At 36.6% G+C, this 115,343-nt stretch carries 109 protein-coding genes and 1 other RNA gene (2 of these 110 running past the window's edge); 58 read left to right on the top strand and 52 right to left on the bottom strand.

All coding sequences use genetic code 11. From position 1 onward, the window contains the following. The 5 genes from F0365_RS01620 to F0365_RS01600 form a co-directional block, all read left to right on the top strand. A protein-coding gene (locus F0365_RS01620) for a DUF1599 domain-containing protein (protein WP_169932050.1) crosses the window boundary here: on the top strand, window positions 1–52 show its final stretch. Its footprint begins 485 nt before the window's first position; only the last 52 of its 537 coding nucleotides appear in the window; the start codon falls outside the window, past its left edge; it ends in the stop codon at window positions 50–52. Between the two features lie 427 nt (window positions 53–479). Beyond that, entirely contained in the window at window positions 480–1,097 is a 618-nt protein-coding gene (recR, locus tag F0365_RS01615; RefSeq protein ID WP_101012228.1) for a recombination mediator RecR, read from the top strand. A 3-nt stretch (window positions 1,098–1,100) separates the two neighbouring features. Further along, window positions 1,101–2,216 (top strand): glycosyltransferase family 2 protein, encoded by a 1,116-nt coding sequence (locus F0365_RS01610; RefSeq protein WP_169932049.1) that lies wholly within the window; start codon window positions 1,101–1,103, stop codon window positions 2,214–2,216. A gap of 131 nt (window positions 2,217–2,347) precedes the next feature. After that, window positions 2,348–3,691 (top strand): dihydrolipoamide acetyltransferase family protein, encoded by a 1,344-nt coding sequence (locus tag F0365_RS01605; RefSeq protein WP_169932048.1) that lies wholly within the window; start codon window positions 2,348–2,350, stop codon window positions 3,689–3,691. A 248-nt stretch (window positions 3,692–3,939) separates the two neighbouring features. Then, complete coding sequence (locus F0365_RS01600) at window positions 3,940–4,224, top strand: hypothetical protein (RefSeq protein ID WP_169932047.1); 285 nt, start codon at window positions 3,940–3,942, stop codon at window positions 4,222–4,224. Window positions 4,225–4,449: 225 nt separating this feature from the next. Here the strand turns inward: F0365_RS01600 and F0365_RS01595 are convergent, their stop codons facing one another. After that, window positions 4,450–5,595 (bottom strand): glycosyltransferase, encoded by a 1,146-nt coding sequence (locus F0365_RS01595; RefSeq protein ID WP_169932046.1) that lies wholly within the window; start codon window positions 5,593–5,595, stop codon window positions 4,450–4,452. Window positions 5,596–5,626: 31 nt separating this feature from the next. Here F0365_RS01595 and F0365_RS01590 point away from each other — a divergent pair, with 31 nt between their 5' ends. The 3 genes from F0365_RS01590 to F0365_RS01580 all read left to right on the top strand — a co-directional run bounded on the left by F0365_RS01590 (window position 5,627) and on the right by F0365_RS01580 (window position 8,114). After that, window positions 5,627–6,436 (top strand): glycosyltransferase family 2 protein, encoded by an 810-nt coding sequence (locus tag F0365_RS01590; protein WP_169932045.1) that lies wholly within the window; start codon window positions 5,627–5,629, stop codon window positions 6,434–6,436. 241 nt (window positions 6,437–6,677) lie between these two features. Then, the gene (locus F0365_RS01585) at window positions 6,678–7,685 is read left to right on the top strand and encodes an IS30 family transposase (RefSeq protein WP_169932044.1); all 1,008 of its coding nucleotides are present in this window, start codon (window positions 6,678–6,680) and stop codon (window positions 7,683–7,685) included. A 36-nt stretch (window positions 7,686–7,721) separates the two neighbouring features. Beyond that, window positions 7,722–8,114 (top strand): sugar 3,4-ketoisomerase, encoded by a 393-nt coding sequence (locus F0365_RS01580; protein WP_169932043.1) that lies wholly within the window; start codon window positions 7,722–7,724, stop codon window positions 8,112–8,114. A gap of 17 nt (window positions 8,115–8,131) precedes the next feature. Here F0365_RS01580 and F0365_RS01575 read toward each other — a convergent pair whose 3' ends face one another. Genes F0365_RS01575 through F0365_RS01565 form a run of 3 tightly spaced genes read right to left on the bottom strand, consistent with a single transcriptional unit; the run spans window position 8,132 to window position 10,874 of the window. Continuing rightward, on the bottom strand, window positions 8,132–9,052 hold the full coding sequence (locus F0365_RS01575; protein ID WP_262889035.1) for a glycosyltransferase family 2 protein: 921 nt from the start codon (window positions 9,050–9,052) through the stop codon (window positions 8,132–8,134). 20 nt (window positions 9,053–9,072) lie between these two features. Beyond that, window positions 9,073–10,194, bottom strand: a complete 1,122-nt coding sequence (locus tag F0365_RS01570) for a glycosyltransferase (protein ID WP_169932041.1) — start codon at window positions 10,192–10,194, stop codon at window positions 9,073–9,075. Then, window positions 10,191–10,874 (bottom strand): cell division ATP-binding protein FtsE, encoded by a 684-nt coding sequence (locus F0365_RS01565; protein WP_169932040.1) that lies wholly within the window; start codon window positions 10,872–10,874, stop codon window positions 10,191–10,193. The genes F0365_RS01570 and F0365_RS01565 overlap by 4 nt, the downstream gene beginning before the upstream one ends. 125 nt (window positions 10,875–10,999) lie before the next feature. Here F0365_RS01565 and F0365_RS01560 point away from each other — a divergent pair, with 125 nt between their 5' ends. From F0365_RS01560 to F0365_RS01550, 3 genes are all read left to right on the top strand, one after another. Beyond that, window positions 11,000–14,023 (top strand): tetratricopeptide repeat protein, encoded by a 3,024-nt coding sequence (locus F0365_RS01560; RefSeq protein WP_169932039.1) that lies wholly within the window; start codon window positions 11,000–11,002, stop codon window positions 14,021–14,023. Between the two features lie 6 nt (window positions 14,024–14,029). Next, window positions 14,030–15,757 carry a hypothetical protein gene (locus F0365_RS01555; RefSeq protein ID WP_169932038.1) on the top strand — a complete coding sequence of 576 codons (1,728 nt, stop codon included), beginning with the start codon at window positions 14,030–14,032 and terminating at the stop codon, window positions 15,755–15,757. A 662-nt stretch (window positions 15,758–16,419) separates the two neighbouring features. Beyond that, window positions 16,420–18,060: an amidohydrolase gene (locus tag F0365_RS01550; protein ID WP_169932037.1), complete on the top strand. Its 1,641-nt coding sequence runs from the start codon at window positions 16,420–16,422 to the stop codon at window positions 18,058–18,060. Window positions 18,061–18,210: 150 nt separating this feature from the next. Here F0365_RS01550 and F0365_RS01545 read toward each other — a convergent pair whose 3' ends face one another. The 9 genes from F0365_RS01545 to F0365_RS01505 all read right to left on the bottom strand — a co-directional run bounded on the left by F0365_RS01545 (window position 18,211) and on the right by F0365_RS01505 (window position 25,592). Next, on the bottom strand, window positions 18,211–18,852 hold the full coding sequence (locus tag F0365_RS01545; protein ID WP_169932036.1) for a hypothetical protein: 642 nt from the start codon (window positions 18,850–18,852) through the stop codon (window positions 18,211–18,213). A gap of 5 nt (window positions 18,853–18,857) precedes the next feature. Next, complete coding sequence (locus F0365_RS01540) at window positions 18,858–19,340, bottom strand: hypothetical protein (protein ID WP_169932035.1); 483 nt, start codon at window positions 19,338–19,340, stop codon at window positions 18,858–18,860. 415 nt (window positions 19,341–19,755) lie between these two features. Further along, entirely contained in the window at window positions 19,756–20,160 is a 405-nt protein-coding gene (locus F0365_RS01535; protein ID WP_169932034.1) for a YkvA family protein, read from the bottom strand. Beyond that, the gene (locus tag F0365_RS01530) at window positions 20,157–20,573 is read right to left on the bottom strand and encodes a VOC family protein (protein WP_169932033.1); all 417 of its coding nucleotides are present in this window, start codon (window positions 20,571–20,573) and stop codon (window positions 20,157–20,159) included. The genes F0365_RS01535 and F0365_RS01530 overlap by 4 nt, the downstream gene beginning before the upstream one ends. A 273-nt stretch (window positions 20,574–20,846) precedes the next feature. After that, window positions 20,847–21,389, bottom strand: a complete 543-nt coding sequence (locus tag F0365_RS01525) for a ClpP family protease (protein ID WP_169932032.1) — start codon at window positions 21,387–21,389, stop codon at window positions 20,847–20,849. A 62-nt stretch (window positions 21,390–21,451) separates the two neighbouring features. After that, window positions 21,452–22,474, bottom strand: a complete 1,023-nt coding sequence (locus F0365_RS01520; protein WP_169932031.1) for an AI-2E family transporter — start codon at window positions 22,472–22,474, stop codon at window positions 21,452–21,454. 95 nt (window positions 22,475–22,569) lie between these two features. Further along, on the bottom strand, window positions 22,570–23,412 hold the full coding sequence (locus tag F0365_RS01515; protein WP_240961807.1) for an alpha/beta fold hydrolase: 843 nt from the start codon (window positions 23,410–23,412) through the stop codon (window positions 22,570–22,572). A gap of 10 nt (window positions 23,413–23,422) precedes the next feature. Continuing rightward, on the bottom strand, window positions 23,423–23,971 hold the full coding sequence (locus F0365_RS01510; protein ID WP_169932030.1) for a hypothetical protein: 549 nt from the start codon (window positions 23,969–23,971) through the stop codon (window positions 23,423–23,425). 97 nt (window positions 23,972–24,068) lie between these two features. After that, window positions 24,069–25,592, bottom strand: a complete 1,524-nt coding sequence (locus tag F0365_RS01505) for a helicase HerA-like domain-containing protein (RefSeq protein ID WP_169934717.1) — start codon at window positions 25,590–25,592, stop codon at window positions 24,069–24,071. A 101-nt stretch (window positions 25,593–25,693) separates the two neighbouring features. Here F0365_RS01505 and F0365_RS01500 point away from each other — a divergent pair, with 101 nt between their 5' ends. Next, entirely contained in the window at window positions 25,694–26,359 is a 666-nt protein-coding gene (locus F0365_RS01500; protein ID WP_240961805.1) for a 7-carboxy-7-deazaguanine synthase QueE, read from the top strand. On the opposite strand, the gene F0365_RS01495 is transcribed toward F0365_RS01500, so the two are convergent. Then, entirely contained in the window at window positions 26,356–26,904 is a 549-nt protein-coding gene (locus F0365_RS01495) for a DUF2911 domain-containing protein (RefSeq protein WP_169932029.1), read from the bottom strand. The genes F0365_RS01500 and F0365_RS01495 overlap by 4 nt on opposite strands. Before the next feature lie 170 nt (window positions 26,905–27,074). Between F0365_RS01495 and gyrB the strand changes: the two genes are divergently transcribed. The 6 genes from gyrB (at window position 27,075) to F0365_RS01465 (ending at window position 38,022) form a co-directional block, all read left to right on the top strand. Beyond that, complete coding sequence (gyrB, locus tag F0365_RS01490) at window positions 27,075–29,012, top strand: DNA topoisomerase (ATP-hydrolyzing) subunit B (RefSeq protein ID WP_169932028.1); 1,938 nt, start codon at window positions 27,075–27,077, stop codon at window positions 29,010–29,012. A 149-nt stretch (window positions 29,013–29,161) separates the two neighbouring features. Then, on the top strand, window positions 29,162–30,253 hold the full coding sequence (locus F0365_RS01485) for a DUF6588 family protein (RefSeq protein WP_169932027.1): 1,092 nt from the start codon (window positions 29,162–29,164) through the stop codon (window positions 30,251–30,253). 142 nt (window positions 30,254–30,395) lie between these two features. Then, on the top strand, window positions 30,396–31,316 hold the full coding sequence (gene mdh / locus F0365_RS01480; RefSeq protein ID WP_169932026.1) for a malate dehydrogenase: 921 nt from the start codon (window positions 30,396–30,398) through the stop codon (window positions 31,314–31,316). A gap of 246 nt (window positions 31,317–31,562) precedes the next feature. Continuing rightward, a complete protein-coding gene (locus tag F0365_RS01475; RefSeq protein WP_169932025.1) occupies window positions 31,563–32,174 on the top strand; it encodes a hypothetical protein in 612 nt (203 codons plus the stop codon). Window positions 32,175–32,351: 177 nt separating this feature from the next. Further along, a complete protein-coding gene (secDF, locus tag F0365_RS01470) occupies window positions 32,352–35,417 on the top strand; it encodes a protein translocase subunit SecDF (protein WP_169932024.1) in 3,066 nt (1,021 codons plus the stop codon). 211 nt (window positions 35,418–35,628) lie between these two features. Beyond that, the gene (locus tag F0365_RS01465; protein WP_169932023.1) at window positions 35,629–38,022 is read left to right on the top strand and encodes a gliding motility-associated C-terminal domain-containing protein; all 2,394 of its coding nucleotides are present in this window, start codon (window positions 35,629–35,631) and stop codon (window positions 38,020–38,022) included. A 118-nt stretch (window positions 38,023–38,140) separates the two neighbouring features. Here F0365_RS01465 and F0365_RS01460 read toward each other — a convergent pair whose 3' ends face one another. The 3 genes from F0365_RS01460 to F0365_RS01450 all read right to left on the bottom strand — a co-directional run bounded on the left by F0365_RS01460 (window position 38,141) and on the right by F0365_RS01450 (window position 40,193). Then, window positions 38,141–38,626, bottom strand: a complete 486-nt coding sequence (locus F0365_RS01460; RefSeq protein WP_169932022.1) for a DUF192 domain-containing protein — start codon at window positions 38,624–38,626, stop codon at window positions 38,141–38,143. Beyond that, window positions 38,619–39,569 (bottom strand): prolipoprotein diacylglyceryl transferase, encoded by a 951-nt coding sequence (lgt, locus tag F0365_RS01455; RefSeq protein ID WP_169932021.1) that lies wholly within the window; start codon window positions 39,567–39,569, stop codon window positions 38,619–38,621. Before lgt ends, F0365_RS01460 begins: the two co-directional genes overlap by 8 nt. Before the next feature lie 69 nt (window positions 39,570–39,638). Further along, window positions 39,639–40,193, bottom strand: coding sequence for a thioredoxin family protein (locus tag F0365_RS01450; RefSeq protein WP_169934715.1), 555 nt, complete (start codon window positions 40,191–40,193; stop codon window positions 39,639–39,641). Between the two features lie 182 nt (window positions 40,194–40,375). Here F0365_RS01450 and F0365_RS01445 point away from each other — a divergent pair, with 182 nt between their 5' ends. Both F0365_RS01445 and F0365_RS01440 read left to right on the top strand, forming a co-directional pair. Beyond that, window positions 40,376–40,675, top strand: coding sequence for a phosphoribosylpyrophosphate synthetase (locus tag F0365_RS01445; protein WP_169932020.1), 300 nt, complete (start codon window positions 40,376–40,378; stop codon window positions 40,673–40,675). Then, window positions 40,675–41,007 (top strand): tRNA-binding protein, encoded by a 333-nt coding sequence (locus F0365_RS01440; RefSeq protein ID WP_169932019.1) that lies wholly within the window; start codon window positions 40,675–40,677, stop codon window positions 41,005–41,007. The genes F0365_RS01445 and F0365_RS01440 overlap by 1 nt, the downstream gene beginning before the upstream one ends. Window positions 41,008–42,161: 1,154 nt before the next feature. On the opposite strand, the gene F0365_RS01435 is transcribed toward F0365_RS01440, so the two are convergent. The 4 genes from F0365_RS01435 to F0365_RS01420 all read right to left on the bottom strand — a co-directional run bounded on the left by F0365_RS01435 (window position 42,162) and on the right by F0365_RS01420 (window position 47,879). Next, a complete protein-coding gene (locus tag F0365_RS01435) occupies window positions 42,162–44,696 on the bottom strand; it encodes a M14 family metallopeptidase (RefSeq protein ID WP_169932018.1) in 2,535 nt (844 codons plus the stop codon). Between the two features lie 81 nt (window positions 44,697–44,777). Beyond that, a complete protein-coding gene (locus F0365_RS01430) occupies window positions 44,778–45,161 on the bottom strand; it encodes a PUR family DNA/RNA-binding protein (protein WP_169932017.1) in 384 nt (127 codons plus the stop codon). A 92-nt stretch (window positions 45,162–45,253) separates the two neighbouring features. Then, complete coding sequence (locus F0365_RS01425; protein ID WP_169932016.1) at window positions 45,254–45,904, bottom strand: Uma2 family endonuclease; 651 nt, start codon at window positions 45,902–45,904, stop codon at window positions 45,254–45,256. A 211-nt stretch (window positions 45,905–46,115) separates the two neighbouring features. Beyond that, a complete protein-coding gene (locus tag F0365_RS01420) occupies window positions 46,116–47,879 on the bottom strand; it encodes an ABC transporter ATP-binding protein (protein WP_169932015.1) in 1,764 nt (587 codons plus the stop codon). Between the two features lie 137 nt (window positions 47,880–48,016). On the opposite strand from F0365_RS01420, the gene F0365_RS01415 reads away from it, so the two are divergent. The 4 genes from F0365_RS01415 to yajC all read left to right on the top strand — a co-directional run bounded on the left by F0365_RS01415 (window position 48,017) and on the right by yajC (window position 51,053). Continuing rightward, a complete protein-coding gene (locus F0365_RS01415) occupies window positions 48,017–49,120 on the top strand; it encodes a Glu/Leu/Phe/Val family dehydrogenase (RefSeq protein ID WP_240961799.1) in 1,104 nt (367 codons plus the stop codon). Window positions 49,121–49,248: 128 nt separating this feature from the next. Continuing rightward, window positions 49,249–50,184, top strand: coding sequence for a transcription antitermination factor NusB (gene nusB / locus F0365_RS01410; RefSeq protein WP_169932014.1), 936 nt, complete (start codon window positions 49,249–49,251; stop codon window positions 50,182–50,184). Window positions 50,185–50,266: 82 nt separating this feature from the next. Next, window positions 50,267–50,740 carry a DUF1573 domain-containing protein gene (locus tag F0365_RS01405; protein WP_169932013.1) on the top strand — a complete coding sequence of 158 codons (474 nt, stop codon included), beginning with the start codon at window positions 50,267–50,269 and terminating at the stop codon, window positions 50,738–50,740. 10 nt (window positions 50,741–50,750) lie between these two features. Further along, the gene (gene yajC, locus F0365_RS01400) at window positions 50,751–51,053 is read left to right on the top strand and encodes a preprotein translocase subunit YajC (protein WP_169932012.1); all 303 of its coding nucleotides are present in this window, start codon (window positions 50,751–50,753) and stop codon (window positions 51,051–51,053) included. A 180-nt stretch (window positions 51,054–51,233) separates the two neighbouring features. Here the strand turns inward: yajC and F0365_RS01395 are convergent, their stop codons facing one another. The 10 genes from F0365_RS01395 to F0365_RS01350 form a co-directional block, all read right to left on the bottom strand. After that, the gene (locus F0365_RS01395; RefSeq protein ID WP_169932011.1) at window positions 51,234–51,725 is read right to left on the bottom strand and encodes an SRPBCC family protein; all 492 of its coding nucleotides are present in this window, start codon (window positions 51,723–51,725) and stop codon (window positions 51,234–51,236) included. Window positions 51,726–51,908: 183 nt separating this feature from the next. Further along, on the bottom strand, window positions 51,909–52,136 hold the full coding sequence (locus F0365_RS01390; protein ID WP_169932010.1) for a hypothetical protein: 228 nt from the start codon (window positions 52,134–52,136) through the stop codon (window positions 51,909–51,911). Between the two features lie 141 nt (window positions 52,137–52,277). Continuing rightward, window positions 52,278–52,460, bottom strand: coding sequence for a hypothetical protein (locus tag F0365_RS01385; RefSeq protein WP_169932009.1), 183 nt, complete (start codon window positions 52,458–52,460; stop codon window positions 52,278–52,280). A gap of 290 nt (window positions 52,461–52,750) precedes the next feature. After that, on the bottom strand, window positions 52,751–53,365 hold the full coding sequence (locus F0365_RS01380) for a hypothetical protein (protein WP_169932008.1): 615 nt from the start codon (window positions 53,363–53,365) through the stop codon (window positions 52,751–52,753). 165 nt (window positions 53,366–53,530) lie between these two features. Next, window positions 53,531–54,055 (bottom strand): hypothetical protein, encoded by a 525-nt coding sequence (locus F0365_RS01375; RefSeq protein WP_169932007.1) that lies wholly within the window; start codon window positions 54,053–54,055, stop codon window positions 53,531–53,533. Further along, window positions 54,052–55,287 carry a peptidase T gene (pepT, locus tag F0365_RS01370; RefSeq protein ID WP_169932006.1) on the bottom strand — a complete coding sequence of 412 codons (1,236 nt, stop codon included), beginning with the start codon at window positions 55,285–55,287 and terminating at the stop codon, window positions 54,052–54,054. The genes F0365_RS01375 and pepT overlap by 4 nt, the downstream gene beginning before the upstream one ends. A gap of 174 nt (window positions 55,288–55,461) precedes the next feature. After that, a complete protein-coding gene (locus tag F0365_RS01365; protein WP_169932005.1) occupies window positions 55,462–55,908 on the bottom strand; it encodes a hypothetical protein in 447 nt (148 codons plus the stop codon). Between the two features lie 170 nt (window positions 55,909–56,078). Further along, window positions 56,079–56,504 carry a hypothetical protein gene (locus F0365_RS01360; RefSeq protein WP_169932004.1) on the bottom strand — a complete coding sequence of 142 codons (426 nt, stop codon included), beginning with the start codon at window positions 56,502–56,504 and terminating at the stop codon, window positions 56,079–56,081. Window positions 56,505–56,565: 61 nt separating this feature from the next. After that, window positions 56,566–57,993, bottom strand: a complete 1,428-nt coding sequence (locus tag F0365_RS01355; RefSeq protein WP_169932003.1) for a CCA tRNA nucleotidyltransferase — start codon at window positions 57,991–57,993, stop codon at window positions 56,566–56,568. 2 nt (window positions 57,994–57,995) lie between these two features. Continuing rightward, window positions 57,996–58,643, bottom strand: coding sequence for an L-threonylcarbamoyladenylate synthase (locus F0365_RS01350; RefSeq protein ID WP_169932002.1), 648 nt, complete (start codon window positions 58,641–58,643; stop codon window positions 57,996–57,998). A gap of 115 nt (window positions 58,644–58,758) precedes the next feature. Between F0365_RS01350 and F0365_RS01345 the strand changes: the two genes are divergently transcribed. Further along, window positions 58,759–59,691 (top strand): glycosyltransferase family 2 protein, encoded by a 933-nt coding sequence (locus tag F0365_RS01345; RefSeq protein WP_169932001.1) that lies wholly within the window; start codon window positions 58,759–58,761, stop codon window positions 59,689–59,691. 1 nt (window position 59,692) lies between these two features. On the opposite strand, the gene F0365_RS01340 is transcribed toward F0365_RS01345, so the two are convergent. Then, window positions 59,693–60,484: a glycosyltransferase family 2 protein gene (locus F0365_RS01340; RefSeq protein WP_169932000.1), complete on the bottom strand. Its 792-nt coding sequence runs from the start codon at window positions 60,482–60,484 to the stop codon at window positions 59,693–59,695. 98 nt (window positions 60,485–60,582) lie between these two features. Between F0365_RS01340 and F0365_RS01335 the strand changes: the two genes are divergently transcribed. Further along, on the top strand, window positions 60,583–61,341 hold the full coding sequence (locus F0365_RS01335; protein WP_169931999.1) for a lipopolysaccharide kinase InaA family protein: 759 nt from the start codon (window positions 60,583–60,585) through the stop codon (window positions 61,339–61,341). Then, complete coding sequence (locus F0365_RS01330; RefSeq protein ID WP_240961791.1) at window positions 61,338–62,177, top strand: glycosyl transferase; 840 nt, start codon at window positions 61,338–61,340, stop codon at window positions 62,175–62,177. The genes F0365_RS01335 and F0365_RS01330 overlap by 4 nt, the downstream gene beginning before the upstream one ends. On the opposite strand, the gene F0365_RS01325 is transcribed toward F0365_RS01330, so the two are convergent. Next, window positions 62,174–62,938: a glycosyltransferase family 2 protein gene (locus F0365_RS01325; RefSeq protein WP_169931998.1), complete on the bottom strand. Its 765-nt coding sequence runs from the start codon at window positions 62,936–62,938 to the stop codon at window positions 62,174–62,176. The two genes, F0365_RS01330 and F0365_RS01325, sit on opposite strands and share 4 nt — an antisense overlap. Window positions 62,939–63,053: 115 nt before the next feature. On the opposite strand from F0365_RS01325, the gene F0365_RS01320 reads away from it, so the two are divergent. Beyond that, window positions 63,054–63,884 (top strand): glycosyltransferase family 2 protein, encoded by an 831-nt coding sequence (locus F0365_RS01320; protein WP_169931997.1) that lies wholly within the window; start codon window positions 63,054–63,056, stop codon window positions 63,882–63,884. 566 nt (window positions 63,885–64,450) lie between these two features. Beyond that, window positions 64,451–64,969, top strand: coding sequence for an ExbD/TolR family protein (locus F0365_RS01315; RefSeq protein ID WP_169931996.1), 519 nt, complete (start codon window positions 64,451–64,453; stop codon window positions 64,967–64,969). A gap of 2 nt (window positions 64,970–64,971) precedes the next feature. Here F0365_RS01315 and F0365_RS01310 read toward each other — a convergent pair whose 3' ends face one another. Continuing rightward, window positions 64,972–66,036 carry a glycosyltransferase family 9 protein gene (locus F0365_RS01310; RefSeq protein ID WP_240961789.1) on the bottom strand — a complete coding sequence of 355 codons (1,065 nt, stop codon included), beginning with the start codon at window positions 66,034–66,036 and terminating at the stop codon, window positions 64,972–64,974. Next, complete coding sequence (locus tag F0365_RS01305) at window positions 66,036–66,851, bottom strand: 2,3,4,5-tetrahydropyridine-2,6-dicarboxylate N-succinyltransferase (protein WP_169931995.1); 816 nt, start codon at window positions 66,849–66,851, stop codon at window positions 66,036–66,038. Before F0365_RS01305 ends, F0365_RS01310 begins: the two co-directional genes overlap by 1 nt. A 334-nt stretch (window positions 66,852–67,185) precedes the next feature. Between F0365_RS01305 and F0365_RS01300 the strand changes: the two genes are divergently transcribed. The 4 genes from F0365_RS01300 to F0365_RS01285 all read left to right on the top strand — a co-directional run bounded on the left by F0365_RS01300 (window position 67,186) and on the right by F0365_RS01285 (window position 72,638). Continuing rightward, the gene (locus F0365_RS01300; RefSeq protein ID WP_169931994.1) at window positions 67,186–70,638 is read left to right on the top strand and encodes a pyruvate carboxylase; all 3,453 of its coding nucleotides are present in this window, start codon (window positions 67,186–67,188) and stop codon (window positions 70,636–70,638) included. 29 nt (window positions 70,639–70,667) lie between these two features. Beyond that, window positions 70,668–71,081: a Holliday junction resolvase RuvX gene (gene ruvX / locus F0365_RS01295; RefSeq protein ID WP_169931993.1), complete on the top strand. Its 414-nt coding sequence runs from the start codon at window positions 70,668–70,670 to the stop codon at window positions 71,079–71,081. A 476-nt stretch (window positions 71,082–71,557) separates the two neighbouring features. Further along, entirely contained in the window at window positions 71,558–72,151 is a 594-nt protein-coding gene (def, locus tag F0365_RS01290; protein ID WP_169931992.1) for a peptide deformylase, read from the top strand. Window positions 72,152–72,242: 91 nt separating this feature from the next. Next, window positions 72,243–72,638, top strand: a complete 396-nt coding sequence (locus tag F0365_RS01285) for a DUF5606 domain-containing protein (protein WP_169931991.1) — start codon at window positions 72,243–72,245, stop codon at window positions 72,636–72,638. A gap of 72 nt (window positions 72,639–72,710) precedes the next feature. On the opposite strand, the gene F0365_RS01280 is transcribed toward F0365_RS01285, so the two are convergent. The 4 genes from F0365_RS01280 to rlmD are packed head-to-tail and all read right to left on the bottom strand — an operon-like array spanning window position 72,711 to window position 76,826. Beyond that, a complete protein-coding gene (locus tag F0365_RS01280; RefSeq protein ID WP_169931990.1) occupies window positions 72,711–73,406 on the bottom strand; it encodes a DUF6048 family protein in 696 nt (231 codons plus the stop codon). Beyond that, on the bottom strand, window positions 73,387–73,899 hold the full coding sequence (locus F0365_RS01275) for a DUF6452 family protein (RefSeq protein WP_169931989.1): 513 nt from the start codon (window positions 73,897–73,899) through the stop codon (window positions 73,387–73,389). Before F0365_RS01275 ends, F0365_RS01280 begins: the two co-directional genes overlap by 20 nt. 5 nt (window positions 73,900–73,904) lie before the next feature. Next, window positions 73,905–75,401 (bottom strand): TlpA family protein disulfide reductase, encoded by a 1,497-nt coding sequence (locus F0365_RS01270; RefSeq protein ID WP_169931988.1) that lies wholly within the window; start codon window positions 75,399–75,401, stop codon window positions 73,905–73,907. Between the two features lie 6 nt (window positions 75,402–75,407). After that, on the bottom strand, window positions 75,408–76,826 hold the full coding sequence (rlmD, locus tag F0365_RS01265) for a 23S rRNA (uracil(1939)-C(5))-methyltransferase RlmD (protein WP_169931987.1): 1,419 nt from the start codon (window positions 76,824–76,826) through the stop codon (window positions 75,408–75,410). 167 nt (window positions 76,827–76,993) lie between these two features. Here rlmD and rocD point away from each other — a divergent pair, with 167 nt between their 5' ends. The 3 genes from rocD to F0365_RS01250 are packed head-to-tail and all read left to right on the top strand — an operon-like array spanning window position 76,994 to window position 78,978. Then, the gene (gene rocD / locus F0365_RS01260) at window positions 76,994–78,289 is read left to right on the top strand and encodes an ornithine--oxo-acid transaminase (protein ID WP_240961787.1); all 1,296 of its coding nucleotides are present in this window, start codon (window positions 76,994–76,996) and stop codon (window positions 78,287–78,289) included. Window position 78,290: 1 nt separating this feature from the next. Then, on the top strand, window positions 78,291–78,605 hold the full coding sequence (locus F0365_RS01255; RefSeq protein WP_169931986.1) for a CD225/dispanin family protein: 315 nt from the start codon (window positions 78,291–78,293) through the stop codon (window positions 78,603–78,605). Between the two features lie 34 nt (window positions 78,606–78,639). After that, on the top strand, window positions 78,640–78,978 hold the full coding sequence (locus F0365_RS01250) for a DUF2752 domain-containing protein (RefSeq protein WP_206071292.1): 339 nt from the start codon (window positions 78,640–78,642) through the stop codon (window positions 78,976–78,978). Between the two features lie 496 nt (window positions 78,979–79,474). On the opposite strand, the gene F0365_RS01245 is transcribed toward F0365_RS01250, so the two are convergent. From F0365_RS01245 to F0365_RS01235, 3 genes are read right to left on the bottom strand one after another with little or no spacing between them, the layout of a single operon-like run. Continuing rightward, window positions 79,475–79,837, bottom strand: a complete 363-nt coding sequence (locus F0365_RS01245) for a CCC motif membrane protein (protein WP_169931985.1) — start codon at window positions 79,835–79,837, stop codon at window positions 79,475–79,477. Window positions 79,838–79,897: 60 nt separating this feature from the next. Further along, the gene (locus F0365_RS01240; RefSeq protein ID WP_169931984.1) at window positions 79,898–80,191 is read right to left on the bottom strand and encodes a DUF2752 domain-containing protein; all 294 of its coding nucleotides are present in this window, start codon (window positions 80,189–80,191) and stop codon (window positions 79,898–79,900) included. 4 nt (window positions 80,192–80,195) lie between these two features. Next, on the bottom strand, window positions 80,196–82,217 hold the full coding sequence (locus F0365_RS01235) for a T9SS type A sorting domain-containing protein (protein ID WP_169931983.1): 2,022 nt from the start codon (window positions 82,215–82,217) through the stop codon (window positions 80,196–80,198). 314 nt (window positions 82,218–82,531) lie between these two features. Here F0365_RS01235 and F0365_RS01230 point away from each other — a divergent pair, with 314 nt between their 5' ends. Then, window positions 82,532–83,062, top strand: coding sequence for a Smr/MutS family protein (locus tag F0365_RS01230; RefSeq protein ID WP_169931982.1), 531 nt, complete (start codon window positions 82,532–82,534; stop codon window positions 83,060–83,062). On the opposite strand, the gene F0365_RS01225 is transcribed toward F0365_RS01230, so the two are convergent. After that, on the bottom strand, window positions 83,031–84,014 hold the full coding sequence (locus F0365_RS01225) for a hypothetical protein (RefSeq protein ID WP_169931981.1): 984 nt from the start codon (window positions 84,012–84,014) through the stop codon (window positions 83,031–83,033). The genes F0365_RS01230 and F0365_RS01225 overlap by 32 nt on opposite strands. A gap of 73 nt (window positions 84,015–84,087) precedes the next feature. Between F0365_RS01225 and F0365_RS01220 the strand changes: the two genes are divergently transcribed. Continuing rightward, a complete protein-coding gene (locus F0365_RS01220) occupies window positions 84,088–85,245 on the top strand; it encodes a cysteine desulfurase family protein (RefSeq protein ID WP_169931980.1) in 1,158 nt (385 codons plus the stop codon). A gap of 1,017 nt (window positions 85,246–86,262) precedes the next feature. Here the strand turns inward: F0365_RS01220 and F0365_RS01215 are convergent. From F0365_RS01215 to F0365_RS01205, 3 genes are all read right to left on the bottom strand, one after another. After that, window positions 86,263–86,529, bottom strand: coding sequence for a hypothetical protein (locus F0365_RS01215; RefSeq protein WP_169931979.1), 267 nt, complete (start codon window positions 86,527–86,529; stop codon window positions 86,263–86,265). A gap of 86 nt (window positions 86,530–86,615) precedes the next feature. Then, complete coding sequence (locus F0365_RS01210; RefSeq protein WP_410505465.1) at window positions 86,616–89,108, bottom strand: carboxypeptidase-like regulatory domain-containing protein; 2,493 nt, start codon at window positions 89,106–89,108, stop codon at window positions 86,616–86,618. 9 nt (window positions 89,109–89,117) lie between these two features. Further along, window positions 89,118–90,827 (bottom strand): M23 family metallopeptidase, encoded by a 1,710-nt coding sequence (locus F0365_RS01205; protein WP_169931978.1) that lies wholly within the window; start codon window positions 90,825–90,827, stop codon window positions 89,118–89,120. 118 nt (window positions 90,828–90,945) lie between these two features. Between F0365_RS01205 and F0365_RS01200 the strand changes: the two genes are divergently transcribed. The 7 genes from F0365_RS01200 (at window position 90,946) to F0365_RS01170 (ending at window position 95,986) form a co-directional block, all read left to right on the top strand. After that, on the top strand, window positions 90,946–91,233 hold the full coding sequence (locus F0365_RS01200) for a hypothetical protein (RefSeq protein WP_169931977.1): 288 nt from the start codon (window positions 90,946–90,948) through the stop codon (window positions 91,231–91,233). 2 nt (window positions 91,234–91,235) lie between these two features. Further along, a complete protein-coding gene (locus tag F0365_RS01195; RefSeq protein ID WP_169931976.1) occupies window positions 91,236–91,526 on the top strand; it encodes a cell division protein ZapA in 291 nt (96 codons plus the stop codon). Between the two features lie 54 nt (window positions 91,527–91,580). Then, window positions 91,581–91,691: non-coding RNA, 6S RNA (ssrS, locus tag F0365_RS01190), on the top strand. A gap of 45 nt (window positions 91,692–91,736) precedes the next feature. Further along, window positions 91,737–93,308: a ribonuclease Y gene (gene rny / locus F0365_RS01185; protein WP_169931975.1), complete on the top strand. Its 1,572-nt coding sequence runs from the start codon at window positions 91,737–91,739 to the stop codon at window positions 93,306–93,308. A 130-nt stretch (window positions 93,309–93,438) separates the two neighbouring features. After that, the gene (locus F0365_RS01180) at window positions 93,439–94,797 is read left to right on the top strand and encodes a M43 family zinc metalloprotease (RefSeq protein ID WP_169931974.1); all 1,359 of its coding nucleotides are present in this window, start codon (window positions 93,439–93,441) and stop codon (window positions 94,795–94,797) included. Window positions 94,798–94,828: 31 nt separating this feature from the next. Beyond that, window positions 94,829–95,308 carry a hypothetical protein gene (locus F0365_RS01175; protein ID WP_169931973.1) on the top strand — a complete coding sequence of 160 codons (480 nt, stop codon included), beginning with the start codon at window positions 94,829–94,831 and terminating at the stop codon, window positions 95,306–95,308. Between the two features lie 228 nt (window positions 95,309–95,536). After that, window positions 95,537–95,986, top strand: coding sequence for a hypothetical protein (locus F0365_RS01170; protein WP_169931972.1), 450 nt, complete (start codon window positions 95,537–95,539; stop codon window positions 95,984–95,986). Window positions 95,987–96,178: 192 nt separating this feature from the next. Here the strand turns inward: F0365_RS01170 and F0365_RS01165 are convergent, their stop codons facing one another. Further along, on the bottom strand, window positions 96,179–97,126 hold the full coding sequence (locus F0365_RS01165) for an aldo/keto reductase (RefSeq protein WP_169931971.1): 948 nt from the start codon (window positions 97,124–97,126) through the stop codon (window positions 96,179–96,181). A gap of 143 nt (window positions 97,127–97,269) precedes the next feature. Then, the gene (xerD, locus tag F0365_RS01160; RefSeq protein ID WP_169931970.1) at window positions 97,270–98,166 is read right to left on the bottom strand and encodes a site-specific tyrosine recombinase XerD; all 897 of its coding nucleotides are present in this window, start codon (window positions 98,164–98,166) and stop codon (window positions 97,270–97,272) included. Window positions 98,167–98,306: 140 nt separating this feature from the next. Between xerD and F0365_RS01155 the strand changes: the two genes are divergently transcribed. From F0365_RS01155 to F0365_RS01145, 3 genes are all read left to right on the top strand, one after another. Next, window positions 98,307–98,807, top strand: coding sequence for a hypothetical protein (locus F0365_RS01155; RefSeq protein WP_169931969.1), 501 nt, complete (start codon window positions 98,307–98,309; stop codon window positions 98,805–98,807). 99 nt (window positions 98,808–98,906) lie between these two features. Continuing rightward, the gene (gene aroQ, locus F0365_RS01150; protein ID WP_169931968.1) at window positions 98,907–99,326 is read left to right on the top strand and encodes a type II 3-dehydroquinate dehydratase; all 420 of its coding nucleotides are present in this window, start codon (window positions 98,907–98,909) and stop codon (window positions 99,324–99,326) included. A gap of 103 nt (window positions 99,327–99,429) precedes the next feature. Next, window positions 99,430–99,960, top strand: coding sequence for a hypothetical protein (locus F0365_RS01145; protein WP_169931967.1), 531 nt, complete (start codon window positions 99,430–99,432; stop codon window positions 99,958–99,960). 79 nt (window positions 99,961–100,039) lie between these two features. Here F0365_RS01145 and F0365_RS01140 read toward each other — a convergent pair whose 3' ends face one another. Further along, window positions 100,040–100,447 (bottom strand): hypothetical protein, encoded by a 408-nt coding sequence (locus tag F0365_RS01140; RefSeq protein WP_169931966.1) that lies wholly within the window; start codon window positions 100,445–100,447, stop codon window positions 100,040–100,042. Between the two features lie 248 nt (window positions 100,448–100,695). Then, window positions 100,696–101,052: a TM2 domain-containing protein gene (locus tag F0365_RS01135; protein ID WP_169931965.1), complete on the bottom strand. Its 357-nt coding sequence runs from the start codon at window positions 101,050–101,052 to the stop codon at window positions 100,696–100,698. Window positions 101,053–101,147: 95 nt separating this feature from the next. Here F0365_RS01135 and F0365_RS01130 point away from each other — a divergent pair, with 95 nt between their 5' ends. From F0365_RS01130 to F0365_RS01120, 3 genes are all read left to right on the top strand, one after another. Further along, window positions 101,148–102,050 (top strand): IS1595 family transposase, encoded by a 903-nt coding sequence (locus F0365_RS01130; protein WP_169931964.1) that lies wholly within the window; start codon window positions 101,148–101,150, stop codon window positions 102,048–102,050. A gap of 16 nt (window positions 102,051–102,066) precedes the next feature. Next, window positions 102,067–102,960, top strand: a complete 894-nt coding sequence (locus F0365_RS01125) for a hypothetical protein (protein WP_169931963.1) — start codon at window positions 102,067–102,069, stop codon at window positions 102,958–102,960. Between the two features lie 71 nt (window positions 102,961–103,031). Further along, window positions 103,032–103,637, top strand: a complete 606-nt coding sequence (locus tag F0365_RS01120; RefSeq protein ID WP_169931962.1) for an outer membrane beta-barrel protein — start codon at window positions 103,032–103,034, stop codon at window positions 103,635–103,637. A gap of 257 nt (window positions 103,638–103,894) precedes the next feature. Here F0365_RS01120 and lpdA read toward each other — a convergent pair whose 3' ends face one another. Next, window positions 103,895–105,286, bottom strand: coding sequence for a dihydrolipoyl dehydrogenase (gene lpdA / locus F0365_RS01115; RefSeq protein ID WP_169931961.1), 1,392 nt, complete (start codon window positions 105,284–105,286; stop codon window positions 103,895–103,897). Between the two features lie 75 nt (window positions 105,287–105,361). On the opposite strand from lpdA, the gene F0365_RS01110 reads away from it, so the two are divergent. From F0365_RS01110 to F0365_RS01095, 4 genes are all read left to right on the top strand, one after another. After that, window positions 105,362–106,408, top strand: a complete 1,047-nt coding sequence (locus F0365_RS01110; RefSeq protein WP_169931960.1) for a quinone-dependent dihydroorotate dehydrogenase — start codon at window positions 105,362–105,364, stop codon at window positions 106,406–106,408. After that, on the top strand, window positions 106,405–107,022 hold the full coding sequence (locus F0365_RS01105; RefSeq protein ID WP_169931959.1) for a LysE family translocator: 618 nt from the start codon (window positions 106,405–106,407) through the stop codon (window positions 107,020–107,022). Before F0365_RS01110 ends, F0365_RS01105 begins: the two co-directional genes overlap by 4 nt. Window positions 107,023–107,930: 908 nt before the next feature. Next, window positions 107,931–108,116, top strand: coding sequence for a CopG family transcriptional regulator (locus F0365_RS01100; protein ID WP_240961786.1), 186 nt, complete (start codon window positions 107,931–107,933; stop codon window positions 108,114–108,116). Then, window positions 108,100–108,435: a type II toxin-antitoxin system PemK/MazF family toxin gene (locus F0365_RS01095; protein ID WP_169931958.1), complete on the top strand. Its 336-nt coding sequence runs from the start codon at window positions 108,100–108,102 to the stop codon at window positions 108,433–108,435. Before F0365_RS01100 ends, F0365_RS01095 begins: the two co-directional genes overlap by 17 nt. Window positions 108,436–108,444: 9 nt before the next feature. Here F0365_RS01095 and F0365_RS01090 read toward each other — a convergent pair whose 3' ends face one another. Further along, window positions 108,445–110,229 (bottom strand): glycoside hydrolase family 15 protein, encoded by a 1,785-nt coding sequence (locus F0365_RS01090; RefSeq protein ID WP_169931957.1) that lies wholly within the window; start codon window positions 110,227–110,229, stop codon window positions 108,445–108,447. 306 nt (window positions 110,230–110,535) lie between these two features. On the opposite strand from F0365_RS01090, the gene F0365_RS01085 reads away from it, so the two are divergent. The 3 genes from F0365_RS01085 to F0365_RS01075 form a co-directional block, all read left to right on the top strand. Continuing rightward, window positions 110,536–112,743, top strand: a complete 2,208-nt coding sequence (locus F0365_RS01085; RefSeq protein ID WP_169931956.1) for a bifunctional alpha,alpha-trehalose-phosphate synthase (UDP-forming)/trehalose-phosphatase — start codon at window positions 110,536–110,538, stop codon at window positions 112,741–112,743. A gap of 304 nt (window positions 112,744–113,047) precedes the next feature. Then, window positions 113,048–113,911, top strand: coding sequence for a hydroxymethylglutaryl-CoA lyase (locus F0365_RS01080; RefSeq protein ID WP_169931955.1), 864 nt, complete (start codon window positions 113,048–113,050; stop codon window positions 113,909–113,911). A 241-nt stretch (window positions 113,912–114,152) separates the two neighbouring features. Continuing rightward, window positions 114,153–115,343, top strand: the 5' portion of a protein-coding gene (locus tag F0365_RS01075) for a tetratricopeptide repeat protein (RefSeq protein ID WP_169931954.1). The gene runs 2,073 nt beyond the window's last position; 1,191 of the gene's 3,264 nt are visible here — the first part of the coding sequence; its start codon is at window positions 114,153–114,155; its stop codon lies beyond the right edge, outside the window.

Raw genomic sequence — 115,343 nt, 5'->3', positions numbered from 1 at the left:
CCAAGACATGATCAATTATGCCGTTTTTGCGATGATTCATCTTGGGCAGTAGCCCAAGTTCCCTAAAATCGCCGTAGCGATTTATATGTGATTTCTTAGAATTCAGTACAAGGTCTAGCTGTTAAACGCATTTAATGATGCTAGAAAAAACCTCCATCTATCATTGCGCAGTATAGCGGAATCGGTTAGTTTTATCGAGATGCTGTATAACTACTTATCAAAGCTCAAAGGGTTTTAAAATCTTTGAGGTCTCGCATCGGTTAAGTAATTAAAATAAGTCATTCCGTGGCAGGTCAGAATTGGTTGGAAAATTCTCGATGTTTTTTGATCAGATTTGCCTCCCTTGGAGGAACTATCTGAGAGGACAAAGGAGGCTTCAGTGTTGGAATTAACAAGCTTTTATTGAACTAGAAACGAGATCTAATTAAGTTTGCTTTTAAAGACGCGCACCTAACAACTCTTTTCTATCTTCGCAACTCATGAATTTCTCCTCAAAAATTTTAGAAGAAGCCGTCGATCAAGTATCGCAATTACCCGGAATAGGCAAGCGTACGGCATTGCGACTGGTATTGCACCTTATGCGGCAGCCAGAGCAAAATACAGATGCCCTTTCTCAAGCATTGTTAAGAATGCGTCACGATTTGAACTTTTGCAAGCAGTGCCATAATGTGAGCGATGTAGAGATTTGCGAAATTTGTGCTAGTCACAGCCGCGATCAAACCATTGTTTGCGTGGTAGAAGACATAAGAGATGTGATGGCCATTGAAAATACCAGTCAGTACCGAGGTTTGTATCATGTTTTAGGAGGCAAAATCAGCCCTATGGACGGTATAGGACCACAAGATCTTAAGGTAAGGTCCTTAGTAGAACGTGTTAAAAATGCAGGAGTTACTGAAATCATTTTTGCTCTCAGTCCAACTATCGAGGGAGACACCACCAATTTCTATATTTTCAAACAGCTCGATGGATTAGAGGTGAATACGTCCACTATCGCCAGAGGAATAGCTGTAGGAGATGAGCTGGAATTTGCAGATGAGGTAACTTTAGGGAGAAGTATTTTGCACCGGGTTCCTTACGAGAATTCGCTTAAAAATTAGCCGTTGGAATTATCCATAGTCATACTCAACTACAATACCGCAGCTTTTTTAGAGCTCTGTTTGTATAGCGTTCTAAAAGCTACCAAAAACATAGAAGCAGAAATCATCGTTGCAGACAATAACTCTATAGATTCCAGTTTAGAGATGTTAGCATCTGTCTATGCGGGTCGTGTAAAAGTGATCGCTCACGAGGAGAATTACGGCTTTTCAAAAGGGAATAATCTTGCCGTAGCAAAAGCCCAAGGGACTTACCTCTGTATTTTAAATCCAGATACATTAGTAGGGGAGAAGGTTTTTGAAGAATGTTTAGCTTTCGCGCGCCGCCCTGAGCTTGTCGAAGGGAAAGCGGAACCCAAAGCAGGTTTTATAGGAGCCCAACTTATAGACGGAACTGGAGCCTTCTTGCCAGAAAGTAAAAGACACATTCCAACACCCAAGGTGGCTAGGCAAAAAATGTTGGGTAACAGCAGCGGTTATTATTATCATGAAGTCGATCAAAACGAAAAAGGAAAAGTGGACGTGCTGGTAGGAGCCTTTATGTTTTGTAATAAGAAAGTCTACGATGAGTGTGGTGGCTTTGACGAGCGTTATTTCATGTACGGAGAGGACATCGATTTGAGTTATACGGCCTTACAAAAAGGCTATGAAAATTATTACTTAGGGGATCAAAAAGTGATTCACTTCAAAGGAGAAAGTACGGTAAAAGACAAGCTGTACCTCCAACGGTTTTATGGTGCGATGGGCTTGTTTTATGATAAATATTTTAGGCAATCGGCAGTAGAGAAAAACGCTATTGATCTATTGATTAAAGGCATGATTGCTTTCCCTAGGAGCACAGAAAACTCCAACAGGAATGACTTTACAGAGATCGTTCTAGTTACTGATGACCCTACTTTTCAATTAGATAAAATGACCTGTTTGAGCTTGGAGCAGTTAAAAAGTAAGGAGACGACAGGGTTTCAAATTTTATGGGATTTGAAAAGTTTAGAACTAACAGCTATCATGAAGTATATGTCTGAAAACACTAAGCATAGTTATAGATTTATAGCACAAAAAAGAGATTTTTGTATAGGAAGTGACAGCAGTACCTCTCGTGGAGAGGTGAAAAATATGCAATAGAACATTAGATTCTTTAGACGATCGACAACGAATTTTAAAATATTCCTATATCAGTGAGTAATTCGCAATTGTAAAGTCTTTAATTTGTACTTTTGCAAACTAATTGAAAACGTTATAGTACCTAATTAGTTATGGCAAAATTTGAACTGAAATTACCTAAAATGGGAGAATCTGTGGCAGAGGCTACAATTACTTCATGGCTTAAAAATGTCGGCGACACCATCGAGATGGATGAGCCTGTATTAGAAATAGCTACTGATAAGGTAGATAGTGAAGTGCCTAGCGAGGTAGATGGTACACTAGTGGAAATTTTATTTCAAGTAGATGATGTCGTTCAAGTAGGACAAACGATTGCCATTATAGAAATCGCAGGGGAAGACAGTGGAGACGCTCCCGCTGCTGCAACAGAATCTGAATTAGCAGCTAGCACGCCAGAAATAACAACTGCTGCAGCTGAAGTTGAAAACCAAATCAAACAAGTGACCGAAAGTGTGAGCTATGAAGATAGTGATGCTTTTTACTCCCCACTTGTTAAAAATATTGCCAAAGAAGAAAACATTTCCCTTTCAGAATTAGAGTCTATTTCTGGTACAGGAAAAGATGGTCGTGTTACTAAAGACGATATTTTAAAATATGTGGCCGATAAAAAATCAGGTAAAGTAGCAACTACTTCTACAGCGCCTAAATCTCCAGCAGCACCAGCACCAGCATCAAATGCTGCGGCTCCTAAACAAGCTCCTACTGCAACTCCTATTTCTGTAAATGGAGAAGATGAGATTATAGAAATGACTCGTATGGGGAAACTCATCGCTCATCACATGGTAGCATCGGTCCAAACTAGTGCGCATGTTCAAAGTTTTATAGAATGTGATGTTACTAATATCTGGAACTGGAGAAAGAAACATAAAGACGGCTTTAAACAAAGAGAAGGCGAGAACCTTACCTTTACGCCTATTTTTATGGAAGCGGTGGCACAAGCTTTAAAAGAATTCCCATTGATGAATGTCGCTATTGATGGAGATAGAATTATCAAGCGTAAAAACATCAATTTAGGGATGGCAGCTGCCTTACCAGATGGTAACTTAATTGTACCTGTTATCAAAAATGCAGACCAATTGAATTTGGTAGGCATGGCAAAATCAGTAAATGATCTTGCAAACAGATCAAGAACAGGTAAGTTAAAACCAGACGATACTCAAGGTGGAACCTATACGGTAACTAATGTAGGTACTTTTGGATCTGTGTTAGGAACTCCTATTATCAATCAGCCACAAGTTGGAATCTTAGCTCTTGGAGCCATAAGAAAAGTTCCAGCAGTAGTAGAAACTCCAGAAGGAGACTTTATAGGTATCAGAATGAAAATGTTCTTGTCGCATAGTTACGACCATAGAGTAGTCAACGGAGCCCTGGGTGGAAAATTTGTGCAACGAGTAGCACAATTACTAGAAGCTTTTGATGTAAATCGTACGGTATAATTAAAAAGATAAAATTCATTTTAAATTTAAAGCCAGTTCTTGTGAACTGGCTTTTTTTATGGCTGGCAGTTAGAAAGCTTACTACAAAATTTTTGCTATGGAATAGGAGTACGCATATGGCAATAAAACAGGTATGCTTTACTCTTTTAATTCGGCGGCACTTGCTCTGTAAGAATTAATAAAATGTATATCAATCGATTCATAGCTAAACTAGCTTTTTCAACCTCTTAAAATCTTACCTTTGCCATATGGAAAAAGACCTCTACTTACAGCAGATAGATTATTTTAAAGGCGCACAAGTATTACATTCTTTTGAGTTTATAGAACCTCAAGAAGTAAAGGATGAATACTTTGCTGTTCATGAAATTCATGCTATTGTGATTTGTGATTACGAAGGAGAAGAAACCATGTTGTTCTATCTGGATGACGGTCTTGAAGTAGCCTTAGAGTTTGAGTTTCTCATTCCTAAACAAGCTAAAGAAAAAACCAGTGAAGACTTTCCTGGTATGGATATACAATGGAAAAACAGGTAGTAGGAAATTAAAATCCAATTTTTACACACTACAGAAAACAATACTTAAGTCCATATATTCCTTCCCTTCAAAGAAAGTCTAATACAAGCTTAGCCTTCTTTCAAAAACAACAATAAAATACCAACCTAGCGGCATATCTACTACCTCATAAGGTTCTGGTACGTCTTTATAATTGTGCAAATACAAATGAAGGCTTGTTTAAAATAAGCAAGCTAATCAATGGATCTAAAATATGTTGCGGTAATGTTGTTCATAGGCTTTTGCTATCCTGATACTGTCGTGATATTCTAGCACATGCTTTCTAGCTGCTCTTCCTATTTGAAGAATTTTTTTTGGTTGATCGATCAGCAAAGACAGTTGATCTACTAAATAGGTGACATCTGGCTGTGCATCGATGACGGCAATAGCATCTAAATTATGGGCTTTTAAATACAACTCACTACCTCCAGAAAAGACCACTTTACCTTGAGCCATTGCTTCCAGTGCATTATAACCTTGATCATAGCAAAGTACTTGATCTAGTAAAATATGCGCGCTCTTATAGCTGGTAATGTATTCTTGATAAGGAAGGTTTTCTGCGATCGTAATCTGTATGTTTTTTCCGTATTTTGTTTTGATGATTTCTAGCGCTTCCTCAAAATAATGGATACCTTTTTTCCAATAATTCCCCCGGTTAATTCCCATAAAAATATGAATCTGGTCTATATTCTCGTTGAGTTGCAAGTGGAATTTAGAACAGTTAATAGCAGCAGGAATGATCGCGGTTGCTTTCCCTTGGTTTTTTAAAGCCATCGCATAATCCACATTACTCGGTATAATTTTTACTGATGCTTTTATGATGTTGTAATAATTATCTCGATAGCCGTCTCCTAAATATTTATAAGTGTGAAAGAGCTCTTTTTTATTTTTCGGATCCTGTTTTACGGCCTCTAGGATGCTATAACCTAGGTGTTCTTCGGTAAGGTATTTGGCGTATTCATAATCATCGCCGCAAGCTATAAGAAATGATGTGTCATTATTTTTAATAAGGAAATCGATCATTATTTTCTCTATATCAGGCTCGCACCCAAATGGATTTGAGTTGATAAATTGTATAATGTCGTGGTTTATTAAGAGGTTCTCGCTTTCGCGAAAGCGGGCTAACTTCAAGCGATCTTCTAAATTACGACCCGTGAGCTTCCACCAGCCTACTTTTATTTTGCGATGCAACCAGCTTTGTTCAAAATAAGAACTGCCTACTTCTATGTCTACAGGAAAGCGTTTAAAACCATCGCCATCGCCCACGATGTTGACTTCATGACCTAATTGTTGTAGTCCATGTTTTAAGGCATTATGAAAACCGCTGTATTCACCTACCAGCAATATGCGCATATAGAAGTATCTTTGAGGTAAAGATAAGCAGTTGCCCAGTTATAAAAATACAGATTTAGAAATTCTCATTGCGACCATGAATCGCAATGACCTATCGTTTCTGGAATCTATGTTTCAACAACCGCTTGCCGATGTTAAGGCAAACATACTGGTGATCAATCAAACAGAAGCAAACACCGCAAGCTCTGACTTGGAACATATCAAAGTGATTAACGTCAACAAACTAGGATTGAGTAAAAGCCGGAATCTAGCTATTGAAAACAGCACCAAAGACTTGTGCTGGATTTTGGACGATGATTGTTTGGTGATGCCAGATGCGATAGAACATGTTGTAAGTACACACAACAGAGTGACGAACAGTATCATAACATTTCAAACGGAAGTTATTGAAAATGGGCGGTTGTACTGGGATTATCCATTAAAAGAACAGCCGCATAATAGGACAAGTTTGCGCAGTGTTTTATCTCCAGAAATCACTTTTAAAAAAGATTCTTTAGGGGAGAGATTAAGTTTTGACGAGAGGTTTGGTTTAGGAGCGCAATTTCAAGATAGCGAGAATTTTGTATTTTTAAATGAAGGGCTTTGTCAGGATTTAGCACCGTATTTTGTCAATAAAACAATTGTAAAACATCAAGCGCTGAACTCTAGTGAGGAAGCAACTAGTGATCGTTTGGTCTACTCAAGAGGAGCACTAGCAGCTTACTTAAAAAGAAATATTACTTTTATGAAATGGAAATATGGTTTCTTTTTGTTTAGAAAAGGTTTGGTAACTAATTTCTTTGAGTTAAAACATAAAATGAAAATCTTTCAAGATGGAGCTGAGGATTATTTCAAATTCTAAGTTCAAGTAATAATTAGCTGACTTTCATTAAACTAAGTTTGACTAAATAAATTAACGAATATTAACATTTATGACTTGAATTCAACTAATAAATGCAACTTTTAGATTTGATTATTATAGATACTTTTTCAAAACAGAAAGAGGAATATGTCTAAGTTCAAGTAACAAGTGCAACATAAATATTTAAAACAGATGGGGCTAGCCCCATCTGTTTTAGGCTCAGTATTTATATTCGTCTTGCATGAAAAATTACAAACATCTAGGCCTTGGACAATGGTATCAAATACAATCCTTATTCAATATAGGATTATCGCAGACTAAGATTGCAGAACAGTTGAGTGTTCATCGCAGTACAATAAGTGGAGAGTTAAAGCGCAATATCACTAAACGAGGTAGGACAGCAGGCTTATACATAGGTGAGCACGCCCAGCATAAAACGGATAAACGTCATAGTGACAAAACAAAGCGAGTACTCCTAAATGATCATTTAAAGAAACGCATCGCTAGTTTGATGAGTTATGAAAAGTGGAGTCCAGAACTTATATCAGATCGTTTAGCAAAAGAGTCTGAGAACTGTGTAAGTCATGAGACAATTTATAAATGGATCTGGACTGCAAAGCATAGTAATCATAGAGAGCACTCTGAGTATAAGGATTTACACAAGCATTTACGTCATAATGGGCGTAGACAGAAACGTAAAAACGTGAAAGATAATAGAGGCGCCATTACTGGAAGAGTCGGTATTGAAGCTCGTCCAGAAGTTGTCTCAAAGAGATTGCGAATTGGAGATATAGAAGTTGATTTAATGATGGGTAAAGAACATAAATCAGCATTGTTAGTAATGACTGATAGAACAACTCTAATAACTATGATAGAAAAATTAAGTAGTAAAAATGCTGATGAAGTCTATGAGAAAATGAAAACTAGATTAACCAACTTTAGTACATCATGGGTTAAAACTATCACTTTTGATAATGGAAAAGAGTTTGCATACCATCATAAAATAGCTAAGGATTTAAACGTAAAAACCTATTTCACTAGACCATATACATCACAAGACAAAGGAACAGTTGAAAATAGAATCGGCGTCATAAGAAGGTTTTTTCCTAAGAAAACAGACCTTAGAAAAGTTACCGATAAGAGAATAAAAGAAGTAGAAAGATTACTAAATTACAGACCAGTTAGAAAATTTAATTATAACAATCCTATTGAAGTCCTAAATAATAAGATTGTTGCACTTATGGGTTGAACTCAGCAATCATCAAATTAACGAATCATCAAATTAATGGATTACAAAATCATAGACATTCCTAAAATAACAGATCCAAGAGGTAATCTAGCCGTACTGGAAAAAGATACCATTCCGTATAAAATCCAGCGTGTTTATTATTTATACGATGTTCCTAGCGATTCACATCGAGGTGGTCATGCACATAAAGAATGTATGGAATTATTAATAGCCGTTTCTGGTAGTTTTACGGTAGAGTTGGATAATGGTAAGGAGAAACAAACCCTTACTTTAAACAAGCCCAATAAGGGATTGTTAATTCCAACTATGGTATGGAGAGAGTTGACAGATTTTTCCAGTGGAGCTATGTGTTTGGTACTGGCTTCTCACGAATTCGAGGAGTTAGATTATCTTAGAGATAAAGAAGTCTTCTATTCTACGATATCTTAAGCTTCATTTTATAGGTTTTAATCACCAGCTCGGAGATGCAATCCCAGATTCCCCAGAATCTTCTGAGTGCGTTTTAAGGATTTAAGCTGCAGCCTGCTCATGAGTAAAAGCTTTTGTTGTTTGGAGCTTAAATTTTTTAAATTGATTTTTTGCTGGTAAAAAGTAGCATTTCTAATATCATTTTCCATTCTATAGGCGAGTGCAATAGAAAAACGATTCAAGTCCAGGTATTTTTCTAGTCCTTTGTGTTTTTTAATTTCGGTCTCATAAGTTAAAAAGTCGGGTAACGATCTGTTTTTCATATCGGTCTGATCAGAGCGATTGTCTGCAGCCTCGTCGATAATCGTCGTTACCTGAAAACTGAAAGTTATTTTCAAATTTATACCTAATCTTATGAACCAATCGATGTCTTCAAAATGAGTCAACCGCTCATTAAACAATCCTACTTTTTCAATAGCTTCCGTTTTGATCATTAAGGTAGAACAAGTGAAAATACTATTCAAGAAATTGTGTTCAAAAAAGTGTTCTAAAAGCTGTTCATTTTCATTTTTAAAATGACTCCACTTGGTTTCTAATGTTTTACGAGATCTTTTTAAACTATAATTAGAGGCGACAGCTTGTGCCTCTGGGAATTTGGTAAATAGGTGGGTCAATAATGAAAGATGATTGGGCTTCCAATAATCGTCTGCGTCTAGAAAAGCGATACTGTCGTAATTGTTTTCTCGTGCAAATTGTAAGGCACGATTACGAGTAGCGCTTACACCTTGATTTTCTTGAGATTTAATTAAAATTCGCTCATTTTTAAGGTGTTCCACAAGTTCTAGGCTTTGATCTGTGGAGCCATCGTTGATAATTAAAAGATCAAAATCAGTATATTCCTGACTTAATACACTATTTACAGCTTGCAATACAGCTGCTGCTTTATTATAAAGGGGTATGTGAACGAGTATTTTGATAATTAGAATGTTATGGAGTCTATGAGGAGGTGCACGCTTTTGTTATTTTTAAATTCGTTCATTGTTGAGGTACGTTTTTTTAACATGTCTTCATTAAAAGCTTTCTTCATCAATTTTATAACGGCGTCTTTCCACTGTCTATTAGTGCTGGCCATAACTACATGATTAGAAATAGATTTTTCAGTCGCCATATCTTTATTTGCGATCACATGCCTTCCTGAGAATAATGCTTTCAATAATTTTAGTTTTAAACCACTTTTTTGAGACGCATGCATCAAATGAATATGTGCGTTTGCAATAAGGTCGTTTAATTGTTCCCAATCCGGATCGCTTACTAAAGTAACATTATCTTTTTTAGCACAAAGCTTTTGAAGTTCAAAAGAGGGCTCTTTTCCAGCAACAATTAATTGATGATCAAAATCATTGAAAACATGTTCTACTAGAAACTTAGCGCTATGGTCGTTTTCACTCACGTTCAAGCTTCCATGAAATAAGCTGTAACTTCCATTTCCTAAAAGACTTGTCACCTCTTGATCTGTATGAAATGCACTCACCTTTTTTACCTCTGGTTGAGAATATATAGACTTAAAATAAATTTGATCATCATCTGATATGGCAGCTAAAACTTGAGCATTTTCTAAAACAGGCTCATAGCGTTTTAACCGATCGCTCTCTGTTTGGAAATAAATCTTTTTTGTCTTTGAGCTGTGTTCAGCTAGTTTTTTATAATATTCATGCTCGATATTATGACAGCGCACTATTTTAAAATTACTCTCCAAGGACCGGTGATTCAAGTAATAACAAGTATGTAAGCCTTCAAATAAAATAGGAGCATCCGTCTTTTGTAATCGATGCAGTAGCTTTTTACTTCTTCTGGAATAAACAATATAAGGTAAGGTGGCAGAAATACCGTAGAAACCTATTTTACGACGGTAGTAAAAAACTTCCTTACAGTAGTGGTTCAGCTCTTCTTGGGGAGTTCTGTCACCATATTGATAACAGTGCAAGGTGATTTCAATTCCTTGCTCGTACAATGCCTTTATTTTATAAAAAACATCGATAGCGCCCCCGTAATTTGCTGGAAGTGGAATATCAAAACTTATGATATGCAGCTCGCGATTCAAACGGCTTTTTGTACTACCTCAAATATTTCTCCGTCGTCACACTTCAGTGTTTTAGAAGGGTATTTAAGAATTAATGCATAATCATGAGTAGCCATAAGAATGGTATTTCCATTCTTATTGATTTGTTGTAACACTTCCATAACTTCTACGCTGGTTTGTGGGTCTAGATTTCCGGTAGGCTCGTCTGCAATGATTAATTCTGGTTCGTTGAGTAAGGCTCTAGCGATTGCCACGCGTTGCTGTTCACCTCCAGAAAGTTCGTGAGGATATTTAAAGCCTTTAGTTTTCATGCCTACTTTATCTAGAACTTCCTCTATGCGTACCATCATTTCCTTTTTCCCTTTCCAGCCAGTTGCTTTGAGAACAAACTTTAAATTATCGTTGATCGTACGATCAGATAAGAGCTTGAAGTCCTGGAAAACAACACCTAGTTTGCGACGTAGATGTGGGATTTCTTTTTCGCGCAAGCGAGCTAAATCAAAATCAACAATCATTCCTTCTCCATTTTTAAGAGGGATATCGCCGTATAAAGTTTTCATTAAAGAACTCTTGCCACTACCCGTTTTACCAATTAAGTAGACAAATTCACCTTTCTTTATTTTTAAATTGACATTTTTAAGGATGAGGTTATCCTTCTGGAAAACATCTACTTTACTTAATGATAAAACGTGATCGGACATAAAAAAGTTAATTTGATGTAAAGTTAATCAAGATGTGGATAAGATTATGAATAATTAATGAGCTTTTAAGGCGTTCTATCTTTGGAAATCATAATTTTACTTTAACAATTAGAATCCTTCTTATTATGAGAAAACTAGCAATGGCGCTGTTGTTTGTATTGAGCTTCACTACGATTACTAACGCACAACAGTCCAAAATATTTACTGATGATCTCGCTACTTACAATCAAGCGTTGGATCTTTATCAGGAAGATCAATATCTCGCTTCACAACGACTTTTTGAAAAAGTAATGGAATCTTCTAAAGAGGAGATAGTTAAAGGTAATGCTTCCTACTATATAGCAAATTGTGCCGTACGACTTAACCAGCGTAATGCCGATCAGTTGGTAGAGCGCTTTGTGGAAGAATACCCTACTTCAACTAAGAAAAACTCTGCTATTATAGATGTAGCAGATTATTATTTTGATAATGGCAATTATAGAAAAGCGGCTACATGGTATCAAAAGGTGGATACTGGCACGCTTTCGCGAAAGCAAATCAATCGTTATTATTTTAATACAGGTTACACTCTGGTACAGTCCAGAAAATATGATGAAGCCAAGCCATTTTTAAATCGTGTAAGTGATGATCCAGAGTATGGAAGCAAAGCAAAATATTATCTAGGATATATCGCTTATGAAAGTGATGAGCTGCAAGAGGCAAGTGATCTTTTTGATGAAGTAGGAGCTTCTCCAGAAGCAGATGAAAAACTTTCTTACTACCAAGCAGATTTAAATTACAAATTGGGCAGATTTGATAAAGCAATTGAGCTGGCGAAAACACAATTGCCTAAATCCAATCGCAATGAGCAATCAGAATTGAACCGAATTATAGGCCAGTCCCTTTTTAATCAAGAAAAGTATGAGGAGGCATTACCCTATCTAATAGAATACAAAGGAGTTCGTGGACGCTGGAATAATAATGATTACTATCAGTTAGGATATGCGTATTACAAGCAAGGTAGCTTTGAGAAAGCCATAGAGACATTTAATAAAATCATAGATGGTGTAAATGCTACCGCTCAAAACGCTTACTACCATTTAGGACAGAGTTATATAAAATTGAATCGTAATGAAGATGCACTCAATGCTTTTAAAAAGGCAAGTGAAATGGATCTTGATGATCAAATTTCTCAAGACGCTGCTTATATCTACGCAAAGCTGAGTTATGAAAACGGTAACCCTTACGATAGTGTGCCCGCTGTAATTCTTGCCTTTTTGGAGACCTATCCAAATAGCGATAAAAAGGAAGAAATGAATGCGTTTCTAATCGATTCTTACTTCTCTTCAAAAAATTACCAAGAAGCTCTTAAATTATTAGAAGACGGAAGAATAAAAGGTAACGAAGCGGTTTATGGTAAAGTAGCCTTATATCACGGCCTCAATTTATTTACAGCTGGAGAATATAGAGATGCGTTAACTAATCTGAACAAGGCTGTTGAAAATGTTAGTGACGCAGAATTGAAGAAAAAGGCCACTTTCTGGAAAGCAGAAAGTATGTATGAATTAAATGATTTTGCGGGTGCGTATGATAATTTCAATAAGGTGAGTTCTATGAATACTTCTATGGAAGAAGACGATTTATTTAACTATGATATGGGGTATACCCAATTCAAGCTTAAAAAATATGATGAAGCTATCAGTTCTTTCACCGCTTATACCAAACAAGCTGTATCCAAAAAAGATCGTGTGCGTCTTAACGATGTGTATCTAAGAATAGGAGATGCAAACTTTGTAACAAAGAATTATTGGCCGGGTATGGAAGCTTATAACAAAGCATTAGAAATGAATGGTTTCAATGCAGACTATGCTGCCTTTCAAAAAGCAATTTCTTACGGTTTTGTGCAAAGGAACGAGCGAAAGATTGAAGATTTGGAAGAATTCATTACCAAATTTAGAACTTCGACCTATCGTGATGATGTCATCTATGAATTAGGGAATACCTACATCAATACAAATCAAGTAGCTAAAGGAGTACGTGCCTATGACAAACTCATCAGGGAGTATCCTAACAGCAGTTACACTTCACAAGCCATGATGCGTAAAGGATTGCAATTGTATAATGAGGGTAAATTAGAAGCTTCCTTAACGGTGTTTAAACAAGTTGCTGAGAAATATGCAGGAACACCACAAGCGGTGCAAGCCATTACTAGTGCAAGACAAGTGTACATTGATCAAGGACGTACAAATGATTATGCCATATGGGTAAGAGGACTCGATGGAGTAGAGGTAACAGATAACGAGCTGGATGATACTGCTTATGAAAGTGCAGAACAACCCTACATACAAGGGGATATGAATGGCACGGCAAGGGAAATGAAAAAGTACTTACAGCAATTCCCTAACGGGAAGTATGCTTTAAAAGCTAACTTCTATCTCGCCCAAGCCCAATTTTCGCAAAATAAAAAGGCTGAAAGCGTTGCTCATTACGAATATGTAACCAGTAAAGAGCGCAGTGAGTTTACAGAGCAAGCACTAGCGAGACTTAGTGAAATACACTTGGGGACAAAAGATTACGTAAAAGCGATTTCAGTATTAAAGCAACTAGAACAATTAGCAGACTTCCCTCAAAATGTGATTTATGCACAATCTAACTTAATGAAGGCTTATTATGAAACAGAAAAGTATGGAGATGCGGTTATTTATGCTAACAAAGTCTTAAACGATTCCAGTATTGAAAACAATGTAAGATCTGATGCAGAGATCATCATAGCTCGTTCTTCTTGGAAACAAGGAAATGAGGTAGCGTCAAAAGTGGGTTATGAAAAAGTAAGACAGACAGCTACGGGAAGTCTTGGAGCAGAGGCTACTTATTACAAGGCCTATTTTGAAAACAAAGAGGGAAAACACGATGCTGTAATTACTACGGTAAACGGATTGAGTAAAAACTACGGTGGTTATAAATTATGGAGTGCAAAAGGCCTGGTAGTAATGGCACAAAGTTATTATGCTTTAAATCAAACGCTTAATGCAACCACTATTCTTGATGCCGTTATCGCCAATTTTAAACAGTATCCTGATGTTGTGGCAACAGCACAAGGTGAGCTTGCCAAAATCAAAACTGAAGCTGCAAAAACAAATTCATCTGTCGTACCGACAAGTCAAAACTAGTAAATAATGAATTTCAATATAAAAAATACCATTCTTGCTGCTGTTGCTTTAAGTGCAACTATCGCAATAGCACAAACAACAGAAGAAGAGGAAAACAGACTAAACGGTGGGACGATTACACTTGTTAAACCTTATGATCCTTCGATAAGTGATGCTTTTAAAGTAAAAAGTAATCCTAGTTTTAGCGACACTACTAAGGTGAAAAAGAAACCGGTCACTTATAGCATCTTTTCGGTTCCCGTAGCCAGTACTTTTACTCCAGCAAAAGGAAATCTTTCTAGATTAAAACCAACACAAAGAACTAAATACTTTAAAAACTACGCAAGATTAGGTCTTGGTAATTATGTAAATGTATTAGGAGAATTTGCTGCTAACTTTGAAGTAGATAAAGACAGCGATCTAGGTGTTTTCTTCAATCACAACTCTTCTCAAGGCGGCATAGATGAGGTCATCGCAGATAACTCTTATTCCGATAGCTCACTAGACGTTTCTTATGGGATGCGCACCAGAGATATGAACTGGGGAATTACTGCTGGATCCAGATATCAAGCGGCTAACTGGTATGGAGATTATGAGAATACAACTAACCCACTGACAGAAGATACCGATGTAGGATTTAACTATTTGTCTTACGGTCTTGGAGGTAAGGCTGCTTTCTTTGATGGTATATTTAAGGATGTCGATATCAACTTAAGAGGAACGACTTCTAGTTATGGCGCTAGTGAGATTCGTGTTAGTGCGTTACCGCAATTAGGATTTGATATAATGGAAACTGAAGTTGCCCTGGGAGTAGAGGTAGATTATTTGAGCGGTAGCTTTGATACGCAAGGATTGATCCTAGCTCCTGAAAATTATTCTTATTTAAAAGCGGGATTGAATCCAGCCATCAATCTTTACGGAGATAACTATAAAGTAAAGTTAGGAGCAACAGTGAACTATTTAAACAATAACGAAGCTTCTGAAAGTGATGTATATGTATATCCAGATGTGGTTGCTAGTTATATAGTAGTAGAAGAAATGTTTATTCCTTATGTGACCATAGGTGGTGGACTGGACATGAATTCACTTCAACAATTTGCAGATGAGAATGTATTTCTCGCGCCAGCAGTTACCGTTGCTCCTACCAATAGATTAGTAGATGCACAATTAGGTTTTAAAGGGAAACTCTCTGAGAATTTTGGGTACAAAGTATTCGGTGGTTATAAAATTGAAAACGATAGGTATTTTTATAATAAAGGTGTTGGAACAGCTTTCACCACAGGAGTGGAAGCTTATCAACACGGGAATGTATTCTACACACAATATGCTGATTTGAATACGACACAATACGGAGCTAGCTTAAGTTTTGATGTGAATACAGCTTTCAACTTGACCTTAAATGCAACTGGCTTTAGTTATGAAGTAGAGAATGGCGATTCCTTTAACAATGTCGCTTCTCACTTACCAGAATTCACAGCAGATCTTGTAGGTAATTATCAGATCACCGATCAATGGAATATAGGTACAACCCTTTATTTTGTAGGAGAAAGACAGGCGTTTAGAAATGGAGTAGGAGCTGAAAATTTGGATTCTTTCGTAGATTTAAATCTAGATATCAATTATAAGATCAATCCTAAACTGACTGCATTTTTACGTGGTCAGAATCTAACTGGTGGTAATTATGAATATTACTTAGACTATCCAGTTCAGAATTTACAGATCATGGGTGGAGCCGTTTATAAATTTGATTTTTAAAATACCGCTTTCGCGAAAGCGGAACAGCTAATAATCACCAGAACTCATTCAAATATAAAACTCACTCAATCAACTTATGAGTGAGTTTTTTTTACCTTTTTATGAAGGTGCAATTAATGACACACTTATGAAAGTATAACTAAGGTGAAAGCTTTTCTTCTGAGAACTTGCGTCCGGCTAGCTTTTTTTTGCGAGAAGAGTGCATAAGGACAGATTGGCTCGCAGTAACAGCTGGGATCCAATCAGGAGTGGTTGAAAATGCTGGAACTCTTGATAAATCCTCAAACGGTTCTACATTCCAAAACTGCAAAATCTTTCCGGCCAAAACTCGCTACCGCACGTTTTGCTCACCTTTCCTTTTTTAAGGAAAGGAGCCTTTTAAATGGTTCAAAATATAGCTGAAAACAAAGAAGACTTAAAGCTCCTCGTTTGAGACCTTGCATTCAACGAGCTTTTTTTGAGAGGAATGCATAAGGACAGATATGCTCGCAGCGTGAGCTGGGATCCAATCAGGAGTGGTGGACACAGAGGTTGTTATTTCTAAATGGAAACTATTTACTCAAATGATTTGAAAGTTCTACACACACACAGTTTGTTAACCCACCATAGTACAAACTTGTTAAATAATTGTAATAAACAAACACATACCTTATTTTCACATCATGAAAAAAATTCTACTCCTTTTAGTTATACTTTGTGCTGTTTCCTGTCAAGAAGAACCACAAAACACGGCAGATCTTATAATTGAAAACGCTAACATCTATACCGTAGACGAGCAGTTCTCAACGGCGACTGCACTAGCAGTAAAAGACGGTAAAATTATTTTTATAGGAACTCAAGAAGAATTAAAAAGCCAAAACTTAAAAGCTTTAAAAACAGTAGACGCCTCTGGAAAATTTATATATCCAGGATTGATCGATGCACATTGTCACTTTTACAGATTAGGCCAGCAAGAACAATTAGTAGATCTAGTGGGGACTAACAGTTATCAAGAAGTGCTGGATAGAATTCAGGAATTTCAAAAAGCTAATAATAAAGCCTTTATTATAGGTAGAGGTTGGGATCAGAACGATTGGGAAGTTAAAGAATATCCAACCAATAAAGAACTCAATGAACTCTTTTCAGAAACTCCTGTGGCCATTACTAGAATCGATGGACACGCCATGATTGTTAACGAGATGGCGTTAAAAATGGCTGGTATTGATAATAATACCGCATTTTCTGGAGGCGATATAGAACAGAAAGAGGGAAAGTTAACTGGAATTCTCGTGGATAACCCTATGAAACTGGTTAGAGATGTATTTCCTTTAGCAAGTGTAGAAGAAGATATAGAAGCTTTAATGGATGCACAGAATATCAACTTCAGCTATGGAATTACTACGGTAGATGACGCAGGATTGATGCGATCGACCATTGAACTAATCGATAGTTTGCAACAAGATGGCGCATTGAAGATGAAGATCTATGCGATGATTAGCAATACTCCTGAGAATCTAGATTATTATCTAAATAAAGGAGTTGTAAAAACAGATCGATTGAACGTACGATCGGTAAAGTTCTATGCAGATGGAGCTTTAGGAAGTCGTGGTGCAGCCATGAAAGCGGAATATACAGACCGACACAATCATTTTGGCGCTTTGTTGAGCAGTGTAGAAGATCTTGAAGGTGTAGCAAAACGCATTGCCGCAACCGAATTTCAAATGAACACACACGCTATAGGAGATAGCGCTAACTACGTGGTATTGAAAACCTATAAAGAATTACTAAGCGATCAAAAAGACAGAAGATGGAGAGTGGAACATGCGCAAATCGTAGATCCAGCAGACTTTCATCTATTTGATGAAGAAAACATACTTCCATCGGTACAACCTACTCATGCGACTAGTGATATGTATTGGGCGCAAGATCGAGTAGGAGAGGAGCGCATTAAAGGTGCTTATGCGTATAAGAAACTACTTCAACAATCTAAAATGCTAGCATTAGGAACCGACTATCCTGTGGAACAAGTGAATCCGTTTTTAACTTTCTATGCTGCCGTTTCTAGAAAAGATACCAGCGGTTATCCAGATGATGGTTTTAGAGCAGATCAAGCACTTTCAAGAGAAGAAGCCTTAAGAGGAATGACCATTTGGGCAGCTTATTCTAATTTTGAAGAGAGTGAAAAAGGCAGCCTAGAAATAGGAAAAGCAGCTGATTTTATTATGCTAGATGAAGATTTAATGAAAGTGGCGATTGAAAAAGTTCCTGAGATGAAGGTGAGTGCTACTTATTCTAATGGAGAGTTGGTTTATAGTAAAAAGTAAAAAAGCTTCTTATTTTCTTGAATATTTTAAGACTACCCAATAGCCTGGAACTATATTTTTCCCTCTAGCTTTTTGCTCAAGAAGATAAAACGATCATTTGGATCGGTAATAATGCAATCCGAATGGAGGATACAAGTTCAGATTCTGAATCTATAAATTAAATGTAATGGAGAAATGTGTAAATTCTAAAAAGTCCTGTAAAGAGTGCCTTACGTTAAAGTCTTCTGCTCGCTCAAAGTTTGTAGAATTGGAATGGTAAGTAAGGAAATCTTTTAGGAGTAATGACACATCAATCGAACTATTAACCTCGAGTCGTATGCCTATATCAACATAAGACTTAAAGTAGTTAATAGTTTCATCGGTATCTGCAAAAACAGCAGATGCTTCATATATGTTGTAGTTGGAGCCTAGCTCCAAATAAGGTCGAAAACCATGAAAATTTAAGATTTCATATTGTAATTGTCCACCTAGTTTGAATAATTTGGATGTTACTCTTTGATTGTTTCTTTCTCTGATTTTAAACGACTCATATCCAAATCCTAGGTGCGCACCTATTGCAAACTTGTTACCATAGGGCAGAAAATTTATTTTGGGAATAACTTGAAATCGTAAATAATCTTCTGGTTGTAAATCCACTGTAAATAGTTGTTCCTGATTTAAAATAGTTAGAGCCTCATTTGAAAAATTAAGACCAACGACGGTCTCCAGATTGAAGTTTGCAGTGTCTCTATCTTGGGCATTTACAACTATAGCGGTAAAAACCACTAATAATATGGCTATGAAATTTTTCAATACATTTAATCAAATGAATTTTTGAAAATATCCTTTATTTCATTCAAATCTTCTTCGTCCATCGTAATTATTATGTAATCAATATTTTCTTTTTCTTGGAGTGTTTTAGATCTAAAAATATATGGTTCTACAAAGGAACCCATTTTTTTACTAAAGAGTAAAACAGCAATCGTACGATCTTTGGGTAAAGAATATAGGTTTCCAGTTTTTAAATTTTTAAGCACTAGACCTTTGTAATTTTTTTCAGTTGTGAGAAATGATTCAATAAGCGTGTTACTTACTGTTTTATCTGCATTACAAGAGTTAAGAGAAACATCTTCTCCAGTATCGCTTTTTACTTTTATGGCATCAACTGATGTAGACTGGTTTCCTTTAACAAATGCTAGAATCGATGACTGCATATTAGTAATGAATTCTTTATCAGATTTGTCAGTAACATAATAAATTTTAGACGAGTCTATGTGGAATTTATTGACAACAGATTCCATGTAATCACTTTTTTGACTGGAAGAATCCTGTGCAATGAGCAAAAGGGGACATAGTAGAATGAATAACAGATGATTGAAATAAACTTTACACATAGCTATTTATTAGAAAATAAATATACAATTTTAACAATTAGGTGCTCTTAAGAATTCCTATCAAAACCTTAACTTCTCTATAATATCATAACCCATAGAATCCTAAAATTCACTGATTGGAGAAAATGACGAACTGAAGTTAATTCAATTATTAAAATAGGAAAGTGGAAAGCTTATTTTATTTTCATTAAATTCCAACTGTAAAATATAATAAACTATTTTTTGGATCAAAGACATTTGTTTCATCTAGAATTTTTTCTTGAACGAGACGAAGTTGATAGATGTAACTTTAATTTAAATAGTAATATTCTACCCTTCTAAATTAGACATCATCCCTCAATTTCCAGTCCAGATACTTATGTAAATCAGTCTCAATCCATCCGGTAACAAAAGATAAAACGGTAAGGTCATCTAAGAATCCTAGTCCAGGAATAAAGTCTGGAATGAGATCGATAGGCATTAAAACATACAAGAGTGCCATTGTGATCGCTGCGATGGTAAACCAAGGAATATTGGTATAAATGCCTTTTCGGTAATCTTTAATCATCAGGAACATGATTTGAGCAAGCTTGACATATTTTTTTAGAAAGCCAGCACTGGCAATCTTAGTAGCGATACTTTCTTCTTTTTCGATGGCTTCATCTACGTCGGCTAGCGTAGTTTGATTTACAGCGTCAAGGGTGTATTCTTCGTCTGGGACTCTTGTTTTTTTTCTAAACAATCTCATTTTGCAAATATTTGGTTGAAGTCTTTAAATGACTTGAATTCTAATGAATTACCGCTAGGATCTTGGAAGAACATGGTAGCCTGCTCGCCAGGCAGTCCTTCAAAGCGTATGTACGGCTCTATTATAAAAGCAATTCCTTTTTCTTGTACCGCTTTCGCGAAAGCGTGAAAAATATCCCATTCGAGAACCACACCAAAATGTGGAACAGGAACAGCTTTTCCATCTACGGCATTTATAGCTGCTTTTTGGGCTTCTTCAGTAACATGAATGACCAGTTGATGTCCAAAGAAATCAAAGTCTACCCAATGATCTGAGCTGCGACCTTCTTTGCAGCCTAAGGTATCGCGATAAAATTCACGAGTAGTGGTGATTTCTTTAACAGGAATGGCGAGATGAAAAGGAGTTAATTTCATTTAATTTCTTTTTTCTGAATATAAAAATAAATAATTGCAACAACTATGTTGCCTATAAGAACAGGTAAAATACTGTAAGCTACTAGTGTTGAAAGAGATCTTAAATAATCATCAGATCCTGTACTCTATAAGCCAAAACCAAAGAATAGGATCAAAAATAGGATGGATAATGTCCTGAAATAGGCATCAACAAAGTCTCTAATCATTATTCTTTTTTAAAATAAAAAGCCAGCTTAAAGATAAGCTGGCCTATTAGAATATGTACTGTTTTATTTATATAATACCATCTACGATTCCGTAAGCAACAGCTTCATCAGCTCCTAGCCAGTAATCGCGATTAAAATCTTTCATGACTTTTTCAAAGGTCTGGCCACAGTTATCAGCGAGTATTTGCGCACTTAATTCTTTAGTTTTAAGAATCTCATGTGCTGTAATTTCAATATCTGCACTGGTTCCACGAGCACCACCACTAGGCTGGTGTATCATGACACGACCGTGTTTTTGAATCAAACGGCGTCCTTTTTCACCACCAGAAAGCAATATAGATCCCATAGAAGCAGCAAGACCGCTGCATACCGTACTTACCGGGCTCTTTATCTCCTTCATGGTATCATAAATTGAAAAACCAGCAGTGACATAACCTCCAGGGCTATTGATCACAAAAGTGATTTCTTCATTGTTTAATGAATCTAGATATAACAATCTATCGACACAGTGTCTAGCTGTTTTCTCATCTACCATTCCCCAAATGAACAATTTGCGTTGCTCTATGTAAATTTGGTCTATTTTATCTTGGAGTTTTAATTCTTTACTCATTAAATTTTAGTTTATAGACAAAAATAAGGAATCTTAAAAAATAAACAGATGATTTAACAAGACTATATCGTCTCGTCTTGTTGGCCGTATTCATTTTTATACATTTTTACTAATAGTAAAAGTAAACTTACTAGAAGCGGTCCAAAAATAAGGCCTATAAAGCCGAAAAGAGGTACTCCTACTACAACTCCAATAAGGGTTACCAATGGATGCACGTCTGCAAGGCGTTTTTGAACAACAAGTCTAAAGAGGTTATCTGTAGATCCTACCACTACCAGTCCATAAATTAAAATTCCAATAGCTGCGCCAGTATGCCCTTGAGCAAACATTAGTATACAAACGGGGAGTATCCCCAAGGCAGTACCTACAAAAGGGATCATACTTCCAATTGTGGTGATTACAAACCAAAAGAAGGGGTTTTCTACACCAAAAATAAAATACCCTATTAAAGCAACAATGCCTTGAAGTAAAGCTACTAAAGGAATTCCTATCGCATTAGATTTGACCAAATCAATACTTTCTCTCCCTATACTATTTAGATTTTTTTCATTTAGGGGCATGTAAGTAACAGCTGCTTTTAACCATTTATTACGTTCCACTAGCATAAAGTATAAGAGAAAAAGCATGATTCCTACGGAGATAAATACAGTAAGGCTTGAGTTAGCCAAATTCTGAATATTCTTTGAGATCCAGTTGCTTACCTCGCTCGAATTTATATTTTGTGATAAATTCATTCCTACCAGCTCTTCTGCTTTAGCAATTTCGGTTTTAACGGTTTCTGTTATTTTGTTACTGTTTTTTATAGCCGTTTTTATCTTTGCGGTCATCATCAGTCCTAATCCAGCAATGGGTAATAGAATAACTACAAAGGATAAAGAGATAAGGAGTGATGAGGCCAAAGCCGGTTTCCATTTTCTATTTTCAAGCCATTTTTGTAAAGGTTCTAATAATACATAAAGGGTAATAGCTCCTAAAACGCCACCTAAATAGGGAGCCAGTTCTTTTCCTATCAGGATAAGAATACATAGAATAACTAACAGAATGAATAGCTGGCGTATTTTGTTAGTAGGTATCTGACTAGTCATATGGTTGTTGATTATGCAAGGCGTTGACAAGCTTTAGCTTTCTTATGGCTAAAGTTAAGAAAGTAAGAAAAATAAATGAGCTAATTCAAATGGAATTATGATTTCTTTAAAAACGGAAGGACTTCATCGATAACCTCTTGAGTATACAGGCTGTGACCACCAGTTTTTGAGGTGTATGTTATTGCGTTGGGCATCGCAGACGCAATTTCTTCCATGGCTTCAAAAGGTACAATAAGATCATTAGGGTTGTGTATAACCAAAGTTGGAACCGCGATCTTTTTAGCAAAGTCAGATGCATTAAAGTCCTTAATATAATAGCCAAAATTATTTTTGAGTAAATGGTTCAAGCTTTTGTAGACGGCATCACTAAAACCTACAAGTACCTGATAATTTTTCATGATCACTTCTAATCTGTTAGGACTTCCTAATAGAATTAATTTTTCTATCGAGGCATGTGAGCTTTTTGACTCTTGAAAAATGGTAGCCATGGCTCCTACACTATGGGCAATTACTATTTGTGGTTCATATAATTCAATCGCAATTTTGATGACCCTAGAATACTTTACGGCAGTAAATAAAGTACCTTCACTGTTTCCATGCGCTGGAGCATCTATACTAATGATGTTGTAGTCTAATTTACGCAAAGGATCAACAAGATATTTCCATCTAAAGCTGTTGGACTCCCAGCCGTGGTTGAGCAAGACAGTTGGTCCATTTCCCTTCCAGTGGTACAGCATAAATAATCCATCTTCAAAGGCTATTTGCTGAGTTCTTGACGTGGAAAGAAAGTCTTTTTGGTGGTCTAAGATTTTGCCTTTACGCGGAGTGCTAAAAACTTTAAGTGCAACAGCTGCTGCCTTTTCTTTAGAGAATAGGTGTAGCGTATTAAAATAAAAGCCATACAGTTGAGGTATGGCTTTTTGGAGTATTTTTTTCATGGAGTAGTACTTACCAGGATACAAACATGTATTGAGGTGTTGCCCCTTCTGGAATCATTGTTTTTTCAATAGAAGCACTGATGTCAAATTTCACATCAGTAGGCAAATTATCTTTAGAAATAGAAAAATAGAAATTTTCATCGTTTACCCAAACCACTGCATCATCGATCATGTTATCCACACTACTAATTTTATAGGCAGCACTGATGTCTTTGTAGCTACTGTTTTTAGTGATTCCTTTTATAGTTGTAAATCGTTCATCACGTATAATCACGTTTTCTATAGTTGCTGTACTATCTAAAGCTTCACTAGGAGTAAGTGTCAATAAATGAGCGCCACCTTTTTCATAGATTTCGATAAGGTTTGCCCCATTACTAAACTCATCGCCTTTTAACTGTCTTACGATGCTGTCATTGGCATAAATGCTATCCAGCTGGAATACTTTCATACCTTTAGTAAGATGGCCTACACGTTCTTTATTCCATTCAAATGGATCTTGACTTTTAGTGCAACTAGCTAATACTATGATTACTGCTACTAATGCTATTACTTTCTTCATATTATTGTTTAAAGGTGTAAAATTACAATTGCTCTGCAAACTAAACGAGTTTTGGTTTAACTATTTTGTTATTATTGATACTATTTTAATTCTCAAATTATTTCAAAGCTTTACCTAGGATTCCCATAACGCCTCTTATAAAGGAGGCGCTGGTACGTACTTTAATAATGGGGTGTTGGTGCGAACTCGTGGTTGAGCGAGAAGAGCGAGTGGTTTTAGCTTTTTCTTTAGCTGCCTTTTCTTTTACTTCATCTTCGTTTGCTTTGTCTATTTTTTCTTGTAAAATCTCTTCAGCACTTTCTCTGTCTATTTCTTCATTGTATTTATCAGACAGTTCTGAGTCTGCAATAAGGTCACTTAGTTCTCTATCGGTAAGGATGTTCATACGGCTTTCTGGAGCACGTAGCATGGTCGCTGCAAGAGGACTAGGTCTTCCTTTTTCATCTAGAGCGCTTATTAAGGCTTCTCCTATTCCTAGCGACGTCAGTATTTCGGCTGTATCGTAATAATCAGTTTCTGGATAATTTTGCGCCGTTAGTTTTATCGCCTTCCTGTCTTTTGCGGTAAAAGCTCTTAAGGCATGTTGCACTTTAAGGCCTAATTGACCCAATACACCATCTGGAATATCAGTTGGGTTTTGAGTGACAAAGTAAATAGCGATTCCTTTAGAACGTATCAATTTTACGATGCTTTCTATTTGGTTTAATAAAGCTTTGCTGGCGTTGTCAAAGATCAAATGCGCTTCATCAATAAAAAGAACAAGCTCTGGTTTATCGCTGTCTTCTTGTTCTGGGAAGGTAGAATAAATTTCGGCCAGTAAGCTCAGCATAAAAGTAGAGAACAGCTTAGGTCGGTCTTGAATATCAGTCAGCCTTATAATATTTACATACCCGTTGCCTTCACGATCTTTTCTGACCAAGTCTTTTACTTCAAAACTACGCTCACCAAAAAACCGCTGTGCACCTTGTTGTTCTAGTTCAATAAGTTTTCTAAGAATCGCTCCTGTAGAAGAAGTTGAAATACGACCATAAGCTGATTGAAACTCCTCTTTTCCTGCTCCGGTAGCGTATTGCAAGACCTTTTTTATATCTTCAAGATCTAGTAATGGCATTTTGTTATCATCACAATACTTGAACACTACAGAGATAATGCCCGCTTGCGTTTCTGTCACATCGAGAATTCTAGACAACAAAACGGGGCCGAACTCGCTCACCGTTGCTCTCATTTTTATTCCATCTTGCTCAGAAATGGTTAAGATTTCCACTGGTGATTTTCGTTTTTTGAATTCCAAACCTATTTTTTCATGACGCTCATCGATCTTGGTATGCCCTGGGCTTGGAGCTGCAATACCAGAAAGGTCTCCTTTTATATCCATTAATAAAGAAGGTACACCTTGTTGTGAAAGTTGCTCCGCAATAATTTGAAGTGTTTTCGTTTTTCCAGTTCCAGTTCCAGTTGCTCCAGCGATAAGACCATGTCTATTAATGGTTTTTAAAGGAATCTTGACGTGTGCATTGGTCAAGGTTTCACCATTGAGCATGGCAGCGCCCATAATTATAGCAGCGCCTTTAGGAGCATAACCATCTGAAATGTATTTGAAAAACGCTTCTTTTTTGGATATTTATATATTTTTTGTACTTGTAAAAATACAGTATTGACCACTTATTTAAAATCTATTGCAGTCACCGCTCGTTAAAATCGTTTTAAACCTGTTGAAGTTTAATGAAAACAACTGCTAAAACGTATCTTTGCCGCATGCTAGAAAAAACCGTACAGCAACAAGTAGAAAAAGGCACTATGTTGCCTTTAATGGAAGAATTTTACACGATTCAAGGTGAGGGATATCACACGGGTCGTGCCGCTTACTTTATTAGAGTAGGTGGCTGTGATGTAGGTTGTCACTGGTGCGATGTGAAGGAAAGTTGGGCGCCAGAAAAGCACCCGCCTACTGGAGTAGATCACATTGTTGCTAATGCAGCAAAATACAGTAAAACAATCGTAGTAACAGGTGGAGAGCCGCTTACTTGGAACATGGAACCGCTTACCACAGGTTTAAAAAATGCAGGTCTTGATATTCATATTGAAACAAGTGGCGCCTACCCGCTTTCTGGCCAGTGGGACTGGATTTGTTTATCCCCCAAGAAAGCAAAAATGCCGTTGCAAGAAGTCTATCTAGCAGCACATGAGCTTAAAGTGATTGTTTTTAATCGTCATGATCTCGCTTTCGCAAAAGCGGAATCAGAAAAAGTATCTTCTAATTGCAAGCTTTTCTTACAACCAGAGTGGTCTGTGCGTGAAAAGATGATCCCTTTTATCACAGAATTTGTGATGGAAAACCCAGAATGGCAAGTTTCTTTACAAACCCATAAATATTTGAATATCCCTTAAAGAGTGGCCATTGTAAATGGAATACTCGCGATGGTATCATCCCATCCTAAAAAAAGTAAACCTCCATTTTGTTGTTCTACAAAACTGATAGAAAAAGATTCTATTTTTTGAGGAGATGGAAGAAGGTCCATTGTTGCGGTTAAAAGGTTTTTAGAAGCGTCGTATTCTAACCCAGACTGCGTAGTAGCTGTATTGAGTATGAATTTCCATTCCTTTTCGCCGGGAATCGTGTAAAGAGAATAGCTGCCCGCTTTTACTAACTTATTGTTGATTTTTACATCTCGGTAAAAAGCAATTTCTGTCGCTTCATTTGCTCCAGTTCTCCATACCTCGTTAAACGGTACTAGTTTGCCGAAAATTTCGCGATCTTGTTTTGAGGGACGGCTATAAATAACTCTAGCAACAGCAGCTTTATTAGTATCTCGATACATCACTACATCCAGTGGGCTTTTATCTAATTTTGAGAAAGTGAGGGAGTCGTCCTTCTGAGAAAACAGAAGGAATGAAGAGCATAGGAACAAGGAGAAAAGGAATGGCTTTTTCATGTGTAAGAAGTTTGTTTTTTTAAAAGATAAAATAAGCATTATTCATGCCATAAGCCTATTGATAATTTGTTAATAACTTAAGAACGTATTTTTGAGGTTAACACCTATAAACATTAGGGGTTTCTTATATTTGTTTCATACCCATTTTAGTGTAAAAATCACATTTATTTATGAGCGAAGAAAATAAAGGTAATTACGGCGCAGATCAGATTCAAGCGCTTGAAGGAATGGAGCATGTGCGCATGCGTCCTTCCATGTATATCGGAGATGTAGGAATAAGAGGTTTACACCATTTAGTTTACGAGGTGGTAGATAACTCTATAGATGAAGCCCTTGCCGGACACTGTGATAATATCACTGTTCAAATTAATGAAAACAACAGTGTTACTGTAACTGATGACGGTCGTGGTATTCCTGTTGATCTTCATAAAAAAGAAGGGGTGTCTGCGTTACAAGTGGTAATGACGAAAATTGGTGCAGGAGGAAAATTTGATAAAGATTCTTATAAAGTTTCTGGTGGACTTCACGGTGTAGGCGTGAGTTGTGTAAACGCACTTTCTGATCATTTAAAAGCAACCGTTTACCGTGATGGTAAAATATGGGAGCAGGAATACGAACGTGGTAAGGCCATGTATCCTGTAAGATCAGTAGGAGATACAGATAAAAGAGGTACAGATATCACTTTTATCCCTGATACTTCTATATTTCAACAAACCATTGAGTTCAATTACGATACGCTAGCTAATAGATTGCGGGAGCTTTCTTTCTTGAATAAAGGAATTAAGATCGTCTTAACTGATGAGAGAAGACAAGACGAAGAAGGAAATAACATCACAGAGATTTTTCAGTCAGAAGAGGGTTTAAAAGAATTTATACGTTTTTTAGATGATACTCGTAGTCCTATTATTGAGGATGTGATCTCCATAGAAGGAGAGAAGAATGGAGTTCCTGTAGAAGTAGCGATGATTTATAATGATAGTTATTCAGAGAATTTACATTCCTACGTAAATAATATCAATACGCATGAAGGTGGAACACATTTAGCCGGTTTCCGTCGTGGTCTTACTTCTACGTTAAAGAAGTATGCGGATAGTTCTGGATTATTAGATAAGTTGAAATTTGACATTTCTGGAGATGATTTCCGGGAAGGTTTAACAGCAATTATTTCTGTAAAAGTTCAAGAACCACAATTTGAAGGACAGACGAAGACTAAATTAGGTAACCGTGAGGTGACTAGTGCGGTTTCTCAAGCAGTTTCTCAAATGCTAGAAGATTATCTTGAAGAGCATCCTAATGACGCTAAAACCATAGTTCAAAAAGTAATCCTTGCAGCTACAGCGCGCCATGCAGCTCGTAAAGCTCGTGAAATGGTACAACGTAAAACCGTGATGAGCGGTGGTGGATTGCCAGGAAAGCTTTCTGACTGTTCTGAAACAGATCCGACACTTTGTGAAGTGTTTCTTGTTGAGGGAGATTCTGCAGGAGGGACGGCAAAACAAGGTCGCGACCGTGAATTTCAGGCCATTCTTCCATTAAGAGGTAAAATTCTCAATGTAGAAAAGGCGATGCAACATAGAGTTTTTGAAAATGAAGAGATTCGTAATATATATACAGCTTTAGGTGTAACTATAGGAACCGAAGAAGATTCAAAAGCGTTGAATTTAGATAAATTACGTTACCACAAGGTAGTAATTATGTGTGATGCAGATATTGATGGTTCTCACATTGCAACTTTAATCCTTACGTTCTTCTTCCGTTATATGAGGGAGTTAGTGGAGCTAGGTTACATCTATATCGCGACACCGCCTTTATACCTTGTTAAAAAAGGTGCAAAAAAACGTTATGCATGGTCAGATAAAGATCGTGACGAAATAGCAGAAAGTTTCGGCGGTGGAGCAGCTATACAACGTTATAAAGGTCTGGGTGAGATGAATGCAGATCAGCTTTGGGATACCACCATGAATCCAGAATTCAGAACTCTGCGTCAAATCACTATTGAAAGTCCTGCAGAGGCTGATCGTGTCTTCTCCATGTTAATGGGTGATGAAGTACCACCTCGTAGAGAGTTCATTGAAAAAAATGCAATTTATGCAAATATTGATGCATAATTGGAGTGTCAAAATATCTAAAAAGTCCTTGTTTATCAAGGACTTTTTTTTGCTCAAAATTTATAATGTTGGTGAAGTCAAGAATTTTAATGCAGTTTTAGAAATCTAACCGTTAACAGTATACCTACTTATAATTTAAACTGATACACATGAAAAAATTAATTGTCTTCATCCTAATGATTTTTGGTAGTTACCTAACTAACGCACAAAATGGTTTCTCAGATATACTAGCAGCTGGTGTGCAAGCTGCAGATAAATATGCAAATTCTTACACGGCGCCAGCTTCTGAAGCCTTTACGTACAATCTAGCTTCTGGATGGTATGAAAGTGGCGAGGTTTTAAAGGCAGGTAAATTTAAACTGCAAATTAAAGTACAAGGAACTTTTGCTCCAGATGAAAAGAAATCTTTTGTGCTCGATCCATTAGAATATGAGCGTATTATTCAGAGCAGCTATGACAATACGAACAGTCCCCCGGCAGATATTACGGTGACTTTTGGTGATGGAAGTACGGCACCACGATTAATAGCCACTGTTTTAGGGGAAAACAATCCTGAACAAAGTTTGATTATAAGGAGCACCGAATCCAATACCAACCTATTGCTGCAAGAAGATATCATTACACTGGCTCAAGGAATAGGAAGTACCGGGCTCGATGTAGTTCCTTCAGCATTTTTTCAAGTAGGCGTAGGTTTAGGGGCTGGACTAGAAGTAAAGGCCAGATTTATTCCAAAGATAGAAACTGATGAGGTGAAAACAGGCTTGTATGGCGCTGGATTGCAATGGGAATTTACCAAACTTTTTGAGGAGGAAGACGGTACAAATAACTTGCCTGTTTCCGTTTCGGTTTTAGGGGCTTTTACCAGACTTGATGCTAGTTATGACTTTGAGGATGGCGCTGTAGTAGAAGGAAGAGATCAATTGATAGAAACTAAAACAAATGTGTTTAATGTAGCGGCAATTGCAAGCACTAATTTTAAAGTGATCAACTTTTATGGGGGTTTAAATTATGTCGTAGGAAATTCTACAACAGATTTAAAAGGGACTTACACGTTTAGATCCAATACAGTCATATTTCCTATCGCCTCTACTGTTGAAGATCCGTTATCTCTACAAACAGATGTAAGTGGTGTGCTGGGAACCATAGGAGCAAAACTTACTTTGGGAGCCTTCAACATCAATGCAGATTATACCTTTGGGGAATATGATACTGCAAGTGCCTCTATATTTTTTAGAATTTAATGGCAGAAAACTTATTTTATCAGCTTTAAGGTCTCAACGTCCATAGTTTTAAGGTTACTATACCTTAAATTATGGACGTTTTGTTTATTTTTGCTTTAGCCTCTAGGGCTTTAAACCATACTAAAAATAAAATCTTAATAACATGAAAGTTACCGTAGTAGGAGCAGGCGCAGTAGGCGCTAGTTGTGCAGAGTATATTGCAATCAAAAATTTTGCAAGTGAAGTAGTATTAGTTGATATCAAAGAAGGTTTTGCCGAGGGTAAAGCGATGGACTTGATGCAAACCGCATCATTAAACGGCTTTGACACTAAAATTACTGGAGCAACAAATGATTACTCAAAAACTGCTGGTAGCGATATCGCTGTGATCACATCAGGAATTCCTCGTAAACCAGGTATGACTCGTGAAGAATTGATAGGTATCAATGCAGGTATTGTAAAATCTGTATCTACTAGTCTAGTGGAGCATTCTCCTAACGTAATTCTCATTGTGGTTTCTAACCCAATGGATACGATGACTTATCTAACACATAAGGTAACCGGTCTTGCTAAGAATCGTATTATCGGTATGGGTGGAGCCTTAGATAGTGCTCGTTTTAAATACCGTCTAGCTGAAGCACTTGAAGCACCTATTTCTGACGTAGATGGAATGGTAATAGGTGGTCACTCTGATAAAGGAATGGTCCCTTTAACTCGACTTGCGACTCGCAACTCAGTTCCAGCAAGTGAATTTTTATCTGAGGAACGATTAGATCAAGTACTTCAAGATACTAAAGTAGGTGGAGCAACGCTTACAGGATTGTTAGGTACTAGTGCCTGGTATGCTCCTGGAGCTGCTGTTTCTTCAATAGTGCACGCAATTGCTTGTGATCAGAAAAAGATTTTCCCATGTAGTGTACTACTAGATGGTGAGTACGGTCTTTTTGACCTTTGTATAGGTGTGCCAGTTGTTTTAGGTAGAAACGGTATTGAAAAAATCGTTGAAATCAATTTAACAGATGCAGAAAAAGCTGCTATGCAAGACAGTGCTGAAGCAGTAAAAGCAACCAATGCGTTGATTTAGAACCCCAATCATACATACTAAAAACCGTCACGACTTGATCCTGACGGTTTTTTTATGTCTTGTTTTTCTCTAGATTTATAAAGAATGTTGAGGTGTCTTCTTTAATCCGCTTTCGCGAAAGCAGAATACCTACAAATGGCTCATCACGACAGATTCATTTGAAGTGAAATAAACCTATGAAAACTTCTTTCTTTTTTAATTAAAAGCTCTTAAGGATATGCTGGGTTAATTCTTTATATTTGGCGAGTGAAATTTAAATGGTACATAGGCGCTTTAATCGCCATAGCTTCTTATTTTGTTGTAAAACAGCAAAGTAATGACCTGCCTAATCAAGAAATTGCAGTTACTTTTTCACATACAAATAACGCTGTACAGTTGGAGAAAGCAGTTGCTTCCATTAAAACCCAGCTGTTAGGTATAGGTGCAGAAAATGTGGTTATTACAGAAGCTGTGCCGGGCTCCTTAAAAGTAACTTATTACAGCGACCTTGCTTTACAAAATGTTACCGATCATTTGTTTACCTTAAGCAATACAAATGATTTTACAACATCCTTACGTCTTAAAGAGAATAGTGGCGATACTCCTTTAGAGAATATCTTATTAGATTATCAAATTGACATCTATGAAATTAGTGATGACCTGGTTTCTGGAATGCATCCTGATGGAAAATCATACTTTGAACTCAAGCAAGATTACAATCGAGGCTCACAAGTACATTTTTATACATTACAAGCGATTTCAACTTGCCGTCATAACCACCTAGTAACTGTGGCACAAAAAGTAAGTGAACAAGTGCTGCTTACTTTTAATAATTCTTCTTTTAAAATACCTGAAGTCCGCGCTGGACCACTCTCTTAACTCTGGTGTTGCCAGTTTTTTATCAATATTTACAGGTATTCACCTCAACGTTAACGTCTTACATGGTGTTATAATAATACATCTATTTTAATTATTTATGGACAAATGGATTGTCCATATAAAAGGTAAATCTCATATTTGCCGACTTTTAATTTTTAACTTAAAAACAACAAAATCATGCAAAATAAAGGACTGATCCGTTTTTTCGCGGTCATTTTTGCAATAGCTAGTATTTACCAGCTTACTTACACCTTCATCACTAATAAAGTAGAGGGTGATGCAGACACTTATGCAAGTTCGGTGGTAAGTGAAGATGCAGAAAATGCAGCTTCATTAAGGAGCGCTGCTGAAAAACAATACTTAGATTCTATAGCATCTAAAGAAGTATGGGGCGGTTTTACCAACTATTCTGATGCTAAAAGTCAGGAACTTAAAAAAGGTCTTGACCTTAAAGGTGGTATCAACGTAATTCTTCAAGTTTCTGTACGTGACCTATTAACGGGAATGGCAGACGACTCTACAGATCCAGCTTTTAATAGCGCTTTAGATGCAGCTGACGAAAGAATGAAAGATGGTCAGGATGACTATTTCAATTATTTTATTGAAGAATTTAATAAAGTCGAAGGAGCACAACTGGCTTCTCCAGATATTTTTGCCAATCAAGAAATGCAAACTCGTGGTATTGAGTTTGACATGGCAAATGATCAAGTGGAGCCTATCTTAAGAGAAGAGCTTAAAGATTACATGACTAGTGCTTTTGATGTATTGAGAAAGCGTATTGATAAATTTGGTACAACACAGCCTAACCTACAACAATTAGGTCAGTCAGGTCGTATTCTTATTGAATTACCAGGAGAAACAGATGTAAAGCGTATTAAGGACATTCTTACTAAAGCGGCACAATTAGAATTTTGGCATGTATTCAAGTCTCAAGACATTGCTTCTTACCTCACCGCTGCAAATACGTACTGGGCAACAAAATTAGTTGCTGAGAATGAAGCTGCTATAGAAGAAGTAGTATCTGATGATGATGTTGTGCAAACCGAAGTAGCAAAGGATTCTACAGAAGCTGGTCTGGGAGATTTATTAAACCAAGATGATGTTACTGATGCGTCTGGAGATGTTACTGAAACTGCAAACTTTGATAGCAACCCTATTTTTGGTAGAGTTCAACCTGTTCAAAGTATCGCCGGTTTGATGACTTTTAAAGAAAGTGATAAAGACTTAATAGACTCCTACCTAAACGATCCTCAAACTAGAGGTAAATTAACCAGCGAGCAACGCAATGTAAAATTTGCGTGGAGCTTGCCAGTTCTTGATCAGACATTAGGATATGATGTTATAGAGCTTTATGCGCTAAAAGGAAATGCTCAAAATGAGGCACCGCTTTCTGGAGGAGTAATTACTGATGCAAGCCAGCAATATGGTAACTCTGGACTTCCTGTAGTGAGTATGTCTATGAACGGTGAAGGAGCTAAAATTTGGGAAGATATGACTGCTGAAGCATATCAGAATCAATCTCAAGTATCTGTAGTTCTTGATAATACTGTTTACAGTGCACCTTCAGTTACTAACGGACCAATTTCTGGTGGGCAAACACAGATTTCTGGAAACTTCTCCATTGACGAAGCAAAGGATCTTGCTACAGTTCTTAGAGCTGGTAAATTACCTGCTAAAGCAGAGATTATTCAGAGTGACGTGATCGGACCATCATTAGGTCAAGAAGCTATTGACAGTGGTTTGTGGTCCTTTGCTATTGCACTTCTTTTAGTATTGGTCTGGATGATTTTCTATTACGGTCGTGCTGGAGTTTATGCAGATATTGCACTTCTTGTAAACCTTTTATTCATATTTGGTGCATTGGCATCCTTAAAAGCAGTTCTTACCTTACCTGGTATTGCAGGTATCGTATTAACTATTGGTATTTCGGTAGATGCTAACGTTCTTATTTTTGAAAGGATACGAGAAGAGCTGGCAAAAGGTAAATCACAAGCAGACAGTATCAGAGATGGATTCAATAATGCACTGAGCTCTATTCTTGATGCAAACGTGACTACATTCCTAACAGCTGTTATTCTTTATATTTTTGGAACAGGACCTATTCAAGGTTTTGCCACTACCTTAATGATAGGTATTCTTACGTCATTATTTACAGCCATTTTTATTACTAGATTATTTGTAGATGGGTATGTGAGCAATGGTAAAATGATAGGTTTTTCAACTGCAATTACTAAGAAATGGTTTAGAAATGTAAATATTGATTTCTTGAAGAAGAGAAAAATGGCTTACATCCTTTCTGCTGTTTTGATTTCAGGAAGTTTAGCTTCACTAGCTATAAACAGGTTGAATCTAGGTATTGATTTTACAGGTGGTCGTACGGTTATTGTAGGTTTTGCCCAAGATGTGAGTGCCACGAAGATCACCAAGCAATTAAGTGCTGACGATATCTTCGGTAGTGCAGAAGCAAAAACTTATGGATCAGATAATCAATTAAAAATCAGTACTAAATACGGTATTGATAGAGATGATAGTGAAGTAAGTCAGGAGATTGAAGATAAATTATATCAAGTATTGAAGCCTTATTTACCAGCAGACATGACGCAAGTTCAGTTTGCAGATGTAAGTGATGAAAATAAACAATACGGTTTAAGATCTTCTTTCCAAGTAGGAGCTACCATTGCAGACGACATTCTTACAGGGTCTCTTTATGCCATCTTAGGATCATTGATAGTGGTGTTCCTTTATATTTTAATTCGATTCCGTAAGTGGCAATTCTCCTTAGGAGCGGTAGCTGCTGTTTTCCATGACGTCATTATCGTGCTGGGAGCCTTCTCCTTATTATATAAGTTCTTACCATTTAACATGGAGATAGATCAAGCATTTATTGCTGCTATATTAACAGTTATTGGTTATTCATTGAACGATACGGTGGTAGTGTTTGATAGAATTCGTGAATTCATAAATGAGCGTACCAACTGGGATTTCCCAAGAACCGTTAATGGAGCAATAAGCAGTACTATTTCTCGTACATTGAACACTTCTTTGACTACTTTAATTGTACTTCTTGCGATCTTCTTATTCGGTGGAGAATCCATAAAAGGATTTATGCTGGCATTGATTATAGGTGTCGTTGTAGGTACTTATTCTTCTGTATTTATTGCAACTCCAGTAATGTATGATACGATGAATAAATCAAAACAAACATTAACTCCTAAAGAGCTTAAAGAAGAAAAGGAAGCTTAATCGCTTTATTTCCATACTAATTATAAAAACCGCTTGACATGTCAAGCGGTTTTTTTATGCCATAAAACGAATAAAGCATGCAGTTTAACTAAAAAAAGCTATTTGTTAAACAATCGGTTCATAGAAAGTATGAAAACTTAATAAGGAGTTAATGAATTTGATTATTTTGCAAGTAGTTCAAACGATATCCAAAAAAGCAAACAAGTTTCTTATGAAAAATTTTATCCTTAGCTGTATAAGTATACTCTTCTTTACAGTGGTAGTTACGGCCCAAGAATTTGCCATGTCAGATGGTAACTTCACTACTTGTAGTGGTAGTTTTACAGATTCTGGAGGTCTTACAGGTGATTACACCAATAGTGAAGACACTGTTATCACCTTTTGTTCACCATTTGCTACAGATGACATGCAGGTTACGTTTAATTCCTTTGCATTGGCTTCTGGAGATATATTATTCGTTTACGATGGTGATGATACCACAGCACCATTAATTGGAGTTTTTTTAGGAACAAACTCCCCTGGAATCATTTTGGCAAGCGCAGCAAACACCACAGGGTGTTTAACTTTTAGGTTTAGATCAGACTCTTCTAACGTTAGTTCTGGATGGGAAGCGACTCTGGTATGTATCGATAATTGTCAGACTATTACCTCTACAGTAGTCTCTGTGCCTGCTCCAGATGTTGATAATGTTATTAGAATTTGTCAAGGAGAAACAGTGAACTTTACAGGTAGTGCCAATTTTAGTAATGATAGCACTGGTGCCACTTATGAATTTGTTCTTTCTGATGGAACACGAGTTCCCGGGAACACTGCCTCAGAAACTTTTGCAGGCCCTGGTATTTATAGAGTTGATTATGTGGCTACAGATCCTACAGGCTGTAGAGATAGATCTATAGGAGAATCAAGTGATGTATTGATACAAGTCTCTACGACTCCTGATTTTACAGGAACTCAAGCGGCTGCTACTTCCATTTGTTTTGGAGAATCAACAGACATTACAGGAGTGGTAGAAACAACAGAGTTCTTTGCAGACGTAGCTCCACCTATAACAGGGCAGACCTTCCTTCCAGATGGAAGTGGTGTGGCTTATCAAACCTGTATCGACGTATCTGGTTTTAATGTAGGGACTACTTTTCAGAACGCTTCAGACTTAGTCAGCGTATTTATAAACATGGAACATTCTTATATGGGTGACCTTGATATTACACTGACCGCTCCAGATGGAACACAAGTTAATTTCTTAAATTATCCTAACTCTGGTGGAGGAAGATTTTTAGGACAAGCTCTTGATGACGGTTCGAACACCCCAGGTGTGGGATTTTTATACAATTTTACAGAGGGAGGAGCTGCTACAGCAACTCTTGATGGTAGTACAGCAGCTGTAGCTTTTGGAACACCTATGCCCGCTGGAGATTACTTGCCAGAAGATCCATTTGCTAATTTTATAGGAACTTCTCTAAATGGACTTTGGTGTTTAGATATTATTGATAACCTCAATATTGACAACGGTTATATTTTTGAATGGGGAATCAACTTTAATCCTGCTATAATTCCTACCGCAGGAAGTTATGAGCCAGGTGAAGTAACAGAAGAATGGGAAGCAAATGGAGATATTACTGCAACCAATGGAAATGTAATCACGGTGACTCCTACTATTGCTGGTCAGAACTGTTATAACTTCAGTTTCACTGATAATTTTGGTTGTACTTATGTAGAAACAGTATGTATCGATGTAGCGCCAGAAATTACTAATGCATTGCCTAATGATATCATTGTATGCCAAGCTAGTGGTGCTGTAAGTGTTGATTTAACTGTAAGAGATGCGCAAATTCTCAATGGATTAGATCCTGCGTTGTACACCTTAACAACTTTTAACTCTGCCGCAGATGCAGACGCTGCATTGAACCCTGTCCTTATTCCTGAAGCTTATGATGTGAATGCAGACGAGACGGTGTTTGTAAGAGTAGAAGAAGTAGCATCAGGTTGTTTTGTTGTAGTAGAATTAAATGTATTTTATTCTACGTCACAATACAACACTGTCCCAGACTTACAAGCTTGTGATGATCCTACTAATATTGATGGAAGAGAAATTTTTGATCTAACAGCTCAAGATGCAGCCATATTAGGGTCACAAGATCCGACAGAATTTACGGTAAGCTATTTCCTCAATCAAACAGATGCAGATGCTAACACAAACGCCATAACAACTCCAGAAGCTTTTGAATCTATGGGGGAAACAATTTATGTGCGAGTTTCAAATATTCAAGATGCAGATTGTTATGATACGGGAACTTTTAATCTTGTAGTAGAAAGTTGCGAGGTAATAGTGCCAGAAGGGTTTTCTCCTAATAATGACGGTATCAACGATACATTCTCCATTCCTGGAATTGATCAATTTGCCAACTTTGAATTGAAGGTTTTTAATAGATTAGGTTCTGTGGTTTATGAAACTCGGGCAAGTAACTATGTAGAGTTTGCTGGTATTCCTAATTCAGGTCTTAATTCTGGAGATGGCTTATTACCTACGGGAACTTACTTTTATGTGATCAAGTTCAATGATCCAGACACAGCAGATGTTGCTAAATGGGTTTATATCAATTATTAGATAGTTTAATAAAATATCAATATCATCAAAAATGCCTCTCGATAAGAGAGGCATTTTTTATGGTATCCTATGGTATGTGATAAAAGCGAGGTGAAGTAAGTCCAAACCAGTATCAGGTTTATTTTTCTAAAACTTTCCAGTCTACTAGATCACCTTCTTGAAGCCCCCATTTCTCCACCATCCCAGCATTTACTTCTAGTACATATTGAGCTGCGCCTTTGCTTTTAAGTAAGGTTTCATCCTTGGGCTGCGCATTAAGGGAATAGCTGTCCACACGCTTGTTTGCGTTGATATAGATAATGTCTAGAGGCACCTCTGTATTTTTCATATAAAAGAATTTAGGGGTGTCTTCTTCAAATATAAAAAGCATTCCTTGACCTTCAGTAAGCGCGTCTCGATACATCATGCCCAGTTGTATGCTATAGTCTGTATCAGCAACTTCAAGGTGTAGTTGTTTTAACGTATCCTTTCTCTTACTGATTAAATAGGCAGTAGCTTCATTTTTAAAACTCCAATCTTTAGAACGCATTTCTGCCTCTTGATCAGGTTTACAACTGGATAACAAGCAGGTTAGTGCTATCGAACTTAACAACAACTTACGCATGTGTCTTCTTTTCAAACATTCCATCGGGACGAAACATCAAGAACAATCCTAATAGAATAAATGGAACACTTAATAGTTGTCCCGTGTTAAAGTGAATACCTATAAATTCAAAACCATCAGTTGCTGTTTGAGCTTCTTTGATATTCTCGATCAATAGTCTTACCGTAAAAAGAAGCACAAAAAATAGTCCTACTAGGTAACCTGGTTTATGGCGCTTATCTGTTTTCCAATAAACAAAATACAGAATAATAAAAACGCCTATATAACAAATGGCTTCATATAGTTGTGCAGGATGTTTATAGGGAATACTTGCAAGCAATTCGGCATATTGAGGATCGTTCACTAATGCATTAATAGCTTTGTCTGGGTCTGTAATACCTGTTTGTTGCAATGCAGTTCTAACACTATCATCGCTTAGATCACGTACAAATTTAAATCCAGCAAAAAAGTCACCACTAGGTTTACCGTTGATTTCACTGTTCACTAAATTACCCAATCGCACAAAAGTCCCACCTATAGCACTGGGTATAACAATACGGTCTAATATCCAGAGTATGTTCTTTTTTAAGTGTTTGCGGCTGTAAAAAAACATGGCAACGATTACCCCTATGGCAGCACCATGGCTGGCCATACCAGCAAAACCGGTCCATTCAAATGGGTCTGTTTTAAAAGGAAGAAAAACTCGCAATGGATTTGAAAAAAAGGTAGATGGTTCATAAAACAAGTAATGTCCTAATCTCGCTCCTATTAAAAGACCTATCACCGTATACATGAATAGCGGATCCAGTTTTTCCATACTGACACCATCTCTCTTAAAGATAGGTTTTATAATGTACCATCCTATGACAAAAGCAATAACGTACGAAAGGCTATAGAAATGTAAGGTGAAAGAGCCTAAATCAATCCCTTCTAAGGGATTCCAAATCACTTTAAGTGAAAACATATACGGTAATTTTTATAAGTTGCTAAATTACTGCTTATCCCTCTAAATATCGGGCAGATAACCGGTCAATTATTTCCACTTGATATTACAACCCATACTTGGCTTTTGCGGTGCTGGAACCTGTTTGTTGCCTAAAAGGGCATCTATAGCCTCTCGCAATGATCTTCCCGTAAGAGGTATTCCGTTACCAGGTCTAGAATCATCGAGTTGTCCTCGATAAACCAACTTTAAACCAACGTCAAATAAATAAAGATCTGGTGTGCAGGCAGCGTCATAGGCTTTAGCTACTTCTTGAGTTGCATCGTATAAATAAGGAAAAGGATAGTCATGATCATCAGCATTTTGTCTCATCAATTCGGGCCCATCTTGTGGATAATTTACGGCATCATTACTGGAAATAGCGATAAAATGGAAGCCAGTAACACGGTAATCATTAGCTACGCGCACCAATTCCTCGTTTACATGAAGTACAAACGGACAGTGATTGCATATAAACATGACCACAGTTCCTTTAGAACCTTTCAATTCATTCAGATTCTTCAGAGTACTACTTACGGTATCTAATAAAGTGAAATCTGGGGCTTTTGTTCCTAGCGGTAGCATGGTAGAAGGAGTTAAAGACATAATGTTTTCTTTATAAGTAGCAAAAGTAGGTGTTTTGTTACGCTTTCGCGAAAGCGAGATCATCATCAACTTCTTTTTTAACTAAAAAGAAAGAGCATTCTCACCAACTACTACAATTTCCTAATGTTTTTTTAAACCTTACTAGAATTGAAAATAGTTTCTTAGCTTTAAAATAAAACATCATGAAAAAAGGATACGATACGCTTTCAACAGCAATAGAAGATTTACAAAGTAAGGGTTATAATACCAACTTTGATCTAGTAGAAGATGGAGTGCATTCTAAAGATTTGAAAAAGCAATGGAAAGCTGGAGAAATTGAGGTAGTACAGTTCTACCGATTTGAGGGTATGAGCAGTGCTGGAGATAATTCTATTCTATATGTTTTAGAATGTAAAACAGGAGAAAAAGGATTGTTAGTAAACGCATATGGTGCAGATCAATACATCTCTCCTGTAATGATTCAAAAACTCCAGATGAAATAATGGATCTTTCTTGGAACGACTTTGATAAAATAGATATGCGAGTAGGTACGGTTATAACTGTAGGTAATTTCCCAGAAGCTAGAAACCCATCTTACCAATTACAAATTGATTTTGGCCCTTTAGGAATTAAGAGAACGAGCGCACAAATAACCAAGCGCTACACTAAAAAAGAACTTGTAGGAAAACAAGTCGTCGCAGTAGTAAACTTTCCTAAAAAACAAATCGCCAACTTTATGAGCGATTGCTTGGTGTTAGGAATAGTAGGAGAGGACAAAGATGTCATTCTTCTACAACCTGATGCAAGTGCTAAGAATGGAGATCGAGTAGGGTAGAAGTTGAACTTGTATTGGAACTTGAACTTGAAAAAGCGAGGGCTGAGGCAATCGAAGTACCTATTAACAAGATGAACTCGAACTCGAATTGGAACTTGAACTTGAAAAAGCGAGGGCTGAGGCAATCGAAGTACCTATTAACAAGATGAACTCGAACTCGAATTGGAACTCGAACTTGAAAAAGCGAGGGCTGAGGCAATCGAAGTACCTATTAACAAGATGAGCTTGAATTGGAACTCGAGCTCGAATTAGAAAAAGCGATGCCAGTTGGAACTTTAGGCGAAAACGAGAGCCTATAGTAAAAAATCGTGAGTGTTGTAAAGGTTTTGACTATTGTGATACTTAGTTTAATGAAATATTCAACCAAACTTTATTGATTCCAGCAAATGCTCTAAGTGAATAAGCATTTTGATTACCGACTATTTTAACCGAATTCTTTTCATTTTGGATTGTGTGTACACTTCGACTCCGTAAACTTTCCATTTTTTGAGATAATGAATCGAGAGCCCTGTTTCAGCGCTATGAGTAGAAGCGTATGAGCTGACGAGTTGGATTTCAGTGCTGCTTATAAAGCCAGTTAGTAATATCCAACCATTTAATTGAATTGAATTTCCTTTCTTTTTAATGATAACTTGAGATTCTATTTTGGTAAAAATATTCTCATCTAATACAAATATTTTCCTTTAAGTGGCATTGAAAGGGATGCCATCTAAAATTATTTCAAAATCGTTGTGGGTTTTTTCTTCGTTACTATTTTGTATTTGAGCTATAGTTCAAACTACAATAACAATAACTGCAGCTTTATTCCTATACTCAAAAACCTTTTTACCATACTTAAATAAACCTCTTATGACATAAAGCAAATAACCAAAGCAAAATAGATTGATAAGAACTATCAAAATTTGAAAAAATGTTTCCATTTGTTTTAATAGGATTTTAATTGTTACGATGAAATTGAAATACCTTTTTTAACCAGCTAATGGTCTCACTTTATTAGTTCCCAACTCCCAGCTTCCAGCTTCCAACCTCCAATTTCCAACTTCCAACCTCCAATTTCCAACTTCCAACCTCCAATTTCCAACTTCCAACCTTCAACCTCCAATTTCCAACCTCCAATTTCCAATTTCCAACTTCCAGCTTCCAACTTCTAATACCTACATCTCCTTAGCAAAGAAAATGGCGTTCATCAACAGCTTATTTGTTCCATACCAAAACGCTCTAAATTGTGTGTTATCAGTAAAACCGATCACATCACCACGACCGTAATTGTTATGCTGAAAAGGCACCGTGCTTTTTAAGGCTTCTAAATTTATTTTAGAAATATAACCACTCATTAAGGGGCTGCCGGTGTATTTGATAGGGTTGCTATAACTGTCTTTGTTTGGTTCTACAAATAAGGTGGTATTTCTAAATACAGGCAACTGATCATCTTTAAAACCAAAAGCAATAGGATGTGAACGATCTAGTTTTGTTTCAAAAATTGCTCCACCTATTCTTTGCGCACCACTGTGATCGCGGCGTTGTTCAAAAGTAATGTTTTCTGCAGGATTTTCAGTTTTCTTAAAAGTAAGTGGCAGTAATTTGGAACTGCTCATCCAGCTTAATGCACTGCGGTATCCTATTAATGTACCACCAGCACGAGTCCATTCCTTTAATTGATCAATGACCTCATTTTCTGGACTTCCATAAGTTGCAGGTACAATAATCGTATTGTAACGTGATAAATCCTTACGGTTAATGTCTTGAAGGTCAATTTTAGTCACTGGAATATCATATTGCTGATCCATTAAATGCCAGATTTCACCAGCATCAGACGGGTTGATTCCTTCACCTACTAACAAAGCGATTTTGGGCAGGGTAATAGCTCTGAATTGGCGTGAACCTAAATCGATTCCTTTGGTAAGGCCGGTTGGCACTCCGAAAAAATTAACCTTAGAATGAATGGCTATAGCTCTGAGGAAATCAAGCAATTCTGAGGTGTTCATTTTTTGATTCTGAACTGGGATGAGTATGGTACCGTAATCATATTCTTTACCACTTAAGGAAAAAGGCTTCATAGCTACTTTAGCTCTGATCCCTTCCGATAGTATGGTACTTAAAGCCTTAGGTGTGTAGTATTCATTCCATGGCATTACATACGCATAGTCAGAAGTTTCTATTTGAGTAATACCAGTGTTGGAGTCTATTGCGATGGCATTATTCAAATTGGCATTTTCATCATAATCCATATCAAAAGCAAGTGGAAAAGTCCACGCACTGATATCATAAAATAAGCTGTCTTGAAAGGTGGTTCTTTTTTCAAACATTGCGTTGATCAGACGAGAGTTTTTTTGATTTTTAGGAACTATATACGCATAGCCTTTTTTATAGGTTTTGCCATTTTTAGAAACGTCGTTTTTAAGGGAGCGAACGTCTATTTTGTGTCTAAGTAATATTTCAGCAAGGGCATCAGTACGGCCAGCGTCTGTATGATCACCGAAGATGATGGCATCGTTGCCGGCTTCCTCCCTCGCATCTTTATAAAACTGATTTTGATAATTCAGTATTTCTACGCGCATACTGGTTGCTGCTTTTAAGGTGCTCAAAGCTGCTGTGAATTGGTTTCTTATCGTAAAAGGAAAAGTAAGTACACCATTATCAGAATTTTGTGCATGACCCCTAGAGCTGGCTTGTTCAAAAAGAATTCCTATAGAACCATTGATGTCTGGAAAAGTAGATCCTTTACCGTAATAGAAATCGTCGTAGTCTTCTTCTGTGTAATAGAGCGAGCCTATATCATCAAATCCATCAGCAAGGTAATTTCCTATTTGACGGGTTAGTTTCTGATTCATCGCAGGAGTTAGTGGGTGCGTTCTTGATGGGATCCCTGGTTGGAAAAAGAAGGTAGAATTGGTTCCCATTTCATGATGGTCGGTCAGAATGTTAGGCAGCCATTTATGAAAGGTTTCAATACGCGCTTGCGATTCTGGTAATTGAACGGGTAACCAGTCGCGGTTCATATCAAACCAATAATGATTGGTACGTCCACCAGGCCATGTTTCATTATACTCCCTGTCGTAGGTGTCTGGATTTACATTCTTACTCTTATGTTGATTTACCCAACTGGCAAAACGTTGTAATCCATCAGGGTTAAAGCTAGGATCCAGGAGTATAACGGTAGTTTCTAATAGTGCATTTATTTCTGGACCTTTTGCAGCGGCTAGATGATAGGCGAGAAGCAGTGATGCGTTAGCGCCGCTTGGTTCATTTCCATGAATAGAAAACCCTTGGTACACGACTATAGGCGCCTTGGTATTATCTACGGTTTCTTTATTTGTTGCAGCAATATGATCTGTTCTTATTTGATCAATATTTTTATGGTTTTCTGGACTGGTCACCGTAAGTAAGTAAAGCGGTCTGTCCTCATAGGTTGTCCCACGGTTTTCAATGGTAAAACGATCCGATTTTTCTGCAAGAACTTGCATGTAATGTACCAGCTTGTCATGGCTCACGTGCCATTTTCCAGGTACGAAACCTATGATTTCTTGAGGTGTTGGAATCTCCGGGTTGTAGGAAACACCTTCTGGCAGGTAATAATTAAGAGTAGGACTTATTAAGGTTTGTGTAGGCAGCGTTTTTTGTTTTTGTGCTTTCGCGAAAGCGGAACAACAAAAAGCGAGAACCAACAAAAGTAACATCTCTTTTTTCATAATATAGTTTTAATCGGGAGCGTTTAAAAATAAAAAAAAGCCCTTCATGAAGAAAGGCTTTGGGTATAGAATATTTTATTACTAGATATCTTCAAAATTGATGTTCGTAAAACTTGCTGGATGGTTAGGCTCTGCAGCGTTATCTTGCGCTGGCTTAGCTTCTTCCTTTTTAAAGTCTGCTTGATGACGGTCAGAAATAACCTCATCTCCTTTTTTATCTATAATAAAGTCTGTGATTTCCTTTAAGGTATCACCGAATTCTTGAAAATCTTCTTTGTACAAGTAAATTTTATGTTTCTTGAAATAGAAACTACCGTCGTCATTAGTAAATTTTTTACTTTCTGTAATGGTTAGGTAATAATCGTCTGCTTTTGTGGCTCTTACATCAAAAAAATAAGTACGCCTTCCTGCTCGCACCACTTTTGAAAAAATCTCTTCTTGTTCTTGGTAATCTCTATCGCTCATAATTTTTGTAAAGTAGGGTTAGATATGTTCAAAAATAGAAAAAAAAGGCAAAAAGAAAAGTTTATAAAGCCTTAATGTAGTAAGATGCTGTATTATAGTCTGTTGGTCGAGTGGCTAATTGCGTATTCTGTACCTAGCTCGTTTAAACTGTCAGTGACACCTTTAAAAATGTCTTCTACAGGGCAACTAAACTCTGGAAAAATGAAAGAAGTGACTCGATCACCTTCTGCAAGAAGTCGTTGGGACTGGAAAACACCCTTTTTATTGAGAACTTGAATCAAAACAGTACGACGCATATAATCTACGATCCAGTATTCTCGCACACCTGCTTCTTCATAAAGGTCGTATTTATGCTGAATCTCTTTGCGAGAATTTCCTTTAGATAAAATTTCTACTACCAGATCTGGAGCACCATGACAACCGCGCTCGTCAATTTTATTAGGATCGCAAATCACACAAAGGTCTGACTGAACAACACTAGATTTAGTATCGTTTTTTGAAAATAGTTCTACGTCAAAAGGAGCAACAAAAAGTTCACAATCGTGATTTTGATAAAAAGCCTTTAGTAAATCGTATATTTTCATAGAGGTTCTTTGATGAGAGGTGCTGGGCTCTGGGCTCATTTCAAATACCTTTCCTTTAAATAGCTCTACACGTTCCTTAAAACGCCACAAAAGATAATCAGCATAACTGTACCTCTTGCTTAAATCGAGTTCTTTTATATCATAGATATATTCTGACATACTCAAATTTACTAAAAAAGAATCATAAATAGGTATCTTAAAGATACTAGACTGCTGGTCTTAAGCAATATACATTTTCAAATAAGTCACATTCCAGATAGGAACAAAATTGCTTATTCTTAAGTCATCGTTATGTTCCATAATTTTTAATTATCTATTACCGATTTTCAAAGTCTATTACTGGAATTAAAAAATCAAAAATATCCAATCATTAATCGTTTTCTTCTTCTTCCTCTAACATTTGATTTGCAAAAAGCTCTGCATAATAACCTTTGTCGTTTATAAGAGATTCGTGATTTCCTCTTTCAATAATTTCGCCATCTTCGAGTACGATAATGTGATCTGCGTTTTTGGCACTACTTACTCGGTGACTCACTATAATAGTAGTGCTGTTATGAGTGACCTTTTTAAGATTATTCAGAATATTTTCTTCTGTTTCTGTGTCTACTGCGCTTAAACAATCGTCAAACAATAAAATTTGAGGTTCTTTGATAATGGCTCTTGCGATCGAGACCCGCTGTTTCTGACCACCACTTAAAGTAATACCTCTTTCTCCTAAAATGGTTTCATAGCCTTTAGTGAAATCGGAAATGTTTTTATGGACGACAGCATTCTTTGCAGCAGCTATTACTTCTTCTTGAGTGGCGTCTTTTTTACCGAAAGCGATATTTTTTCCTATGGTATCAGAAAATAAGAAAGCATCTTGGGGCACATAACCTATAGCAGACCTTAAGTTGTTTAAGTTTAAACTATTGATCTCCTTACCATCTATTTTTAAGGAACCATTTCCTATATCATAAAGTCTACTTATAAGTTCTAAAATAGTTGATTTTCCACTTCCTGTTTTACCAAGAATAGCTAGTGTTTTCCCAGCTTCTATCTCAAAAGATATATCTTTTAAAGCGTGTATGTTCGTATCGTCATAAACGAAGTTCACATTTTTAAAAGTGATTGTTCCTTGAATTGGAGTTTCTAATTCATTAAGGTTTTTTATTGCGGGATCTATATCTAAGAATTCGTTGATTCTTTTTTGAGAAGCCTCTGCTTGTTGTATCATATTGGTCACCCAACCTAAAACAGCAACTGGCCAGGTAAGCATGTTGACATAGATTAAGAATTCTGGAATGGTTCCTACGTCAATGATGCCATCGATCACTTGTTTTCCTCCTATATAGATCACCATGATATTGCTCAACCCTATAAGAAGCACCATTAATGGAAAGAATAAAGCTTGTATGCGAGCAAGATCTATGTTTTTATCCTTACTGTCATTAGCCACTTTCGTAAACTGCTTTGTCATTTGTGGAGTGAGATTGTAGGCTTTGATGACAGAAATACCGCTAAATGATTCTTGAGATATCGTATTTAAATCAGAAAGATACTCTTGTACTAAGGTAGAACGCTTATTGATCTCTCGACTAATAACGTATATCGCCACAGAAAGTATTGGTAAAGGGATAATCGTATAAATAGCTAAAGAAGGAGCCGTGTCGATCATCGCAGGGATAACAACAGCAAATAGCGTTAATATATTGATGCTATACATAATCGCTGGGCCCATGTACATGCGCACTTTAGAGACATCTTCACTGATGCGATTCATCAAATCTCCCGTGCGATTCTGTTTATAAAAACCTAAAGAAAGTCTCTGATATTGCTGATAGACGATGTTTTTCAGGTCGTATTCTAGGTGTCGAGAAACTACGATGATCAACTGACGCATGACAAAAGTAAGAATGGCAGCAAGTAAGGTCGTTCCTATAATGATAAGGATGTACAAGGTCAGATCATCTTGTAGCACTTCTTTATCAGTTATATTGCCTTTATCATAATCATTCAATAGATTAATAATCTTACCTACATACTTCGGTAAAAAAAGAGAAAGCACGCGAGAAATAATGGTCACAATAATTCCGCCTATAAGTTGCCATTTGTATTTAGCAAAGAGTACATTGAGTTTTTTAAGTTCTTTCATTTACAATCGAATTTCCGTTGGGAAAGTATTTTTTATTTGGGTGGTAAATTAAGCATGGTAAATTGCTAAATCCCTAAAATGACGTTATTTTTGCAGGCTTTTTAATAACAACTACAAAAGCTCATAAACACCTTTTTATGTCTCAAAAATTTGACTCATTAGATAAATTAATTCGTCAAGATCCTGTCTTCGGTCAGGTTTCATTTGATGACCACGAGCAAATCGTTTTTTGCAACGACAAAGATACAGGATTGAAAGCCATCATCGGTATTCATAACACAGTATTAGGTCCAGCATTAGGTGGTACACGCATGTGGCAATATGAAAATGAATGGGCGGCTCTTAACGATGTGTTGAGGCTTTCTCGAGGCATGACCTTTAAAAGCGCCATTACTGGATTAAATTTAGGTGGAGGAAAGGCAGTCATTATAGGAGATGCAAAAACTCAAAAAACACCAGAATTGATGCGTAAGTTTGGAGAGTTTGTACATTCTTTAAGTGGTCGTTACATCACCGCTGAAGATGTAGGAATGACTACCGAAGATATGGATACCGTGCGTGAAGTAACACCTTATGTTACAGGTATTTCTAAGGATAAAGGTGGTGCAGGAAACCCTTCTCCTATTACTGCTTATGGTGTTTTTATGGGAATGAAAGCCGCCGCTCACTTTAAGTACGGAAGCGATGTTTTAGAAGATAAAAAAATCTATGTAGAAGGAATAGGTAATGTAGGAGAAACACTGGTAGAATATCTGACACAAGAAGGAGCAGATGTCGTTATTGCAGATCTCAACCAAGAAAGACTAGAAGAAGTACGCGATAAATACGGGGCTACTATTTATGGTGGGAATGACTTGTATTCAGAGCGTATGGATATTTATGCTCCATGTGCTTTAGGTGCCACGATAAATGATCAAACTATTCATAAACTTACGGCATCTATCATCGCAGGTGGAGCAAATAATCAGCTGGCAGATGAGGTGAAGCACGGTGCTCTTTTACAAAAAAGAGGTATTGTTTACGCCCCTGACTTTTTAATAAATGCGGGTGGAATCATCAATGTATATGCAGAGTTGGAAGGTTATGACCGTACAGAAATAATGAGAAAGACAGAGAATATTTATACAACAACTATAGAAATTCTCAACCGAGCTCAAGAATCTGGTGTGACAACACACAAAGCCGCTCTAGAAATTGCTCAGGCACGTATTGCTGCTAGAAAACACGAACATCAAGGATAGTAGTCCGTTTTAAAACAGTATTTTTGCTTGGTTTTTAGAAATAGAAACTAGGTTTTAAGTTATTATAACTCCGCTTTCGCGAAAGCTAACACATATAGCTCGCTTAAGTAAACAAATAAATCGTTCTTATGCTTACCAGAAGACAGTTACGCATCAAAGTTATGCAAGCAGTTTTTTCTTTTCAACGTCAACGTCCAGAGGATCTTAAAGATCTTGAAAAGTTTATCAACTCCAGTATGACGCAGTCGTACACCTTGTTCCTTTATATGGCGCAATTACTAGTGAAAATTCACGAAGTTGCTGTAGACAAGCATACTAAAAAGCAGCAACGTGTTTCTAAAAGTGTAGAGCACAACCCCTCAAGACAACTTATCGATAATAAAATTCTCTTGAAATTGAGAGAAAGTGAGGCTTTAAAAGAAGCGTTAAAACAACGCAATTTAAATCCATGGCATCTGGACTCTAAATACGTTGAAAATCTATACCATAAAATTCAAGAAAGTAAAACCTTTGTTGTTTATGCGATGGATGACGAGCCGTCGGTAAAAAAGGATTTAAAATTCTTGACATATATCTATGAAGATATTATTGCACCTAGCGATGAATTGATGGATTACCTAGAAGATATCAATATCACTTGGACAGATGACTACCCTTTGATCAACTCTACTATTATTCAGTTTTTACGTAAAGTAAAGCCTACTAAGGATGTGGTGCTGCCAGCATTATTTAAGGATGAGTCAGATGCTAAGTTTACCATGAGCCTTTTTAGAAAAACGATTCTCAATATTGATGATCTTTCTGCCCGCATAGAAGGTAAAACGCCTAATTGGGACACCGAGCGTATCGCTCAAATTGATCTTGTGCTGATCATGATGGCTCAGGCAGAGTTTCTTTATTTTTCAGATATTCCAGTGAAAGTAACGCTTAATGAATACTTAGAAATAGCAAAAGATTACAGCACCCCTAAAAGCGCCACTTTTATCAACGGAATTCTAGATAATCTTTTGAAAGAATTTGAGAAAAGTGATGAATTAAATAAAATGGGAAGAGGGTTGATGTAACCTATTGTTAATGACGTTGGTTTAAATGATGTTTTTAATTACATTTGTTCCAGAATTATAAGTAAAATTAAACAAAAATAAGATGAAAAAATTAATTTTAATGGTAGCTGCTGTTGCTACAATGGCTCTAACAAGCTGTAATGAAAAAGCAGAATCTGCAACAATTGATCAAGCAAACCTTACTGCCGCTGCTGCAAACAAAGAAGTCGCTGGCAACTTTCCAGAAATGACTTTTACGGAGACTGAATTTGATTTCGGTACTGTAGAGGAAGGTACTGTAGTAGAGCATGAATACAAATTTACCAATACAGGTAGTGCTCCACTTATAGTAGTAAACGCAAAAGGATCTTGTGGATGTACAGTTCCTACATGGTCTAAAGAGCCTATCGCACCAGGCGCTGAAGGTACTATGTTAGTAAAATTCAATACTAACGGAAAGCCTAATGCTCAAACGAAGACTGTAACTATTAAGGCAAATACAGAATCTGGAACGGAATCTATCCGTATCAAAGGTTTTGTGACTCCTAAGGCGAGAGCTGCTGCGCCTAACGCATAAGCAACTGTTAATGGACACTAATACGATATTAAATTTTGCTCCTTACCTGCTTATTATTGTTGTTTTTTATTTTTTAATAATGAGACCACAATCAAAGAAGCGTAAGGAAGAAAAGGAATTTGCAGACTCACTTAAAGTTGGTTACAAAGTAATTACCAGCAGTGGAATTCACGGTAAAGTAAATCAGATTAATGCTGATAAAGGAACTGTGTTAATAGAAACTGGTGCTGGTAAGATGACTTTTGAAAGAAGTGCAATCTCAGCAGAGCTTTCTAAGAAACTGAACGAGACAGTGGTCGCTAAAGAAAATTAAGAAGAGTACTATTTATTTACAAAGCCCTTGAGAAATCAAGGGCTTTTTTTTTGTTTATTTATCTGCTTGCTGACAAGCCTGTTGGTTTTAACGGTCAACGTGCTACAGAAAAGATGTGCTTTGTATTTTTTACTATCTTTTTTCTGGTTGAGGTATTGCTTTTTTTAAAATAAGAACGATTTACAAATGCTGTTCCATTCCAGGAAGTTCTTTCCACCTTTTATTCTCAGCAATCTCTTTCAAAGTGCTATTTCTTTGTTCCAGTAGTCGGGTCATATATTTTTCAAGAAAAAGGGAATCGACCAGTTTTCCTAAAATGCCTAGAGGTGAGGTATAGTCAAATAGATCTTTCATTAACGTACGACCATCTTCTAGTTGCTCAAAAAAGTGTTCGTGTTTAAAATGTTGAAAAGCTCCTTTTACCAACTCGTCTGCAAAATAATGATGTGGTTCTACATCAGTAATCAAACTAGTGAGTTCTTGAGTAACTCCTAAATGTTTGGCACGCCAGGTGACTGTTTCTCCTTTTTCAACAAGCCCAGTCATCCTTCCAGCTACTGCTTTTTCATTCGTGTGTTCTAGAGAGAGCAAATGTAAATCAATGCTTCTAGCAAGATCAAAAACGATTTCAATATTTGCATTTATGGTAGTTGTAAGATGTAGTTGTGGCATTTATTTTTTTAAACTAGATTTTTTATCGAATTCTTGATAATGAGTTTGATCTCGCTTTCGCGAAAGCGAGATCAAACTACTATTAATTAGTTATACTTTTTAAAAAGCACTTGATTCTTTGTGCTCATATGGTCTAAAAAAAGCTGTCAACCTTTAGGTATTGCCAACTTGTTATACTTAAATCTAAAACATCCACCCCAAATGAAGTCCGCCTTTAAATTCAATGGCTGAGAAATTATACAAATTCTCTGAGTCATTTGCAATTCCTAAGTTCCTTTCCAAATCTAATTCTAAATCTATCAAAAAGACGCTATTGCTTACCCATTTCCAGCCTATTCCTGCGCCTATAGCGATTTCAGTGAATGATTTTATAGGAATGCTATTATTATTAAAGAAAAAACTTCTGTCCACCTCAAAGCTGTAAAGTTTTGTAAAACCTTCACCATAAATGCCTTTTGCTCCATAATCTTCTTTGGAGAAGAAATATCGCCTGTAGTAAGGAGTGAAACTAAAGGTTTCTACAGTTTCATGTGCCTGATCCTTATCATTTTCCTATATACTAATATTCAGATCAACCCCTACACCAGTCTGTCTTCCTAGAACATATTCATACCGTGGATTGATGCCTAGGCCACCTATGGCATTTATGACGTTAAGACCGATCTCGTGTCTCTTATCACTATTAAACTCTTCTACTCTTTCTTGTGAATCGGAAGGTTTTTTTTCTTGCGCCATACCTAAACTTAATGTACAAAAGCCAAGGTTGTTAAAATCATTTTTTTTATAACCGATTTTGTATCGACAAGAAAAGTTGTAAATAAATGAGCTGTTTTCATAGTGGAATTAAAATTTTAAAGACAAATATTTTATTTCAATGAGATATTAGTCTGTAATACCTACAATTTTATCTATTCTTATTTGCTTTTCAAAGGTTAGATGTACTGTTTTTAAAATCCCTTTTAACTTAAAATAAAGCAAAAAAAGCGAACCTTTGGCTCGCTTTCCACTTACGCTTTTCTAGTATATTAAAATCTCCATCCGAAGTTGACACCACCTCTTCCAGCAATAGGTCGATCTCCATACACGTCTTCGTTATAATCTGAAATCCCTAAGTTTCTTCCAAAACCAAAACCTAGGTCGATCATGAAACCACTGTCGCTAACCCATTTCCAACCTATACCTATTCCCATTGCTAGCTCGCTAAAGTTTTCAGTAGTCTGGCTGCTATTCCCTCCAATGAATATAGTATTAGACGCTTTAAATTGGTAGTATTTCAAAAATCCTTCGGCATAAAAGCCTTTCGCTCCATAATCTTCTTTAGAGAAAAAGTACTGTCTGTAAAACGGAGTGATACTAAAGGTTTCCAGCTCATCTATTCCACTATCAGCGTCACTTAAATATATATTGATATCCATCCCAACTCCAGAATGTTTGCTCCATACATATTCATACCTTGGGTTAAAAGCAGGAAAAACAATCGCGCTAAAAACGTCTAGCCCTATTTCATGTCGTTTTTCACTGTTAAACTGAGTAAGCTTTTTCTGACTATCAGTTTCTTCAACAGGCTCTTTTTCTTGCGCATGAGCCGCTGCGGTCATCAAAAAAGCTGTTGCGACCATTAGGATTTTTTTAATATTCATAGTATCTGTTATTGAATTAAGATCCAAGAAAGATAAAATAGTTGGGTGAAATAATCATTTATTTTCCGCAAATTCTAAGAATATTTTTTTGTAAAAATCTCGTTTATTCAAGAGTTATAACTATGGATTAAAAATTCAGCATGTTATAAATGTTTTTAAAGTTACCTATCTACTAAAATCAGGACTGTACATCTCTTCTTTTAAATTACTATAATTCAATAAAAACAAAATGGCATTCTTTGCATGATGCTCTTGTTTTAAAATTACATGCCTGTTTTTAATGGTGTGGTTGTAACTTAAAGAAGTAATATCATAGGAAGAATAGTCAACGGCAAGATCTGGATTTACAGCAAGAGTAAAACCTAACTTTTGCTTCTTACCCATTTTTAATGTGCCGATTATAGGATACTTTTTTTGATCAATTTCTTTTCTCCAGATAGGAAGTGTATACCAAAACCAGGCACGAGCTACTTTGTCCGTTCCATAAGCTATAAAGCCGTTTTGTAAAAAGATAAGTCCTATTAATAGAATGCTTATAAACATAAAAGGCACTGCATTTATCCAAGCTGCAGCGGCGTAGTCCATGTTGGTAAGTACATTAAATGATTTGATGCAAAATATAATGGCTCCTACTCCTAACATGACTTTTTGATGACCACTGAAGGATTGTTCTAGTTGTAAACTTTTCATACTTTTTCTTGAGCTACGAGTTCTGCAATACGTATAATCACTTCGGTCGCTTTTATCATACTTTCTACAGGTACATATTCATAAGGCCCGTGGAAATTATGACCTCCGGCAAAAATATTAGGACATGGCAAACCCATATAACTCAGTTGAGATCCATCGGTGCCTCCACGTATGGGTTTGATAAGTGGAACAATCCCTATATCTTTCATTGCCTGCTCTGCTATATCTACAATATGCATTACTGGAGCTATTTTTTCACGCATATTAAAGTATTGGTCTTTTATTTCAATACTTATTGTCTTGCGATCGTACTGTTCATTAAGAGCATTGACGAGTTTATGCATCATTTCTTTACGAGCTTCAAAATGTTCTTTATCGTGATCTCTGATAATGTAGTGCAATTCTGTTTTTTCTACAGCACCTTTCATATCGTGCAAGTGAAAGAAACCTTGATATTCTTCTGTATGTTCAGGAGTTTCCATTCTAGGAAGTGAGTCTATAAACTCTTGTGCCACATACATGGAGTTGATCATTTTTCCTTTTGCATAGCCAGGATGCACAATTTTACCGTAAAAAGTTACCACAGCACCAGCCGCATTAAAGTTTTCATATTCCAATTCGCCTATTTGGCTTCCATCCATGGTATATGCCCAATCAGCACCAAATTTCTCCACATCAAATTTATGCGCACCACGTCCTATCTCTTCATCTGGAGTAAAACCTACTTTAAGCGTTCCATGCTTTATCTGTGGATTTTCGATCAAATGCTTCATGGCCGTCATGATTTCTGTGATGCCGGCTTTATCATCTGCCGCAAGAAGGGTAGTTCCATCTGTAGTGACTAGGGTCTGTCCTTTGTATTGTTTTAAATCTTCAAAATAATCTGGGGAAAGCACGAGATCAGAACCTTTAAGCGGAATGTCGCCACCATCATAATTTTCTATAACCTGAGGTTTGATATTTTTTCCAGTATAGTCTGGTGTACTATCAAAATGAGATATAAAACCTATGGTAGGCGTCTCATGATCAACATTAGATGGCAAGGTAGCCATGATATAGGCATTTTCATCAATGCTTACATCACTCATTCCCATGTCTAAAAGCTCTTGATGTAATTTACGCGCAAGCTCCCACTGTTTTTCACTGCTAGGAGTGGTATCACTGTTTGGGTCAGACTCGGTATCTATGGTTATGTAACTTATAAATCGGTCAAGAATATCTTGCTTTTTCATGTCTTATTATTAGGTGGTGTAAAGATAGTTGTTGGTTATACTTTCTTTTTTATTTTCGAAAAAGAAGTTTATGCTGCATTAGATGCGTTACGAAAGCGGAATTATTAAAAACACCTTGAAATATTCTAGCTAAATCAAAGTATATAGAATGATAGGGGGGAGGTAGCAGATCAGTTACCAATTATTATTATAAATCGACAGCGGATTGTAAGCTCTTTGAAGTGCGGAATTTCTATTGGCCTCAAAAAAGGCTGGGTTGCTGGATCGGAATTCTCTGGCAAAACGATCGTTATTATTAATAGATAAGTTAGCGCCTTTGCTATCACTTTTAAAGCGCAGTCTCCCAAAATCTGTGTTCGAGTTAGGTGTGTAAGGTTTAGGTTGTAATAAATTCATATCCTTATAAACTGCCATCATATCTATGGTTTGCGCACCTGGTGTAATAGAAAAACCTGTATTAGGATTAACGATATTATTGCTGTCCAGACTTAAGGTCACATTAATTTGTGGGGCGGGCATTAAAAATAAATTAAAACCTTTTAATTCGTCATTGTCTAACTCTTGTCCACAAGAAATACGGCTGATAAGGACTAGTAAAAAAAGCAAAAGTATTTTTTTCATAGCACTAAAGATAACTTATGAAGATGGGTTTAACAAAAAACGAGTCACATTGCTGAAACTTGTTTTTTGTTTAAAGTCTAAAACTCAATTAATTTTTAAGTGATGGGACTCTCGCTCTCCTAAAATATTTCCCCTGTTCATGCAATAATGCTTGTACAAATATTTAGGCATTAAAAATTGGGAACCCCTGGATAGTTCACATTTCCAGCACTCATCACAGTATTACGATTTGCTTCAAAAAAAGCAAGGTTATTTGTTTTTGCATTTGCAAAAAAATTATCATATTCTCCAAAAACTAAAAAGGACTGTCTATACGTGTTTTGCATGGTAGGGAACTCTTGATTAGTTAGAAGCAACGGCAGTTTACTAAAATTTATCTGATTGTTTTGTAGGGTAGATTGTGCGGTAACTGTTGGAGATCTATATACAAAACATTTGGCAAATGATTCTAAGTCTGCCACCGTTGTGCTAGGTTTAAAGTTAATCTCACAAGATGCGTCCTGTAGCGGAAATGAATCAATTGTTTGTCGTTGTGCAAATACAAATGAATTTAAAACTAGAAAAACAGATATCAAAGCAGCTTTTAAATTTCTCATAATAAGATCATTTTATTTCACTTAAATATAATAAATAAAAACAAATCAGAAAATGACTTCTTTACTCAGGTGTCAACCCTAGACTCTTTCCCTTTTTAATCATGAATTCATAGGCAGCATCGTGTTCGTTAGGAATCACTCCGTCAAGAATGGAGTCTTTAATAGCCATTTTGATTTGTCCTATTTCTCTACATGGTTTTAAATCAAATGCTTTCATAATTTCCTCTCCGGTCACTGGTGGCTGGAAATTACGTACATGATCACGTTCTTCTACTTGTACAATTTTATCTCTTACTTGTTTAAAGTTATGGTGGTATTGTTGGAACCTACGCGGATTCTTAGTCGTAATGTCTGCTTCGCACAAAGTCATAAGACCTTCTATGTATTCTCCAGCATCATGAACCAGTCTTCTTACAGCGCTGTCTGTAGCACTCTCGTCAATTACTGCTATAGGCCTTGAGGACATGCGCACCATTAATTGTACAAATTTCATCTTATCATTTAAAGGCATCTTTAACCTTTTGAAAAGATGGTATACCATTTTTGAACCTTTGAATTCATGTCCATGAAAGGTCCAGCCTACTTTTTTACTGAATTTTTTAGTTGGTGCCTTTCCTATATCATGGAGTAATGCTGACCAGCGCAACCATAGGTCTTCTGTATTGCGAGAGATATTGTCTACGACTTCCAGGGTGTGATAGAAGTTGTCTTTATGCTTTTGTCCTTCTACTTCTTCAATCCCTTTTAAAGCAATTAATTCTGGCATGATCAACTGTAGCAATCCTGTTTTTTCTAATAGTAAAAAGCCAAAAGAAGGCTCGTCACACATCATGATTTTATGAAGTTCAGTAACGATGCGCTCGTTAGAGATAATCTTCAGTCTATGCGCATTGCGTTTGATGCTTTCAAAGGACCCTTCTTCTATTTTAAAGTTGAGTTGTGCTGCAAATCTTATGGCGCGTAGCATTCTCAAAGGATCATCGCTATAAGTAATATCTGGATCGAGGGGTGTACGTATGATTTTTTTATCGAGATCACCCATTCCGTTAAAAGGATCGAGTAAGGCTCCATAACTATTTTTATTCAAGGAAAAAGCCATTGCATTGATGGTAAAATCACGACGATTTTGATCGTCTTCTAAGGAGCCATCTTCCACTACTGGTTTGCGGCTGCCTCTATCGTAACTTTCTTTACGAGCACCTACAAATTCCAGTTCCAGCTCATCAGTCTTCACCATTGCAGTACCAAAATTCTTGAATACAGACACTTTTGTACTGTGTGGTAAAAGCTCTTCTACTTTGCGAGCAAGGGAGATACCGCTTCCTATCGCAACTACATCTATGTCTTTTTTTTGACCGCGTTTTAAGAAAAAATCTCTGACGTATCCACCTATGACATAAGCTGGTAGTTCGAGTTCTTCTGCTGCTTGACTCAAGGTTCTAAAAACGTTTTCTTGAATCGCTTCAGGATAATGTGTTTTTTGATCCATGCTTACTCTCGTATGATTTTTATAATTCCATTACTGGAAATCTTCATGATAGAAGATGGTTTGATGTTTTTTTGGACCAAAGGAATGTCCATAACGTGATCTACTCTTTTGAGCAGTTCTTCACCTATATCTGCAAAGTGTACGGGAGGTTTATGTTTACTCAAATTAGCACTAGTAGATACTATAGGTTTCCTTAACTTATGAATCATAGAGCGGCACAAAGGGTCGTTTGTTACCCTTACCGCAAGAGTACCATCCTCTGCAATCACATTTTCAGCAACGTTTTTAGGACGATCGTAAATGATAGTAAGAGGTTTCTTATTTACTTTAAGTACTTCCCAAGCCATATCTGGAACATCTTCTATAATAGAGTCCAGCATCTGGAAACTATCTACCAGCACAATAAGAGGCGTTGATTTACTACGTCCTTTAATCTCATAGAGCTTCTCAATGGCGTCGTAGTTAGTGGCGTCACAACCCAATCCATAAATAGTGTCAGTAGGGTAGATAAGAGTTTGACCCTTTTTTAAAGCAGTTACAGCAAGGTTGATGGCTTCACGTGGAAGATCTACTTGAGGTTCTATATTTTTTTTAGATGGCTTACCCTTAACAGGAGCTCGACGGTTTTTATTTCTATCACTGTTGCGCATAGTTGCAAAATTAACTTTTCTAGTTGTATTAGCGGCTTTTTATATCGAACTTAAAACTATTGTTTTTAAATAGAAGTTGAACCCTTAACTTTGATCCTCAAATAATACCTACCATATGTTAGATGTAAATTGCATTTATGTCAATTATAACAGTGCCACATTTACTATAGCGGCGATTAGTTCTTTGCTAGAAAAAACAAGTGATACGGTTGTTTATGAAATAATAGTAGTGGACAATGGTTCAGCATATGAAGACTATGAGCTGCTTAAGACTTCTTTAGAGCAATTCAATTCTAGCGCCATAAAGATATATCGCAGTAGGATCAATACTGGTTTTGGTGCTGGTAATATGTTAGGAGTTAATTTTGCTTCTCCTTCTAAGTACTACGCATTTATCAATAACGATACCTTGTTTACTCAAGAAAATACGCTTCTAGACTTAAAATTATTCATGGATGCCACTCCAGATGCTGGAGTATGTGGGCCACAAATGATGAGCGAGAACGGAGATAGAATCTCTTCTATAGACCATCATGCCACACCTATGCGGCAGTTGTTGAAAAGAGATTTTTTGGAGTTCATAAACTCTAATAAATATCCGAAGCGTAAAAAAGAGTATGCTAAACCTGTTGCTTGTGGATTTATACCTGGCAGTTTTATGTTTGTTAAAACAAGTTCTTTTGATAAAGTAGGTGGCTTTGATAGTGCATTATTTTTATATTATGAAGAAAGTGATTTATGTCTAAGGATATTAAAAAAACTTAAAGAGAAGACTTATCATTACCCTGCACAGCAATACATACATTATCAAGGAAAATCAACAGAAAAGAATGTGTTTGTCAAATTGGAACAAAAACTCTCGTTTTTATATTTAACTCAAAAACATCACGGTCGTTTTGCACGCGCGTTTATGCACTGTTTCTTCACTATTAAATATGCATTGAGCAGTCCGTTTAATTCAAAAAAGCGGCAAATGTTTATGGCCTTATGGAAAGGCGGTGCTATAGATCAATCTTTACGTTGCAAACAGATTATTCAGGAAAAATAGATTATAAATACTGATCCACGCCTTTATGAGCATAAGTGACTCCAGAACTTTCCATTTGTTTCTCAATTTCAAGATTTAAATGAACCAAGCTTTTGTCCTGTTCTTTATGGTAAATGTGGTAAACAATGCCTTTATGTTTGATACGCTTTCCTAATACTCCATTGTTTATCATACGCTGTATGAGTTCGCTGTCGTCAATTCCCCATCCAACTAATTCTTCATTAAAACCGTTTACTGCTATAAAGTCTGCCCGCCAAAAGGACATATTGCATCCACGTAATTTACTAGATCTTTTGGTTTCTTTTTTGGCTCTGTTTGCTATAAAAGGTATGCGCAATGTTCTATTGCGTTTTTTTATTCCTTTAGAGAAATAATTAAAATGGACTTGTTTGTTTTTAAACAATTCTTCTAAATGATCTTGCTGGATATTTACACGACTACCGAAGAGGTAAGTGTCTGTTTCAGCCATAGAGAGATGATCTCTTACAAAATCTTTGTGTAAAATTATATCACCATCTATTTCTAGAATATAATCATATTGTGCTTTTGCAATTGCTTTGTTCATGATTGCAGGCTTTTGATTGCCGTTATCTTTATGCCAGACGTGAATAAGAGGAACCGGAAAATCTTTTTGATATTTTTTAATTATTTCCAGGGTTTCTGTGGTAGAACCGTCGTCTGCGATAATGACTTCGTCGGGCAATACGCTTTGTCTTTTAACGCTCAATAGCAGTAATTCTAGCGCTTCAGGCCAGTTATAAGTAGGAGTTACTAGGGAACATGTTATAGACATTTGAAAAAAAATAAAATTGGTATACTGCAATATTAAGTAATTCTGTCCATTTGCTGGTTTTTCCGTTTCTTTGCAGGCTATAAATGATAGGAATTAAAATGAGTAGAGAAAAATTTGTAAGTAGCACGCTTTCGCGAAAGCGGTTTCAAGAAATACTCCATCTATTCCATGAATCTACCGAGAAGTTAGGAGATGATCGCAATAAGATCAAAATCGTCACCTACGAAGATCAAAAACTTGTAGTTAAATCCTTTAAAACGCCTAATTTTATTAACAAGATAGCTTATGGATTTTTTAGAAAATCAAAAGCAGCACGTTCTTATTACAATGCGCAATATCTCGAGCAACATGGAATAGGAACTCCTTCTCCTGTTGCATATTTGGAAAAATTGAGTGGTGTAGGTTTACATAAAAGTTACTATGTTAGCTCCTATGCAGATCATGATTTTACTTACAGAGAGATTACTAATGATGAAAATCTACAGGACAAAGAGCATATTCTAAAACAGTTTTCAAAATTCATGTACGATATGCATGAAGCTGGAATTTATTTCTTGGATCACTCTCCAGGAAATACCTTGATAAAAAAGGATGGAGATCAGTATCATTTTTCTCTAGTAGATTTGAACAGGATGAAGTTTTATAACATTCCTTATCAAGATCGATTGAAAAACTTTGAACGTCTTTCTCCTAAAAAATGGATGTATACAATCATGGGGACAGAATATGCAAGACTTTCTAATGAAGAGTCTCAAAAAACAATCGAAAACATGTGGAAATACACACAAGAATTTCAAGAAGCCTTTCATAAAAAGAAACGCATGAAGAAGAAGTTAAAGGGTATTTTTAAATCATGAAGTTGTCTGAAATTCCTAAATCCATAAGTGCAAGTTTTAAAATGCTTGCGATCCCTATGTCAAAATTAGGGGCTGCACCTGTTAAAAAGATTCCAGTAATAGTTTCATTGACTTCTATTCCTACTCGATTAAGAACACTGCACATTACCATACGCAGCATGATGCAGCAAGAATACCAGCCCGAACTGATAGTGCTATGGCTGCAGGAGGATTTGAAAAATCAGGTCCCTAGTAGGCTTTCAAAGTTACAGGGAGAGCTGTTTCAGATCAGGTATTCTCCTTATGGTTTTTCTCATAGAAAATTAATTCACAGTCTGGAGGCATTTCCAGATAAAGCGATCATTACGTGTGATGACGATGTTATTTATCAGTCAGATACGCTTCAAATTATTTATGAGGAGCATTTAAAGTTTCCAACTCAAGTCATAGGCAATCGATGCCGTCAAATGACTTATGAAAATGGTAAAATTACTTCTTACGGGAAATGGCGATTTGTGGTTGATCCACCAGAGCAGGGGCCTCACAATATGCCGGTAGGCGCTTTTTGCGTACTCTATCCTTCGGGTAGTTTACATCAAGATGTTCAAGATGTAGCTCTTTTCACAAAGCTAGCTCCTAAGGCAGACGACTTGTGGTTCAAGGCTATGGCTGTTTTAAATGGGACCTTATCTCTACAAAATAACAACAGGCCAGAAGTGCCTGTACCTATTATGGGAACCCAGTTTGTGGCGCTTAAGAAGGTAAATAAAGGACAGGATTTTAACAGAGTACAATGGGAGCAAATTTGCTCACATTACCAGCTATCTGAACATAAAATTGAAGAGTTGCTTAGTTAATCAATATCCCTGCGCAATAACCACAGTTTTACATAACGCATAAAGATTCCATAACTCCTTAAGTAGGCAATAGTAAATCCTACAAAGCCGTCTAGAAAACCTAGTTGTATAATATAATGTTTAAAAAAGCCCCAAAATGGTTTTACAACGACATGGAATAAAGTGATTTTACCTACTTTTTTATCAAAATCACGTGCTTGTAAACTAGCATATCGCTGTAGCTTTTTTACGTGATGATCCATGTTTACATATTTGTAATGCAGTAGTTTGTTTTCTAGCCAGCCTACAGATCCGTCTGCTTCAATTTCAGAATGCACGTGCTTATCTACATACTTGCATTTCGATTTTAAAAAAAGGCGTATGACTTTATCATTCTTCCAGCCGCTGTAACGTACTTGCTTACCCATAAAGAAATTGCGTCTTCCCATCCAGTAACCTACATGACCGTTAGTGTCTAAGCTAGGAATGAGTTTGATAATTTCCTCTTTTAAAGCTGGTGTGACACGTTCGTCTGCATCTACCAATAGTATCCATTCATTAGTTGCTTGCGGAATTGCCCAGTTTTTTTGGGAGGCGCTGTGAATGTATTCTCTGGTGAGTAACTTATTAAAATAGGGTTGTGCTAGCGCTACCGTGTTATCGGTGCTATTACTATCTACTAATATAACTTCGTCGCAAAAATCTACACTTTTTAGAACCTCAACAATATTGTGAGCTTCGTTATAGGCAGGAATTATAGCTGTGATGGGGTACTTTGACATTATGGTGACGAATCTACATGTTAAAAATCAAACCGTGGCAAAAATAACTTTGTTATCTTAATTACCCAGCTTATATCATTAAATTTGTATAAACATGATTTACTAGTATTGTTCTATGATCAAAGACCCATCCATATCAGTTGTAATAAGTACTTATAATTCTATTCCTTGGTTAGAAAAAACCTTGTGGAGTTATGAGCACCAGATTTTTAGACAGTTTGAAATTATTATTGCAGATGATGGCTCTAATGAAGAAACCAAGGAATTTATCAAGAACTATATAGAGAAAAGCGCTAAGAAAATTATTCATGTATGGCATGAGGATAAGGGTTTTCAGAAGAGTATGATCTTGAATAAAGCCCTTACTGCCTGTAATGCAGAGTATGTGGTTATGTCTGATGGTGATTGTATAGCAAGAGAAGACTTTCTTCAAATACATTATGAGCGCCGTGAGCCAGGGCATTTCCTGTCTGGGGGCTATTATAAATTACCTTTAGAGCTCTCTGAGAAAATTACAGAAGAAGATATTGCTACTCAACGTAGTTTTGACGCAGAGTGGTTAAAAAAAAATGGATTACCAGCTTCTTATAAAAATCAAAAGCTTACTTCAGGGTTTGTAACGGCAAAGATTATGGAGAATCTCACTCCTACAAATGCAAGTTGGAATGGACATAATTCCAGTGGCTGGTTAAAAGACCTAAAAGCGATCAACGGTTTTGATGAACGAATGCAATACGGAGGTCAAGATCGTGAACTAGGAGAGCGCTTATTTAATTATGGAATCAAGTCTAAGCAAATAAGATACAGCGCCATCTGTCTTCACTTAGATCACGCTCGTGGCTACAAAAATCAAGAGTCTATTGACAAGAATAAAGCAATTAGAAAGTCAACAAAAGACAAGAATAAGGATTTTACGCCCTATGGAATTGTGAAGGAAGAAAAGTAGTTTAGAATCACCAATGAACAATTTTTAACATTACAAGTCATAAAATTGCCAATTGGTTATGGACCGCTTTGCTTTTGAATTTCATATTTCATATTTCATATTTTTAAAACTTGTTTCTTTTAGGGAAATAGAGATGGGTTACAGAGGTCGAATTAAAAATCACATATTTCAAGAATGCAAATAAGATTTATACTTGCTTTTTTATCCATGCTTTTAATAAGTTGTAATTCATCATCTCAAGTGTCTCGTTACGAAGATCAATTGATGAAATGCCGTTATAAATCAATAAAAGTAGATTCGGCCAATGTAAAAAAAATATTCAAGAATATGAATTAAGCTGGATTGATGCAGGCTTATTGGGGAATCAGAATAGTGATGGCTATCGATAAATTTTACAAATTATCGCGAAGGGTGATTATAAAGAAGGTATAGATTGGTCTAAAATACAAGTTCCAAAAATCTCGTTTAGAGAGAGTTAGATCAATTATATTTAGACGCTTGCATTGCATCAGTCTCTTTATCTTATACAGCATCAGAAAAAAACAGCCACTTCTTTCTTAGCAATTATGAATAAGTTGCAAACCACCGATTTATATAAAGCTGAAGTAAGTAGTGAGTTGTTAAAATTGTTTGAAGAAGAAGATTATGATCTGGAATTCTATAGAAATGGTATTTTAGTGCTTATAGCGTGGATTGATCTCAGTTCTGGAATTCCAGATAATCTACCGGTACCGTCAACACCCTTAGAAACAGCAGTGAAAGAACCTTGCGATGAGGTTAGCATACTTATTACAGAAAATGGTACGTTATTAGTGGACAATAAAGTGTCTCAAGTTGAAAAACTTGAAAGTAATATCCTAAAATTTATTGATTCGACTAATAGTACTGTTTTTATTATTCTTTCTAGTGATAGGCAAGCTACTTATAAATTTTATTTAGAAGTTACAGATAAAATAGTTTCTGCAAGAAAAGTTTATAGAAATGAGCTTTCTATGAGAGAATATGATAAAGCTTATGAGGATCTAAACGAAGAGCAAATTATATTTATCAGAAACCAGCGCAAAATAAACTTCTCAGAATATTAAGGCTAATAATTCTCCTTAAAAAATTGATCTAAATCTCCAAACATTAATTCAGGAGCAAATTGTTTATACAACTCTATGGCTTGAGCTTTCATTTGTTTGGGCAACAAGTCGCCGTATAATTCTGGTTGGTAGTCTTGTAAGTGCACGGAAATATTCTTTTGACCATCTTCACTGACATTCCAAGAGCTTTTATTGATCCATGGACTAAAAACAGTGAACGTAGGTATGTCCAGTGCTTTCCCCATATTAATTGCGCCGCCTTCATTACCTATGATACTAGTACAATGGGATAATATTTTTAGAAAATCTCTGATACTAGGAGCAAAAGCATTGATAAAAATATGCTGTTGGGTTAGCGTAGAACAAGCACTAAAAATAGCATGTGCCTCTTCTTTTTGACTTGGGATATAATTAAAAAGCAGTTGAGAACCAGTCGTAGTTACCAATTTATCTAAGACCTTTGCCATGTAGGAATAGGGTAAGGTTTTATTCTTACTACTTCCTAAAACACTTACCATTGTGAGTGGTTGTTCCAGATCAATACCTTGTTCGTACAACCATTTCTTACCTTCCACTTTTTCTAAATCGGTAAGATATATTTTAGGTTTTAAATGCCATTTCACGTCTTTGGTAAGAGGGGAGGTGAGCAACATGCGGCTACCTAGAGCAAGACCGGTTTTGTAGATAGAAGGGTCAGGATTGTTTTTTACAGCATCTGTATAGGCCAGACTAGAAAACCATTTTTTATAACCTATTCTTCGTGTTGCTCCTGATAAGAAGGAGAGCAAGGCGCTATTATTTTTACCATAAGCGTCTATAAGAAGATCGTATTTTTTGTGTTTTAGCTTTCGCGAAAGCGAGATGATAAAACTTATTTTCTCAAAATCAGACGTCGAGACTTTAATAAGACCGTCGATAGCTGGGTGGTATTTTACCAAAGCATCTGCATGTGCTATGATGAGGTAATCCAGATGAGCGTCAGGATAGGTGATCTTGAGCTGATCTGCAATGATGGTGCTCGTAAGCACATCACCCAGCATTTGATATTGAAGGAGTAATATGTTCACTAAACGGCTACGTTATACTCCCGTAAAGCATCGTTAAGGGAGGTTTTTTTATTAGTGCTTTCTTTGCGCTGTCCTATTATTAATGCACAGGGAACGTTATACGTTCCTGCTGGAAATTCTTTGGCATAACTACCAGGGATGACTACAGATCTTGCTGGTACACGACCTTTATATTGAACAGGTTCATCGCCAGTGACATCTATAATTTTTGTACTTGCCGTAAGCACGACATTTGCACCTAAAACAGCTTCAGATTCAACATGAACACCTTCTACTACTATACATCGCGATCCTATGAAGGCATTATCTTCTATAATTACTGGGGCTGCTTGAAGAGGTTCTAACACGCCACCTATTCCTACGCCACCACTTAAATGTACGTTTTTACCTATTTGGGCACAACTTCCTACGGTTGCCCAAGTATCTACCATGGTTCCTTCTTCTACGTGAGCGCCTATATTGATATAAGAAGGCATCATGATCACACCTTTTGAGATATAAGCACCATGTCTTGCTACAGCATTAGGTACAACGCGTATTCCTTTGCTCTTATAACCTGTCTTCAGCGGTATTTTATCGTGGTATTCAAATGGACCACATTCTATGGTTTCCATTTTCTGAATAGGGAAGTATAGAACGACCGCTTTCTTGATCCATTCATTTACTATCCATCCATTTTCAGTAGGTTCTGCAACACGCAGCGTGCCGCGATCTAACATATCCACCACTTCTCTAATTGCAGTTTGAGTTACCCTATTTTCTAATTGGGAACGATCTTCCCATGCATTTTCGATAACATTTTTTAATTGATCCATGATTTTTTTTACAAATATAAGAGGAGAAGCTATTTCCTTAATGGATAATGAAGGAGTTTCCACAAGAAATAATCGCAAGTAGGTCATAGGGGTCCATTTCTTAAGGAATTACCGTCTCAAAATTCAATTATAGATTCACAAATGATAACTATATCGATTTCGCTATATTTGAGCTTTATTTAATGTTAGGTTTTGTTAGGATCATAGAAAACAATCTACATCTTGTCGGAAGTCGCATGAGATATTCTATTAGCACTATCTATCATGACGACACTTTAAAATATAACAGGCGCTAAAATTAAATTTTTTACACTATAAATAATTTACAGCTTTTATGAAAATTAAAAAATTACTAGTTGCAAACCGTGGCGAGATCGCTATACGTGTATTAAGAGCTTGTACCGAGCTGAATATAAAGACCGTCGCTATTTATACGTATGAAGACCGTTATTCTTTACACCGTAATAAGGCAGACGAATCTTATCAAATAGGAGCAAATGATCAACCTTTGAGACCTTATTTAGATATGGATGAGATTGTAGGTCTTGCGGTCGATAAAGGAGTGGACGCTATTCATCCTGGCTATGGTTTTTTATCTGAGAACTCAGATTTTGCGAGAAAATGTGCTGAGAATGGGATTATATTTATTGGTCCCGATCCGGAGGTAATGGATGCTTTAGGCGACAAGATAGCTGCAAAAAAAATAGCGGTAAAATGTAATGTTCCCATTATTCAAAGTAGTGAGAAGTCTCTTAGTTCGCTGCAAATAGCAAGAGAGGAATCTAAGAAAATAGGTTTTCCTATTATGTTAAAGGCGGCTTCTGGTGGCGGTGGTCGAGGTATGCGTATTTTAAGGAACATAGAAGACCTTGAAATATCTTTTGATAGTGCTCGTAATGAAGCATGGAATGCATTTGGAGATGATACCATGTTTTTAGAAAAATATGTTGAAGACCCTAAACATCTGGAGGTACAAATAGTTGCTGACCGCCATGGAGAAATACGTCATCTTTATGAAAGAGATTGCTCGGTACAACGCCGTCACCAAAAAGTAGTTGAAGTGGCACCTTCCTTTAATGTATCTCAAAAAGTAAAAGACCAATTATACAAATATGCTATTGCGATAACAAAAGAAGTAAGTTACAATAACATAGGTACGGTAGAGTTTCTTGTCGATAAGGAAGACCATGTTTTTTTTATAGAAGTAAATCCGCGTATTCAGGTCGAACACACGGTTACAGAAATGGTCACTGGGATAGATCTTGTAAAGACGCAAATTTTCATTGCTGCAGGATATAAGTTAGCTGATAAGCAAATTAAAATCTACGGACAGGATAGTCTTGCCACTTATGGTTATGCCATACAATGTAGATTAACCACAGAAGATCCATCTAATGATTTTACACCTGACTACGGTAAGATCACGACCTATCGAAGTGCAGCAGGAATGGGGATACGACTTGATGCGGGTAACATATATTTAGGATATAAAGTAAGTCCTTTTTTTGATTCGATGTTGGTAAAAGTATCATCTCATGGTCGTACTTTGGATGGGGCAGTTCGAAAAATGTCGCGTGCTTTAAAAGAATTTAGAATACGCGGTGTAAAAACGAATATTCATTTCTTACAAAATGTGATCACTCACCCAGTATTTATGAATGGTGGTGTAACGGTTAATTTTATTCAGAACACGCCAGAGTTATTTGATCTAATAGTGCCCCAGGACCGAACTTCTAAAGCCACAAAATATCTAGCTGAAGTTATTGTAAACGGTAATCCTGATATTAAAAGTATAGATCCTAATAAAGTATTTAGAACTCCTAAAATCCCAGTTTACGACCCCAAATCACCTTTCCCTAAGGGGACAAAAGATTTGTTGACAGAATTAGGTCCAGAAGCTTTTTGTAACTGGCTCCTTAAGGAAACTAAGATCCATATTACGGATACAACTATGAGAGATGCACATCAATCCTTGCTAGCTACTCGCATGAGATCTTTTGATATGTTAAAGGTTGCTGAAAGCTTTGCAAAAAACCATGCACAGACCTTCAGTATGGAAGTTTGGGGTGGAGCCACTTTTGATGTGTGTATGCGTTTTTTACATGAAAGTCCTTGGACCAGACTTAGAGAATTACGCAAAGCGGTACCTAATATACTTTTTCAAATGTTATTGAGAGGTTCTAATGGAGTAGGTTACAAGGCTTACCCAGACAATCTGATTGAAAAGTTTGTTGAGAAATCGTGGGAAAATGGAGTGGATGTATTTAGAATTTTTGATTCTTTGAATTGGATAAAAGCAATGGAGCCTAGCATTAATTATGTACGAGAAAAAACAGGAGGTATTGCCCAAGCCGCAATTAGCTACACAGGAGATATATTGGATCCCAATCAAACTAAATATAATCTGAAGTATTATATCCAATTAGCTAAAGATTTAGAAAATGCAGGTGCCCACATGATTGCTATTAAAGATATGGCTGGATTGTTAAAGCCTTATGCTGCTACTGAGTTAGTTGCCGCATTAAAAGATACCGTCTCCTTGCCTATACATTTACACACTCATGACACATCATCTTTACAAACAGCAACTTATTTAAAAGCTGTGGAGGCTGGGGTAGATGTAATTGATTGTGCCTTAGGCGGCTTATCGGGTCTAACGTCTCAGCCCAATTTCAATTCGGTAGTAGAGATGCTCAAATATCAAGATCGAGCGCCAGAATTCCATATGGATTCACTTAATAAATTTTCTAATTTCTGGGAAGATACACGGGAGTTGTATTATCCATTTGAATCAGGTTTAAAAGCCGGCACTGCTGAGGTGTATCAGCATGAAATTCCAGGTGGTCAATATTCTAATTTGAGACCACAATCTGTAGCCTTAGGTTTAGAAGATCGTTTTGAAGAAGTAAAATTGATGTACGCCGAAGTCAATGCTATGTTTGGTCATTTGATAAAGGTAACTCCTAGTTCAAAAGTGGTAGGTGATATGGCTATTTTTATGGTAACTAATAATCTGACTGCTAATGAAGTCATGGAAAGAGGACAGGAGATTTCTTTCCCAGATTCAGTGATTGATTTTTTCAAAGGTGATCTAGGACAACCAGTAGGAGGGTTCCCTAAGAAATTACAAAAAATTATACTCAAAAATGTAATTCCTTATACAGATCGCCCTAATGCTCACTTAGAACCTATAGATTTCACTAAGGAGTTTAGTGCTTTTAAACGCAAGTTTGAGAAAGGATTTACACGCACTATTGAGATAGAGGACTTTTTATCTTTCATGTTGTATCCCAAAGTTTTTGAACAAGCTCATGAGAATTACAAGAAATATGGAAATATTTCATTGATACCAACTAAGAATTTTTTCTATGGAATGGAGTTAAGAGAGGAGATCCTAATAGAATTAGAGCCTGGTAAAACTGTGATTATCAAGTTGCTTTCTATTAGTATTCCTAATGAAGACGGTATTCGTACGATTTTCTTTAAAGTGAATGGAGAAAATAGGTCTGTAGATATACTAGATAAATCGCTGCATATTATCAAAGTGGAAAACACAAAAATAGACCTAGCTAATCCATTAGAAATAGGAGCACCGTTGCAAGGCTCTTTATATAAAGTATTTGTAAAGAAAGGACAAGAGGTTAAGAAAAATGAGCCGTTATTTGTTATTGAAGCGATGAAAATGGAGAATACTGTTGCAGCAACTAGAGCTGGTACTATAGCCTCTATTACTTTAAAGGCTGGTACTATGGTGACTAAAGATGATCTCGTATTAACTTTAGTGTGAGTCGAGAATAGTTTATTTTTGTAGTAATTATGGCAAGATTACTAGCAATAGATTACGGTAAAAAAAGAACAGGAATAGCAGTGACTGATCCTATGCAAATCATTGCCTCTGGACTCACCACTGTAGCTACTCGTGATTTGACTACTTTTCTTCAGGATTACTTAAGTAAAGAAGATGTAGAAGCTATAATTTTAGGAGAACCTAAACAAATGGATTACACAGATAGTGAGCTAGGCCCTTGGCTGAGAACCTATACCTTGCAATTACAAGAATTGTTTCCTAAAGTAAAAATAGAACGTGAAGACGAGCGTTTTACTTCAAAAATGGCTCATGCTGCCATGCGGGCAGGTGGTCTTAAAAAGAAGCAACGACAAAATAAAGCATTGGTGGATGAAATAGCAGCGACTATAATTTTACAGAGTTATATGGAAAGGCAAAAATGATTAATGTCTACTATTGATTTTATCCAAAGAGGAGTGAAGATCTAAAATCACGTAGTAAAAAAATTTGTTCATAGGTGTGTGAAATTATCATGATCACTTCCTAATCATAATTTTGGGTAAGCCTAATAAAAGGCAGTTGATTAGATGTTCAATATCTACTGCGGCTAATTATATAGCTGCTTTTGTTGCTATTTCAACTAAATCATTTGTTGCTAAATGAAGTGTTAGCATGGAAGAAGTAGAGGAGTGTAAATGCTGGATTCATTTTTCAATAGATGAAAATCTAATTAGTTTAAAGATGTCAGAGGCATTAATTAAACAGTATAAAGAACTAACCGCAATTTTCATTGCAAGTCGTAAAACAGCTCAAAAAAACATGTAGGTGTATAAAGTAATTTATATATAATTTTTCCACTTAACATTAAGATTAACATCAAGCATTAAAAAGTAAACATTAAACATTAATCATTAAAAACATGATTTTACCAGTAGTCGCCTATGGCGATCCAGTTTTAAGAAAAACAGCAAAAGATATTACTTCAGAGCACCCGCAATTCAAAGAGATTCTTGAAAATATGTGGGAAACCATGTACAATGCTAGCGGTGTTGGGCTTGCTGCACCACAAGTAGGTTTGGCTATTAGATTGTTTGTAATAGACACAACCCCTTTTGCAGATGATCCAGAACTTACTAATGAAGAATCAGAACAACTCAACGGATTTAAAAAGGCCTTTATCAATGCAGAGGTCATTGAAGAAAATGGAGAAGAATGGGCTTTCAATGAGGGTTGTTTAAGTATACCTAACGTAAGGGAAGACGTTTACCGTCAGGAAGAAGTGGTGATACGTTACTTAGATGAAAACTTTGTAGAACAAACAGATACTTATAAAGGATTAATTGCTCGTGTCATACAACATGAGTACGATCATATTGAAGGTGTTTTGTTTACAGATAAAATTTCAAGCCTGAAAAAGCGTTTGATAAAAGGGAGACTTGCTAATATTTCTAAAGGAAAAACTAATGTGGACTACCGCATGCGTTTTCCAGAGGTAAAAGGAAGAAGACAATAACAACCAACTTCACAAAAATTGTTGAAGTCATCAGACAATAACCAAGGTTACGTCTAATTATATATATATTTGTACTGCTAAAAAGAAAAAGATGAGTTTAGAAAATATACTTTCCATAACAGGGAAGCCAGGATTATATCAATTAAAAAACAAAGCTAAAAACGGTTTTGTAGTAGAGTCTTTGTTAGATAAGAAAACTTCTATAGTAGGTATCAATCACAATGTAAGTGTACTTAAAGATATCTCTATCTATACCTACACAAAAGAAATGCCTTTGAAAGAGGTTTTTAAAAAAATAGCCGAAAAGGAAACCAACGGTCCAGCGATCAACCATAAAGTAGGTAAAAAGGAGCTTGAAAATTATTTTAATGAAGTACTTCCAGACTATGATGAAGAACGTGTTTATGCAAGTGATATTAAAAAGGTAGTACAATGGTATAACTTGCTTCAAGAGAATGATCTTTTAGGAGCTTTAGAGGAAGAGTAAAAAATCCTATTTCTATAAAACACAAAAGCCTTTCTATTATGGAAAGGCTTTTGAATGATGTTTAAATAAGGTTTATTTCTTGTAAAACGGAATACGATACATAATACCATAGGAATATCCAACCCCTATGTCGCCAGTATCAAAGGTTCTTCCAAATCCTGGTGCGTATAGATTGTCAAAGTTGTCTGGTGTTTTTTCTGTAAGTCGGCGTTTTAATTGAAGATTTGCAGTGAGGTAGAGGTTATTCAAAACCTGTACTTTACATCCTAATTGGATTTCTAGCCAGATCATGTTCAAACCAGAAAACTCTCTATCAACTAGGTTAGTATAAACAGGAAAATAGTTGTTATCTGTATGGTAGTCGTATCTCTTAAGGGTTTGTGACATGCGTGCATAACCTAGTCTAGCGCCACCGTAGATCATATTATCCATATCCAGCCAATTTTGATAAAAGTTGTAATCGACGCCAGCTTTTATAAACGAACCTGAAGTTTTATAATCTACACGTTCACTGGTTCTATCTAAAGATTCATTACCTATTTCACCAGCGATGTACAATTGTTTTGACAATCGGTAATCTGCTAGGATTTGAAAACCGGTATATTCTTCATCGATTGCAGTTCTTATCAAACTAGCGAGATCTATACCAGCACGTAAACCATAAGTTTGTTTATAGATGACGCTGTCTTTTTTGATCTCGTTTTCGCCTTGAGCGGTACCCAAAAAACAAGAGAGAAGAACTAATGTGCTAATGAAGTATTTGAACATGTACGTCTGTATTATTAGTTACATTATCTTCCACTATAATCACTCTTTCTATCCATTGATTCCCAGAAGTCTCTGCTGTTTGAATGGCTACAAGATTGTTGTAAATGACTCTGAAACCACAAGCTCTACTGACATATACTTCTTCCAGAATATAGTTGAAGTCTATGTTGTCTGAATTGAGAACGCCATCTTCGGTGAGAATCAGATTGTAACTGGTCCTGCTGCTATCTGTACGCAAAGGAATAGAGATGGTTTCTGTATTGCTCAGTGTGGTAGACCCGTTGGTATCAAGAGGGGCAAAACTGCTACTTCCTATTTCTTGAACTTCAATGCGATCTACGGCTTTATTCTCCAGTGGATTCAACACATCTTTAAACTCGATAACCAGTCTAGGGGTTACTGCCTGATCTGGCGTACACAAATCGTCTTTTTCACAGCTGCCGAATAGAATTGCTGTGATAAGGATTAAAAGGTAGCTGGAGTATTTATTCATTTTAATTACTTGGTGCTATTGGCTATATCAGTATTTTCTTCAAGAACCAGCTTTGTTAAAATATCTGAGGTAGGTGCATAACTAGGTCTGTGAATATAATCAGAAAGAACGCGGTTTCCTTTTTTGTCAAAAATAGTATAGGTAGGAAAACCTTCTAGATTTATTTGTTGTTGAACAATGCTTCCTTGCTCTCTCGTCAAGAAATAATGTTTTCCTTTAATCTGATACTCTGCAATAGAAGGGATATATGCTTTTTCTTTACTAGCATGACATAAATAAACAAACTCTACATCTTCTTTAAACTTCTCGTGAAGTGCAGGGGAAGCTTCTTTAAACTCAGCTTTACAAGGCCCGCACCAAGTAGCCCAGTTATCGATATAAATTACTTTTCCATTGGCATTGGCAATGATTTCTTCAATGAACTTAGAGGCATCATCACTTTTAAAGGTTAGTAATTCTGCTTCAGCAGGGATTTGTGGCTTTTCAATAAGATCTTTAGTTTTTAGATATTCTTGTTGAATGGAAGTAAGTAGGGAAGAATCTTTTAAATAATCCATAAGCTCTTCAGAATTATCTTCATAAAGTTTTATGGAATGATCGTCTAAATCTCTCATTATGAGCATAGAAACAGTATGATGGCTCAGGTAACTACCTTCTTTAACAGCGTTTTCAATGATCACTTGGTTGATTTCTTGTGGGGTTGCTTCGGGGAATTTTTTTTCTATTTCTCTAGAAGCAAAAGCATGGTTGTTATAAAGAATACTATTAGCGGCATTCGTATTGACCATATCTTCCTCTGTCAATTCAGGCAAATGAACGAGTTCTTTATAATAAGGACTGTCCATTTCTGGCACTTTTTTACCGTAGTAATTGGCAAAAGAAGCATAATCCATTTTTGCATTGATAGTAGCAAACTTCTTATCTGTTGTGATGTAGTCTTTTAGGTACTTGTTGAGTGTTTTATCATCCAGGTAGGTCTTGTAATAGTCTTTAAGTTTTTTGGTATGATCATCGATAAGCTTTTCTAAGTCATTGTAATCCAGTTCAGTTTCTTCCTTATAAAATGCTTCCGTTTTTAGCGGGTTGCTAGCTAGGTATTCTTGAAATTTTTCTTGAGTGGTTGACGTTTTACCACTAAATGTGATGCTCTTTTTAAAAGCAGCTTCATCTCTACCTTCTGTGTAATTGATGCTAACACTATCACCAGGAACAGCTATAATTTGAAAACTATTATTTCCATATAAAGTAAGCGCACTTGCCGACGGTAAAGGGAAGGAAGTGGTAAAATCGCCATTTTCATTTAACAGGGCATCTTCTTGAAAGGATTTTTTACTCATCATATCATAGCCATAGACCGTAATCTTCTCTAATTCTAGGGAATCCGTAAGCTGTACATGACCAGAAATAACTACTGTTTTTGGTTCTTGTTTTACGACTTCTTGAGTGTCTTTACAAGAGCTAGAAATGATAACGACCGCTATAGTCCAGAATAAATATTTCATGGTCTGTTACTTTTTTAATTCTAATAAAACCACGTTCTCCACATGGTGTGTTTGAGGGAACATGTCTACCGGTTGTACTTTAACAATAGTATATTTCTCATCTAGTAACGCAAGATCACGTGCTTGTGTTGCACTGTTACAGCTTACATAAACAATACGTGCAGCACTCAGTTTAATTAATTGAGCGACTACATCTTTGTGCATACCGTCTCGTGGTGGATCGGTAATAATAACATCGGGTTGACCGTGCTCATCGATAAAGTCTTGTGTAAAGACTTCTTTCATATCGCCAGCAAAGAAGGTAGTGTTTTCTATACCGTTGTGTTTTGCATTTGTTTTGGCATCTTCTATAGCTACAGGAATAGCCTCAATTCCTACAACGTGTTTTGCTTTTTTTGCTACAAATTGTGCGATGGTTCCTGTTCCTGTATACAAATCATAGACCAGCTCTTTTCCCGTAAGTCCGGCAAAATCTCTAGTTATTTTATACAGTTCATAAGCTTGCTTGCTATTGGTCTGATAGAATGACTTGGCATTGATCTTGAATTGCAAACCTTCCATTTCTTCATAGATATGATCACGGCCATGATAACAAATGACGTCTTGGTCATAAATGGTATCATTTGCTTTTTCATTGATGATGTACTGCAAAGAAGTAATTTGTGGGAAGGACTCTTTTAAATGATCTAATAAGGCGAGTCTTTGTACCTGATTATCTTCAAAAAATTGGATGACCACCATATTTTCTCCGGTAGAAGACATGCGCAGCATTAAAGTGCGCAATGTTCCAGATTTTTCTCTTGGGTTGAAGTAGGATATGTTTTCCGCTTTCGCGAAAGCGTGCACACTCAACCTAATATCTTCTCCTATTTGAGGATGTAGGTGACACTCGTCCAGGTGCAAAATCTTATCCCACATTCCAGGGATATGAAAGCCAAGCGCTTTTTTATCTTCAATTTCTACGTCACTTTGAATCTCTTCTAGTGTCAACCAACGGTTTGCAGAAAAACTGAATTCCATTTTGTTGCGGTAGCGGTATTGTTCTGAAGAACCAGCAATAGGAGTCATTTCTGGAAGTTCTAGGTGACCTATTCTCTTAAGGTTTTCAGCTACTTCTTTTTGCTTAAAATACAGCTGACTTTCATAGGTCATGTGTTGCCATTTACATCCTCCACAGGTGTTGAAATGCTTGCAAACAGGCTCTGCACGTCTATCGCTTAATTCAATAAATTTAGTTACTTTACCCTCGTAAAAGGACTTCTTTTTCTTAAAGGTTTGTATGTTAACCACGTCGCCAGGGACTGCATCTGTAAGGAAAATCACTTCACCTTCTTCTGTTTTTGCAACACTTTTACCTCTTGCACCAGCATCTACTACAGGTACATTTTCAAAGGACTTTTGAGCTCTTTTTCTTCGTTTTGACATAGGTGTCAAAATTAATGTAATTATACCAGTATATTCAAACACGAACCACAATTATAGGTTTTTATAGAAGCTTTGAACAGTTCAGTTGTTTGGCGCGTATTCAGAATTTTGCAAATTCTTAAAGGTTATTATTTTAATCCTTTGAACGAAATGATTAAATTGCACAAATGAATAAAAGCACTGATATGAGCGTGGATACACAAAGCAAAGCACAACATTATATAGATTTAGAAGATCAGCATGGAGCACACAATTACCATCCGTTACCAGTAGTACTGGAAAGAGGTGAGGGTGTTTATGTCTGGGATGTAGAAGGAAAGCGGTATTATGATTTTCTAAGTGCTTATAGTGCTGTAAATCAAGGACATTGTCATCCAGCTATCGTAAATGCTATGAATGAACAAGCGCAAACTTTGACGCTTACTTCAAGAGCCTTCCATAATGACAAACTAGGATTGTACGAAAAGTACATGACAGAGTATTTTCAGTTTGATAAGGTCTTACCGATGAATACGGGTGCTGAAGCCGTAGAAACGGCGATCAAAATCGCACGTAAATGGGCTTATGAGAAAAAAGGAGTAGCCGAGCATGAGGCAAAAATAATTGTATGTGAAAATAATTTTCACGGTCGTACAACGACGATTATTTCATTCTCCAATGATGAAGGGGCTCGTAAAAACTTTGGTCCTTATACACCAGGATTCATTAAGATACCTTATAATGATACAGCAGCTTTAGAAAAAGCACTTCAAGAAGAAAACGTAGCAGGATTTTTAATAGAGCCTATACAAGGAGAAGCAGGAGTTTTTACACCGCATGATGATTTTATGAGGTCTTCTCGTGATTTATGTAAAAAATACCACGCGTTATTCATCGCAGATGAGATCCAAACCGGAATCGCAAGAACCGGTGGTTTGCTCGCTGTATGTGGGGATTGTAATTGTGAAGCACATTGTGAACGACAAGAAAAAACTTATGCACGTCCTGATATATTGATTTTAGGTAAAGCATTATCTGGTGGCGCCTATCCCGTAAGTGCTGTGTTAGCAGATAATGAAGTAATGAATGTGATCCAACCAGGGCAGCACGGTTCTACTTTTGGAGGTAATCCTGTAGCGGCTGCTGTAGCGATGGCTGCACTTGAAGTGGTGAAAGATGAACACTTGATTCAAAACGCTCGTGCTTTAGGAAACTATTTCAGAGCTGAAATCAATAAATACATTGAAACAACTGATACGGTTACTTTGGTAAGAGGTAAAGGTTTGTTGAATGCTATTGTCATCAATGATGCAGAAGATAGCAAGACGGCATGGAACATTTGTTTGAGATTAAGAGATAATGGATTGCTCGCTAAACCCACTCACGGAAATATTATTAGATTTGCACCACCACTCGTGATGACTAAAGAGCAACTTGATGAGTGTATTTCAATTATCATTAAAACACTTAAAGAATTCGAATAAAATGGAAGTACAAAACCAACCTCAGCACTCGCAACAATTTAATTCTGGTAATGCTAGTGGTCCGGCACCCAAAACATGGCTTGCAGAGTCCATAATAGTCACCATATTGTGTTGTCAGATATTCGGTATCATTGCGATTATTTATAGTTCGCAAGTAGAGAGCAAGCATAGAATAGGAGATATTCAAGGTGCTTTAGATTCTAGTAGAAAAGCTAAAAATTGGGTTATTGCAGCTGTTGCTACAGGCGTAGTTCTAATTGCGGTCTTTTTCTTTACAGGAATTCTCGCTGCAATTGCAGATGGTGGTGGGTTTTAAAGGTCACCATAAAATACTAATAATTTGCGGCGCTGTGATTTTTACAGCTGCCGCATTTTTTTTACTCAAAAATTACCATCCAGAGGAGTCGGCTCTTTTTCCACAATGCCCCAGTAAATACGTGATAGGTTATGACTGTCCAGGTTGTGGATCGCAGCGGGCAGTTCATTCTTTATTGAATGGACAGTTAGAAAAAGCTTTTAATTATAATCCGCTGTTGTTTTTCTTATTGCCTTTTGGAATTTTAGTGGGAGTGTTTGAATGGATTCCTTCCTTGAGAAGTCATTCTTTTAGACGTGTACTTAATAATAAGTATGTGGTACTATCTGTGTTTGCACTGATTATAGTTTTTACCATTTGGCGTAATCTATAAGTTGTTACTGCTTAATTAGAGCTTAGCGCTGTTTCTAGTTAAGTAGGTGTAATTTAATTTCCTTCCTGTTCAAATCTAGACGTTTTTCAAATAGAGCGCCTTTATACCGGTTGTTTTTGAGACTGCACTATCAGCTTCAGAATTTTGATACTTCGATAATTTCATCATTTATAAATTCTTTAAAGGTCAACTCAGTAGAAGAAACCATCTTATTTCCGTCTAAAATTAAGGGCTATTGTGGTAATAGGATAGATAAGATTTGTTTTCTGGTGTGCTATACGAACTTGATGTTATTTCTTGAGGTGAGTTGGGTGCGAGAAAGCATATCACTATCTTTTTTAAGTTTGGTGTTTAGTAAGGGGTTTGTATAGATAAGATTTGTTTTCTGATGTGCTCATCAATTTAAAGTTGTGTTTAAATGTGAATGAAGCTCGAGATAAAAACAAAAAAAAAGGGAAAGCGTTAGCTTTCCCTTTTTTATTATAAAAAGTATGTATTACATACATCCAGCTTCTTCCATAGCATTATATATAGGAGCTAATTGTTCTTCTGTTACGTTAGGGTTGTCAGCAAACATATCAATGTACCAATTGTAAAATTCACACTGATTCATGTAGAACCAAATGATAAATGCTAATCCGATAAATGATAGTACTAAAGAAACAATGGCAACAGTCCTTGCTGTTTTCATTGCGTTAGCGTTTATATACTCATCTGGATTTGCATGGTATTTAGCAAGTTCCTTGTTAGCTACTACAAGAGCTATGATAGCTGCAATAGTTCCTATTCCGTATACACAACAACATAAGAATCCTATAACCGATAAGATGTAAACTAAGGTGGTGTTTAATTTTTGCATGGTGGGTTGTTTTTAATTATTGGGTTAGATGACAAAAGGCATACAATGTTACAATATTTTTCAATGAATAGCCATTTTTACTAAAAAACTGGTAATAATTGTTCCTATGGTGATCAGGGTTGCCCACAGTTTAATTTGCTCACTATATTTTACCTCTGTAAACCAATCAAAAATAAGAAAAAAGAATAAAAATATACCGGGAAATAATCCAGGATACATAAGGAAAGAGTCTGTTAAATGACCTTGTAATAAAAAAGAAATGGACCGCTGGATTCCACATCCAGGACAGTCCATCCCCGTTAATTGTTTACTCATACAAGGTAGCATCCAGCCATCAGTAATGAGCAATGTCATTGTACTAGTTAGAAACACTTACTTTGACAGCAGTTTCTTTATTGTTAGTTGTTGTTACTTTAGCAATGTAAATAGCACTTGATAAAGTGGCCGTATCAAAACTGTAACTAGCTTGAGTAGATGACGGCTTGTTAGAGAATATTTGTCTTCCAGCAAGATCGTATAAAGAAATATTTGCCACCTCTTCAAGAGCAGGATTTAATACCATTAACTCTTTGTTTCTATTGTTTTGGAATACATCAAAATTAGTAGTATCTAAGCTTTCATTGCTTAATGTACCAGAAGTGTTTTTGAACGTTATTTCAAAACGGTCTGTGTAGTGGCCTGGTGCGATGAGTAAAGTTTTATTTCCAGATTTGATATCGTGATATACACCAGTTTGAGTATCGTGTAGGTACACATTGGTAGGATCAAAATTGATCATAAAAGCAAGTTCAAATTCTACATCAATAGGAGCGGTAAAGCTGTTAGCTACCTGCACACCTATAGGTAAGGTCATGTCTTCATCAAATGCTTGTGAAGAAAGAGCGTATTCACCAGTCGTACCTATTTTGATATAAGCATCTGTATTCAGTCTTCCAGAGACAGGTCCTTCCCAAGCAAAGTCGTAGGCTTGTGATGTGCTGTTGTCAAAAGCAAAAGTTAAAGGTCTTGCGTATAGTCCATTAGGGACTACATTTAAAATCATCTTAGGTATTTGTCGAGCAATTAATGCGTCCTGCGGATTAGAACTAGCATTTCCCGGAGCAGATTTAAAAATAGAAGTAGCAGCGTCCTCTCTTTGAAATGCTCTCATAGAATTATTGAACTCCGCTTGATCTCCAGGGCCACTAGGTACTGTATTACCAGTAGTCAAGTTTGGTGTAGCGACTTGTTCAAAAGAGGTTGCTGTTAATAGCACATCTGTATTGGTCCTAGATATAAAAAATCCTTGACCTATAGCTGCATACCTTCTTTTACCGTCAATACCAATACCATAGGAATTTTGATTTCCTGGTGGATTAGGTGGTCCTACACTTGCAGTGGAAGTACTGGTCATGATGTTACCATCATTATCAGTTCTTCTAAAAATAGCTTCTAAATAAACCCCATCATTGTCATAACCATCAGATCCACCGGCTGTAAATCCCATAGGTACATATCTTGCATAACCTCCTAAATAACTTGTTAAGGAGTGAGATGTTTCTACTTGAGATTCCCAGAACTCTACCCAAGGATCTATTTTTACCGTGTTAGGTCCTGAATCTTGAGCATTTTCTTGTAAAAATTTCTTTATATCTAAAGCACTTGGATACGGATTTCCAGCAAGAGTACCGTTATTATTACCAACACCTACTAAGATGGTACCGTTATTAGGGCGGCCTCTAAAATCATAACGTTGACCCGTATTTCCATTAAAAGCGCCATTGTTAAAGGATCCCATGTCATTTACGCCTTTCATAGTAAAACCATAACCAGTACGGGTAGTTTGAGTACCATTAAAAATACTCCATCCTGCATAACCAGTAACTGGGCTTCCACCGCTATCATAGGTCCATAACCATCTTCCAGCAACTCGCAGTGGAGTACCACCTAAATTACCATCATCAGACATACCGTTACTTACTCCGTAAGCGAGTATTTGAGAATTTCCTGCTGTAATTGTTAAATCGGTATTCAGAATACTTGGATCTGAGGTATCGACAGTAGGATATTTAATTTGTGTGTTTCTAAATCCTACATTACCGTCGCTACCGGTTAATTGATTACTTACTGGTGCAGACCAATAATTATAAGTAAATGCATTAGACGTTCCTTCTTGAAAAACAGAAATAATTCCATCTCCTTCATTGCCTACATTATTATCTTGAATCAGTTGCGCCTCTTCTCTTAAATAAAATTTAGAATCGGTATCAAGGTTGATTTTATCCTTTACAAATATATCAGTTCCTTTGGAATAGACAAAATTGTCTCCAACTATCCAAAGTTGAGCATCAGTCATTTGAAAGGAAAACACAATTAAAAGTAACAAGAAAATTTTCTTCATAATAAGAATTTTAACACTACAAAAATATAACTTTAAGGTGCTAAACCTTAATACTTTTGGATAAGTTTATAGATTTGCAGTATTAATTAGATCAAATAAAAAAAATGCCGATTAAGAACAATAAAACGCAACTTATAAACGGATTTATGATCCTCTTGGGTGCTATATTTTTACTGTATTCTGTCATTGTGGAGTCTGTAAACGTCTATTTCAAGATTGTGGGACTCCTTTTTCTCATGTTTGGGGCTTACCGGGCTAGCAATCATTGGGTGGAGCATCGGGATGATCATTTGAACGACGAAGAAGAATAACAGATGTATTCATATAAAATAGGTGATCGTGTGTTGGTGCTGGACGATGAGTTTGGTGGGGTGGTCGCTTTCGCGAAAGCGGAACAAATAACCATTTTAACAGATGACGGCATAGAAATAACTTACCATCAAAGGGAGTTGATTTTAGACCGGTCTTTCCAAGTGTCCCATGTCGTGCGCAAGGAAGAGCCAGCGCCCAAAAAATCAAAAACAAGACTCGTATCTAGAAAGAAAGCTGCTTTTATTCCGGCGGTAGAAATCGATTTACATATACATCAACTCGTAAAATCAGAACGAGGAATGGACGCTTATGACAAACTCAATATTCAAATAGATACGGCAAGGCATAAAATAGAATGGGCCATCCAAAACCGCATTCCAAAACTGGTTTTTATACACGGAGTAGGTCAAGGCGTGCTCAAAGAAGAGCTCAACTTCCTCTTTCAGCGCTATGGGCAGATTAAGTTTTATGATGCCGATTATCAGAAATACGGCCGCGGTGCTACTGAAATATACATCCGCCAGAACTTGTAGGTGCTGGGAATGTGGGTGTGCAACTCAACTGAACTGCTTCTTTTAGAAAATCTCCAAAAGGGTAGGTTTCAAAAACAATTTCTTCTCTATCGTTTTGTAAACTTAAATTAGAAATGCTTATTCGCACCTGAGTTATACGTTGTATGGTATGTTCTATGTATTCTTCTATAATTGGATTAGCCTCTTCATCTATAGCTGCGTCTCTGTAATTAGGTATAGTAGAGCCAAGAGCAATATCATTTGTAGGGTCAATGTCGCTATCGATAGATTCATTTCTGCTAAGAACCCCATCTCCGTCATCATCAGTATCTAAGTAATCTGGCGTCCCGTCACCGTCAGTGTCCCTACTTGCTGCAACATTTACACTTCCATTGGTAGCTAAAACAACACCTTCTTGATCTGTTGGAACATTATCCCCGTCATCATCACTATCTAGGTAGTCTGGAATTCCATCACCGTCGCTATCTTGACTGGACATTGGGTCAATTACACCAGCTATAAATACGGCTCCTTCGGCGGCGGCTGGAATACCATCGTTATCATCATCACTACGAGTTCCTGTCTCTACGATTACATTTCCAGCCATCGCAGTATATACTTCTGTAACCATTGGAGAACTAGGTGGTATACTGTTGCAATAATAGTCGTTTCCTGGAGCTGCGTTGAATTTGCGGTATTCAAAAGTGTTGGAATTACTAGAAGTAATGGTATAAGGTCCATAAGTTCCATCCACGTTTAAAATATCATTAGCAGTTCGGAACTGCAATACGAGACTCTCAAAGTTGGTATTTTCGTTTTTATAAAAAACGTAATTATTCACACTACCCGTTACAAGGGTAGGGTCACAGGCTTCTACACTAGAATCTTCAAAATCAAAGTCATTAGTAATGATATCTCCATCATCACAGCCTATTAAAACTATAGGGAAAATAAGGTACAGCAGTTTTTTCATAGTTACAAAAGTAGTCAATCATATTAAAGCGCTAAAGCATCATTTTTATTGTAAATAATTTACTTTTGTAGTTATGAAACATGTTTATCTAGATAGCGCAGCGACCACGCAAATGAGACCAGAAGTTATTGCAAGAATGACTGAAGTGATGAGTGAAGTCCACGGTAACCCAAGTTCTACGCATACGTATGGACGAAGCGCAAAGTCCCTTGTCGAAACTGCTCGTAAAAACATAGCCGCTCAACTCCATGTCACTGCGGCCGAAATTATTTTCACTTCTGGTGGTACTGAGGCAGACAACCTTGCTATTCACAGTAGTGTACGTGACCTAGGTGTAGAACGCATTATTACCACTTCTATAGAACATCATGCGGTCATTTACATTGTAGATTACTGTGCAGATACATACGGAACTGAAGTCGCTCATGTTAAATTAAAAGAGTGTGGTACGCCCAATTATATAGATTTAGAACGCTTACTTTCTTCTAGCGATAAGAAAACACTTGTTTCCTTGATGCACATCAATAATGAGATTGGGAATAAATTAGACATCGATCGAGTAGGAGCTTTGTGTAAAAAGTACAAGGCCTTGTTTCATAGCGATTGCGTGCAATCGGTGGGGCATTATGAAATGGACCTGGCTAAGTTGCCAGTAGATTTCACAGCCGTATCTGCTCATAAATTCCACGGACCTAAAGGAGTAGGATTTGCCTTTATAAGAAAAGGAACCGGTCTAAAGCCTATTATTTTAGGTGGTTCACAAGAAAGAGGGATTAGAGCAGGAACAGAAAGTGTTCACAACATTGTCGGTATGGATCTCGCTTTGAAAATGGCTTATGATCATCTAGAAGAAGATCGTGCCTATGTTCTAGATCTTAAAAATTATTTCAAAGACCAACTAGAAGTTCATGTGCCAGGAGTCAAATTCAACGGGAATTGCAGTGATCAGGATAACAGTACTTACACGCTATTAAACGTATGTCTACCATGTCCAGCAGATAAAGCTGCGATGCTTTTATTCACCATGGACTTGAAGGGTATTGCTTGTTCTAGAGGGAGTGCATGCCAAAGCGGCGCTCAAAAAGGTTCTCATGTACTGACTAGTGTTCTTTCAGAAGAAGATTTAAACAAGCCTAGTTTGCGTTTTAGCTTTTCAATTTACAATACAAAAGAAGAACTGGACTATGTAGTAGAGGTGTTGAAGGAATACCTGCAAGGGATGGCATCATAAAGGACCAAATTCCAAATCTAAAAATTACTGGCAATACAAGTATGGTATAGTTTATAGATATTATACTCCTAAACCTCATAGGTTTTTAAAACCTGTGAGGTTGGCTAAAACCTGTCTTTTTTATTGTTTAAAAATCAATTTAACTGATTTCTATAACGTAAACATACAAGGGAAATACCAATAGGTAAAGGGTGTTTACAGTAGAGTAAAAATCCATGATTAATCAACCTTTCCCCTTTAATTGGGAAAAGGTTTCTCTTTAGTTTATAATTCATTTTCACTTCGATTTCACTCAGCACATCGCCTTTGAAATAAAGGGAAATTCTTTTTTAACGAGATCATAATTGCTCTTTTCTCATTTTTCAACTTCGCTTTGTCATTCCAGAAAATTTGGCTAAAAAATGTCCGTGCAAGTGAAAGAAGCGCTTCCCAACTTTGTCTGGAATCCATCAAGGAATCTTAATGTAATATAGCATCGGAAAACTCTTTTGGTTGCTCTCTCGGCTTAGCTGAGATTGACGCCAACCTGTTTTTCACTTGGATTTCACTCAGCACATCGCCTTTGAAATAAAGGGAAATTCTTTTTTAACGAGATCATAACTGCTCTTTTCTCATTTTTCAACACCGCTTTGTCATTCCAGAAAATTTGGCTAAAAAATGCCAGTGCAAGAGAAAGAAGCGCTTCCCAACTTTGTCTGTAATCCATTAAGGAGTCTTAAGGTAATATAGCATCGTAAAACTCTTTTGGTCGCTCTCTCGGCTTAGCTGAGATCGTCGTCAACCTGTTTTTCACTTCGATTTCACTCAGCACATCGCCTTTGAAATAAAGGGAAATTCTTTTTTAACGAGATCATAATTGCTCTTTTCTCATTTTTCAACTCCGCTTTGTCATTCCAGAAAATTTGGCTAAAAAATGTCCGTGCAAGAGAAAGAAGCGCTTCCCAAATTTGTCTGGAATCCATGCACCACCGTATTTTTTTAATAAGTGATCAAAAACGACTTTATTATAGGCGATTATTATTTTATACTCTGGCGTACTACAACCAAAATCATAAATTGACAAGCTGTATTTTTTTCAAAATCCTCGTCGGAGTGCATCATTACAGGAGCAATCCCAACTGATAATAGTCGTTTTATTTTATTTTCTGCTATGTCTCTGATGGCGATTTCTTGAGCTTTCTCCGCATCATCTATGAATACTAAATAAACTTCTCCGCTAGAAACTTCCAAAGGAATTAATTCTACTTTTGGATTTGATTGTCCAAAATAAATAAAAACAGGCAAAAATAAGAACAGAAATATATATACTTTTTTCCTCTTTTTTTAAAATCTTAGCCTCATCCCTCATCCCTCATCCCTCATCACTCATGCTACAACTTAGCAATCAGCCTTAAATTAAATACTCTAGGAGTCAGTCTTACAGGAACGGCATATTGTGCACTAGTAGCTACATCTCTAACCCAAAGATTAGAAATATTGTTTTCATAATCAAAAATATTAAAGATTTGAGCACCTATAGAAAGCTCGTCAAAGTTTTGTAACCAGCTGCCTTCTTTGGCTTTTTTCTTATCGTCTACAAGTACAAATTGAACACCTAGATCTGCTCTAAAATAGTCTTTTAAACGGAATTGGAAGTCATAAGGATCTGCATAGCTAGGGGATCCACCGGGTAGCCCAGAGCTATAAACCATATTAATATAAGCCTTAAGATTAGGGATGTTAGGTACATAATCTTGAAATAAGAAAGCTATTTTAAGTCGTTGATCTGTTGGTCTGGCTATAAAACCACGACCATCCAGATTTTCCTCTGTTTTTAAATAGCCTAAGGAGATCCAACTTTCCGTTCCTTTCACAAATTCTCCTGCAAGACGTACGTCAAGTCCGTATGCATAAGCAGTTGCATCGTTATTTGCTCGGTAACGGATCCTTACATTTTCTAAGGTATAGGTGTTGACATCAGTGAGGTTCTTGTAATAAGCTTCACTAGTCAATTTAAAAGGTCTTTTTTCTCCGTCTGCTGCAGTCCAATCAAAACTCCAATCGTTACCTAGAACAAAATGAACGGATTTCTGCGCTTTTACATCAGGGTTCACAACTCCTTGTTGATCACGTAATTCTCTATATAAGGGTGGTTGATAATACCAACCTGTAGAGAATCTAAAAAGCATGTTGGTGTCTGTCCAGTAAGGCTTTATGGCTACTTGTCCTCGAGGAGAGAAAACAGTTTGTGTCGTACTCGTAATATCGCTTCCACTTACATTCCATGTGTGAGAGCGTACGCCAGCATTCCAGTAAACTTCATGATCTCCTAAATAGCCACGACTGCTGTATTGAGCAAACGCCTGTAGTCGGGTTACTTGTACATCATTATCAGCGCTTACGGACTCAAAAGCATCTAGCGGAGCTACATAAGAAAAATACGGCTGGTCATTTGCTGGAACCGATGGTGGTCGGATATTAAAACCAGCACTGTCAATTACGGTGTATTCTCGCAATCGATCTCTCATATCTTCAGAATTGAACTTCAATCCCCAATCCAGCTGGTCATTGTCTTTTTTACCACTATCAAGTTCTAATGTTCCTTTGTGTTCTAGACTCACGATAAGCGCGTCCAGATCATTACGCCCGTGATCCAATTCACTACCTATGGCACGAGTAAAATCTACTTCTCCTAGATTATCGCCACCTATATTTGTATTGGGTCGCCCGATGCGATAGCGTCCTAAAATATCAAAATGTTCCTGCTCTTGCGTGTGATAAACGCTGGTTATAAAACGTAAATTCAATAGTTTATTTACATCATAACTGGCTTTCATTGCTCCAAAATAAGTCTCGTATTGATCGTTTTCTCTTCCGTCATAATTGATAATCAAGGCTTGTGCATCATCTACAGTCCCAAAATTAGTTTGTGAGGTAAGTGGTTCAAATTCGTAACTATTGATGGCAATGTTTCCTAAAAAGCTCAGCTCAAATTTTGGGCTCACTTGATAAGTTAAATAGGTTTGTGCGTCTATAAAAACGGGTCTAGTGATGGCATCTGTTTCTCTAGAATTCACAAATAAACTGTTGTTTCTATATCGCAATCCCAGTATTCCGGTGGCCGCTTTCGCGAAAGCGGTACCTTCTACAAAAGCATTCACACCTAAAAAGCTAGCGTCTATTCCTGCTCCAAATTCAGTAGGACGGCGGTAATCAATGTCAAGAACAGAACTCAACTTGTCACCGTATTTAGATTGAAAACCACCTGCACTAAAATCTACATTGCGCACTAAATCAGCATTTACAATGCTCAATCCTTCTTGCTGGCCGCTGCGTATTAAAAACGGTCGGTATACTTCGATTTCATTGATGTACACTAGGTTTTCATCAAAATTTCCACCTCTTACGGCATATTGTGTGCTCAATTCATTGTTAGAGGAGACCCCTGGAAGTGACTTTAATAGATTCTCTACTCCAGGTTGTACACCGGGAATGGCTCTTACTATCCTGGGATCTACATTGGTAATTCCAGCAAATTCTTTGGTTCTGGTATTTTTAATAGTTACCGTACCCATTTGTTCAATAGCGGTATTTAGTACCGGATTAAATTCAAACGGGGCCTTGCCATCCAATTCAAAATTTTGAGTAGCAGACTTAAAAGAAATTGAGGTAAATACAATGCTGATCTTCTGATTTGCAGGTACAATGAGTCTGTAAAAACCGGTCTTGTCGCTTGCAGTTCCTATAGTAGTTCCTAAAATATTTACATTAACATCTGCGATGGGTTTGTTGTTTTCATCCAGTATGATGCCTTGGATGATGGCATTTTGAGAGTACATAAAGCAAGTCGCGAGTAATGCAATAAATAGTAAGAAATTCTTCAAATTGTCGGTTTAGCTTTTACGATAAAATGTAGCTTCAAATGTAGTGCTATTTCCTACATTATCAGTAACGATAACTTTGAGCTCATTTTCTGTATCAGTAACGACGCCATCTTCAAAATCGTGTGTGAGCACTCCAGTTTTATAATCGTATTCCATTAAAATAAACTTTCCATTAACCGTCGCTCGATAACCATCTACGCCAGTATCGGTATCACCAATTTTTAATCTTAGTGTTTTATTATTAGTAACCCATTGCTTGTCTTTAAAGTTGACTGGTTGGACGGTAGGTGGTACATCATCTTTACTTATCGCATAGGTTCCAAGAGTTCTGGTAGCGGCACTTAATATATTTCCTCTTCTTTTTGTATGGACATGATAAACCGCACCCCAGTCGGTTACTCTACCTATGTAGTACTGTTTGATATTATCATTTTCTTTAGCACTGATGTCATAGCTAATGATCATGTTCTTGTGAAGAGGAACAATGTCGCTGTGAACCTTTAGGGTATCTGCATTTTGTGAAATGTCTAAAAGAACATTTTCGTACAAAGCCCCTTTGGGTATCATTAAAGAAAAAGGACCTTTTTGTTCGTTGTAAGTAATGTTGTGATGTACAAAAGTGAGCTGCCCGTTAGTAGGAGATATAAGAGCGCCAGGCCCAGCATCATTTTTAATACTCATATTAATTTCTACGGCGTTCTTTTTATAGTCCTCTATGGCAATGCGGTAGGCATGAGTAGTTCCTGCATCAAAGAGTTGTAAGACACCTTTGTTCACATCATTTTGATACAAACTAAGCGGGCTTCCTTCAGGAATATACAATCTAGCGATGCGACTTTTAGTATTTTTAAAATGCTCGTAATCGATCATTTGATTGATGTATCTGGACTCGTTAAAGGCATATCGATCAAAGGTCATTTCAAAATTTTGGGTACCGTTTAAATGAGTTACTATATGAAAAGTTCCGTTTTGGTTATTTGCTCCATTTTGTTGATCGCTGGTGTTGACGCCTATTCCGATCTCTCCATAAGCGCTAAAAGGTGCTACTTTGAATTTGCCTCCTTTTAAAGGAATCAACCTTAACAGTTGGGTTTCATGTTTCCCATTTATAGTAGAAGTCTCCTTTAAAGGGTAAGCTTTGATTTGTTTTACAAGGGGTCTTTTTGTGTCTGGAATCTCTATTCCGAACAGCAATGGATTAATTGGTCTTTCTGCACTATCTCTAATTTCAAAATGCAGGTGTGGTCCACCGCTACCACCAGAATTACCACTATAAGCAACTTGTTCCCCTTGGTCAACTCTCAATTCGAGATCTTTAGGGAATAACTGGATGCTGTAAGACTCGTTTTGGTATTGCTTTTTCTTTACATAGTTTTCTATGCGAGGCGAGAATTTTTCAAGATGTGCATAAACGCTGGTGTATCCATTAGGATGCGTTATGTAGAGCGCTTTTCCATATCCATAACGTTCAATTTTAATACGACTCACATAACCAGAAGCGGTCGCAAGTACCTTTGCACCGGTGCGTTGATTTGTTTTGATATCGAGGCCACTGTGAAAATGATTGGATCTTAGTTCACCAAAAGTGCCACTAAGTTTCAGGTCCAGATCAAGCGGATTCACAAAATAATCTTGAGGAAGATCGTTGATGGTTTGGCTTTCGCCAAAGCGAGATGCACATAAAAATAAAGCTAGAAAGCAAAAAAAGGGTCTAATCATGAGTTAAAGGTATAAGGAGATAATCGATTAACGTAAAGCTTTTCAAACTTTGTTCCATTATTATTTGATTTGTCCGAAGGTAATCCTAGATTTGTATCTACAGCATTAATTAGTTAGTATGCCTTCATTATCTTCTCAAATTACTGAAATAGAGCTAAAGATCAAGTCTTTAATATCAGAAAATACTAGGTTAAAGGCTCAAATGAGTGATAAGGAACAACGTGTTTATGAACTTGAAAAGGAAAATAACGCGCTTGTCAATTCGTTTAAGGAAAGTGAAGATAAAAATGTAGCGCTTAAAACGGCAAATGCTATGCTGGGTAGTGATGAATATAAAACAAAAACAAAGCTCAAAATAAATGCATTGATTAGAGAGATCGATCAATGTATTGCACAATTGACATAACAGTGGCAGATAAACTCAAAATAAAAATTTCAATAGCTGATAGGGTTTATCCACTAACTATAGATCCTTCTCGGGAAGAAGGTTTGCGCAAAGCAGCAAAAGGTATAGAAGTTATGATCAAGCAACTGGAACAAAGCTATGCGGTGAGGGATAAACAAGATCTTCTCGCTATGTGCGCGTTACAGTTTGCAGCAAAATCTGAGCAAATTACCATAGATGATAGTGCCGATGTGGAACAGGCCAAAGAACAATTAAATGTTCTTAACCTGTTGCTCGATAGGCAGTTGTCATAGTCGTTCTTTAAAAACAAACAGTTACTACCTGCACTTGTTTACATTTTTTGGTGAACTCAACACGTATTTCTTTAAAAAAGGTGAGTCGTGGTTGTAAAAGCAAGCCGGACCTATGCGCCGGATCCTTGATCAGCCAGTTAACCTTATACTTTATATAAGGAGTTCATTCAAAACCCAAACTTGTGCAGGTTTTTTTATATACAAAAACCAATGACAGAAACAATTATATACGCCGCAGTGGCGATGGTAGTAGGTCTAGCAATAGGCTTCTTTATAGCAAAATCAATAGTTGAAAAAGGGAAGGCATCGAGCCTTATCGCAACAGCAAAAAAAGACGCAGAGTCTATTCTTAAAGACGCAGAGACTAAAGGAGAAAAAATTTCAAGCGAAAAACTTTTTAGAGGTAAAGAGAAATTCCTGGAATTGAAGTCTAAACATGAAAAAGAAATCATGTCTAGAGAACAAAAAATGAAAGATGCTGAGAAGCGCACAAAAGATAAAGAGTCTACCGTTTCTAATGAACTTTCTAAAAATAAAAAGTTAAACCAGTCGCTGGAAAGCAAACTTAAAGATGTAGAAGGAAAGCGAGAATCTGTTTACAAGCGCCTGGAAGAGGTAGATAAGATGCACGAATCTCAAATCAAACAGCTGGAAGTCATCAGCGGTATGTCTGGAGAAGATGCAAAAATGCAGTTGGTCGAGTCTTTAAAAGACAAAGCAAAGACAGAGGCGATGGGTATCGTACAGACCACCATCGAAGAAGCAAAACTAACGGCTCAACAGGAAGCTCGTAAAATAATAATCAATACCATTCAACGTATAGGGACAGAAGAAGCAGTAGAAAACTGTGTATCTGTTTTTAACTTAGAAAGCGATGATGTAAAAGGACGTATCATAGGTCGTGAAGGACGTAATATACGTGCGATAGAGGCAGCAACTGGTGTAGAAATCATTGTAGATGATACTCCAGATGCCATTATTCTTTCTTGTTTTGATTCGGTACGTAGAGAGGTAGCTCGTTTATCACTTCATAAATTAGTAACTGACGGTCGTATCCATCCAGCACGTATTGAAGAAGTAGTTGCAAAAACCAGAAAGCAAATCGATGAAGAAATTGCTGATGTAGGAAAACGCACAGTAATCGACTTGGGAATTCACGGACTGCATCCAGAATTAATTAAGATGGTAGGACGTATGAAATACCGTTCTTCTTACGGTCAAAACTTATTACAACACAGTAGGGAAGTAGCAAAACTGTGTGGAACCATGGCAGCAGAGCTAGGTTTAAACGCAAAACTTGCCAAAAGAGCTGGATTGTTACACGATATAGGAAAAGTACCAGAAACAGAAGACGAAACTCCTCACGCTATTCTAGGTATGAAACTAGCAGAAAAGCATGGTGAAAAGCCAGAAGTTTGTAACGCCATAGGAGCTCACCACGACGAGATCGAGATGACTTCTTTACTATCTCCTATCGTTCAGGTTTGTGACGCCATAAGTGGTGCACGTCCAGGAGCAAGAAGACAAGTGCTGGATTCTTATATTCAAAGGTTAAAAGATTTAGAAGACATCGCCTTTGGTTTTAAAGGAGTTGAAAAAGCTTATGCTATTCAAGCGGGTCGCGAGTTACGTGTCATGGTAGAAAGTGAGAAAATCACTGATGATCGCGCTGCTCAACTATCATTTGAAATCTCACAAAAAATTCAAACTGATATGACCTATCCTGGTCAAGTAAAAGTTACTGTGATTAGAGAAACTCGTGCAGTTAATATTGCGAAGTAATTTTGTTATATTTTTAACAGGATATTCACAAGAGTTTAATTAACAATCATTTAACTATAGTTAATAGTTAATAGTTAATAAATAATAGATATTTAGTTTGCTGCATAAGTGTATATAAAATCAAATTCTTATGATCTTAAAACAGTTCAAATTATTTCTTACTTTCCTTGTTTTCTTTTCAGTAAACATAGGATGGACTCAATCCTGTGGTACTCCATCTGGTAATCAACCTATTTATGAAAGTCTTGATAAATCAAATGCTCCTTATAGTGCATGTGTTAATGTTCGCTTTCACGTGGTTAATATGTCTGATGGAACAGGAGGTTTCTCAGTGGCACAAGTCAATAATGTAAAAAATATTTTGGATGCTGCTTTTAATGAACATAGTATTTATTTTAATTATTTGACTACAACTCAAATAGACAATTCAAGTTTTTATAATTTATCATCCTTTCAGCAAGGACAAAGTTTGGCGCAAGTCAACAGAGTTGAAAATGCGATTAACTTTTACATTGTAAACAATTTATTTGGAAATTTTGCAGGTAATGCATTAGAAATAGCAGGTAAACAGGTTATTGTGGAACAATTTTTTGCAATAAGCAGCACTAGTGTTCATGAAATGGGACACGCATTGGGATTATATCATACGTATGAAGGTTTGAATAGAGGTGATGCGACATGTTTTGAAAACGTAGCTAGAAATAACTGCATCCCTTGTGGTGATTTACTTTGTGATACTGAAGCGGATAGAGGTTTTGATCAAATAGATTCTACTTCAGGCTACAATCCAGATGTATTTAATCACATGTCAAACTATGATTATTTGAATAGATCTCGATTTAGTTTAGGACAAGCGGCAAGAATGAGAGATATTATTACAAATAATCCTAAACTGTTTGGCGTCTTGAGTACTACTTGTATCATACCTACGATAGAACAAATCGATAATTTATGTATAGGCAGTCAGCAAACGATAGAGCTATTTGATTTAGGTAGTAATACAGTAACTTGGCAAAAATCAGCTAACCTTAAATTTATTCAGCCTGTCCAAGGCAATACGGTTACCGTAGAACCCTTTGATTCTTCGTCTTACGGAGAAGCATTTGTAGAAGGTACAATATCTGGATCTTCAGCAAAATTGCGCACTACTTTCTGGATAGGTGGTCCTCAGTTTGCTAAACTTAATTTCGTTAGCTCAGGCCAATTTGTTTTAAATGTAAACAATTGGTATCAATTAACAGCCACTTACCTACCTTATGATTATGACAGTGAAGGACCGCTAACCTATGAATGGGTAATACCAAATGCACAAATGATGTCATCATCTAATAATGATAAAGTTATTGCCGTAAATCCATCTCAAGAAGGAACGTATATTTATCGTGTTAAGGTAATGAACGATTGTGGTGAAACACAGTGGTTAGATAAACAAGTTCAAGTAACAAACGGAAATGGTGGTGGTATTTTTATCGACCCAAGCGGTAATTAATTATTTAAAATTAATTTAAAAAACTAAAACTATGAAGAATTTACTAAAATACCTATCACTCGCATTGATTTTTATCGCTTTAAGTTCTTGTTATGGAGATGATGAGAATCAAAAAATAACAAATGAGGGTACCATTACTGGTAAGTGGCAGGCTTATCAACGATCAAATCCCATAGATGCAAATAATTTTAATATAACGAGATGGGAAAATTTAGATCCTGCAAATTCGTTGCTATACATTTTAGATTTGCAAGAAGACTTTTCTTTTACGAATAGCGGTTATATGTTTAGAGAATGTCCTGGTGTCAATGGAGATTATACTATTGTTGAAGATATAATTACGAGAACCTACGATCCCTGTGATATGGATAATCCACCGCCTAGTGGTAATCCTTTTACTAACATAGAAAGAAATTATTTTTCCTTTCTCAATGGTGATTTGTTGCTTAGACCAGTTTATGCAGGAGATCAATATTCCTATGTGAGATTTCGAAGAGTTGATAGTGAATAGGATGTTGAGCGAAGTTTTAAAATTTATACATTTCATATAATTATTGAAGTCTCTATAATATAAGATAAATAAAAAACTCTTGCTGTTTTTATACAATTAGAGTTTTGAAGAACTAAAAAGGTTGAACCTAGATATTATATAATATATTTAAGTATAGCATCTTATATTTTTGTCTTAAAACCCAGTAACCTTAATCCTTAACGCAGTACGACTTAAATTAAACCTATTATGAAGAAATATCTTTTAGTGATTTTACTAGCTTTTACCATTAATTCTTGTTCAACAGATGATGAGATGGAAGTCGTACGACCAGATACAGTTTCCGGCACTTGGCGCAATTATCAATATGCTTTAGTAGGTTTTGATAGATTTCCCGAGCCAAATGAATTTAGAGATTTAATCGATCAAATTTCTCTTCCTTATGATTTCACTTTTGAGGAAGATATGACGTTTACATCTACCTTTGGAGAACCAGCGTTTGGAACCTATACGTTTACAGATAGTTTAATAACGCTTACTTACGACAGTTCTATCGATAATCCTTTAGGAAACAGCTCAGATCCTTATATAAGCCTTTATGAATATTATTTTCTAGATGGGGATTTGGTTTGGCTCAATCCTAACTATCCTAATTTACCTGTCTTTGTATGGCGTTTTAGAAAAATAGATGATGAGTAAGCACAATTTAAACATTGCGATATTCATTATAATAATTTTCAAGTTCAGATTATAAGCTATCGTTTGAACTGACAGCTACAGTTTAGCAAGCAAAAATCTATTTCAGAACATCTCATAAGACTTGCATAGAAAACCTCCATTTGAAGTTAGTTTCAAATAGAGGTTTTTAAATTTAGCCATTACCCATTATAACTACTCATCATAGATATTATCATACCCTTTTTCTGGTACTTCAAAAAACGTTCCAGTGACATAACGGTAGTGCTCATCCATAGCCGCTAGCTTTTTGAGGTCTTCTTTGTCAAAATCTAAAGCGTCTGATGCTAGATTTTCTTTGATACGACCTTCATTAGTAGATTTAGGGATCACCGCTGTACCGCGTTGTGCACTCCAGTTGATCAGTACCTGTCCTGGACTAGCCTTATGTTTTGAAGCAATCGTTTTTACAGTTTCATTTTGCAACATATTCGGCTCATTTTCTCGCTTCATTTCTTCACTGCGGTCGCCACTTCCCAAAGGAGAATAAGCAGTTAAATGAATTCCTTTTTCAGAGCAATATGCTAAAAGTTCGTTTTGTTGTAGCAATGGATGTAATTCTACCTGATTCATTTCAGGAACTTCATCTGTTTTTGAAAGAAGGTCTTCTAGTTTTTTAGTAGAAAAGTTAGAAACCCCTACATGTTTTGCTCTACCAGCTTTTTTAAGAGCTACCATAGCATTCCAAGTTTCATGTATAGGTGCTTCCTTTGGAGAAAGATAATCTGCAGGTTTTTCTGGCATCGACGTTTCAGGTTTAAAAGCTACAGGCCAGTGGATGAGGTACAAGTCTAGATAATCCAATTGTAAGTCATTCAGGGTCTGTTCTAAAGCAGGAGCTACGTCTTGTTTTAAATGGGCGTTATTCCATAGCTTAGAAGTGATCCAGACGTCTTCCCTTTTGATTTTTCCTTTAGAAAACACCTCATTAAAGGCTTCTCCTATTTCTTTTTCGTTCCCGTATACGGCTGCACAGTCTATATGTAGGTATCCAGATTCTAGTGCTGTGATGACTGCTGCTTTCACCTCGCCTGGCTTTGATTTCCAAGTTCCTAATCCTATTGCGGCCATCTCGTCGCCATTTTTAAACTGTAGAGTTTTCATTGTGTCGTATTTGTTTGTGTTAAAGTTAGCTTTCGCGAAAGCGGATACCAAAAAATACCCATCCTTTTATCAAAAATTTAGTAGAAGCAAGAAGTAGTGTTGCGTGTCTAAATCCAAACGCCCAGCAAAGCTATTTGTAATTATCAAGCTCTAGGGTGGTGTTTTTGCATCACTTTAGAAAGATGTGCGCGATCCACATGCATATAAATTTCTGTGGTAGTGATGCTCTCGTGACCCAGCATCATTTGAATGGATCTTAAGTCGGCACCATTTTCTAGCAAATGGGTAGCAAAACTATGTCTAAAGGTATGCGGACTGATAGATTTTTTGATTCCAGCTTTAACAGCTTGTTGTTTGGTGACATGAAAAATCATGGCCCTGGTTAATCCAGCACCTCGTCTATTGAGAAAAAGAGTATCGCTATGGTTTGGTTTTACAGGAACATGAATGCGAACTTCGTTTTTGTAGAGTTCGATAATTTCAATAGTGTAAGTCCCTATAGGGACAAAACGTTGCTTGTCCCCTTTACCGGTGACTTTTAAAAAGCCTTCATTAAAGAATAGATCGCTTATTTTAAGAGTGATTAATTCGCTTACACGCAAGCCACAAGCATAAAGAGTTTCTAGCATGGCACGATTGCGTTCTCCTTCTGGTGTAGAACGATCGATGCTATTGATCAATAGGTCTATTTCTGTAGTGCTTAAGGTATCTGGTAGTTTACGCCCTGTTTTAGGAGCTTCTATGAGCGCCATAGGTTGATCTTCTCTGTAACGCTCTAAAATTAAGTATTCAAAGAAAGCTTTTAAACTACTTATAGCTCTTGCTTGAGACCTGGCTTGTACCGTTTTAGCCAATTCATAAACATAAGTCCTTAGGTTGTCTTGAGAAATAGAAACCGGTAGGTCATTCATCTGATTTTCTTCCAGCCATTTCTCAAGCTTTTGTAAATCTCCTTTATAGGCTTTTATCGTATGGAGAGACAGTCCTCGTTCTAACTGAGAATAGAGGGCAAAGTCTTTAATAGCTTGTTTCCACTTCATGAGGTAAAGGTCAGAAACTATTCTGGATTTTCTTCTTTAGTTGTTCGATTTAGTCTAAATATTTGTTAATATTTTTAGTAACAATTAACAATTGTTTCTAAACCTATGTTATATTTGAGAGTAATTTAAAAACAATAATCATGAAAAAATTATTATTAAGTGCATTAGTAGCAGTTTTTGCAATAGGCGTTTCAACAGCCCAAGATGGTCAGATTGCTGTAGGAATTAAGGGAGCAGTACCAATTGGTGATGCTGGGGATATATCTGACTTTGGTGTAGGTATTGAAGGTGCCTATCTTTATCCAGTTGGTGATCAACTTACATTTGGAGCATCTGTAGGATTTACTAATTATTTTACTAAAGATGTTGAGTTTTTAGGTCAAGAAATAGAAGTAGATGATGTGCAGTTTGCCCCGGTTAAGGTGATGGCTCTTTATAGATTAGGAGATTCTGGTTTTGGTATAGGTGCAGATGTAGGTTATGCTATAGGTATTAACGATGGTAATGACGGCGGACTTATATATGAGCCAAAATTTATTTTTGACACCGATAGCATACTGTTTACTTTAGGTTACCAAGGTATATCTAATGACGGTAATACTTTTGACAGTATACAAGCAGGAGCTGCATTTAAGTTCTAAATAGGAATTTATTCTTATGTCAAAAAGCTGGTTCTTTAAAGAATCGGCTTTTTTTAGGTCTCGCTTTCGCGAAAGCGGAATAACCAATATCTTTAACCCATGAAAATACTACTCCTTAACGGTCCTAATTTGAATTTACTAGGCAAGCGCGAACCTGAAATTTACGGTTCGAAAACTTTTGAAGATCATTTTACAGAACTACAATTTCAATTTAAAGAGGCAGAGCTGGGTTATTTCCAGTCCAATATAGAAGGAGAGATCATCGATAAACTTCAGCAAGCAGAGGAAGATGGTTTTGAGGTTGTCATCTTAAATGCCGGTGCCTATACGCATACGTCTGTAGGTATAGGAGATGCTGTGGCAGGAATAAATACTCCTGTTATAGAAGTGCATATTTCTAACGTAATGGATCGAGAGGCGTTTAGACACGTATCTTATATCTCTAAACATGCTGCCGGAGTGATTTCAGGCTTTGGGTTGAAGGGCTATGAGCTGGCTATTAGATCTGTATTCTCATAAGTCCTTAATTTCAATGTCAACCTTGAATTAACCTAAAATAGACGTTTCAGCTATAATTTTTTATAATAACTTTATTCAAAACTAACTCTATGAAATTAACAGTATGCTTTTACTTGCATTTCTATTATTTCCTGCTTTAACAACAGCACAAAAAGACGATGATCATCCTTTTCACGTGTATGCTTATAGTGGTTACGGTTTTTCAGTAGAAGATGATACCAATGCCTTTGACTTCTCTATACATTCTTATTTCAACGCGTCTTATGATGTAACTGATAAATTTGATGTAGGCGTTTTAGCTGGTATTGATTACAATGTATACACACCAGATAGAACAGACGGGATTATAGATTTTCCAGAGTTATTGGTTTTTGTTCCAGTCGGAGTGGAAGTAGGTTATTCTGTTTCAGATAAATTCAGATGGACCGTGAATGGAGGAAAGGCTTTCAATGCTAATCTAAGCGAAGACTCACAAATTCGGGATGATGCAACATTCATAGCCACAAACTTTGCTTATATATCAAAGTATGCATACGGAGCACATGTAGGAATCAAATCTTATAACATAGGAGATGCAAATGCCATAATAATACAATTAGGATTAACGATAAAACTTGATTTATTTGATTTTTAAAATTTAATAAATTTTATCCATAAAAAAATTCCCTGAAGATATCTTCAAGGAATTTTCTATTTAGAAAAATGTTTCTCAATTATTCTTGAGTTGCAGTTTCTTTAGATTGGAAAACATTAGCACTTGCGTACCATTTGTTGAATTCTTCTTCACCCATAGAAGCGATCATGTCTTTACTAGAAAGAGCAGTACCTTCAACTACATAACCAGCCCAGAATGGGTACTGCTTAATAGATACTACACCATCAACAAGAATGTCAAAGTTAGGTCCAGCACTTTCAAGAGCCTTGTCCATTGCATCTTTAATGTTAGCACCGATACCGATGAATCCCATGTCAGATTGTTTAACTTTTTTACCTTTTGCTTTATCTATGTTAAAGCTTACATTTTTTGAACTGATAACAGTAAAGTCTATAAGACGTTGTGAACAGCTTGATACTCCTAAAGCGATTACCATAAGTAATGCGATCAATTTGATTTTTTTCATTCTAATTAGGTTTGTTTAAATTAATTTGAAAAACAATAATAGTAAAAAATTAAGTTAGGCATTGATTTTATTTATAACAATTAATAAATAAATATTTTTGTTCGGTATTTTTAAGCATACGAAGTAAAAAATTAAACACAGGCCTGTTAGAAGCCTTAGGAATGCCTATGCCCCAAAAAAAATAACCCATAAAAAAGCTCGTTTAGAATTAAATCTAAACGAGCTTTTCATTTATAATTGTTTAAAAATTATAGTCCAGGATAACTTCCTGTAATAATATCAATTCCATCGATCACCCATCCTACAAAAAAGAAACCGGCGGTTAAGATGAATAATACGTTCCAGTACCATGGACTCCCTAAGAACCATCTATGTCCAGCTAGTCCACCAAGGAAAAACCATAAAAGTATAGCAATAGTTTGATCTTCTGACCAGGCAACAGCTGCAGGAGAAGTAAGTGTAGCAGTAGATTCTTCTACGCTTGTACCGTTCTCTAGAGTGACCACCTGAGTAGTTACTTGTCTTTCTACTGGGAAGGATGCAAATGCAAAAGTGCTCAGCATCATAAAAACGCTCATTAGAGCAATAGTTAATTTTGTTTTCATAAGAACTTATTTAGTTGGTTATATTTACCTCAAATATAATTTAATTGAGTTAGTCATATAGTTTCCGTATCTTGTTATCATTAATAACACGGGTTATGGAAGTATTTAAAGGTCAAAATATACTGAGTTTTGTGAAAGAACTGCCAGATGATGATACTTGTAAAGCATATTTAGCAAAAATAAAATGGCAGGATGGTTTTACATGTACAAAATGTGGTCACACTAAGGGCTGTGAAAAATCTGGTTATAGATATCACTGTTACAGTTGCAATCACGTTGAAAGCGCCACTGCAAACACCTTGTTTCATAAGGTTAAATTTGGTTTGCAAAAGGCATTCTGCGTTGTGTTTGAAATGAGTACTAGTACCAAGAGTGTTTCCAGTGTTCAAATGGGAAAGCGATTTGATATCCGTCAAGGTACCGCTTGGTATTTCATGCAGAAAGTTAGAAAGTCAATGAAAAGCAGTCAAAAATATCCTCTAACCGAAATAGTTCATGTAGATGAATTTACCGTAGGGGGAAAAGAACAAGGCAAGCAAGGTAGAAGTTACGATTCAAAAAAGAAAAAAGCAGTGATAGCGGTAGAACTGAGCGCCGAACATAAAATCAAAAGAGTTTATGTGAAGTCTATAGATGATTACTCAGCTAAATCACTAACTCCAATATTTGAAGAACATATAGATCCCTCTGCAAAAATAGTTACCGATAAATGGAGAGGTTATGCTCCACTTAAAAAGAATTATGATATAGAGCAGAAGCTAAGTAATAACGGAAGTAATTTTAAAGAACTACATGTTGTAATTATGCAGTTAAAATCTTGGTTGAGAGCAATACCTACCCATGTTAGTAAATGGCATGTGCAAAGCTACTTTGACGAATTCTGTTTTAGAATTAATCGATCTCAATCCAAACAGAGCATATTCCATAAAACAATAGAAAGAATGGTAATAGCTAAACCAATTTATCATAAAGATATAAAACAGATGCTAAGTGTGTAACTCAATAATTTAAAATATGATAGCTAAATTATTAACGATAGGTTTAATGTGCTGTTTTACTAATCTTTACGGTCAGACCTATGAATATCTAGGTCTTTTAAAACTAGCAGATAGCTCTTTGATACCATTCAGATTGGATTTTAAAGAGACAAATGGAATGATCAAAGGCTATTCTTATACAGACCTCAATGGTCAACATGAAACTAAGGCTTCTATAATAGGTAGGTATGATGACAAAGAGGATCTATTGGAATTTAGGGAGGTAGATATTATTTATACCAAGTCAGATATCCAACAGCTGGATTTTTGCAATGTTTATTTCACGGGTAAAATGAGAAGACTTAATGGGCGCTCAGAAATAGAAGGAACCTTTAAAGGCTATTACGACGATTTAACCAGCTGTATTGATGGTCAGTTGGTCATGAAAGCCGCAGAAAAAATACAGAAACGCACGGAGAAATTTCAAAAACGAGTGAACCGCATGAACCGCATTCCAGATAGTGTCAAGCAAAAGATTCAAATGGATAAAATGTTCAATCGGTATGCAAAAAACGATTTGAAAGGTGGCGAGCGATTGAATATTTTTTGGAAAGAAGCATATTTAAAATTAATTATTTGGGATGATGGTGAAGTAGACGGTGATCAAATAGACCTCACCATTAATGGAAATAAGATATTAAGTGCTTACAGCCCTGTTTCCCAAAAGAAAGAAATGGAATTGACTTTAATAGATCCTGTTAACACCATTTCACTTAAGGCGGTGAGCTTAGGTAGAAAACCACCCAATACTGCCAAGATACAATTGATGAAAAAAAATGGCGAAATCATTGATCTTGCCTCTAACCTTCAAGTAGGTGAGGAAGTGATTTTTGTGTTTTATAAGGAAAAACCAAGCGTTAAGAAGCCGTAATTAGAGTTAATAAAAACTTGATTGATAGGTGGTTGTGGTTTATTTGTTTCCAATAACCTTAAAACTACACCATGAAAATCAAATTTATCTTAAGTACGCTCGTCGTTCTTGGTGCGCTGCACTTTACTCAGGCTCAAGAAGAACTACCCAATTCTACCAATTATTTATTTGAATTTGAAGAACCCGTAGATCGTTGGGAAACAGGTCTTAGCCTTCAAGCATTAGTTGGGTTTAGGGAAATTAAAACACAAGGTAGAATTAATGATAGGTATGATCAAATTTGGATAGGAGCAGGAGTAGGCTTTTATGCAGACTATAAACTTAATAAGGTTTGGAAGCTAAGAGCAGAAGCTGGTGTAAACGCATACATAGCCTTTGATCCTTATATCAATCTACAAACAGAATTCAAATTTTCAAATCGCTGGAGTTTCTACGCTGGTGCAGGAACCTTTTTTAATATGGATGCTGACCATATGGTACAGCTTGATGAACGTGGTTTAACTGTTTTAAATCCATATGTTCAACTAGGCTTGCGGTATAAAATGAGTAAAAATTGGACCATGGACTTAAGATACCAGCAAGATCTATTGGCAAGACAAAGAGCCACAGACTTTAATAATTTCACAAAGACCAGTCCATTGGGAACTTTTAGTTTAGGCTTTAATTATAGATTTTGATTTATAATAAAGCCTTTTAGATTTTACTAGCAGCACAGCCCCATTGTCCTGCGCACATTTACTCAAAGGGAAAAACTCAAAAAAAAGCCCCTATAAAGTCAAAGATTTTATAGGGGCTTTTAACTCAAAAAATTATTTTAACTAATAACTAATAACTAATAACTAATAACTAATAACTAATAACTAATAACTAATAACTAATAACTAAAAGTCTTAATACAAAAAAATTCACAGCACAAGACTCAAAGACTCACAAACTACAAATGAATCACCTCACCATAAGCAGCTGCAACAGCTTCCATAACTGCTTCACTCATAGTTGGGTGTGGATGAACTGTTTTGAGAACTTCATGCCCTGTAGTTTCTAGTTTTCTTGCGATAACCGCTTCAGCAATCATGTCGGTTACTCCGGCACCTATCATGTGACAACCTAACCACTCGCCATACTTAGCGTCAAAAATAACTTTTACAAATCCTTCTTTAGTTCCAGAAGCACTTGCTTTTCCTGAGGCGCTGAAAGGGAATTTACCTACTTTAATTTCGTATCCAGCTTCTTTAGCTTGTGCTTCAGTCATACCTACGCTAGCAATTTCTGGATTAGCATACGTACAACCTGGGATGTTGCCATAATCTAAAGGCTCCACATGCATGTTGGCTATTTTTTCTACACAAAGAATTCCTTCGGCACTAGCAACGTGAGCTAGTGCTGGTCCAGCAGTAATATCACCAATAGCATAATATCCAGGTAAGTTGGTTTGGTACCATTGGTTTACGAGTACTTTACCGCGATCTGTAGAGATTCCCACCTCTTCTAGTCCTATTCCTGATAAGTTAGTCTCTATACCTACGGCACTAAGAACTACATCTGCCTCAAGAATTTCTTCTCCTTTTTTGGTTTTCACATAAGCTTTCACACCATCACCTGAAGTATCTACTTTAGTCACTTCGCTAGACGTCATTACTTTGATTCCAGATTTTTTAAAGCTGCGTTCCATTTCTTTAGAAATATCTGCATCTTCAATAGGAACTATACGGTCTAAGTATTCCACTATAGTAACCTCAGTTCCCATAGCATTATAGAAATAAGCAAATTCTACACCTATTGCTCCAGATCCTACTACAATTAGTTTTTTAGGCTGCGTTTTTAAAGTCATCGCTTCCCGATAACCTACCACTTTCTCGCCATCTTGTGGAAGAGAAGGAAGGATACGGGATTTTGATCCAGTAGCAATAATAATATGATCTCCTTCTACGGTAGAGGTAGATCCATCTTCAGCTTTCACTTCGATTTTCTTCCCTTTTTTTATCGTACCGTAACCCATGATTACGTCTATTTTATTTTTCTTTAGTAAGAACTGTACCCCTTTGCTCATTCCATCAGCCACATCGCGGCTGCGTTTTACAACAGCAGTAAAATCTTTATCTACATTATCTGCTTTAAGACCATAATCTTCGGCATGCTTTAGGTAATTGAATACGTCAGCACTTTTTATAAGTGCTTTAGTAGGAATACAACCCCAGTTCAAACAAACGCCACCTAGAGATTCTTTTTCAACTATAGCCGTTTTCAATCCCAGTTGAGACGCGCGTATTGCCGTTACATATCCGCCAGGTCCACTACCTAAAACGATCACATCATATTTACTCATATCAGTCATTTTTTAAGAGTCACAAAAATATGGAATAAAGTCCAATGGATCGTAAATTTGCACAACCTTATTATTATGTATAAATCACTTATTAGACCCTTGTTATTTGCTTTTGATCCAGAGGCAATACATTACTTTTCATTTAGCAGTATCAAATTATTAAACAAAGTGCCTGGTTTTAGTTCGCTTTCGCGAAAGCTTTATAAAAACAATCACCCAGCTTTAAAAAGAGAACTCTTCGGTTTAAGCTTTGAAAACCCTGTAGGAATGGCTGCTGGATTTGATAAAGATGCCAAAGCCTTTAAAGAGTTTTCAAATCTAGGGTTCGGATTCATAGAAATAGGTACTCTAACGCCTAAGCCACAAGATGGGAATCCTAAGAAACGTCTTTTTAGACTAAAAAAAGATCAGGCGATTGTCAATAGAATGGGTTTTAATAATGGCGGTGTGGACGCTGCAGTAGAACGATTGAAACAAAATCCTAAGTTAGGACAGCCTAATCACGTATTAATAGGCGGAAACATAGGAAAGAACAAACTCACACCTAATGAAGATGCCGTTAACGATTATATCATCTGCTTTGAAAAACTATTTGATCATGTAGACTATTTTGCCGTAAATGTAAGCTCGCCCAATACACCAGGATTGCGCGAACTTCAAGATAGAAAACCGCTGACTCATATCTTACAAACGCTTCAAGACCTCAATAATAAAAAGGATAAAAGAAAACCAATACTTCTTAAAATTGCGCCAGATCTAACTGACGATCAATTACTAGACATTATAGGAATAGTAGCCGATACAAAAATAGATGGAGTGATAGGGACGAATACTACCATTTCTAGAGAAGGATTGCAATCAGAAGAATCACTAATAAATCAAGCCGGCGGGCTGAGCGGTGCGCCACTTACAAAACGTGCAACCGAGGTGATTGCTTTTCTACATCAAAACAGTAAGGGTGCTTTTCCTATTATAGGAGTAGGAGGCATCGTGACCGCACAAGATGCGATAGATAAAATAAAAGCGGGTGCTAGTCTGGTGCAATTGTATACCGGTTTTGTTTATGAAGGACCTGCGTTGATTAAAGAAATTAATGAAGAGATCATAGCTCAAGGATTATGATAGAATCACTGGTCTCTTTTGCATTTGCAACCTTACTTCTCGCAATTTCTCCAGGGCCAGATAATATTTTTGTTCTAACACAATCAGTTGCACGTGGTTCTAAATATGGAATTGCTATTGCCAGCGGTTTGATAACAGGCTGCATCGTCCATACCTCAATAGTAGCCCTAGGTTTTGCAGTAATCATTAGAGATAATGAATGGTTGTTGTATGCCATCAAAATTGCGGGAGCGGTTTATTTGCTCTATCTCGCTTTTAAAATATACAAGTCAGATGCTTCTATTGAATTTGGCAATACCACTGCTTCTTCTCAAAGTTTATGGAAACTCTATCAAATAGGAATCACCATGAATTTACTCAATCCCAAAGTAACTTTATTCTTTCTTGCATTGTTACCACAATTTATCATCAAAGATTCCTTTCCAGATTGGATCCAAATCTATATGCTAGGAGGTGTTTTTATGTTGGTATCTTTACTCGTTTTTTATGCACTGGCCCTAGTTGCTGGAAAAGCAGCTGAATTCATAAAGTCATCCACTTGGTTTGCACCAGCCATGAAATGGCTACAAATTATTGTTTTTATAGGAATTGCTGTGGCGATTTTGATTCCTTAAAAATCAAAATCAAAATCAAATAAAAGTGCTTGGTTAAGCACTGAACCAAATTCAGCATAAGCCCCATCGAAATTTATTTACAAGTCGTAGATAATATTTTATGAATAGAAACCTCACCCTTTAGGGTTGGGGAAAAGGTTTTGTATTGGTTTGCACCAGCCATGAAATGGCTACAAATTATTGTTTTTATAGGAATTGCTGTGGCGATTTTGATTCCTTAAAAATCAAAATCAAAATAAAAATAAAAATCAAATAAAAGTGCTTGGTTAAGCACTGAACCAAATTCAGCACATGCCCCATCGAAATTTATTTACAAGTCGTAGATAATATTTTATGAATAGAAACCTCACCCTTTAGGGTTGGGGAAAAGGTTTCGTATTGGTTTGCACCAGCCATGAAATGGCTACAAATTATTGTTTTTATAGGAATTGCTGTGGCGATTTTGATTCCTTAAAAATCAAAATCAAAATCAAAATCAAAATCAAATAAAAGTGCTTGGTTAAGCACTGAACCAAATTCAGCACAAGCCCCATCGAAATTTATTTACAAGTCGTAGATAATATTTTATGAATAGAAACCTCACCCTTTAGGGTTGGGGAAAAGGTTTTGTTTATTATGAAACCTCAAAGCATTTTCTTATTCTCTATGTCAAGCATTTCCCTTTTGTTTCAAAGGGAAAACAGGTTGGCGACGATATCGGCTTAGCCGATTGAGCAACCAAAAGGGTTTCGCGGTTGATTTACAGTTTTAAAACTAAATCGTCATTTTATCTAAATTCGATAATTGAATTTTTAGATGAGGTAAATATAAATGATATTTATAAATCATAAATATAAAACGCAATGGCAACCTTCACATCATCCTTTCTAGACGACCTGCTCAAATAACTGGCAGATACGGTAAAAGAAATGAAACTTCCTAAGAACAAGATCATTGAAAAGGCTTTGAGTATTTATCTAGAGCAAATTAAAAAGGCTCGATTTGTCGCCTCATACAAGGGTATGGCTGCCGATCCAGATATGCTCGCCATGGCAGAAGAAGGAATGGCAGATTATTTCCAACAAATTGAAGATTTAGATGATGAAACAACGTGAAATATATCAGGCTTATCTCGATCCTTATGTAGGAAGTGAACAAGCTGTTAATCGACTTGTGGTTATAATATCAGGTAAAGCGGTAAACGATAATGCGCAAACTCTAATAATCTGTCCATTAACTACCAATGTCAAAAATAACTACGGAGATGTCCTAGTGAAACCAGATGAACGCAATGGATTGAAACAAGAATCAGAGATTTTGAACATTCATATGCGTTTTATTTCAAAAAAGAGATTGAAAAATAAAAATTTCTTTATTACCAAAAAGGAGCTTGCAAAAACAATCGAATCCATCAATTATATTTTAAAGTTTTAAGCTATACTTTTAAGTTTTCGCGGAAGCGAATTCCTTACTAAAATTAACCGCTGTTTCAATCAATGCTAAATGTGAGTAGGCCTGAGGGAAATTCCCTAGCAATCGCTTGGTCTTAAAGTCAATGTCCTCACTGAATAATCCCAGGTGATTGCTATACGATAACAGTTGATCAAAATAGGCACGGGCCTTATCGGTTTCTCCTATTTTATGCAGACTGTCAATCAGCCAAAACGTACAAATGGTGAAGGATGAGCTAGGCTCACCAAAATCATCGTTGTTTTTATAACGGTACATCAATCCATCGGTACACAACTCTCTTTCAGTCGCTTGAACTGTACTGATAAATCTCGGATCTGTGGCTTTTACAAAACCGTATTGTTGCATAAGAAGTGTGGATGCATCCAGGTCTTTGGATCCATAAGATTGTGTGTAAGCTTGAACTTCCTCGTTCCAGCCCTTCACATAAATATCATGGTAGATTTCATTTCGCAGTTCGCGCCATTCTTCTAAGTATTTAGAACGCTTCAATATCTCACTGATCTTTATGGCGCGATCGATAGCTACCCAACACAGGAGTTTTGAGAATACAAAGTGACGCTCTTCCGTACGCAATTCCCAAATACCTTTATCTGGTTCTTGCCAGTGCTTTTTCACAATGGACGTAATGCTTTTAATAATGGTCCAGAGCTCTTCGCTATTTTCAAGACTGGTTTCAAACTGATCGAATTGTTGGAAGATGACCTCCATCAATATGCCATAGATATCGTTTTGCTTTTGTACGTAAGCAGCGTTTCCTATACGCACGGGATTTGAGTTTTCATATCCAGAAAGGTGTTCGAGAAATTCTTCAGTCAACTCTTTTTCTCCATTAATCCCATACATGATCTGGATTTTTTCATCTTTATCTGGAATAGTATGTATAATAAATTGCAGGAATTTTTTAGCCGATTTCACATGTCCTAAGCCTGTGATTACTCGGATCACCATAGAGGCATCCCGTACCCAACAAAAACGGTAATCCCAGTTGCGCACTTCTCCTATAGTCTCCGGTAAGCTAGTCGTAGCTGCGGCAAGTACAGCACCTGTTTTTTCAAAAGTGAGTGCTTTAAGCGTTAAGGCACTGCGCACAATTTCTTCCTGGTATAAAGGATATGTGGTTGTACGATCGCTCCAGTTCATCCAGTACGTCTTGGTGCGTTGAAACTTTAGGTAGGACCTATCTAGTGTCTGATCAGCAAGTTTCTCGTGATAGGAAAGCAGTAAAAAGGAGTTGGATCGTAGTGTGATGGTTTTTTGTAAAAGTATCGCATGGAGATCTATATCGCTGTATAGAAATACAGATTCGTATTCACCTTCTATGGTGTTGCTATGTAGGTATTCTCCTTCGTTTATGGTTTTTGTGGTGCCTATGGCATACTTCAATTTGGGATCATAAATGACTTTAAACGTTGGTTGTCCTTTGATCAATCGCATAAAACGAATGATGTCTGGCGGAGAATAAAAACTACCGTCATTTTTTGGATAACGCGGCATAAAATCAATGACTTGAAAGGCATGTTCTCCATTGTCAAAAGTGGTGCTCAGGATATTGGTTTGCCATAAATATTCTTGCTGAATATCGTAATCTTCCGTTACTTCAAAAGAAAGACTCCCCCCTTTTTTATCATCTAATATTTTACCAAATACAGAAGCCGAATCAAATATGGGAAGACAACACCAGTCGATAGAGCCCTTATCAGATACAAGAGCAGCACTCCTACAATTTCCTATAATTCCGTAATTTAAATTCTCCATAAATATGCTATTAACTTCTATTCCCTGTAGGTCTTATCTTTAAAAGCCTAAATTAAGGATTAAAGTTTCATCTACATAAAATCACTTCTTAACATTTAACTAATAATCGGCTTCCTTATACTTCAAGTTACGCCAAGCTGTGAATTCGCAAAAATAAACGAACAATAGTAAAGGTCATTGAAGATAAGCGCAATAACTGACCTGAATTGACAAGTATCTATGAAAATCCTATATTTGTGAAACACCTTTTTTTATTTAACCCCAAGTCAAGTCGTTACCTAGTGACTTGAGTACAGTCTCTGCTTTATGAGTAAAACAATAATCGTATCTAATCGCCTTCCTTTACAACTTTCCATAGACCAAGGTGTCGTAAGCTCTTCACCTAGTGCAGGTGGGCTTGCTACTGGATTGAAGTCTGTACACAGGGATAGCAACGGATTGTGGATAGGCTGGACTGGACTGACCCAAGAGGAGACTCCGCAGGAGTTGGAATCTGAGATCCACAAAGCTGTTGCAGACCAGCAATGTGCCGCTGTTGAATTAACTCAGTCTGATATGGATGGGTTTTATTATGGTTTTAGCAATAGAACCGTATGGCCTTTATTCCATTATTTTATGGAATATGTGGAGTTTGACAACGATAATTGGGAGATTTATAAAAGTGTCAACCGCAAATTTGCACAGGTAGTTTTGGAAAATTTGGAGGATGGAGATAATGTCTGGGTGCATGATTATCAGTTGATGTTATTGCCACAAATGATCAAGGAGCAACGACCTGATGTTTCCATAGGATTCTTTCTTCACATACCGTTTCCTTCCTTTGAGGTGTTTAGGACGCTGCCATGGCGGGAAGAAATTCTTCACGGTTTGTTGGGTTCAGATTTATTGGGTTTTCATACCTATGATTACGAGCGTCATTTTTTGAGTTCGGTAAGCAGGATTTTGGGCTACGAGGTTAGTTTTAATGACATTACCTATAAAGATCGTTTGATTAAGGTAGACAGTTTTCCTATGGGTATTGATTATGATAAATTTCACGCTTTCGCGAAAGCGAATCAAGAACAGACAGATAAAACACAAAGTGAGTTACAGCGGCGCTTAGACCTTCATGCAACGGCTACCCCAGATGCTAAAATGATCCTTTCTATAGACCGCCTGGATTACACAAAAGGGATTGCTAACAGGCTTAAGGCATTTGAACATTTCCTAGAGAAATACCCAGAATACACAGAAAAGGTAAGGCTGGTCATGCTGGCCGTTCCTAGCCGTTCTAATGTACCGCAGTATCAAGTCCTAAAGAAAGAAATCGACGAACTGGTAGGACGTATTAACGGTAAGTTCTCTACGGTTAGTTGGACACCGGTTTGGTACTTTTACCGATCTATGCCGTTTAATAATTTAATCGACTTGTACACCTCTTGTGATGTGGCGCTTATCACTCCTATTAGGGATGGAATGAATCTGGTCGCCAAAGAATACATCGCTACAAGAACCGATCAAACTGGAGTATTGATCCTTTCTGAAATGGCAGGTGCTGCAAAGGAGATGAATGAAGCTTTATTGATTAATCCTAACAATATAGACCTTTTAGCAGACACGATTAAAGAAGCCTTAGAAATGCCTGAGGAAGAACAGAAAAAGCGAAATAAGTACATGCAAAGTCGCCTGAAACGCTATAATGTAGAAAAATGGGCTAGTGATTTTATGAACAAACTAAATGCAGTAGAAGGAAATAGAAGTGTGGTTAAAGCAAAACACATCAATGAAAAGCGACAGGATGAAATACTCAAGCGCTTTAAAAATGCTAAAAAGCGTATGTTCTTCCTAGATTATGATGGTACTTTACGAGGCTTTGTCAATAATCCAGGTGATGCAAAACCAGATGCGCAATTACTAGATATGGTTTCAAAGCTACAAGCTGATGACAACAATGAAGTAGTCATCATTAGTGGTCGTGATTCTGGGACACTAGGAGAGTGGTTTAAAGATATACCAGTAACTTTGATTGCAGAACATGGCGTTCTTAAAAAAATATATGGTGGTGACTGGGAACTCACAGAAACTATGAATACCGATTGGGTACCAACCATTCAGCCGGTTTTGCAAACCTTTGTAGACCGCACTCCAGGAACCTTTATTGAGAAAAAAAAATATTCTCTAGCATGGCATTACCGCAAGGCAGACCCAGAACTTGGAGAAAAGCGAGCTAATGAACTCTCAAACGTGATCAGAGAACTAACAAGTAACCATGGTTTAAGTGTGCTTTCTGGAAATAAAGTGCTGGAAATAAAGAGTAGTAATGTCCATAAAGGGAAAGCGGCAAACAACCATATTCTAAACCAGAAGTACGACTTTATATTTTGCATAGGTGATGACTGGACTGATGAATTTATGTTTCAAGACTTGCCAGAAGATTCGTTTACCGTAAAAGTTGGAGTAGCTAACACCGCAGCAAGATATTATGTGGATGATACCGATCAAGTAAGGGATGTATTGAATGCCTTTTTGAGTTAGGGATTTAAAAGAAGGAAACCGTTGTTTATATCACTTTTGTATGCGCAAAAAAGACCTTATGAAAGTAGTGCGCTTCCAGACTAATCGTTGAACTTGCTGGAATGCTGGAAACTACAAGATGTTACGATTAAGTATATAGTACGAGCATCTCTTTTTTAAAACATTTCTAGATCATGTGGTAAATTCCATTGTCATAAAATAGGAAGTTACTACGAATGCTTGCCACCGCATACAAGCTTTGATAGTAAACCGAAAATAGATATTTTCATTTTCGCAAACGATATTGTTTGGTATCTTTACCGCAATGGAACATGTAAAAATTATCGAATGTCCGCGTGACGCCATGCAAGGAATTAAGGAGTTTATCCCTACGCATTTGAAGGTGCAGTACATTCAGTCTTTATTGAGATGCGGTTTTGATACGATTGATTTCGGGAGCTTTGTTTCTCCTAAAGCCATACCGCAAATGGTCGATACTGCTGAGGTGCTTTCTCAACTAGACCTTTCTAAAACCGATTCTAAGCTTCTTGCTATTGTTGCTAATTTACGCGGTGCACAAGCAGCTTGCGAGCATCCAGAAATTCAGTATTTAGGCTATCCATTTTCTATATCTGAGAATTTCCAAATGCGCAACACTCATAAAACTATTGCTCAAAGTGTGGAATTGCTGCAGGAGATCATCAACCTTGCTCAAAAGAACCATAAAGAATTAGTCGTTTATATTTCTATGGGCTTCGGTAACCCTTATGGAGATCCATGGAATGTGGAGATCGTAGGAGAATGGACGCAGAAGTTATACAACATGGGTGTTAAGATTTTATCGCTTTCAGACACCGTAGGAACTTCAGATCCAGAGACCATTGCGTATCTTTTTTCAAACTTGATTCCTAAATATCCTGCTATTGAATTTGGTGCACATTTACATACCACGCCTACAAGTTGGCACGAGAAAGTAGATGCTGCCTATAAAGCTGGTTGTAGAAGATTTGACGGAGCGATTCAAGGTTTCGGTGGCTGCCCTATGGCAAAAGACGAACTTACTGGTAACATGCCTACAGAAAAAATGGTAAGTTATTTCCATACTGCAAAGGCAGACTCCAATGTAAGTGCCATGTCTTTTGAAAGCAGTTATAATGAAGCGACTAAGATTTTTACTAAGTATCATTAATTGAAATTAAAATTTTCGTTTTAAAGATATTAAAATCGAATATTCCTACATTTATTTTTTGTTTCTGCTATTTTTCAACTAACTATGCAGCAAAGATTTTAGAATAACTCGTGCAATTCTTAAAAGACAAAATTGCATTATATTTTGAACTCAATTGCTGTTTATAATTACTGAATAGTTATTATTGAAATAATTACTTAAATTTTATCAATTCAACAATCAACTTTAAGTGTTACGTTTTATGAAAAAAATATTAATAATTTTAGTAATGGCATGTTCTGGAATTACACTGGGGCAGAAAAAAATAGATTTTATAGATGTGGATCTTATTTTAAAGAAAGCTAACAGCAATGCTCAAAAGCAAGATTACAAAGCTGTGCTTAAGGAATTAAATCGCATACCAGTTAACGATTCTATTTATTGTGGTATTTTAATAAGGAAATCCTATTATTTATTGCAAGATAAACAGTATGATAAATTAGAAACAGTTTATAACGAGGCTGTAGAACTAGATTGTTCTGAACAGTTGTTAGAAATAAGATCTAATCAAGCTGTGGCTTATTTCAGAACAGAACAGTACGACAAGGCAATTACAACTTGTGATCAAATACTAGAGGCAAGACCTTATAATGCTAATGCAATGTATAATAAAGCGCTAGCACTTTCTAAAAAAGGAAATTATGAAGAAAGTGCACAACTATATCAAAAGTTAGTGCGCATAAACCCTTTAGATAAAGATGTTCATTTGCAGTTGGGTGTGTTGTGTTATAATAGAGGTTTAACGGCTCAAGCTCTGTTAGCATTAAATATGTTTATGTTATTAAGTGATAATCTAGAGGATAATATAGAACAATTAAAAAGTCTTAATAAATTATCTTATAATTTATCTACTGTTGAAGTGGAGGATTATAAACTGTCTAATGAAGATGATGATTTTAAAACAATTAATCAAATTTTAGATCAACGACTAGCTCTTCAAGACTCTTATGATACCGGTAGTAAAATAGACTTGCAGCTCGTAAGGCAAAATCATGCATTATTCTCTTACCTAAAAGATCATAAGGGAAATAAAGGACTTTGGTCAGAAGTGTACGTGCCAGTATTTCAAAAAGTAATGAACGAAGAATTTTTTGAAGAATATACATATTATATAACGCAAGCTCTTAAAAATGGGGATTTATCTTCTTTATACCGAAGAAATCAAGATAAGGCTGCCGAAGTTGGTATAAGCATTGCTCAATACTATATGGGGCTGGTAGGTGAAGTTGCGGAAAATAAAAGTTACTATTATGAAGAAGGTAAGCTCGCCGCTATTGGGAATAAAATTGACGATCAACCTATAGGACTATATTCTTTCTACAACTCTAAGGGATCTAATACATCTGAAGGAGAGTTCCATGAGAATCATGAACTTACGGGGACTTGGAACTAT

The organism is Nonlabens sp. Ci31 (assembly GCF_012974865.1).
Lineage (GTDB): Bacteria > Bacteroidota > Bacteroidia > Flavobacteriales > Flavobacteriaceae > Nonlabens.
Note: the sequence above shows the minus strand (reverse complement) of the source record. Positions and strands in the feature narration are given on the sequence as shown.

What these genes read in the sequence shown, in the direction of transcription:
- recR (WP_101012228.1), top strand. Translation starts at nt 480, where the DNA reads ATGAATTTCTCCTCAAAAATTTTAGAAGAAGCCGTCGATCAAGTATCG.
- F0365_RS01605 (WP_169932048.1), top strand. Translation starts at nt 2,348, where the DNA reads ATGGCAAAATTTGAACTGAAATTACCTAAAATGGGAGAATCTGTGGCA.
- F0365_RS01600 (WP_169932047.1), top strand. Translation starts at nt 3,940, where the DNA reads ATGGAAAAAGACCTCTACTTACAGCAGATAGATTATTTTAAAGGCGCA.
- F0365_RS01595 (WP_169932046.1), bottom strand. Translation starts at nt 5,595, where the DNA reads ATGCGCATATTGCTGGTAGGTGAATACAGCGGTTTTCATAATGCCTTA.
- F0365_RS01585 (WP_169932044.1), top strand. Translation starts at nt 6,678, where the DNA reads ATGAAAAATTACAAACATCTAGGCCTTGGACAATGGTATCAAATACAA.
- F0365_RS01580 (WP_169932043.1), top strand. Translation starts at nt 7,722, where the DNA reads ATGGATTACAAAATCATAGACATTCCTAAAATAACAGATCCAAGAGGT.
- F0365_RS01565 (WP_169932040.1), bottom strand. Translation starts at nt 10,874, where the DNA reads ATGTCCGATCACGTTTTATCATTAAGTAAAGTAGATGTTTTCCAGAAG.
- F0365_RS01560 (WP_169932039.1), top strand. Translation starts at nt 11,000, where the DNA reads ATGAGAAAACTAGCAATGGCGCTGTTGTTTGTATTGAGCTTCACTACG.
- F0365_RS01555 (WP_169932038.1), top strand. Translation starts at nt 14,030, where the DNA reads ATGAATTTCAATATAAAAAATACCATTCTTGCTGCTGTTGCTTTAAGT.
- F0365_RS01550 (WP_169932037.1), top strand. Translation starts at nt 16,420, where the DNA reads ATGAAAAAAATTCTACTCCTTTTAGTTATACTTTGTGCTGTTTCCTGT.
- F0365_RS01540 (WP_169932035.1), bottom strand. Translation starts at nt 19,340, where the DNA reads ATGGAATCTGTTGTCAATAAATTCCACATAGACTCGTCTAAAATTTAT.
- F0365_RS01535 (WP_169932034.1), bottom strand. Translation starts at nt 20,160, where the DNA reads ATGAGATTGTTTAGAAAAAAAACAAGAGTCCCAGACGAAGAATACACC.
- F0365_RS01530 (WP_169932033.1), bottom strand. Translation starts at nt 20,573, where the DNA reads ATGAAATTAACTCCTTTTCATCTCGCCATTCCTGTTAAAGAAATCACC.
- F0365_RS01525 (WP_169932032.1), bottom strand. Translation starts at nt 21,389, where the DNA reads ATGAGTAAAGAATTAAAACTCCAAGATAAAATAGACCAAATTTACATA.
- F0365_RS01520 (WP_169932031.1), bottom strand. Translation starts at nt 22,474, where the DNA reads ATGACTAGTCAGATACCTACTAACAAAATACGCCAGCTATTCATTCTG.
- F0365_RS01515 (WP_240961807.1), bottom strand. Translation starts at nt 23,412, where the DNA reads ATGAAAAAAATACTCCAAAAAGCCATACCTCAACTGTATGGCTTTTAT.
- F0365_RS01510 (WP_169932030.1), bottom strand. Translation starts at nt 23,971, where the DNA reads ATGAAGAAAGTAATAGCATTAGTAGCAGTAATCATAGTATTAGCTAGT.
- F0365_RS01500 (WP_240961805.1), top strand. Translation starts at nt 25,694, where the DNA reads ATGAAAACAACTGCTAAAACGTATCTTTGCCGCATGCTAGAAAAAACC.
- F0365_RS01495 (WP_169932029.1), bottom strand. Translation starts at nt 26,904, where the DNA reads ATGAAAAAGCCATTCCTTTTCTCCTTGTTCCTATGCTCTTCATTCCTT.
- gyrB (WP_169932028.1), top strand. Translation starts at nt 27,075, where the DNA reads ATGAGCGAAGAAAATAAAGGTAATTACGGCGCAGATCAGATTCAAGCG.
- F0365_RS01485 (WP_169932027.1), top strand. Translation starts at nt 29,162, where the DNA reads ATGAAAAAATTAATTGTCTTCATCCTAATGATTTTTGGTAGTTACCTA.
- mdh (WP_169932026.1), top strand. Translation starts at nt 30,396, where the DNA reads ATGAAAGTTACCGTAGTAGGAGCAGGCGCAGTAGGCGCTAGTTGTGCA.
- secDF (WP_169932024.1), top strand. Translation starts at nt 32,352, where the DNA reads ATGCAAAATAAAGGACTGATCCGTTTTTTCGCGGTCATTTTTGCAATA.
- F0365_RS01465 (WP_169932023.1), top strand. Translation starts at nt 35,629, where the DNA reads ATGAAAAATTTTATCCTTAGCTGTATAAGTATACTCTTCTTTACAGTG.
- F0365_RS01460 (WP_169932022.1), bottom strand. Translation starts at nt 38,626, where the DNA reads ATGCGTAAGTTGTTGTTAAGTTCGATAGCACTAACCTGCTTGTTATCC.
- lgt (WP_169932021.1), bottom strand. Translation starts at nt 39,569, where the DNA reads ATGTTTTCACTTAAAGTGATTTGGAATCCCTTAGAAGGGATTGATTTA.
- F0365_RS01450 (WP_169934715.1), bottom strand. Translation starts at nt 40,193, where the DNA reads ATGTCTTTAACTCCTTCTACCATGCTACCGCTAGGAACAAAAGCCCCA.
- F0365_RS01445 (WP_169932020.1), top strand. Translation starts at nt 40,376, where the DNA reads ATGAAAAAAGGATACGATACGCTTTCAACAGCAATAGAAGATTTACAA.
- F0365_RS01440 (WP_169932019.1), top strand. Translation starts at nt 40,675, where the DNA reads ATGGATCTTTCTTGGAACGACTTTGATAAAATAGATATGCGAGTAGGT.
- F0365_RS01435 (WP_169932018.1), bottom strand. Translation starts at nt 44,696, where the DNA reads ATGAAAAAAGAGATGTTACTTTTGTTGGTTCTCGCTTTTTGTTGTTCC.
- F0365_RS01430 (WP_169932017.1), bottom strand. Translation starts at nt 45,161, where the DNA reads ATGAGCGATAGAGATTACCAAGAACAAGAAGAGATTTTTTCAAAAGTG.
- F0365_RS01425 (WP_169932016.1), bottom strand. Translation starts at nt 45,904, where the DNA reads ATGTCAGAATATATCTATGATATAAAAGAACTCGATTTAAGCAAGAGG.
- F0365_RS01420 (WP_169932015.1), bottom strand. Translation starts at nt 47,879, where the DNA reads ATGAAAGAACTTAAAAAACTCAATGTACTCTTTGCTAAATACAAATGG.
- F0365_RS01415 (WP_240961799.1), top strand. Translation starts at nt 48,017, where the DNA reads ATGTCTCAAAAATTTGACTCATTAGATAAATTAATTCGTCAAGATCCT.
- nusB (WP_169932014.1), top strand. Translation starts at nt 49,249, where the DNA reads ATGCTTACCAGAAGACAGTTACGCATCAAAGTTATGCAAGCAGTTTTT.
- F0365_RS01405 (WP_169932013.1), top strand. Translation starts at nt 50,267, where the DNA reads ATGAAAAAATTAATTTTAATGGTAGCTGCTGTTGCTACAATGGCTCTA.
- yajC (WP_169932012.1), top strand. Translation starts at nt 50,751, where the DNA reads ATGGACACTAATACGATATTAAATTTTGCTCCTTACCTGCTTATTATT.
- F0365_RS01395 (WP_169932011.1), bottom strand. Translation starts at nt 51,725, where the DNA reads ATGCCACAACTACATCTTACAACTACCATAAATGCAAATATTGAAATC.
- F0365_RS01385 (WP_169932009.1), bottom strand. Translation starts at nt 52,460, where the DNA reads ATGGCGCAAGAAAAAAAACCTTCCGATTCACAAGAAAGAGTAGAAGAG.
- F0365_RS01380 (WP_169932008.1), bottom strand. Translation starts at nt 53,365, where the DNA reads ATGAATATTAAAAAAATCCTAATGGTCGCAACAGCTTTTTTGATGACC.
- F0365_RS01375 (WP_169932007.1), bottom strand. Translation starts at nt 54,055, where the DNA reads ATGAAAAGTTTACAACTAGAACAATCCTTCAGTGGTCATCAAAAAGTC.
- pepT (WP_169932006.1), bottom strand. Translation starts at nt 55,287, where the DNA reads ATGAAAAAGCAAGATATTCTTGACCGATTTATAAGTTACATAACCATA.
- F0365_RS01365 (WP_169932005.1), bottom strand. Translation starts at nt 55,908, where the DNA reads ATGAAAAAAATACTTTTGCTTTTTTTACTAGTCCTTATCAGCCGTATT.
- F0365_RS01360 (WP_169932004.1), bottom strand. Translation starts at nt 56,504, where the DNA reads ATGAGAAATTTAAAAGCTGCTTTGATATCTGTTTTTCTAGTTTTAAAT.
- F0365_RS01355 (WP_169932003.1), bottom strand. Translation starts at nt 57,993, where the DNA reads ATGGATCAAAAAACACATTATCCTGAAGCGATTCAAGAAAACGTTTTT.
- F0365_RS01350 (WP_169932002.1), bottom strand. Translation starts at nt 58,643, where the DNA reads ATGCGCAACAGTGATAGAAATAAAAACCGTCGAGCTCCTGTTAAGGGT.
- F0365_RS01345 (WP_169932001.1), top strand. Translation starts at nt 58,759, where the DNA reads ATGTTAGATGTAAATTGCATTTATGTCAATTATAACAGTGCCACATTT.
- F0365_RS01340 (WP_169932000.1), bottom strand. Translation starts at nt 60,484, where the DNA reads ATGTCTATAACATGTTCCCTAGTAACTCCTACTTATAACTGGCCTGAA.
- F0365_RS01335 (WP_169931999.1), top strand. Translation starts at nt 60,583, where the DNA reads ATGAGTAGAGAAAAATTTGTAAGTAGCACGCTTTCGCGAAAGCGGTTT.
- F0365_RS01330 (WP_240961791.1), top strand. Translation starts at nt 61,338, where the DNA reads ATGAAGTTGTCTGAAATTCCTAAATCCATAAGTGCAAGTTTTAAAATG.
- F0365_RS01325 (WP_169931998.1), bottom strand. Translation starts at nt 62,938, where the DNA reads ATGTCAAAGTACCCCATCACAGCTATAATTCCTGCCTATAACGAAGCT.
- F0365_RS01320 (WP_169931997.1), top strand. Translation starts at nt 63,054, where the DNA reads ATGATCAAAGACCCATCCATATCAGTTGTAATAAGTACTTATAATTCT.
- F0365_RS01315 (WP_169931996.1), top strand. Translation starts at nt 64,451, where the DNA reads ATGAATAAGTTGCAAACCACCGATTTATATAAAGCTGAAGTAAGTAGT.
- F0365_RS01305 (WP_169931995.1), bottom strand. Translation starts at nt 66,851, where the DNA reads ATGGATCAATTAAAAAATGTTATCGAAAATGCATGGGAAGATCGTTCC.
- F0365_RS01300 (WP_169931994.1), top strand. Translation starts at nt 67,186, where the DNA reads ATGAAAATTAAAAAATTACTAGTTGCAAACCGTGGCGAGATCGCTATA.
- ruvX (WP_169931993.1), top strand. Translation starts at nt 70,668, where the DNA reads ATGGCAAGATTACTAGCAATAGATTACGGTAAAAAAAGAACAGGAATA.
- def (WP_169931992.1), top strand. Translation starts at nt 71,558, where the DNA reads ATGATTTTACCAGTAGTCGCCTATGGCGATCCAGTTTTAAGAAAAACA.
- F0365_RS01285 (WP_169931991.1), top strand. Translation starts at nt 72,243, where the DNA reads ATGAGTTTAGAAAATATACTTTCCATAACAGGGAAGCCAGGATTATAT.
- F0365_RS01280 (WP_169931990.1), bottom strand. Translation starts at nt 73,406, where the DNA reads ATGTTCAAATACTTCATTAGCACATTAGTTCTTCTCTCTTGTTTTTTG.
- F0365_RS01275 (WP_169931989.1), bottom strand. Translation starts at nt 73,899, where the DNA reads ATGAATAAATACTCCAGCTACCTTTTAATCCTTATCACAGCAATTCTA.
- F0365_RS01270 (WP_169931988.1), bottom strand. Translation starts at nt 75,401, where the DNA reads ATGAAATATTTATTCTGGACTATAGCGGTCGTTATCATTTCTAGCTCT.
- rlmD (WP_169931987.1), bottom strand. Translation starts at nt 76,826, where the DNA reads ATGTCAAAACGAAGAAAAAGAGCTCAAAAGTCCTTTGAAAATGTACCT.
- rocD (WP_240961787.1), top strand. Translation starts at nt 76,994, where the DNA reads ATGAATAAAAGCACTGATATGAGCGTGGATACACAAAGCAAAGCACAA.
- F0365_RS01255 (WP_169931986.1), top strand. Translation starts at nt 78,291, where the DNA reads ATGGAAGTACAAAACCAACCTCAGCACTCGCAACAATTTAATTCTGGT.
- F0365_RS01245 (WP_169931985.1), bottom strand. Translation starts at nt 79,837, where the DNA reads ATGCAAAAATTAAACACCACCTTAGTTTACATCTTATCGGTTATAGGA.
- F0365_RS01240 (WP_169931984.1), bottom strand. Translation starts at nt 80,191, where the DNA reads ATGACATTGCTCATTACTGATGGCTGGATGCTACCTTGTATGAGTAAA.
- F0365_RS01235 (WP_169931983.1), bottom strand. Translation starts at nt 82,217, where the DNA reads ATGAAGAAAATTTTCTTGTTACTTTTAATTGTGTTTTCCTTTCAAATG.
- F0365_RS01230 (WP_169931982.1), top strand. Translation starts at nt 82,532, where the DNA reads ATGTATTCATATAAAATAGGTGATCGTGTGTTGGTGCTGGACGATGAG.
- F0365_RS01225 (WP_169931981.1), bottom strand. Translation starts at nt 84,014, where the DNA reads ATGAAAAAACTGCTGTACCTTATTTTCCCTATAGTTTTAATAGGCTGT.
- F0365_RS01220 (WP_169931980.1), top strand. Translation starts at nt 84,088, where the DNA reads ATGAAACATGTTTATCTAGATAGCGCAGCGACCACGCAAATGAGACCA.
- F0365_RS01205 (WP_169931978.1), bottom strand. Translation starts at nt 90,827, where the DNA reads ATGATTAGACCCTTTTTTTGCTTTCTAGCTTTATTTTTATGTGCATCT.
- F0365_RS01200 (WP_169931977.1), top strand. Translation starts at nt 90,946, where the DNA reads ATGCCTTCATTATCTTCTCAAATTACTGAAATAGAGCTAAAGATCAAG.
- rny (WP_169931975.1), top strand. Translation starts at nt 91,737, where the DNA reads ATGACAGAAACAATTATATACGCCGCAGTGGCGATGGTAGTAGGTCTA.
- F0365_RS01180 (WP_169931974.1), top strand. Translation starts at nt 93,439, where the DNA reads ATGATCTTAAAACAGTTCAAATTATTTCTTACTTTCCTTGTTTTCTTT.
- F0365_RS01175 (WP_169931973.1), top strand. Translation starts at nt 94,829, where the DNA reads ATGAAGAATTTACTAAAATACCTATCACTCGCATTGATTTTTATCGCT.
- F0365_RS01170 (WP_169931972.1), top strand. Translation starts at nt 95,537, where the DNA reads ATGAAGAAATATCTTTTAGTGATTTTACTAGCTTTTACCATTAATTCT.
- F0365_RS01165 (WP_169931971.1), bottom strand. Translation starts at nt 97,126, where the DNA reads ATGAAAACTCTACAGTTTAAAAATGGCGACGAGATGGCCGCAATAGGA.
- xerD (WP_169931970.1), bottom strand. Translation starts at nt 98,166, where the DNA reads ATGAAGTGGAAACAAGCTATTAAAGACTTTGCCCTCTATTCTCAGTTA.
- F0365_RS01155 (WP_169931969.1), top strand. Translation starts at nt 98,307, where the DNA reads ATGAAAAAATTATTATTAAGTGCATTAGTAGCAGTTTTTGCAATAGGC.
- aroQ (WP_169931968.1), top strand. Translation starts at nt 98,907, where the DNA reads ATGAAAATACTACTCCTTAACGGTCCTAATTTGAATTTACTAGGCAAG.
- F0365_RS01145 (WP_169931967.1), top strand. Translation starts at nt 99,430, where the DNA reads ATGCTTTTACTTGCATTTCTATTATTTCCTGCTTTAACAACAGCACAA.
- F0365_RS01140 (WP_169931966.1), bottom strand. Translation starts at nt 100,447, where the DNA reads ATGAAAAAAATCAAATTGATCGCATTACTTATGGTAATCGCTTTAGGA.
- F0365_RS01135 (WP_169931965.1), bottom strand. Translation starts at nt 101,052, where the DNA reads ATGAAAACAAAATTAACTATTGCTCTAATGAGCGTTTTTATGATGCTG.
- F0365_RS01130 (WP_169931964.1), top strand. Translation starts at nt 101,148, where the DNA reads ATGGAAGTATTTAAAGGTCAAAATATACTGAGTTTTGTGAAAGAACTG.
- F0365_RS01125 (WP_169931963.1), top strand. Translation starts at nt 102,067, where the DNA reads ATGATAGCTAAATTATTAACGATAGGTTTAATGTGCTGTTTTACTAAT.
- F0365_RS01120 (WP_169931962.1), top strand. Translation starts at nt 103,032, where the DNA reads ATGAAAATCAAATTTATCTTAAGTACGCTCGTCGTTCTTGGTGCGCTG.
- lpdA (WP_169931961.1), bottom strand. Translation starts at nt 105,286, where the DNA reads ATGAGTAAATATGATGTGATCGTTTTAGGTAGTGGACCTGGCGGATAT.
- F0365_RS01110 (WP_169931960.1), top strand. Translation starts at nt 105,362, where the DNA reads ATGTATAAATCACTTATTAGACCCTTGTTATTTGCTTTTGATCCAGAG.
- F0365_RS01105 (WP_169931959.1), top strand. Translation starts at nt 106,405, where the DNA reads ATGATAGAATCACTGGTCTCTTTTGCATTTGCAACCTTACTTCTCGCA.
- F0365_RS01100 (WP_240961786.1), top strand. Translation starts at nt 107,931, where the DNA reads ATGAAACTTCCTAAGAACAAGATCATTGAAAAGGCTTTGAGTATTTAT.
- F0365_RS01095 (WP_169931958.1), top strand. Translation starts at nt 108,100, where the DNA reads ATGATGAAACAACGTGAAATATATCAGGCTTATCTCGATCCTTATGTA.
- F0365_RS01090 (WP_169931957.1), bottom strand. Translation starts at nt 110,229, where the DNA reads ATGGAGAATTTAAATTACGGAATTATAGGAAATTGTAGGAGTGCTGCT.
- F0365_RS01085 (WP_169931956.1), top strand. Translation starts at nt 110,536, where the DNA reads ATGAGTAAAACAATAATCGTATCTAATCGCCTTCCTTTACAACTTTCC.
- F0365_RS01080 (WP_169931955.1), top strand. Translation starts at nt 113,048, where the DNA reads ATGGAACATGTAAAAATTATCGAATGTCCGCGTGACGCCATGCAAGGA.